This is a genomic window from Sphingomonas anseongensis, from assembly GCF_023516495.1.
GTDB lineage: Bacteria > Pseudomonadota > Alphaproteobacteria > Sphingomonadales > Sphingomonadaceae > Sphingomicrobium > Sphingomicrobium anseongensis.
The window spans coordinates 1732524-1844953 of record NZ_JAMGBC010000001.1 but is presented as its reverse complement, the minus strand read 5'-3'; the positions used below and the strand labels follow the sequence as shown (position 1 = coordinate 1844953).

The window sequence follows — 112430 nt, the reverse complement described above, 5'->3', positions numbered from 1 at the left end:
CTGTCGCCAACGCCGTCCGCCACGCGCGTTCGAAAACGGTGTCGGTTGTGCTCTCGACCGAAGACGAGGACTTGCGGCTGGACATCAATAATGATGGAACCGGCGCCAACAAGCTTAAGGAGGGGTCGCCATGGTCTCTTCGCGAGCGAGTCGATGAAGCCGATGGAACTTTGATGCTCGCGAGCCATAACAAAGGTACCGAGCTTTCGATCACCCTGCCACTCAAGCCGGAGGCACGGCATTGACCAAGGTATTGCTCGCCGACGATCACCCGATGATCCAGGCGGCCGTCGAAGCCATGCTTCGCGGGAGCGACTATGAGCTTGTCGCCAAGGTCGGCACCGGCGCCGAAGCGATCGAGGCGATCCAGCAACACGACCCGGAGATGGTCGTTCTCGACGTCCAGATGCCCGACGGGACCGGCCTCGACGTCCTTCGCCACATCAGGAGCCAGGGCGATGAGCGACCGGTCGTACTGCTCACGGCCTCGCTCGACGAGGCCGGCTTCGCCGAAGCGCTGAAGCTCAAGGTCGATGGGGTGCTCATGAAGATGTCGGACCCGGCGCTTCTCATCGAGTGCCTGGATTCCGTCCGGGGCGGCGACGAATGGATCGACCCGCACCTCAATGCCGAGGCGACCCGCGCCGCGAGCGCCCGCGACCGCGCGATTCTGTCTCCGCGCGAAGCCGAGCTCGTGCAGCTCGTTCGCCAGGGGCTGCGCAACCGCGATATCGCGGAACAGCTGGGGATCACCGAGGGGACGGTGAAGGTCTATCTCCACAGCGTGTTCGAGAAGACCGGAGTGGCCAACCGCACCGAGCTGGCAATCCGTGCGGCGGAGTGGGTGGAGGTTTGAGCGCTCGCTCGCTGCAACTTGCGTCTTACGTTCCTTAAAGTCACGCGATCAGCGACCATGCGTTGAGCCATCAGAAGGGATCGCAGGGGAATTGCTGTAAGGCGACTTGGAACATGCAGCATCGTGAGGAGGACGGGTGACTTCCCCTATGGTTCGGGAGAAGCCACCCGCGGGAGGTCGGCAACGGCTTGAGCCTCTGGCGCTGGCCGCCGTCGCCGAGTCGACAGTCTAACGCGTCGACTGAGAAAGACCAACGAGGCCTAAATGGACGCCGCGATGTGCACCTATTTGTTCGGGGTTTCCCTGCGCACCTGCAGCTTACGGTCCGCGTCGTCGATTGCTCGCAGAAGCTCGGTGAAATGGGGTGCCTCATCGACCGGCCAAACTCGATCGAAGCCCTGGCCGAGGAGCTCGAGGTCCCGAGCCGTCAACAGGCCGACTGCAATGATCCGTTCCTTTCGCACCGCTCGCCTTCGAAACTGCCCGCAGTTCGCGTCGCAAAACGGCCAGGGTAATGCGCTGTGCCAATAGTTACGGCTGCGATTCAGCGAGGCGCTCAGTGATCGGGATGACGTCCCGCTATCTAGCTGTCCGCCGAATCGCGGTTAACGATTGTTGAATTCCAACGAGTGCGGTAGCTGTTTACGTAGACCGGGGCGGTTTGGGCGCGAGTCGTAATCCGCACGTTGCTTTCACGCCTGGGCGTTTCGTCCTCGCGTGGACTCCCTCGCTGGCGTCCCGGCGCCGGCGAGGGCAGTCTTCTCAGCCGTAGTGAGAAAGGACGTCACGGAGTGAATCCGTGACGTCGGTCCTGTCGCTTCGCGCAGGCCGGCCGCCATTCGCTGGCTCTTCGACGCAAACCTTTGTTTTGCGCTCGGCAGCTCATGACCTACATCGCGGCGATGCATTTTCTCGATCAGGCAAAAGTCTTCATCAGGTCCGGAGCCGGCGGCCCCGGGGCCGTGAGCTTTCGCCGCGAGAAGTTCATCGAGTTCGGCGGCCCTGACGGCGGCGACGGAGGCAAGGGCGGCGACATCGTCTTTGAAGCCGTGCCCGGGCTCAATACTCTTATCGACTTTCGTTACACGCAGCATTTCCGCGCGCCCCGCGGAAAGGGCGGCGCTGGATCCAACCGCACCGGCGCCGGAGGCAAGGACCTGGTTATCAAGGTCCCGGTCGGAACCCAGGTCCTAGCCGATGACGAAGACCGGACTCTTCTTGCCGACCTGACCACGGTCGGCCAACGCATCGTCCTCCTCCACGGTGGGCAGGGCGGCCGCGGCAACGCCAGCTACAAGACGTCGACCAACCGCGCGCCCCGCCAGCACCAGACCGGCGAGACAGGCGAGGAGATGTGGGTTTGGCTCAGGCTCAAGCTCCTCGCCGACGTTGGGCTGGTCGGCCTTCCGAACGCCGGCAAGTCGACCTTCCTGAATTCGGTGACCAATGCGACGGCGAAGGTCGGCGCCTATCCGTTCACCACGCTTCACCCGCAGCTCGGAGTAGTCCGCCACAAGGGCCGCGAGTTCGTTCTCGCCGACATCCCCGGCCTCGTTGAAGGGGCCGCCGAAGGTGCGGGCATCGGCGATCGCTTCCTGGGCCATGTGGAGCGCACCCGGCTCCTCCTCCACCTCGTCGATTCCGCTGGGGAAGATCCCGCAATTGCCTGGCGAACCGTCCGCGACGAGCTCGCCCGCTACGGTGCCGGGCTTGCTGACAAGCCCGAGATCATGGCTTTGAGCCGATGCGACCTCGTCGACGACAAGGCCATCGCCAAGGCGACGAAAGCGCTCAAGAAAGCCGGAGCGGCCGAACCTCGCCCGGTATCTGCAGCGACGGGGGATGGCGTCGAGGCCCTGCTCGACGCGATAATCGAGCGGCTTGGGGGAGAGCCGGAGCCGAGCGCCGTGGAGGACGGGCCCGAGCATGCCTGGTCGCCGCTGTGACCATCGCGGTGACTGGGGGCACCGGCTTCGTCGGGTCCCGGTTCATCGATACTGCCGTACAGGCCGGCCAGCAGGTCCAGGCGCTCACCCGCCGTCCCCAGGATAGCCGCGATTGCGTCCAATGGGTCGAGGGCTCGCTTGAGGATTCGGATTCGCTTCGCCGCCTGGTCACGGGCTGCACCTCGCTCGTCCACATCGCCGGGGTCATCAACGCTCGCGATCCGAAGGATTTCGAGCGGGGGAACGTCGACGGGACCCTTGCGATGCTTGCTGCGGCGACGGCGGCGGGGATCACCCGCTTCGTTCATGTCTCCTCTCTCGCGGCTCGAGAGCCCAAGCTGTCGCGCTACGGGGCGTCCAAGGCGCGCTCCGAAGAGCTGGTCCAGCGCTCCGGCCTCGATTGGGCTATCGTCCGCCCGCCCGCGGTCTACGGCCCCGGAGACCGCGAGACGCTCGAGTTGTTCCGGATGGCGAAGCTCCGGGTGATGCTCCTTCCGCCGCATGGCAGGGTCTCCCTGATCCATGTCGACGATCTGTCGCGGCTCCTCCTCGCGCTGGCGCAATCGGACGAGCCCAGCCGCGTCGTCCTCGAGCCCGACGACGGGCGAAGCGGTGGCTGGACCCACAAGGAGCTTGCGAAGGCGATCGGAGCCGCCGTCGGAAAGGCCAACCTTTCGCTGTCGATGCCGGGCAAGATGCTTCGGCTCGGCGCAGTCGTTGATCAGCTCGTGCGGCGGGAACGGGCGAAGCTGTCCGCCGACCGCGCCGCCTACTTCAGCCACAGCGACTGGGCCGTCAGTCCCGAGCTCCGGCCCTCGCCCACCCTGTGGCAGCCCCAGGTGGACACGGAGGACGGGCTTCGACGAACCGCCGAATGGTATCGCCAGCAGCGGTGGCTATAGGATTGCCGACGACTGCCGCCGTATTCGCGCCCCATTGCGTTGCGAAAGGGCGGCCTCGCGAATAGGGGCTTTTGCCATGGACGAGAGCGACGAAATCTACACCCGCGTGGCGGAGCAGGTCGAGGCCTTCAACAAGAAGGGGGTCCCGGTCACGCCCGAAACGCGGTTCCAGCAGGATCTGGAGTGGGACAGCCTCACGGTGCTCGACTTCGTCGCGAGCATCGAGGACGAGTTCGACATCATCATCAGCATGAACATGCAGGCGGAGATCGAGACTGTCGGACAGCTCGCGGAAGCCGTCCGCAAGCTCTGCGGCTGAGCCCCGCAAGCCGTTCATGAGCGACCTCTTCTCCAAGTTCGACCCGCTCATCCAGCAGCGCCAGACGCTCCTGGACACGGGCCTTACCGACCCGTTCAACCTGGTGATGGAGAAGGTCGAAAGCCCGACCGTCGCGATCTGCAACGGCAAGCGCACGATCCTTCTGGGCACGTACAATTACATGGGGATGACCTTCGATCCGGACGTGATCGCCGCCGGCAAGAAGGCGCTCGACGAATTCGGGTCGGGAACGACCGGGAGTCGAGTCCTCAACGGGACGTATGCCGGGCACCGCGCCGTCGAGGAAGCGCTCCGAGACTTCTACAAGATGGACCACGCGATGGTCTTTTCGACCGGCTATCAGGCGAACCTCGGGATCATATCCACGCTGGCGGGCAAGGACGATTACATCGTCCTCGACATCGACAGCCATGCGTCGATCTATGACGGTTGCGCACTCGGAAACGCCCAGGTCGTGCCGTTCCGCCACAATGACGTCGCCGCGCTCGAGAACAGGCTGCGGCGTATTCCCGAAGGGGCAGACAAGCTTGTCGTCCTCGAAGGCGTCTATTCGATGCTGGGTGACGTCGCTCCGCTGAAGGAGATGGTCGCCGTTTCCAAGGCTGCCGGGGCGATGGTGCTGGTCGACGAGGCCCATTCGATGGGCTTCATCGGCGACAATGGCCGTGGCGTCGTGGAGGCCCAGGGCGTCATCGATGACGTCGATTTCATCGTCGGCACCTTCTCGAAGTCGGTCGGCACGGTCGGCGGCTTCTGCGTCTCCAACCATCCCAAGTTCGAGATCCTGCGGCTGGTGTGCCGCCCCTACGTCTTCACCGCCTCGCTTCCCCCGTCGGTCGTCGCGACCGCCGCAACCTCGATCCGCAAGCTGATGAACTCGGCCGACAAGCGCGCCCACCTGTGGGAGAATTCGAAGCGCCTGCATGCCGGACTTCGCCAGCTCGGCTTCACCCTGGGGACCGAGGAGCCGCAGTCGGCGATCATTGCCGTCATCATGCCCGATCTGGAGACCGGGGCTGCCATGTGGGAGGCGCTCCTCAACGAAGGCCTGTACGTCAATCTAGCCCGTCCGCCCGCAACGCCCGCGGGCAAGACGCTGCTCCGCTGCTCGCTTTGCTCCGAGCATTCCAGCGAGCAGGTCGGCGAGATTCTTGCGATGTTCGGAGCCGCTGGGCGGGCGACCGGCTGCATTTGATCCTGACAGGCGACTTTCGTCGACTTGCAGACATGGCTACACTGACGCCATGACGCCGAGTGGGGATGCGGTACGCTTCGACTGGAGGCGCGGGGGAGCCGCCGCCGGCGCGCTAGTCGCAGTCCTCCTCCTTCTCGGCCTCGTCGTCCTCGTCGCCTGGTCCAACGGAGAACGCGACAAGGCGCTCGAGCTGGAGCGCCACGCCTACGACGTCACCATCCTTACGCGCTCGATCGACGCCAACGTGTCGCGATCCGAGGCAGCGCTCGGGCGGTTCGCGCTCGATGCCGATATCAAGAACAGCGGCAACGTCTATCTCAGCTACTGGCGCCTTGCGGGCCACCAGATCGGGCAGCTGAAGCGAGCCGCCAGCACCACCCGCGACCAGCAGGACCGGCTCGCGGAGCTGCAGGCCATCTACGACCAGCTGGGCGCCAAGTTCGACAATGTCGCCCGGGTGATCACCGCCCACCAGGGCGACCTCGGGATCAGCTATTATTATGCGGCCGCCGGCCCGAAGGCGGACCCGCCGCTGCAGCCCGCGCTCCACGCCAAGCTCCGCGAGATCGCCGAGAACGAGCGGACGATCCTCCAGCAGCGGATGGAGCGGACTCGGTTCTTCTCCGCTCGCGCCGACCGCTTCACCGATTATCTGAGCTGGCTTGGGCTTGCGGTCGGAATCGGCGCGATCCTGATGGGGGCGGTGGCGATCCAGGCGCTTCGGCAATTCACCTATGCGCGTCGACTGGCGGAGAACGAATCCGAGCGTGCGGAGGTCTTGGAGCAGGCGGTTCGAGACCGCACCCACGAGCTTTGGGAGGCGAACCAGGCGCTGAAGGCCGAAGCGGCCGAACGCGAGGCTGCGGAAGCACAGTTGCGACAGGTCCAGAAAATGGAGGCAGTAGGCCAGCTGACCGGCGGAATCGCCCACGATTTCAACAATATGCTCGCCGTGGTCGTCGGCGGAGTCGATCTCGCGCGAAGGCGGCTCAACGGTCCTCGCCGAGAGGTGATGGCCCATCTCAACAATGCGATGGAGGGCGCGACCCGCGCCGCGGCGCTGACCCGGAGATTATTGTCCTTCGCACGCTCCGAGCCCTTGCTGCCTGAGCGGGTCGAGCCAAGGCAACTCGTCGGGGGAATGTCGGACCTCCTCGACCGCACCCTGGGCGAGCGGGTCCGCATAAAGGTCGATCTCGCCGCAGACACCTGGCCCGTCTACGTCGATCCGCACCAGCTCGAGAATGCGATCGTCAACCTGGCGGTGAACGCCCGCGACGCGATGGACGGCGCGGGACGGCTGAAGATCAGCACTGCCAACGTTAAGGTTTCCGCAAACGAGGTCGGCGATATTCGGCCCGGCGAATATGTCCGCATCTCCGTCACCGACACCGGGTGCGGAATGCCGCCAGAGGTGAAGGAACGCGCGTTTGAACCGTTCTTCACGACCAAGCCAGTCGGCAAGGGGACCGGTCTCGGCCTCAGCCAGATCTTCGGCTTTGCCCACCAGTCCGGAGGCGAGGTCGGGATCGACAGCCAGGTCGGCAAGGGCACGACCGTTTCCATCTATTTGCCCCGAAGCTCGGTCCAGCCACCGATCCGGCTCCATGCCGCGACAAGTCGCATGAACGAGGAGGAACGAGTCCCTGGAGCACGGATCCTCGTCGTAGAAGACGATCCGCGGGTGCGGACCTCCACGGTCGAGGCGCTCCAGGACCTGGATTACGACCCGGTCGCCTGCGCCAGCGGCGAAGAAGCGATCGGAATTTTCGACAAGCAGACCTTCGACCTCGTCATCAGCGACGTGATCATGCCGGAAATGACCGGGCCTGAACTGATCAAGATCCTGAAGGAAAAGCGGCAGGATTTCGCGGTGCTGTTCGTCACCGGCTATGTCGGGGAAAGCGGCAGCGACTCGCTCATCGGCCACGAGCTTTTGCGCAAGCCATTCACGGTCGGCGCGCTAGCATCCGCAGTCGCCACCGCTCTCCAGTCTAGCGAATTGCCCCCGACCGCAGCAGCCGCGGAAGCAAGGTAATTCCTGCCAGAAGCGGCCAGCGCCGCTGCCAGCCCTTCAGCTCGATCTGCGTTCCGGCGTGGCGGTTGATCTTCCAGGCAATGTAGTCGGCGCCGCCGGCGAAGGTGAAGCTGGCCTTGGCAAGCCGAGCCACCGACAGGAATTTCCCTTCCACCCTGCGCCATGCCCAGCTCGGCTGGCGGGGCAGCTTGGGCGGTGTCGCGGCTATGGCAGGGGCGCTGAAGCGCTCGTACCGCTCCCGCTCCACGTCGACGACCGAGCTTGCACGTGCCCGCCCCTCCGCTCGCAATTCGGCGGAATATGTGAGCGCGAACGCCCGCCGCCACCAATCCAGCGGGACTTCACCCTCGACTCGCCCGGCCGCTGCGAGCAGCGTCGGCGCTGCTCGGGATACCGCGTCAATTGCCGCCACCCGAGCGCGCTCGTCGGCGCTCCACACCAGCCGCGAAGGCTGGGCGAAACGCGCCCACACCGAGACGCTGCTCGCTTCCGGGCCGTTGAGACGGTAGAAATCCGCCTCGCTCAGCACCGCATATTTGGCGACGAGCCCGCCGTGCTCAAAATAGAAGACGTTGGGGGGCAGCAGCCGGTTCGCGACGGCGAGCCATTTGCGGTCGTACGCCTCGCGATAGTCCGAAACGATCAGGTAGAAATCGAGCATCAGCCCTTCGAGCTGCTTCTGGCGAAGGCAGGAGCCGTAGAAGAGCACCGCCCGCGCCGCCTTGCCGTGCGCCTTGGCGATGGCTTCGGCGAACTCGGCCACCCGTTTATCGACGGGCGAATCCAGCTCCTCGGCGACGAGGTCCCTAAGCTCGCGCATGTGGGAAGGCCTAGGCCGCGAGGCGGACGAAGGACAGCGGCCGGGCCGACCTTAGGCTGATCGGGCTTCCGCGATTGGCGCGGAACGTCTCGCCGTCGAGGATGACGTTGGAGCTGTCGCCTTCGATGGTGATCTCGTCCGCTTCCTCGAAGTGGATTCCGCGCATCTTGCGGCCCTTGTAGCCGCCGGTCATCCCGGCGATCAGCGCACGGAGCACCGACGACGGCCGCTCCTCGATCGCAACCAGCTTCAGCGGCCCGCGCCCCTCGCCACCCATCTCGCCGGACAGGAGGAGCTTCTCGAGCGTCGTGACGATGAGCAGGGTGAAGCGGCCGGTGATCGAATGGGTCGAGCCGGTCGAGACCTGAAGCATGCTTGCCTTTGGCGGGAGGAAGCTCGCCTTTATGCCGGACAGCAGCCGGAACAGGACCGCGATCGCCGTCAGCCCGTGGCTTACAGCGTTGGGAAGGCCGAGCGGATAGATCTTGTTCCTGCAGTAAAGCATGGTGTCGGCAAGGCCGGCGCCGCCGAGGAACATGCCGATCACCGGCCGCTCCGATCCATCCTCGCGAAGCGCGATCAGTTCCTTTGCCACGAGATGCTTGCCAAGGTCGCCCTGGGCGAGCTCGACCAGCCGCTCGAGCGCCACGATGGGGTCGCCGTGCACTCCGAGGTCGAGGGCGATCAGGTTGGTCTTGCCGCTCGGGATGACCGCGACCGGAGGCGGCGAGCCTTCGAAATGATTGCCGTTGTGGATCGCCGTCAGCGCCGCCTGGACGGTGCCGTCACCGCCGTTGATGACCAGCATCTTGGGCCGCACCCTCGCAATCGACGTCAGTGCGTCGCCAATCTGGTCCACATGCTCGACTTCGTAGTGGAAGATGTCGGGGTGCTCGGCGCAATAGCTCCGGATCCGGGACAGCTTGGCGATGTTTCCGGTGGACCTGGGGTTCGAAAGGAGGGCAACGCGCGGCCTCGATGCCAGCCGGCGGCACTCGGCCGCAGCCGAAGGCGTCGCGACCGGCATCGCCTCATTTTCCTTCAGCTGTGTTTTCGACATGGCTTTGAACCGCTAGACCTCGACAAGACCGAGCCGTTCGGGAAAGGCTTTGGCCCACTTGCCCGTTTCCACCCGCTTTGCGGCCAAATGATGGTGTAGGGACGACCAAATATTGAGCCGCCTGACGCTCATCGACCGATATCTCGCCCGCTCGATCGCGGTGCCGCTGTTCGGGACCCTCATCCTGGCGGCGATGCTTCTGGTGCTCGACAAGATGCTCCGGCTGTTCGACTTCGTCGTCAACACGGGCGGCCCCGTCAGCGTGGTGTGGCGGATGCTCGCCAACCTACTCCCCGAATATTTCTCGCTGGGAATCCCGATCGGGCTCCTGATGGGGATCCTGTTGGCGTTCCGGAAGCTGGCGCTGTCGTCGGAGCTCGACGCATTGCGCGGCATTGGCGTCGGGTTCGGCCGCCTCCTTCGCGTGCCTTACATGTACGCGGCGGTCCTGATGGTGCTGAACGCTGTGATCGTCGGCTACCTCAATCCCTACGCTCATTACAAATATGAAGGCCTCCGCTTCGACCTCCGCTCGGGCGCTCTCGGAGCGTCGATAAAGGTCGGCGAATTCAACCACATCGGCAAGCGCCTTACGCTTCGCATCGACAGGAGCGAGGAGCACGGGACTCGGCTGCAGGGCATCTTCGTCGCTGCCGACGACGGCCACGGCGGAAGCGTCGCCGCAACCGCGCAGGGCGGCCGCTTCCTGTCGACCGACGACCCGCGTGTGATCCTGTTCAGGCTTCACAACGGTAAGTTGGTTCAGCAATCGCCCAAGTTCGCCTCGCCCCGCACGCTCGCCTTCAACAGCTACGACCTTCCGATCACTGTTCCGGCGATCGATCCCTTCCGCGGGCGCGGCCTCGACTATGACGAGCTATATTTCAGCGAGCTGTTCCGCCTCGGCTATCGCGGCGAAGCGAAGAGCCGGGAGCAGATGCTCGGCGCGCAGTCGAACTTCCATTTCCGGGTGGTCGAGATCCTGATGATGGCGATGCTTCCGATGCTGGCCGTCGCCCTGGCCGTGCCGCCGAAGCGAAGCACGTCGGCGCTCGGCATCTTCGTCGGGATCGTGCTCGTCGTCGCCTACCACAAGGTCAATCAGTACGGTCGATTTGCCGGGGCCCAAGGGCGCCTCGACCCCATTCTCGCGATGTGGGTGCCGTTCACCATGCTCGTCGCGCTGATCGGCTGGATGTACCACGTGATCGCGCACAAGCCGGGCGGCCAGCCGATCGGAGCGCTCGAATGGGCGGCGGCCAAGCTCGTCCGCCGGATCCGTTCGCTGATGCCGCGGGCACGCCCGGCGTGATCAACCTCGAATTCTTCCCGTCGCGCCAGCTCGCTTTCTACACGGTGCGCCTCTACCTGACCCGAAGCTTCGCCGTCCTCGTCGGGCTGGTGCTGGTCCTCATGGCGCTCGACCTTCTCGGCGAATCCGGAAAGATCCTCGCGGTCCCGGGCAACGGCGATGCGCAGCTTTGGGAATATGTCGGGCTCCGGATCCCGCTGCTCGTGTCGCGCTTCCTTCCGTTCTCCGTGCTTCTGGGGACTCTGATCGTCTTCGTCGGGCTCAACCAGAACAGCGAGGTGGTTGCGATGAAGGCGGCCGGCATTTCGGCCCACCAGATCCTCGCTCCGCTGATCGTCGCAAGCGTCGCCGTCGCGGTGCTCGCCTTCGCGTTCAACGAGACCGTCGTCGTCCGCTCGGCGCGGGTCGTAAACGCCTGGACCGACAATGACTACAAGCCGATTCCACCGGAAAGCGGAGTGCTCAGCAACGTCTGGCTGATCCACGACGGCAGCCTGGTTCGCGCAAGGCAGGTCGCCGGGCACGGAAGCAGCTTCCGCGCGGAGGGGCTGACCATCTACGAGCGCCAGGGCGGCGAATTGAAACGCATCGTCGATGCCGCTCGAGCGGTGCCGGAGGGCTCCGCCTGGAGGCTCGACAACGTTCGAGTCTACGATGCCGGAATGAACCTGGTCCGCAAGCTGCCCCGCACGACAGCGCTCGAGGGCGTCGCACGCGAGGAGCTGACGCTCGCCAAGGTCGACCCCGACGAGACCGGCTTCTTCCCCCTCCGGCAAAAGATCGAGGACATGGAGGCGGCCGGAAAGACGACCTCCGCAGCGCGCGCCGGGATGTGGCACAAGATCTCGGGACCATTGTCGATCCTGCTGATGCCGCTCCTCGCCGCGGTGGCCGCATTCGGCCTTGCGCGGTCCGGCCAGGTCCTCCTGCGCGCCTGCATCGGAATGGCGCTCGGCTTCGCCTATTTCGTCGCGGACAATTTCAGCCTGGCGATGGGAAATGTCGGCGCCTACCCGCCGATGCTCGCAGCCTGGGCGCCTTTCTTCTTGTTCCTTCTTGTCGGCGAAGCAGTCCTTATCCGAAGCGAGGAATAGGTAATTCCCCCAAGCTTGACGCGACGCCCGCGCCGCTGCTTAGTGACGCATCTAACGCGCCGGACAGGGGGTGCGCTTGGCTGAAGAATCCTACCCGGCGACGGCTCACGATTTTTCGAGCGACGCCGAAGAGCTGGAAAGAATTGACGCCGCGGGAAGCGAGGCGCCGATGGGAGCTGCGGCCATTTCCGCTGTCGCCGTCGCCGCCCTCCTGGTTGGCTGGCTGATCCTTTATTTCTTCATTTTCATCCCGCGCGGGACGGTCGGCTGATGGCGCTCAGCGAGCAATCGATCGTCAAGTCGGAGGTTCGCTGGGCCCTGGTCGTCGGGGGAACGGTCGCCCTCATCCTCGCGGCGATCCTGTTCGCGGCGATCACGATGCACATGAATCCGCCGAGCAACCGCGAATATGCGGATCCCAAGACGCTCCACCTGTCCGCCGAGTTCACCGAGGCCAATCTCGGGACGACCGTCGACCCGAACGGCCGGATCGTCGCACGGATCATCGCCACGCAGTTCGAGTTCGTTCCCAACTGCATCATTCTGCCGGCGAACCGTGACGTCACCTTCCGGGTGACGTCTCCCGACGTCATTCACGGGCTCCTGATCACCGGCACCAACGTCAATACGATGGTCGTTCCGGGCTATGTGTCGCAGGTGCACACGCGCCTGACGAAGCTCGGCGACCTGCTGATGCCGTGCCACGAATATTGCGGGCTCGGCCACAGCCAGATGCTGGCGACGATCAAGGTGGTTCCGCCGGAGCAGTTCCGGCCCGATGCCGAGGGGAGGGCGAGCTGTGGCGACGCTAGCTAAGCCGGCTCCGGCGGCGCCTCGCCGCGGTCGCACGTCCGCAACGGCCGAGCTCCAGACTTCGCGGCTCGTCCTCGCCCACATGTGGCTCGCCTTCGCCGCGTTCGGAATCGCGATCCTTCTTGGCGTCTGGCAGATGTGGGCCCGCAGCCCGGTCGAAGCGCCCTACCATACCGCCGCCAATTACTTCCGCTCCGTGACTCTTCACGGAGTGTCGATGGCCTATGTGCTGACGACCTTCTTCATCATGGGCTTCGGCTATTATGTCGCCGAGACCTCGCTTCGGCGGCCGCTGCCGGGCCTTTCGATCGCCTGGGGCGCCTATATCGTCGGCCTCGCCGGAGTGCTGATGGCGGCGCTGTCGGTCCTCAGCGGCAATGCGTCCGTCCTCTACACCTTCTACCCGCCGATGACGGCCACGCCCTGGTTCTACATCGGGATCACCCTGACGGTGGTCGCATCGTGGGTATGGTGCGTGCTGATGCTCGTCGCCATGCGCCAGTGGAAGGCCGCCAACCGAGGTAAGCCGGTGCCGCTGGTCATGTACGCGACCGTCGCCAACGCGGTGATGTGGCTGTGGACCACGGTCGGAGTTGCCGCCGAGCTCTTGTTCCAGGTGATCCCTGCGGCGTTCGGCTTCAACTCGACGATCGACGTAGGGCTGACCCGGACGCTCTTCTCCTGGACGCTCCATCCCATCGTCTATTTCTGGCTCTTCCCCGCCTATATCGCCTTCTACACAATGGCTCCGCGGGCAGCAGGCGGACGCCTCTATTCGGACACGATGGGCCGGCTCGCCTTCGTCCTCCTGCTTCTCTATTCGCTGCCGGTCGGCATGCATCACCTGATGATGGACCCGGAGCAGTCGAACGGGTTCAAGTTCGTCCAGATGTTCCTGACGGCCCTCGTCACGATCCCGACGCTCCTGACGATCTTCACTATCACCGCCTCGTTCGAGATCGCTGGCCGCATGCGTGGCGGCCGCGGGCTCCTCGGCTGGGTCCGGACGCTTCCCTGGGATCGCCCGATGGTGCTCGCGACCGGCCTTGCCTTCGTGATGCTGTTCTTCGGAGGTGGCGGCGGGCTCATCAACATGAGCTACGGAATGAACGCGATGGTCCACAACACCAGCTGGGTCACCGCGCATTTCCACCTGATCTTCGGCGGCACCGTGGTCATCATGTATTTCGCGATCGCCTATGCGATCTGGCCAAGCATCACCGGCCGCTCGTTCGAGGACCTCCGCCCGTTACGGATCCAGCTTTGGATGTGGTTCATCGGGATGATGGTGATGACGCTTCCGTGGCATTGGACCGGGCTGTGGGGCCAGTGGCGCCGGGTCGCCGCCTTCGATTATTCCAACCCGATGATCGCGAGCTGGGGGCCGTGGGTGCTCGTCTCGCTTGCAGGAGGAGTGATCCTCGCGCTGAGCGGACTCCTGTTCATCTACAATATCGCGCTGCTTCACCGCGCCGGAGTCCCGGGCGCTCCAAGGACCATCGCCTACGCTCAGGCCATTCACCCGCCCGAGCGGGTGCCGGCGTCGCTCAACGGATTTGGGCTGTGGAATCTGCTCGTCGCGCTGCTGATGCTGGTCGCCTACGGCTATCCCATCGCGCAATTCTTCATCGACCCGCCGCCGCAGGCGATGATCCACAGGCTGGCCGAATAAGATGGCCCGCAAGCCCGCTCCCAAAGCGACGAAGAGCCGTTCGCCGAAGAAATCGCCGGCCGGCGCTCCCCCCGCGCACCACGTCCTGGACCGGCCGTGGCGAGTGTGGGCAACCGCGGTCATCGTCCTCGCGCTAGGCGTCGCCGGCCTTCTCGGCTTCGTCATCGTTCCCGCGGGTCAGCGCGAAAATGCCGGCCTGTCGATGGGCCATGCGATGGGCCGCGCAGCCGGCCTGGAAGCCGGATCGCCCGCCGTCGTACAACCGGTGAGCACGGCCCGGGCCATCCCCGTCTCCACCGTCAGCTGGGACCCCGAGATCATGAGCATCCTCGCGTCCGGCAACACTCGGCGCGGAGCTGACCTCGCGGCGCAGACCTGCGTCGCCTGCCACGGCGACAAGGGTATTTCCCAGACCAACTTCCCGAGCCTCGCCGGCCAGAGCTCCTACGCGATCTACAAGCAGCTCCACGACTTCCGCTCCGGCGCTCGAATTAACCCGCAAATGTCCCCTGTGGCCAAGGCCCTCTCGCCCGCCGACCTCGCGGCGACCGCAGCTTTCTACAGCAACGCGTCGAAGGAATATGCGGCGCTCGGAACCCGCGAATATGTCGGCGAGGCAGCCGTCGACCGGCTCGCTCGCGAAGGCGACAGCCGTCGCCGGATTCCCGCCTGCCTCGCCTGTCATATCAACGGCGCCGGCGGCCCGATCGAAACCCCGGTCATCACCGGCCAGAGCAAGGATTACATCCTCAAGCAGCTCAACGACTTTGCGTCCGGCGCGCGGAAGAACGACGTCTATGGGCGCATGCGCGAGATTTCGACGAAGCTCACGCCGCAGGAGCGCGAGGCGCTCGCGCGCTACTTCGAAGGCACGATCTAGCTCCGCATCGGAGGAATGCGCAAAGGCCGATTAGGGGCTGCGCCGGCAAGGCCCGGCGATGTTGCTCGCCGCTGCGCTCGCTGCTGTTCCTCCGTCATCCGCAGTCCATGCGGAAGCCACGGCAAGCGTGCGAATTGAGAGGCCGGTCAGCGTGCGCGCCGTGGACTGGGACCGACTTGCGAGATCGAAACGCAGCGAAAGGATAATTCGCGATGAGGAGGGGCGCCTCCTCCTGCTCCGCGTCGTCGAATGTGAGTGAGGCCTAGTCCGCGCGCCCTCGCCAGCTGCTGGCCGCGAGCCGGAGCACCAGCGGCGACAGACCGCGATGGCTTGCGTGGTGATAGATGGAATCCTGCTCCAGCTCCGCGCACAGCCGCCGGTGCGCCGTTCCAAGCGCATGATAGGGAAGTCCCGGAAGCAGATGGTGAAGTGCGTGATAGCGCAGGCCCACCGGCGCCCAGAAGACCGGCAATGTGCCGGGCGGCGGAACGTTGACGCTGTCGAGATACTGGGCGGTGACGCTCATCGCCTCGCCCTCATTCTCCCACAAATGCGCAACCAGCGTGCGCACCTGGTTGAGGAACATCACGCCCGACGCGACTGCAAGGAAGATCAGGAAATCGCGAAGCGGGATGATGCCGGCCGCAGTCAATGCAAGAAGCGCGATCGCCCAGACGCTGCACGCGATCTCCAGAAGCATCCAATCGCGAGCGAACTCGCCTTCCGGCTTTGGCCGGCGGAAGAGCGGGTTGATCTGCAGTCCCGAATATCGCTCGACGACGATCCGCCGAAGCTTGGGCGAGAGGAGCGACAGCGGAGCGAGGATCGCGAAGCGGATGAACAGCCCGACCGGCGCCAGGATCGCGGCGACCAGGAATACGGGCAGGGTCCACGGCTTCATCAGCGCCAGCGGCAGATATTCGGGATCGTTCGCGGTCCCGTAATAGGTCTTCGCGTGGTGCTGGTTGTGCACGCCTTCGTAGAGGAAGGACGGCACGAGAAGCGGAATGCCGATGATCAGGTTCCACGCCAAGCGAAATCCGGGCACCGCCCGCGGCTTCAGGTGGGTCAGCTCGTGGATGAAGCTTCCGGCGCGATACAACGCCAGTACCGCAACCAGCCCGGCCACCCCTGCAACTGCCGTCGACGGAGCAAGAATCGCCGCCGCAAGGCTTGCATAGCCGAGCAGCGCAGAGCCGAGCAGGTCGGCCCAGTAGATGAGGGCGCTGGGCGAGTTGAGGTCGCGAGTGAGGTTCGCGGCGGCCTTCAGCATCGCCTTGTCGTCGCCCGCACGAACGGCATCGCGCGCGGATGCGGGCGCGGCCGAAGTGCGCTCAAGGGTTGCCGTCTTGTTCATAAGTGCTTGCCTGTGCACGGAGATAGTGGCGCCATCGTGGCGTATCAATGATTGCGCGCTTCCATGCGAGGGCGCACGAGCGCATTCCCGCACTGGCGCTCGCCTTCGCCCCACGCTAGCCGTCCGCAATGGCAAGCAGTCCTACCATCCGTCCGGTCGAGACCAAGGCCGACCGTAAGGCCTTCGTCGACTTCGCATGGGAGGTCTATCGCGACGACCCTGCCTGGGTTCCGCCGCTGAAGGACGAGGTCCACGGCCTCATCACGCCCGGCAAGAATCCGTGGTTCGAGCATGCGAAGGCGAAGCTGTGGCTGGCGGAGCGGGACGGCAAAATCGTCGGCCGGATCAGCGCACAGGTCGATCAGCTCGTCCAGCAGCATATGGAGCAGGGGACCGGCCAGTGGGGGATGCTGGAGGCGCTCGACGGCGAAGCCGCTTCAGCGCTCATCGCCACCGCTGAGGACTGGCTGCGCGAGCAGGACATGAACCGCGCGCTCGGGCCGATCAGCCTGTCGATCTGGGACGAGCCGGGGCTGGAGATCGAGGGCTTCGACCAGCCGCCGACGGCGATGATGGGTCACCACCGTCCCGAATATCGCCAGTGGATCGAGGGCGCCGGCTACGAAAAGGCCAAGGACCTCCTCACCTACGAGGTCGACATCGCCCGCTGGGAAGACCCGAAGATCGACCGGCTGGTCGCGATGGGCGAGCGCAATCCGAGGATCCGCATCCGGCAGGTCGACAAGCGCAAGTTCGCCCAGGAAGCGGCGATCATCCTCAACCTCCTGAACGACGCCTGGTCGGCCAATTGGGGCTACGTCCCGCTGACGGAGAGCGAGATCGCCTACGCCGGCAAGAAGCTGAAGCCGATCATCTACAACGAACTCGTGCGCGTCGCCGAATATGACGGCGAGCCGGTCGCTTTCATGATCACGCTCCCCGACATCAACGAGCTGATCAAGGACCTCAACGGCGAGCTCTTCCCGTTTGGCTGGATGAAGTTGCTGTGGCGCCTTCGCAAGCCGCGCACGCGCCGCGCCCGCGTGCCGCTGATGGGAGTGGCCAAGAAGCTCCACGGAACCCGCCTCGCCTCGCAGCTTGCCTTCATGCTGATCGAGTTCACCCGCCGCGACTGCGTCGGCAAGTTCGGAATCGGCACCGGCGAGTTCGGCTGGATCCTCGAGGACAACAAGGGGATGCTGTCGATCGCGGAGCTACCCGGCGCCTACGTCAACCACCGTTACCGGATCTACGAAAAGCAGCTGTAGGCCCGCTTCAAAGGCTTAGCGCCAGGTTGAAGTAAGCGATGTTGTCGCTGGTGTCCGGGCCGCCGCTGATGAAGCCGTGCTGGTTCATGTAGCCGCCTTCGAGAGTCAGCGTCTTCGATACCGGAGTCGAGATGGTGATGAGGTTGCGAACCCGGTCGAGCCCGGACTTGCGCTGGAACGTGTTGGTGTTGAGGTTGAAGAACGGCTCGGTGCTCAGGTTCACCGCCGTCTTGCCGGCGATCGGAACCGAATATTTGAGATAGGGCCGGACTCGCCAACCGGTGCCGTCAACTCCGTCGCGCCAACGCTGCTCCGTACGCACCCGCCCGCTCAGCTTGCCTTTGCCGATCATCGCGAAGCCGTCGAACGTCACCTGCTCGCGGGCGCGGTGCTCCATCACGTTGAAATCGCCGCCGGAATATTGCGGATCGTGCGTGTAGCCGGCCCAGACGGTGACGACCTTGTTCAGCCGGTAGCCGAGCAAAGTGTTGGACTCGATCTCGTAGAGGCCGTTGCGATTGTCGCTGAAGCGGCCCGTGATCTCCTGCGACAGCCGCCACTTGTCGCTAAGCTTCACGGTGACGGCTGCGTTGGTCCAAAGCTGGCTGTCGGAAGCGGCGAGCGCCGGAGCCGGAATTGCGGCGGTGGTCAGCAAGGCCAGCGCGATTAGGTTGAGCTTCATTTCTACCCCTTGGGTTGGACACGTCTGTGTTGGCATCGCTCTAGGGCGTCACCGGGACTGGCATGTTGCGGCCAAGCTGCATTTTTGTGACTGCGCTCAATTCACCGAGTCCACCAGCCGCTCGCCGGTCGCCGCGAAATAGACCGTCTCTGCGATGTTCGTCGCGTGATCGCCGATCCGCTCGAGATTCTTTGCAACGAACAGCAATGTCGTCGACGCCCCGATATTCTGCGAATTTTCCATCATGTAGGTGAGCAAGGTCCGGAAGATGCTTTCGTAGAAATCGTCGAGAGCATCGTCGCGCGCGCAAACGGTCTTCGCTCCTTCCGCGTCGCGGCCGACGAAGGCAGCGAGTACGTCGTGGACCATGGACAAGGCGATCCTTGCCATTTCGGGAAGCAGCGACAAAGGCTCGATCTCTCCTTTTTTCGGAAGCCGCCGGACTCGCCGGGCGATGTTCTTCGCATAGTCGCCGATCCGCTCGCACTCGCCGGCGATCTTCAGCGCTGCAATGACATCGCGCAAATCGTCCGCCATCGGCGCGCGCAGAGCGATCAGCTGCACGACTCGGCGCTCCGCTTCCGCCTCCAGGTCGTCCAGCTGGACGTCCGCTTCCACCAGCTCGGCGGCCGCTGCCGCATCCCGTTCGACGAGGCAGCGCATCGCCTCGGTGATCGCCGCTTCGGCGAAGGAGCCCATATCGGTGATCAGCTCGCGAAGCTCCGCCATGTCCCGGTCGAAAGCTTTCAATGTGTGGCCCTGCGTTTGTTCCATAAGTCCGCTCCGCTCAGCCGTACCGGCCGGTGATATAGTCCTGCGTCCGCTGGACTTGGGGGTTGGTGAAGATCTGCGACGTATCCCCGACCTCGATCAGCTCGCCGAGGTGGAAGAAGGCCGTCCGCTGCGAGACCCGCGCTGCCTGCTGCATGTTGTGAGTGACGATGACGATCGTGAACCGCTGGCGAAGCTCGTGGATCAGCTCCTCGATCTTCGCCGTCGAGATCGGGTCGAGCGCCGACGTCGGCTCGTCGAGAAGGATGATGTCGGGTTCGACGGCGAGCGTTCGGGCGATGCACAGCCGTTGCTGCTGACCGCCTGACAGCGAGAGTGCGCTCGCGTCGAGCTTGTCCTTCACTTCGTCCCAAAGCGCGGCCTGCCGAAGCGCGTCCTCGACCCGGTCGGCAAGCTCCGCCTTCGGCAGCCGCTCGTAATAGGACAGAGCGAAGGCGACGTTCTTGCGGATGCTGGTGGCGAACGGAGTCGCCTTCTGGAACACCATTCCGACGGAGCGGCGAAGCGTCGACAGTGGGTACTTGCGGTCGAGGATGTCGCGCCCGTCGATCAGGATTTCGCCGTCGGCCCGCTGGTCGGGATAAAGCTCGTAGATCCGGTTGATCGTTCGAAGCAGGGTCGACTTGCCGCAGCCGGACGGACCGATGATCGCCGTCACAGCATTCGGCTGGACGTCGAGGTCGACTCTCTGGAGAGCGCGCGTCGTTCCGTAGAAGAAATCGAGTCCGCGAACCTCGATCTTCGGCGGCAAGTCGTCAGGCGCGGCCTGCTCGTTGAAGCGTTCAAGGACTTCGATCATCTACTCCCCCTGCGCGCAAAGAAGCGCACGGCCAGGTTCAGTGCCAGGACGAACACGGTGAGGACGAGCGCTCCGGCCCAGGCAAGAGCCTGCCACTCGTCGTAAGGGCTCATCGCATATTGGAAGATCACCACGGGAACGTTGGCCAGCGGCTGGCCAATGTCCGCGCTCCAGAACTGGTTGTTGAGTGCGGTGAACAGGAGCGGCGCGGTTTCGCCGGCAATCCGCGCGAGCCCGAGCAGGACTCCCGTGAGGATTCCGCTCAGCGCCGCCTTGTAGATGATCTGCGCCGTGATCCGCCACGCGGGAAGGCCGAGCGCGAAGGCGGCTTCGCGGATCTGGTTCGGGACCAGCCTCAGCGACTCGTCGCTGGTCCTCACCACGATCGGCAGCAGGATGATCGCTAGCGCCAGCGCCCCGGCGAAACCGGAAAAATGGCCCATCGGCGCGACCACAAGTTCGTAGACGAAGAGGCCGATGACGATCGACGGCGCGCTCAGCAGGATGTCGTTGATGAAGCCGACGGCAGCGGCCAGGCGCGAATGGCGGCCGTGCTCGGCGAGATAGGTTCCCGCCGCGATTCCCACCGGAGTTCCGATGAGGAGCGCGAGCAGGACCATGACCGCGCTTCCGTAGAAGGCATTCAAAAGGCCGCCGCTCGCTCCTGGCGCGGGAGTCATTTCGGTGAACAGAGAAACCGAGAGCGCCGCTGCACCTTCGGAGAACGTCGTCCACAGGATCCAGATCAGCCAGGTGAGACCGAACACGGTCGCGGCGCCTGCGAACAGCAAGGCGAGAAGGTCGACGGCCTTGCGCCTCAGGAGCATGCTCAATGCACTCTCCCGTGAGTCTTGCCGATGCGCATCAGCATCAGCTTGGCAGCGCTCAGAACGATAAAGGTGACCACGAAGAGGAGGAAGGCGAGCGCGATTAGCGCGGAGCGATACAGCGCCGTATCCGCCTCGGTGAACTCGTTGGCGATTGCAGCGGCGATCGAATTGCTCGGCATCAGCAGTGAGGGCGAAAGGTCGTGCGCGTTGCCCAGGACGAACGTCACGGCCATCGTCTCGCCCAGCGCCCGCCCGAGCCCGAGGAAGATCGCGCCGATGATCGCCGACCTCGTGTACGGAAGGGTCACTCGGCTTAGCACTTCCCAGCGCGTCGAGCCGAGCGACACCGCCGCTTCCTTCAAGCTGCGCGGAACCGCGTCGAACACGTCGCGTGCCACGGCGGTGATGAAGGGGATGATCATGATCCCGAGCACGATCGAGGCCGTGAGAAGGCCGATCCCGATGGGCGGACCGGTAAAAAGCGGTCCGAGGACCGGCAGCGGCCCGAGCCGCTCGTTCAGCCACGGCTCAACGTGCGCCGCCATGAACGGCGCGAACACGAACAGCCCCCACATCCCGTAGATGATGCTCGGGATCGCGGCGAGAAGCTCGATCGCGACTCCGATGGGTCCCTTGGCCCAGCGCGGCGCAATATCGGTGAGGAAGAGTGCGATCCCGATGCTGATCGGAACGGCGATGATCAGCGCGATCGCAGAGGTGACCAGCGTTCCGTAAATCGGGACCAGCGCCCCGAAATTTCCGGCGACCGCGTCCCAGTCGCGGCCGGTGATGAATCCCCAGCCGAAGGTCTCGAACGCAAGCCGCCCGCCCCACGCCATGGACACCGCCGCGCCGCCGAGAAGTGCGAGCACAAGCCAAGCGGCGCCGGCGGTGACCAGGCGAAACAGCCGGTCAGCGCCGGCGCCGGAGATCGGCGCCGCTGTGGGGGAGGGTTTCACTAGAGGCTGGCGCCGATGTACGATTCGATCTGCTTCACCAGAGCGTCGGGAAGAGGCACATAATCGAGCGCCTTGGCCTGCGACTGCCCCTGCTTCAGCGCATATTTGAAGAAGCTGAGCGCGGCATCCGACTTCGCTTTGTCCTTCGGCTGCCTGGGCATCAGGATGAAGGTGGTAGCGGTGATCGGATAGGCGGTCGCACCCGGCGCATTGGTCATCACCAGGTTGAAGTCCTTGGTCGCGCCCCAGTCAGCGCTCGCGGCTGCGCTCGAGAAGCTGTCCGCGCCGGGGCTGACGAACTGTCCGGCCGCATTTTGCAGAAGCGCGTAGGTCATGCGGTTCTGGACGACATAAGCATATTCGACATAGCCGATGGAATTGGGGACCTGCTTGACGTAGCCGGCAACGCCTTCGTTGCCCTTGCCGCCGATTCCGGTCGGCCATGAAACGGTCTTCCCTTCGCCTGTCGAGCCTTTCCACGACGGGCTGACCTGGCTGAGGTAATGGGTGAAGTTGAAGGTCGTCCCCGAACCGTCGGAGCGATGCACGACTGCGATTGCCGAAGACGGCAGCCTGAGGCCCGGGTTCAGCTTGACGATCGCCGGGTCGGACCAGGTCTTGACCTTGCCTGCATAGATGTCCGCGAGCAGCGGCCCGGTCAGCTTCAGCTGCCCAGGCTGGAGCCCTGGAACGTTCACGACCGCGACGATTCCACCGATGACGATCGGGAATTGCGCGAGATGGCTCTCGGCCAGTTCATCCGACGAAAGCGGCTGGTCGGTCGCGCCGAAGTCGACCGTACCCGCCTTCACCTGGGTGATCCCGCCGCCCGACCCGATCGACTGGTAATTCACCTTCGTTCCGGCCTGTTTCTGATAGTCTGCAGCCCAGGCCGACAAGACCGGATAGACAAACGTCGAGCCCGCGCCGGTAATCTGTTGCGCCGATACTCCGGCCGGGTTGGATTCGTTGCCGCTCCCGCTGCCGCACGCAGCGGTCAGAAGGGCAGCGGCCGCAACCGCCAGGATCATCGCTTTCACACATTCCTCCGTTGATGTTCGAGGTGCGTGCTAAAGCAGTGCGGCGGCGGGCCGGTGACAGCTCCGTTTCATTTTTGTGACAGCCGCTCAGCCGGCGGAGTCGAGCGAATAGCCGGCGGAGCGGACGGTGCGGATCAGGTCGGGAAGGCCGCCCTCGTTGAGCGCCTTGCGAAGGCGCCTGACATGGACGTCGACGGTCCGCGCGTCGATGTCGGAATCGTGGCTCCAGACCGAATCGAGCAATCGCTCGCGCGAGAAGACTCGGCCGGGGTTTTCCATCAAATGGCGAAGCAACCGGAACTCGGTAGGCCCGAGTTGCACCGGCTTTCCGGCGCGCCGCACGCGGTGCGAATTCACGTCCAGCTCCAGGTCGGCATAAGAAAGCTGCTCGCCCGCGAGCGCGGGTCGCACCCTGCGAAGCACCGCGCCCACGCGCGCCAGCAGCTCGCGCGGGCTGAACGGCTTGGTCACATAATCGTCGGCGCCGGTCTCGAGCCCGCGGATCCGATCACTCTCCTCGCCGCGAGCCGTGAGCATGATGATCGGGACCGCCGCCGTCGATTCCCTGCGGCGGAGACGGCGGCACACTTCGATCCCGCTGACTCCCTCGATCATCCAGTCGAGGATCACGAGGTCGGGGACCCGCTCCTCGGCCAGGACCAGCGCCTCGTCGCCATCGGCGGTCCGGACGATCTCATAACCTTCGCGCTCGAAGTGCCAGATGAGGAGGTCGGCAAGCGCCCGGTCGTCTTCGACCAGCAGGAGCATCGGCTTGGTCACGGCAGGCGAAGCCTAGGCTGCGCTCGTGACACTTTTATGAAACCGCGATTGGCAGGAGCACGTGGATGGTCGTGCCTTTACCCACGATGCTGTCGATCGACAGGCGGCCACGGTGGCGCTCGACGATATGCTTGACGATCGACAGGCCCAGCCCGGTGCCGCCGAGCGATCGGCTTCGGCTGGTGTCGACTCGATAGAATCGCTCGGTAACTCGCGCGATGTGCTCGGGCGCGATTCCGTCGCCGCAATCCGACACCGACAGCCGAACCATCGATCCGTCGGTCCGGGCGGAAACGGTCACCGGCGTCCCTGGCTCGCCGTAGCGAAGCGCGTTGGACAGGAGGTTGTCGAGCAGCTGAAGGATCTGTCCGGAATCGCCGGCGACCGGCGGTAGCCTCTCCGCAACGTCGCGGACGAGCTCCGAGCCACGTTTCTGTGCCGTCCGCCGCTCGCTCTCCAGCGCGCGGTCTATCAGCGGCTCGAGGGCGACGGCATCGGTCGGCGTCGTGAACTTTTCCGCCTCGATCCGCGAAAGCGAGATCAAATCTTCCACCACCCGCTGCATCCGCAGGGCTTCGTCGTGGACGACCGACAGGAAGCGATCGCGAGTGGCGGGGTCAACCTCGTCCGATTGCTCGCGAAGCGTCTCGGTATAGCCGATCAGCGTCGCCAGCGGAGTTCGAAGCTCGTGGCTTGCGTTGGCGACGAAATCGACCCGCATCTGCTCGGCCGCTCGAGCCTCGCTTCGGTCGACAAAGCGGATCAAGCGGGTGCTGCCTTCGAGCGGCGCCACCCGCATCAGCCAGTGCCGACGGGACTTGCCGAGGCCGGTCAGCTCGACGCTCTGGTCGTCGCTGCCGGCGCGGTTGAGCGCCTCGAGCGCGGCGGGGTGGGCGATCACCTGGTCGAGGGTCGCACCTTCGATTGACTTGCCGAGAAGCGCGCGCGCAGCCTTGTTCGCGCCCGTGATCCGGCCGCCCTCGGCGATCAGCGCCGCCTCGGTCAGCGCTTCCAGCAGCGCACCCATGTTTCCGGAGCCTGTCACAGCGCGTGCAAATAGCCGCTGCCCGAACGCTCGGCCAGCGAGCTCTAGCGAAGCTCCACCCAGGTCGGGGCGTGGTCGGACGCTTTCTCCTGCGCCCGCGCCCATTTGTCGACGCCGGCGGCCCGCAGCCGATCCGCCGCCTCGGGCGAGCAAAGCAGATGGTCGAGCCTAAATCCCAGGTCGCGCTGCCAGCAGCCGGCGGTGTAGTCCCAGAAGGTGTAGAGCTTAGGCTCGTCGGGATGCATGGCGCGGAGGGAATCTGTCCAGCCCTGGTGGACGATCCGGCGCCACGCCTGCCGCGCCTCCGGCTGCATCACCGCGTCATGCTGGGTTGCCCGCGTCGAGAAGACGTCGCGATCCTCGGGAACGACGTTCCAGTCGCCGGCAAGCACCACCGCGCGCTCTTCCGCGAGAAGCTCCGCCGCCCGGGCCTCCAGACGTTCCATCCAGCGGATCTTGTAATCGAACTTCTCGGTGCCGACGGGATTGCCGTTGGGCAGGTAGATGGACGCGACGATCACATCGCCCACCTCCGCCTCGATGTAGCGGCTGTGCGTATCGTCAGGATCACCCGGAAGGCCGGTCCGCCTCAGCTTGGGACTATCCTCGCGGGCCAGGACGGCCACGCCGTTGAAGCCCTTCTGCCCGTGCCAGACGGCGCCGTAGCCTGCCGCCTCGATGTCTGCGATCGGCAGCGATTCGTCCGCGCATTTGAGTTCCTGGAGGCAGACGACCTCCGGCTTCTCACGCTCGAGCCATTCGATCAGCCGCGGCAGCCGCGCCCGGATTCCGTTGAGGTTGTAGGAGGCGATCTTCACGACGATCGCCCTAGCCGCTGCTTGCTAAACCGAAAAGCTCGAGCCGCAGCCGCAGCCCGATTGCGCGTTGGGGTTGGTGACCTTGAACGCGGCGCCGCCGAGGTCCTCGACGAAATCGACGGCCGAGCCGCGCACCAGCTCCAGGCTAGCGGGATCGACGACCAGCTTCACGCCGTCGGTTTCGGCGATCTCGTCCTCCGCTTCGGGGGCGTCGGCGAGCTCGAAGCTGTAGGTGAATCCGGCGCAACCGCCGCCATCGACTGCGAGGCGGAGGATCGCGGGCGCGTTCTTGCGCTCGGCGATCGCCGCGACCCGGCGCGCGGCATTCTTCGTCAGGCTGATTTCAGGCTCGGTCACGAAAGCGAAATAGGGTGCCGGCTGGGGAGCGGCAACCTCGCCCGCTTATTTGCCGCCGGCCGGTCCGCCGAGCGCGACCGCGTCCATCGACGCATTGTTGCCGGCCCGCTTCATCGCCATCAGGTAATCGGTGGAGCGCATGAAGGGGATCGGGTTGACCGGGCTGTTGTCGATCCGGACCTCGTAGTGGAGGTGGTTTCCGGTCGAACGGCCGGTCGATCCGACGCGTCCGATCTGCTGGCCGCGGGTGACATGCGCACCGGCGGAGATCTGAATTGCCGAGAGGTGGCCGTAGCGGGTGATGATTCCGCGGCCGTGATCGATCTCGATCAGATTGCCGTAGCCGCCGTTGTTCCATCCGGCGCGAAGCACGGTTCCGTCCGCAGTCGCATAGACCGGGGTGCCCGAGGGCGCCGCAAGGTCGATTCCCGGGTGGAAGGCTGCGCCGTGGCGGAAGGGGTCGCTGCGCGACCCGAAGCCGCTGGTGAACTCTGCGGTCTGGATTGGCTTGTCGGAAGGAATTGCGATCGCTCCGCCGGCGAGCGTGTCGAGCTTCTTCCAGCTGTTGAACAATTGCTTGAAAGTGGGATCGGCCTTGCCGCTGTCGAACGGTCCGCCGACCGCGCCGGTGCCCTCGGGCGCCGGATAGAAGCCGAGGCGCCGCAGCGTTGCGGGATCGACGTTCTGGTCGGCGAGCGCTGCCGCGAGCGCCATCTGCCGCTCCTCGACGAGCTGAACGCGCCGGTCGGTCTCGGCAGCCAGCTGCTTCAGCTGTGCGGCGTAGGGCGTGACCATCGCCTTGTCGGCGGCGTGGCCGACCAGGAGCTGGGCGGCCGAATAGCCCGACCAGCCGACGAGGACGAGCGAGAGGAAGAAGAAGAAAGCCTGGACCGGAGCGGAGATTCGGAAGCGGCGAAGGCGCTGACCATCATGAAAGAAGAATTCGCGATCGCTGAAGACCCGCGCCATTGCCAGCACCTGCGCCATATGTTCCGCTCCAAAACCGTCCCGGCGCGCGCAAGCAGTCTCGCGCGCTTAGAAAACCGTCGATGAAGGAGCTCCCCAGCCCCTACGGCGCATTGCGGAATACCCCCCGCTCTGTGCCGGAGGCGAAACTCACTCCGGATGGTTAACAAATTCAACTACAAGTGGGCCGCCGCGGGACGAACTGCTGATCTCCTGCGGTGAAGCGTTCAGAATCGGCTCAAACGGGCTTTCACTTAGGGAACTTTCCCGAGCCAGCGCCGGTCGCCTCACGGCGATTCTTTCACGAAATCCCGCCTTGCGCACAGCCAAGGCTCCTCTACACCGCTCAGCGGGCCACGGCGTCCCAACGCGCCGCGTGCTCTCTGTGAGGAGAGTGATTTTGACCACTGAACCGGCGCGCAAACCCGCGCACCCAAGCTTTTCTTCCGGCCCCTGCCCGAAGCCGCCCGGCTGGTCGCTGGACAGCATCGACACTCGAGTCCTCGGCCGATCGCACCGCTCTGCGCTCGGCAAGGCGAGGCTCGAGGAAGCCATAGAGCGGACCCGCGCGCTCCTCCGGCTGCCCGACGGTTACCGCCTCGGCATCGTCCCCGCGTCCGACACCGGAGCGATGGAAATGGCGATCTGGTCCCTTCTCGGCCCGCGCCCGGTGACGATGCTCGCCTGGGAGAGCTTCGGCGCAGGCTGGGTGACCGACGTCGCCAAACAGCTCAAGCTCGACGCCGAGATCCGGACTGCCGACTATGGCCAGATCTGCGATCTCGGCGGAATCGATCCCGCATGCGACCTCGTCTTCACCTGGAACGGAACGACCAGCGGAGTCCGCGTCCCCGACGCCGACTGGATCACGGCGGACCGAGCGGGTCTCTCCATCTGCGACGCGACCTCCGCAGCCTTCGCCCAGGACATCGACTGGCCCAAGATCGATGTCGGCACCTTCAGCTGGCAGAAGGCGCTGGGCGGCGAGGCGGCGCATGGAATGCTCGTCCTCTCGCCGCGCGCGGTCGAGCGCCTGGAAAGCGCACCCGCTCCGCGCCCGCTCCCGAAGATCTTCCGCCTCACCAAAGGCGGAAGGCTGATCGAGGGAATCTTCAAGGGCGAGACGATCAACACGCCCTCGATGCTCGCCGTCGAGGACTGGCTCGTTGCGCTCGACTGGGCCGAGGGCATCGGCGGGCTCGAGGCGTTGATCGCCCGGGCCGACGCCAACGCGGCAGCGCTCGACCGCTGGGTGCAATCTTCCGCATGGATCGAGCATCTCGCGGCTGACCCAACGATCCGCTCCAACACCTCCGTCTGCCTCCAATTCGCCGACCGCTCCGATGCGGAGGCGAACAAGGCGCGCCAGAAAGCGATCGTGAGGCTGCTCGAAGGCGAGGAAGCGGCGTTCGACATCGGCGCCTATCGCGACGCTCCGCCGGGCTTGCGGATCTGGTGCGGAGCGACGGTCGAAACTGACGACATCGAGGCGCTGACCCCGTGGCTCGACTGGGCATGGGAGAAGACCAAGTGACCGACACCAGTGTCCGAGTCCTCATCTCCGACAAGATGGACCCGAAGGCGGCGGCGATCTTCCGCGACCGCGGGATCGACGTCGACGAGAAGCCGGGCCTGACGGCGGCCGAGCTCGCCGAGATCATCGGCAACTATGACGGCCTCGCCATCCGGTCGGCGACGAAGGTCACGCGCGCGATCCTCGACGCGAGCGACCGGCTAAAGGTCGTCGGGCGCGCCGGAATCGGCGTCGACAATGTGGATATCGCCGCGGCCACCGCGCGCGGCGTCGTCGTCATGAACACCCCGTTCGGAAACTCAATCACCACCGCCGAGCATGCCATCGCGCTGATGTTCGCGCTCGCGAGGCAGCTGCCCGAGGCCGATGCGTCCACCCAGGCGGGGAAGTGGGAGAAGAACCGCTTCATGGGAGTCGAGGTCACCGGCAAGACGCTGGGCCTGATCGGCGCCGGCAATATCGGCTCGATCGTCGCCAGCCGCGCGGTGGGCCTCAGGATGCGCGTCGCCGCTTACGACCCTTTCCTGACTCCAGAGCGGGCGCTGGAGCTGGGGATCGAGAAGGTCGACCTCGACGAGCTTCTTGCCCGCGCCGACTTCATCACGCTCCACACCCCGCTGACCGACCAGACCCGCAACATCCTGTCGCGCGAGAACCTGGCGAAGACGAAGAAGGGCGTGCGGATCGTCAACTGCGCGCGCGGCGGGCTGATCGACGAAGCGGCGCTGAAGGACGCGCTGGACAGCGGCCACGTCGCGGGTGCCGCCCTCGATGTCTTCGAAAGCGAACCGGCAAAAGACTGCCCCTTGTTCGGCACTCCCGGCTTCATTTCCACCCCGCACCTCGGAGCCTCGACGAGCGAGGCGCAGGTCAATGTCGCGATCCAGGTCGCCGAGCAGATGAGCGACTTCCTGCTCCTGGGCGGCGTCAGCAATGCGATCAACATGCCGTCGCTTTCCGCCGAGGAAGCGCCGCGGCTGCGCCCCTACATGGCGCTCGCCGAAAAGCTCGGGAAGCTTGTCGGGCAGGTCGTCGGCGAAGACGTCCGGTCGGTCGACGTCGAGGTCGAGGGGGCCGCTGCCGAGCTCAACATGAAGCCAATCACCGGCGCCGTCCTCGCCGGGCTGATGGGCACCTACAGCCAATCGGTGAACATGGTGAATGCGCCGGTGCTGGCGAAGGAGCGCGGGCTCGACCTGCGCGAAATCCGCCACGACCGCGAGGGCGACTATCACACGCTGGTCGCCGTGAATGCCGGCACCGAAGCCGGCCCGAAGCGGGTGGAGGGCACTTTGTTCGGCAACCGCGCCCCGCGGCTGGTGAAGATCTTCGACATCCCGGTCGAGGCGGAGCTGGACGGGCAGATGATCTACATCGTCAACACCGATGAGCCCGGCTTCATCGGAGCGCTCGGCACCACGCTCGGCGCCCACAAGGTCAATATCGCGACCTTCAACCTCGGCCGTCGGAGCGAGGGCGGAGAAGCCGTCGCTCTGGTCGCCGTCGACGACCCGATCACTCCGGAGCTGAGCGACGAGCTCAAGCGGCTTCCGGGCGTGCTCGAGGTCGTTCCACTGAGCTTCTAACGAAAAAGGGCGCCCCGTTACGAGGCGCCCTTAGGCCAGGCCGTCTGCGTGCGGACGCCCGGTCGTTTGTTTTCTTAGTTCGCGCTATTGCCGTCCGCGTCGGCGCCGTTGCGCACTTCGTCGGCCTTCTGCTCGCCTTCGTTGCGGACCGCGTCAGCCGAATTTTCGGCATTGGCCTGCATCGCGTCGGTCGTGTTCTCGGCATTGGCCTCCATATTGTCGGCCACGTTCTCGGCGTTGGCCTCGATATTGTCGGCAGTCTGCTCCTGCGGGCTGTTGTTGCAGGCGGCGAGCGATCCAAGGCCGAGCGCGATCGCGAAAATGGTAGTGGTCTTCATGGGAGTCCCCTTTTGCCGTTGCTTCGCTTTTGCGAATTCAAGGCGCTTCTACGCACCACGAGCGCTTCTGTTCCGCATTGGAAACGAAGGCGCGCGCTGGACTGAAACCCGCTTGCTCCCTAGGAGCGCGCGGTAAGCCTCAAAAAGGAAGATTTTCGTGGCCAATGTCACCGTCATCGGCGCCCAGTGGGGCGACGAAGGCAAGGGCAAGATCGTCGACTGGCTGGCGAGCCGCGCCGACATGGTCGTTCGCTTCCAGGGCGGCCACAACGCCGGTCATACGCTCGTCGTCGAGGGCAAGACCTACAAGCTCTCGCTCCTCCCCAGCGGAATCGTCACGGGCACTCCGTCGGTCGTCGGCAACGGCGTCGTCCTCGACCCCTGGGCGCTGAAGAGCGAGGTCGAGCGGATTCGCGACCAGGGCATCAAGGTCACTCCTGAAATCCTGATGGTCGCGGAAACCTGTCCGCTGATCCTTCCGATCCACCGCGACCTCGACGCATTGCGCGAGGACGCCAGCGGCGCCGGAAAGATCGGCACCACCCGCCGCGGAATCGGCCCGGCCTACGAGGACAAGGTCGGCCGCCGCGCCATTCGCCTGTGCGACCTCGCCCATCTCGACGACCTCGACCCGATGCTTGACCGGCTGTGCGCTCACCACGATGCCCTTCGCGCCGGCTTCGGCGAGCCTCCGGTCGACCGCAAGCGCCTTCGCGCCGACCTGGCCGAGATCGCCGACTTCGTTCTGCCCTTCGCCCGCCCCGTCTGGCGCGACCTCGACAAGGCCCGCCGCAACGGCAAGCGGATCCTCTTCGAAGGCGCCCAGGGCGTGCTGCTCGACGTCGATCACGGCACCTATCCCTTCGTCACCTCGTCCAACACCGTCGCCGGCACCATTGCTTCGGGTAGCGGCACCGGCCCGGCGGCCGCGGGCTTCGTCCTGGGGATCACCAAGGCCTACACCACCCGCGTCGGTTCTGGCCCCTTCCCGACCGAGCAGGACAATGAGATCGGCCGCGAGATCGGCGAGCGCGGGCGCGAGTTCGGCACCGTGACCGGGCGCCAGCGCCGCTGTGGCTGGTTCGATGCCGTGCTCGTCCGGCAGGCGGTCGCCGTCGGCGGCATCACCGGAATCGCTTTGACCAAGCTCGATGTGCTGGACACGCTGGAGACGGTGAAGGTGTGCACCGGCTACAAGCTCGACGGAGCCAAGCTCGATTATCTTCCGCCGCATCCGGCCGACCAGGCTCGGGTCGAGCCGGTCTACACCGAGATCAAGGGTTGGGCGGAGTCCACGGCCGGCGCCCGCAGCTGGGCCGACCTTCCGGCGCGCGCGATCAAATATGTCCGCCGGATCGAGGAGCTGATTCGCTGCCCGGTGGCGTTGGTCTCGACCTCCCCCGAGCGCGACGACACGATTCTCGTCAGGGATCCTTTCGCGGGCTAACCCCGAGCGTTGAATCCCGTGATTCCTAGGGCCTCGGCATCCTCCACCTGAACGTCCGCCACCTGCGCCGCCGGCGGTCCCTCGTGCATCCGATGGACCAGTGTCTTGATCGCCGCCTCGTCGCCTTCCAGATGCGCTTCCACCGATCCGTCGCCGCAATTGCGCACCCAGCCGTTTACGCCGAGCTCGAGCGCCTGCTGCCGGGTCCAGGCGCGGAAGAAGACGCCCTGCACTCGCCCCGTCACGCGCACTGTTCGAGCTGAAGCTGCCACGCTTACGTCATAGCCGGATTGGTCACGCACGGCAGCTGTGACATATTGGCGGCTCGGGGGGCCGAATGATCCTGTTCAAGCGTGTCGGGGCATCGTTCCGCAAGATCGAAGGACGTGAATGGGCGCTGCTGTCGCTCGAAACCCTCGGGGTCATAGCGGGAATCCTCATCGCCTTCGAACTCAACGAGTGGGCTGCGAACCGCGCTGCGGCGGCGAGACACCACGAAATGATGGAGCGCCTGTTCGAAGAGTCCGAGCAGGACCTAGCGTCGCTGCGCGACATCCGCGACGTCTTGCTCGCAAAGACCAAGAACGAAATCGATTTCGTCACCCAGCTCGGCGCGGGTGCCTGCCCTCCGAAGCCACTGTGGAGCGCCGTGGGATCCGTCCAGATGCTGCCGTCGCTGCAATTGCCCCGCTCGGTGTACGAGGAGCTGGTGGGATCGGGCGGGCTTTCGTCCATTGAGGACCCAAGAGTTCGCAAGGCGATCGCGGGTTTCAATTCGCAGCTCGCCTGGGCCGAAGGCCAGATCGCCTATTTCCGGACCAACCGGCCGGAAGTGGTCCCGCCATCCGACAGCCGGGTCGCAATGCACTACGACCCACGCGCCAACGACCCCGAAGTCGTCGAGTATGACCGGGCTGCCCTCTGCCGTGACCCCGCATTCCGAAACCGCATGGTCAGTGCCGTCCGAAATCATCGTGTATTTGCCGACTATCATGACGGCGTGACGAGCTGGGCGATCCACATGTGCGGAACTCTCGGCGCCAGTCTCGGACGCCGCTGCGAACCCCCCGACGGTGGCCCGCTCAAAGGGGAAGACGTTGCAACCCTGAACCGGGCGATAGCCCGGATGCGCTAGGCAGTCCCGATCGCTTCGCGTGCCATGTCCGTGAGCTTCGCCATCAGCTCGCGATGCGGGAAGGGGCCGTAGCTGATCCGCGCCGCGCCGGCATCGGCCCATTCGCGGTTCGGCGGAGCCCCGGGGAAAGCGATGAGGTTGAGCGGCAAAGGCACTTCGCGGACCACGCGCTCTATTTGCTTCGAATCCGACAGGCGCGGGACGAAGAAGCCGCTCGCCCCGGAATCGGCAAAGGCTTTCCCCCGCTCCACGACCTGGTCGATTAGCGCATCGTCGAATGTCTGGGTCTTCAGGAACAGGTCGGTCCGGGCGTTGATGAAGAAATCATCCCCGACGGCCTTGCGGATCGCCCTGATCCGCTTCGCTTGGAGGTCGAGCGGGTGAAGCCCCTCGCCGCCGATCACCTGGTCCTCGAAATTGCAGCCCACGGCGCCGGCCGCCTTCAGCCTGGCGACGTTGGCTCCGCCTTCGCCGGGATCGACGGAATAGGCGCTTTCGAAATCCACCGTCACCGGCAGGTCGACAGCGCCGACGATCCGCTTGGCATTGTCGGTCACGAAGTCCATCGGCACCTTCTGGCCGTCGCCGAAACCGGCTGCGTCGCCGACCGGATGGCTGCCCGTGGCGATCGCCCTGGCGCCCGCCGCAGCAACTGCAACCGCGCTTCCTGGATCCCAGATATTGTAGAGGATGACCGGCTTTCCCGGCACGTGAAGCGAAGCGAAAGTCTCGAACTTCGAAGCCATTCCGCCCGCCTAGCAGCAGCGGGCGACGGGCGCGAATCGCTTAGGGGACCGGCTGCGCGACCGAGGAGCTGAATCCGGGCGCAGGCGCCGGCTTTGGCGGCGGAAGAGTGACGGTGACGCTCGATCCCGAGCGGTCCGGCGCCTGCGATCCGCAGGCGGAGAGAGCGAGAAGGAGGACAGGCACGACGCGCAGCACGACTCGTTTATGCCGCGAATTTCTTGCCAAATTACGAAGCCCGTCCCGCATGGTTGCAGCCCTGGAAAATGCCGCGACGGGCGGGTTCCACCCGCCGAGCGCCCGCCGCGGCTTTTGTCCACCGCATTCGTGGAAGTGGGGCAACCATGGTGCGTCGGCGACTCCTCAGTCGGCTTCAAAGGTTGCCAATTTTCCCAATAACGAAAGATAGATATCGTTCGTTGGTGGGGTCAGACTCCGATCCTGGCGCGCCGGTCTTCGACGGTCGATTGGCCAAGGAGGAACTGCAACCCATAGCAGTCGCCGGCGGTCCATCGGACCTGCGCGTCCATGGATCCGCGACCCGGAAGGCTGAGGCCGACCGTTTGCCCGATTTCCAGCCGTTGCTCCGAAAGCAGCTGACAGCCGGTATAGGAAAGATTGGTTACAAGGACCCGGAAACGGCGGCCATCGGCGACCTCGAGCGAAGCGGTATGGCTCACACCCCGCCTCGGCGCGACGCGGGTTTTCCAGTCGATTGTTTCGCGTTCCACTTACGCCACCTTACTTGTCCACAAAGGAGCCTGTAGGCGGCCTTTGGTTTAGAAAGTGGTCAATAACCAACGTTAGGGCTGCTCAGAACGGCGAAACCGGGACCGGGCAGATCGCCGAGCGCCGGGCAGCGGGCCTATTGCTCGTGCAGACATGGTCGATCGCGATGATCGAGGCATGATCGTCGCCTTGGTCGGGATCGACCGGCCGCTTCGACTGGCCCGGCGGAACTACCATCGAATGAAGCGCCGCTCTTAGGCTGTCAGTGACGCGGGACGGCGGGGCGGATGGCGGACCTGCCGCTATTGCCGCGGTGCTGAGCCCTGCAACGGACATCAGGAGAATATGGACGATACGCATCGGATCGCTCCTTGCCCGGCATCCCAACCGGGCGGGTCGAGTCACTCCCCGACGTACTTCTAGCAGGGGGCGGAGATCCGATTCTGAACGTTACCCGCCATTATCGGCGGAGCGATTGCCGGATGGGCCGGGAGATTTAACCGATTAATTCGCGAGGCCCGGCCTCTAGTGGACGAACCTCGCGACGACGTCGCGGTATGACCTGCTCACCTTCACCTGAGCACCCGAATCCAGCACCAGGAAGCATTCGCCATTCGTGTGCGGCTTCACTTGGCGGACGAGGTCGAGATTGACGATCGTCGAGCGGTGGACTCGCTGGAAGCGGCGCGGGTCGAGCCTTTTTTCCAGGTCCTTCATCGTCTCTCGAAGGATCAAGGTGTTGTCGCCCGTCTGGATGCACATGTAGTCGCCCGCCGCGTCGATTCGCTCGATCGTGTCGACGTCGACGCGGAAGATCTGGCCCTGGTCCTTGATGTTGATCATCCGCTCGAACCGGTTCGCTGCCGGGCCCTCGCTCCCGCCCTCGGCAAGCTCGAGCTCCTCCGCCGCCTCCGGCGCATGCTCGACCAGGGCTTCCTTCAGCCGCTCCGCCTCCTCGGCGCTGCGCTTTTCGGAGAGGCGCTGGCGGACCCGGTCGAGCGTCGCCGCAAGCCGGTCCTCGTCCACCGGCTTCACCAGGTAATCGACCGCCTGCGATTCAAACGCCCGCACCGCATGGTCGCTGTAGGCGGTGACGAAGACGAACAACGGCGGCTCGACCTCCATCAGCCCCTGAATCACCGAGAATCCGTCGAAGCCCGGCATCTGGATGTCGAGGAAGACGAGGTCCGGCTTGTTTGTCTTGATCTGGCGGATCGCCTCGCGGCCGTTGGATGCGGTCGCGACCACTTCGACGTCGTCATGGGCCTCGAGCCGGAGCTGCAGGCCCTGGGTCGCAAGCGGCTCGTCGTCGACCAGGATGGTCCGGATCGTCATTCGTCGTCGTCTCCGCTTTCGTAGGGAATTTCGATGATAACGCTGAAGCCCCCGTGTTCGTTCTTCTTCGTCGTAATTCCGTGCGCATTGCCGTAGGCTTGCTGGAGCCGTTCGCGAATATTCGCCAGCCCAACTCCGGTCGATTGGGTCGCCGACATCTCAGCCGAGGCCGAATCCCCGCCGCTGTCCGCGACCTCGATCCGAACCGCGGCGCCCTCGCGGCCCGCGGTGATCCAGATGTCCGCACCGTCCTCGCTCGGAGTGACCGCATATTTGATCGCATTTTCTATGAGCGGCTGCAGAAGCAGCGACGGAAGCCGCGCCCCGATGGTCTCCGCGTCGATCCGGAAGTGCGGCCGCATCCGGTCCTCGAACCGCATCTTCTCGATCTCGAGGTAGAGCTTCAGAGTCTCCACTTCCTGCGCAAGAGTGACCTTCGCCGTCGACTCATTGGCCAGCGTGTAGCGAAGGAAGGACGACAGCCGGGCAAGCATCGCGTTCGCCCGCTCGGTCTGCTTCAGGAGCACCAGCGTCGAGATCGAATTGAGCGTGTTGAACAGGAAGTGCGGGTTGAGCTGGTAGCGAAGCATCGCCAGCTGCGCCGAGCTCGCCTGGCTCTCAAGCCGCTCGCGCTGATTGATCTGCTCTTCCAGCAGGATGTAGTAATTGATCCCGTAATAAAGCGCCGCCCACGCCGCCAGCAGCGCGAAATTGAGCAGGATCGCGCCCATATATTCGAAGCCGGCAGGCCGGGATTCGGGCTTCAGGAAAGTCGCGTAGCTCCACGTCTCGATCACCGAGAAGGCCATCGAGGCAACCACCACCGCAAGAAGCGTCAGGACCGCGGTCCAGATCACCCGCATCTTGATCAGCCGCCGGAACAGCGCGCCCATCAGCAAAGTCAGCGAATAGCCGGTCGCGGTCAGCAGCGCGGTATGCACGAGCCACATCGCGCCCATGCTGTTCGCGAAGCCCGACAGCGAGCGGAGGAAGAAATAGCCGGTCCAGCCGCAGCTCTGGAGAAACCAGAAGGCGCGGTTCTTGTCTTCGAAGAAGGGGGCGTCGAGCCCGACGCCCTCGAGGATGGGCCGGGCAGGGGATTCGATCCGCGGCGTTTCCGCGCGCCGCGAGCGCGAGCGGCGGTCGGCGGCCGGCACTTGCCCGGAGTCCTTCTGGTTCAGCGCTGCGCCGTCGGTCGCCATCCGGCGCGGATATAGGGGGATATTCCCGCCGTTGCGAGCAGGCGCTGCCCCCAAGTCCAGCACCAGCCGCCAATTCCGTCCGGCAAAAATCCAAAACGGCTCTTAACCGCGTTTCAACCCTCTCTGGCGTAGGCGAACGATCGAGAAGGAACCGGGACGCGATGTACGAAGCTCCTGACCGATACAAACGGATGACTTCGGCGCGTCTGCCGGACGGCGAATCCCTCGCATTCGCTTCCGGCAAGGCCGATTCCGAAAATTCGCCGCTGCGCGACGCGCAGCTGCTTGCCCGGGCGGACCTTGCCCCCTTCTTCGCGGCTGCCAACATCGTCGCCGCGGTGATGATCATCACGGGACTCTCGGCCGAAGTGCCGATCGTCTGGCTCGGCGGCTGGGCCGCGGCGGTCGCGCTGGTCAACCTTCTCGCGATGCAGATGGCGCGAATGCAGGCGATCACCCATGTCGGCCGCTCCGGCCGCCGGCTTCCCGACTGGATACTGGTCGGAGACATCGTGCTTCGGGCGCTGCTTTGGCTGTCCCTGCCGGTCTACCTGTTCCCGACGCTTAGCCCCGGTTCGCAGCTTATCGCTGCTTCGGTCACCGCGGGCGTCGGAATCGCCTCGCTCGGCCTGGTCGTCGTCCTTCCCTGCGTCGTCGCCTGGATGGCCTGCTTCACCGGCGGGCTCTGTGCCGCGCTTCTCATCGGCCGCAACAGCATCCCGTTCGAGAACATGCTGTCGATCCTGTTCACGCTCGGCGTCGCGATCTTCGGAGTGCTCGCGGTCGCCCGCTGGGCCTTCACCCAGCTCAAGACTAACGCCGACATCGGCTCGCAGAGCGAAAGCTCCGCGCTTCTCCTGCAGGAATATGAGCAGCGAGGCGTCGGCTGGCTGTGGCAGGTCGATTCCGAAAACCGGGTGACCTACATTTCATCGCGAATGATCGCCCTGCTGGGCCGTCCCGCGAGCCAGCTTCTCGGCCATTCGCTTCCCTCCCTCCTTGGCGGGAGCGCCGAGCTCGGCACCAAGCTCCTCGACAAGCAGCCTTTCGCCAACCTCGAAATGGAGCTCGAAACTCCGCGCGGGCCGCGCTGGATCTCGATCGCCGGCGACCCGATCATCGACACCGCGGGCCGCTTCGAAGGTTTCCGCGGGGTCGGATCGGACGTCACCGAGATCCGCCAGACCCAGGAGCGGCTGACCCATCTCGCGAACATGGACGTGCTGTCCGGCCTTCCGAACCGCGGCCGGGTCCGCCAGCTGCTCGGGGAAGCGCTTCGCGAGGCGGCGGCCGGCAACGGCACCTGCGCAATCCTGTTCCTCGACCTCGACGGTTTCAAGCCGGTCAACGACACCTTCGGCCACCCGAAGGGCGACGCAGTCCTTCGCGCCGTCGCCAAGCGGCTGGTCCGCGAAGTGGCTGCGTTCGGCCATGTCGGCCGGATGGGCGGCGACGAATTCGCGGTCGTCATTCCCGATGCCCAGAGCCGAAAGAAGGTCGAGCAGCTCGCGCAGCGGATCATCGATTCGATCAAGGAGCCGTACGATATCGACGGGACGACGATCAGCATCGGCGTGTCCATCGGCTGCGCCTTCGGGCCGATCGACGGCGCCACCGTCGACGACCTGATCCTCAAGGCCGACCTCGCGCTTTACGAAGCCAAGGGCGCCGGCCGGGGCATCGCCCGCTACTTCTCCAACGAGCTTCAGTCAGAAAAGGAAGACCGCGTCCGGCTCGAGCAGGACCTCCGCTCGGCCCTCGGCGCCAAGCAGTTCCACCTGGTCTTCCAGCCGCTCGTCGCAGCCAAGACCCAGAAGCTGGTCGGCTTCGAGGCGCTGATCCGCTGGAACCACCCCAAGCGCGGGCTGGTGCCGCCGATCGCCTTCATCCCGGTCGCCGAGGAAATCGGCTTGATGCCGGAGATCGGCGCCTGGGTGATCGAGGAAGCATGCAGGGCCGCGGCCAGCTGGCCCGATAGCGTCAGCGTCTCGCTCAACGTCAGCCCGAAGCAGATCGTCCTGCCCAACCTTCCCAACCTGGTCAGCGAGGCACTCGGCCGCCACCGAGTCCAGGGCAACCGCATCGAGCTCGAGGTCACCGAGGGAATCTTCCTCGGCGACAACGGCCCGACGCTCGACGTCCTCAAGCGCCTGCGAGCGCTCGGCGTGGGCATCGCTCTCGACGATTTCGGCACCGGTTATTCGTCGATCGGCTATCTGAACAAGGCGATCTTCCACAAGCTGAAGATCGACGGAAGCTTCGTCCGCGAGGCCGGGACGCGGCCCGAAAACGTCGCGATCATCCAGTCGATCGTCCAGCTCGCAAAGAGCTTCCGGATGTCGATCACCGCCGAGGGCGTGGAAACCGCCGAGGATTTCGAGCGCATGCGCGAGCTCGGCTGCGACACGATCCAGGGCTATTTGTTCGGCAGGCCGCTGAGCTACGCCAAGGCCAACGAAATGGTCGTCGGCCTCGCCAACAAGCGGCTGGCGAGCTAGGTTCTACTTTCCCCGCGGCTTGAAGCTTCGGCGAGTTCAGCGCAGACTGACTGCCAGCCGGAGGGGCCGTGGCGAAAGTTTTCCTGAGTTATGCGCGTGAGGATGTCGGCGCCGCCAAGGAGCTGGCGGATTCCATTGCGCGCGCCGGCCACGAAGTCTGGTGGGACCGCCACATCCAGGGCGGCTCGCGCTTCACCAATGAGATCGACCGCGCTCTCAAGGACGCCGAAGCCGTTGTCGTGCTGTGGTCGGAGGCCTCGGTCCAATCCGCCTGGGTTCAGGACGAGGCCGCCGAGGGACGCGACAGCGGACGCCTGGTCCCCGCAGCGCTCGGATCGGTCAAGCCGCCGCTTGGATTCAGGCAGTTCCACACCGTCAGCCTCGGCTCGTGGACCGGCGAGGGAACGCCGGAAGGAATCGACGATCTTGTCGCCGCGATAGCGAGCACCTGCGGCTCGGCCGCCGGCGCCGGCGAGGCCGATTCCCCGAAGGCTGCCGAGCCGAAGAGGAAGGTCTCGGTTTGCGTGCTCCCCTTCGTCAACATGAGCGGCGAGCCGGAGCAGGAATATTTCAGCGACGGAATCAGCGAGGACATCATCACCGACCTGTCGAAGGTGTCGGCGCTTTCCGTGATCGCCCGCAACACCGCCTTCACGTTCAAGGGCCAGTCGATCGACGTGAAGGATGTCGCAAGGACGCTCGACGTCAGCCACGTCCTCGAAGGCAGCGTCCGCAAGGCGGGCAACCGCGTGCGAATAACCGCCCAGCTCATCGATGGCGCAGCCGGCGACCATGTCTGGGCCGACCGTTACGACCGCGATCTCGACGACATCTTCGCCATCCAGGACGAGATCTCGAAAGCGATCGTCGATGCGCTCCAGCTCAAGCTGCTTCCCAAAGAGAAGAGCGCGATCGAGAACCGCGGCACGAAGAGCGTCGACGCCTACAACCTCTATTTGATGGCCCGCCAGCAGTGGATCAGCGGGACCTTCGGCGACATCCGGCGCGACGAGGCCATTGTCCGCCTTTGCGAGCAGGCGACCCTGCTCGATCCGAACTATGCGCAGGCCTGGGCGCTCATGGGCTTCGCCAAGCTTGAGCTGCGCTTCTGGCACGGGAAGGATGTGGACGCGCTGGCTGCCGCGGAACGTGCGCTCGAGATCAATCCGGAAATGCCCGAAGCGCTGTGCATCAAGGCCCGCTACCTGGAGGAAGAAGGGCACGGCGAAGAAGCGCAGCGACAGATCCGGACGGCTCTCCAGCTCGATCCCGAATCCTGGGAAGTGAACCGCGAAGCCGCCCGCATGCTCTTCCGGCACGACAATATCCGCGAGGCGATCCCGTTCTTCGAAAAAGCGGCGACGCTGATGGATACCGACTGGCACAATCCATCGATGCTCATCACCTGCTACAACTCGACGGGGGAAGACGCCCTGCTCCGCAAGGCGGCGAAGACCGCTTTGGAGCGGGCGGAGCGTGCCATCGCGAAAGACCCGACCAACGGCCCGGCCCTCGCCGTCGGCGCCTCCGCCTTGTGCATGTTCGGAGATGAGGAACGGGCGAGGGACTGGATCCGGCGAGCGCTTCTGCTCGATCCCGACAACCTGTCGATGCGTTACAACCTGGCCTGCTCGCTTGCTCGAGAATTGGGAGACCCGAAGGGCGCTCTTGAGACTCTGAAGCCGTTCTTCGAGAAGGTGAACAGCCAGATGCACATTCGCCATCTCGAGGTCGATCCCGACCTCAATCCGATCCGCGACGATGGCCTTTTCAAGGAAATGCTCGCCGCTGCGAAGACCCGGCTCGGGATGGATGACCCGGTTATCGACCCCGCGATGCCGTCAGGCGCGTCGCCCGCCTGAATCCTTGCGGCTTGCGGTCGATGGATCGTTGTCGCCGCCCCGGATGTTGTTGCTCCAAACCGAATTAGTTGGAGTATTCCCTTGCGTATCCCCCTGATCCTTCTCGCGTCCGCCGCGGCGCTCGCTCTCCCCGCGTGCAACTCGAACTCCGACCCGGCTTCCTCGAACCAGACCCAGCTCAACGCCGACGACGTCGACGCCAAGAGCCTCGAAAAGCAGCTGATGGCTGCGCTCGACGATGCTCCCAAACATGGGCTGACCAGGGACCTGTTCGTGAAGGCCGACCTTCCGGCCGAGGGCTCCGCGCGCACGCAGGCGCTTCTGCAGGCCGCGAGCGACTATGCTTCCGCGCTCGCCAACGGGAAGGTCGATCCCGCCAAGGTCCGCGACATCTACACTCTGCCTCGGCCGAAGGTGGACGTCCGCCAGGGGCTCGTGCAGGCGATCAAGGACAACAAGCTCCAGCAATGGCTGGACACGCTGGCTCCGCAGACCGACGAATATCGCGCGCTGTCCGACGCCTTCGTCCAGCTGGTGAAGCGCTCGCCCGGCCTTCCCGACGGTGAGATCGGCTCCGGCGGAACGCTCAAGCCCGGGGCCAGCGACCCGCGGGTTCCGGCGATCGTCGCCAACCTGAAAGCGCAGGGCTATCTCCAGCCCGCCGCCGATTCCAAGGCTCCTGCTGCCCCCGCCACGAATGCCGGGCAGCAGCCGCAAGCCGCGGCCTTGCCCACCCGCTACAGCGGAGAGATCGTCAAGGCGGTGAAGCAGTGGCAGGCCGATTCCGGGCTCAAGCCCGACGGGATCATCGGTCCCGACACGATTACCGCGCTCAACGCCAGCCCACGCGACCGCGCCCGCCAGATCGCGGTCGCGATGGAGCGGCTTCGCTGGCTCGACCGCAGTCCCCCGGCGACGCGCATCGATGTCAACACCGCCGGCACCTACCTCGACTATTTCCGCGACGGGCAGCATATCGACCACCGCAAGGTCGTGGCCGGCGAGCCGGGCAAGGAAACGCCGCAGATCCAGGCGCCGATGTTCCAGCTCGTCGCCAACCCGACCTGGACCGTTCCCCATTCGATCGACGAGGAGATGGCCGCCAAGAGCGGAAGCTGGCTGGCGTCCAACGGCTTCAGCCGCAAGGACGGTCAGTGGGTCCAGGACTCAGGCCCCAAGAACTCGCTCGGGATCGTCAAGTTCGACATGAAGGACGATTATGCGATCTACCTCCACGACACGCCCGCCAAGGCGCTGTTCGGCGAGGAGGAGCGGCACCGAAGCCACGGCTGCGTCCGCGTCGAGGATGCGATGGGCTTTGCCCATATGCTCGCCCAGGCGGACGGCATCGACGACAAGTTCACCGAGGCGATGGCGACCGGCAAGGAAACCTTCGTCAAGCTCAACAAGGAAATCCCGGTCCGGCTTATGTACCACACGGCGTATTTGGGCACCGAGGGCCGCCTGCATTTCGTCGCCGACGCCTACGACTGGGACAACGACGTCGCGACCGCGCTCGGCTACCCGAGCAAGGCGCCGTCGAAGCGGACGGTCAAAGCGGAGGATGTCGGGCCGTAGCTTGAGTGCCCGAGCGTAAGCGAAGCTTACGTCGAAGAGGGCTCGAAAGCCGGCCGGCCTGCGAGCGAGCGGCCAAACCGCGAGTGAGACACGACCACCGTCACCCGGGCCACCGAAAATTCTTGCTTTTCAACCAGATCGGCTCATTTTCGACCGATGGGGATCGGCATCTTCGGAGCCGGGGGCTTCACGCGGCAGATCATCGACATGCTGCCGGGCGATGCGGTGATCCTTACCGACGATGGCGGGGCGGATCTCCACGGCATTCCCGTGTTGCGCTTCGATGACGCTCCGGATTGCGACCTGGTCATCGCAATTTCCGATCCGACCCTGCGCAGGCAGGTCGCGTTGCGGTGGCGCCACGGCTTCGGGAGCCTCGTCGCGACAACGGCTGAAGTCTCGCAATTCGCGTCGATCGGCGAAGGTGCAATCCTCTGTCGCCAGGCGATCATAGAATCCGATGTGACCATCGGCCGCCACTTCCACGCCAACATCGGCGCCAGGATTGGCCACGAATGTCGGATTGGCGATTTCGTCACGGTCGGTCCGGGCGCGATGATTTGCGGGCGCTGCACCATCGGCGACGGCGTCATGATCGGCGCCGGAGCGATCATCCATCAGGGCCTGACCGTCGGCGACAATGCCATGGTCGGCATGGGCGCGATCCTCAACAAGGATGTGCCTGCCGCAACCTCGGCCATCGGCAGGCCGGCGAGACTTTTTGGTCAGCGCGAACGCGCCGACGCCACCTGATCCCCCCACCGAGCCACGATAAACCCCCAGGCCGACCGATACTCTGCGGGAGTCACATGCCCGTCGCGGTCGCCGTCCGCGATTTGCTTGAACTCGCCGGCCGCCTTGTCCGCCTCGAAGATCGACAGATAGCCGTCGCGGTTGCCGTCATATTTGGCCAGCGCCCATTGCATCAGCCGCTGGTCGCGCTCGAACAGCTCGATGGCTCGCGGATTGACGAGCTTGTACTCGTCTGCCGGAGCGAAGGCTGCGAGCTGGGCGAACAGCAGTGCGGCGAGCACGGACATTGCGGTTGAACGCTCGAGCGCTCACGCGTTTCCTCAGCTCAGCGCGCTCCGCACCGCCTTGCACAGAGCGTCCGACCGGAACGGCTTGGGAAGCAGGGGGGAGTCGGGAGCGATCCACTTGATCGCGTCGGTCTCGCTATAGCCGGACACGAACAGAATCTTCTGGTCTGGGGCCTGGCTGAGCATCTCGCGGGCGACGTCCGCGCCCGACATTTCCGGCATCACGAAGTCGAGGACGACGAGGTCGGGCCTTCTCTTTGCGAACTCCTTGAGCCCCGTCTTGCCGTCGCCGCAGTGGCGGACGTCGAAGCCTTCCTCCGCAAGCGCCTCCGCGACGAAGCCGCGCACGTCGGGATCGTCGTCGATCACAAGCACGGAGGCGGCGTCGATGGCGACCAGCTCGCCATCCTCTTCGTCGGCGGCATGGTCGGCTTCGGCCACGCCCTGGGCGGCCTTGAAGAACAATTTGATCGCAGTGCCATCCCCCGGCGTCGTGTCGATCCGCGCGGTGCCTCCGGACTGGCGCGCCATGCCATAGACCATCGACAGGCCAAGGCCGGTGCCCTTGCCGATCTCCTTGGTCGTGAAGAAAGGCTCGAAGGCTCGCGACGCGACCTCTTCGGGCATCCCGACGCCGGTGTCGCTGATGCACAGCTCGACATAGTTGCCGCTTTCCAGCTCCGGGTCGCCGTCGACGTGTACCGACCTGGTGACGAACTTCAGCACGCCGCCCTTGGGCATTGCGTCCCTCGCATTGATCGCGAGGTTGAGCACCGCGACCTCGAGCTGGGTCGGGTCGGCCAACACCGGCATCGTCGTCTCGTCGAGGTCGAACTCCTTGGTGATTCCGGGGCCGAGCACGTTCCTCAGGAGCGGGCGCATGTTCTGGATCAGCGGCGCCACATGGACCGGGCGGACCTCGAGCCTCTGCACCCGGCTGAAGGCGAGCAGCTGGCCGGTCAGCCTCGCTCCGCGCTCGGCGGCCGTCAGCGCGTTGGTCGCGTAACGCTTGAGCTTGGCGTCCTCGACCCGCTTGGCGACGAGGTCGAGCCCGCCCACGACGACCGTCAGGAGGTTGTTGAAGTCGTGCGCGATCCCGCCGGTCAGTTGGCCCAGCGCCTCCATCTTCTGGCTCTGGCGAAGCTGCTCCTGGGCCGCCTTGAGCTCGGTGATGTCGCGAGCCTCGAACAGCAGGTAGGTCACCTTGCCGTCGCCGTCCCGCACCGGCTGCACCGCGACGTCGAGGTAGGCGGTCTGGACGCCCGGCCGCTCCATCGTCACCTGGGTGGTGAACGTCTCGCCCTTCGCCGCGGTCTTCACCGCCTGCTTGATCAGCGGCTTGTGCTGCGGATAGGCGCGAAGCGTCGGCGCATCCCAGATCTTGCCGCCGATCGCTTCCCGCGCGTTCCTCGCCCGCCACGGCGCATCCTTCGAGTTCATCTCGACAATCGTGCCGTCCGGAGTGAGGAGGCAGAGCACCTCCAGCACCGCATCGAAGATCGCTCGGAAGCGCGCCTCGCTCGCTGCGAGCTCGTGCGTCCGCTCCTCGACCTGCCGCCGAAGCTCGAGCTCCGCCTCCTTCGCGAGCGTGATGTCGGTCGCCACCCCGATGAAGCCGATCAGTTCCCCGTCCGGCCCGAACCGCGGCGACGACACGCTCTTGAGCCAGCGATACTCGCCGTCCCCGCGCCTGAACCGCGCCTCCAGCGCGAAGGTCTTGCCCGAAGCCTCGCCGGCCAGGCTCTCCGCGACCACCCGCTCAGCATCGTCCGGATGGATCCCGTCGCGCCAGTCATAGCTGCGCGCGAACTCGCGGTCCTCGGTGCACAGGAAGTCCATGTAGGCGTCGTTGACGAAGTCGCGCGTACGGTCGAGCCGAGTCACCCACATCAGCGCCGGCGCGGAGTTGGCGATCCGCTTGAACCGCGCCTCGCTCTCCTTGAGCGCCCGCTCGGCGACCCTCTGCTCGGTCACGTCCTTGACCAGCATGATGATCCCGTCGACGCGCCCGCTCTTGCCGGTCCACGGCACATATTCCGCCTGGATCGCCGCCGGCCCGCGCGTCGGATGGTTGAAGCTCGCGACGAAGAACTGCTTCTCCCCCGCCATCGCCGCGTCGATCAGCGGCTTGCGCTCCGCATAGGTCTCCTCCCCCATCACCTCGCGGATCGGGAGCCCCAGCAGCTCATCGCGGGTCTGCTCGAAATAGTCCGCCAGCGGCCGGTTGAGGAACCGCACCTTCTCGTCGCGGTCGATATAGGCGCACATGATCGGGAGCATGTCGGCGATCGCCAGCATGCCGGTCGCGGTGAACATCTCCGGCGGCATTCCGGGCGGGAGCTGCTCGAGCGGAAGGATCGCGATCTCGGCCTCGTTCGCAGCCGCCCGCGCCCCCGGCGCTTTCTTGATCCCCCCAGTAGCCATGACTCGGAGATTGCGAGATTTTTTGTAAAGAGTCACCTAACTTGCGTAACGTGCGCGCCGCCGAGCGGAATCCGGCCGGATTCCGGGAGAGACGGCAAGCCGCGGCCGACGACCGGCAAAGCCGTGTCGATCGACGTCACGCGATTCACTCGCGTGACGGCACTCCGCGCCGGCCCACACGCCCCCCCCTTTCCTATTAGGATTTCGCCTGCTCCAAACTCGCCGATGAGCGATTCGACACCCCGCGGCGAAATCCCGGATTTCGCCACCCTCGCCGCCGATCCCGAGATCGCGCCCCTCCTCCGCTTCGACCCCGTGGTCCGCAAGGTCAAACGCCCGGACGGCTGGACCCCGGAGCTTCAGCGCGAGCTCATCGCCCGCATCGCCTCGACCGGCACGGTCCAGTCGGCGGTCTGCCAGATGGGCAAGCACGCCACCGGCGCCGAGGCGCTGTACAAGACTCCCTCCGCCGACAGCTTCCGCACGTCCTGGGACGCGGCGATCATCATCGGCCGCCGCCGTAACGGGCTGGATTCCCGCCCGCCGTTCACGGGCGAGGTCCCCGGTATCAACCGGCGCAGCAAGCTCATGGCTTCCTCGGCGATCGCGATGCCGCAGCCCGGGCAGGTCATGAACGAGCATGGCGAGTGGGAGGACGGGGCCTCGCTGATGGGGCGCGTCGGGGAGGCGCAGACCAGCATCTGCAGGAAGCTTCTGGGCTGCCGCCGCCTCTACCTTCAGGAGATCAGCGGCAATGCCGGCAAGCGCGCGGCGTTCGAGATCCTGACCGAGCTTCCCATCGACTGGGAGAAGGCCAGGCGGCTGGAGCCCCAGCCAGACGAGCCGTGGAACAGGGCCAACCAGCGCCAGCCCGACATGATCCTGACCGCCGAGAACGGCTGGTCGGCCGGGGAGGCGGGCTATGGCCCCAATCGCATGGCGGAACTCCGCGAGGCGCTTAACGAGGAGCTAGTTAAGCGGGGCAAAGAGCCGGTGGATTGGACGGCCGAAGAGCACCAAGGCGAAGGCGACAGTCAGGACACTGACACGTCGACTTCGCCGAGAGATGCGTGCCCAGTTCGGCCGACGACCGGCAAAGCCGTGTCGATCGACGGCGCGAATTCACTTCGCGACGGTACGGCCACTTCCCTCAGGACAAGGCCGGGCCGAGGTTGCGGAGGGTTTGACGCAAGCGGTTGAGCAGGCTTAGCCTCTCTCCGCTCGGGGGACAGGGGGATTAGTGCAAAGCGTCCGCAAGCCGGCGGCATCAAAGCCGCGCTACATCATCGACGAACCAGCCGACAAAGACCGCTTTCAAGCACACAGCGGCATTGTTGATGGGATTATCAATAGCATTGTGAACGAGCCGCGTCTGCGGATGATTGCGCTATTGGGACGGTGGGGAACCGGCAAGTCCAGCATTGTTCACCAGTTCGAAAAGCGATTGGCTAACGAGCATTCTGGAAAATACATTATCTTCAAATATGATGCTTGGGCTCATCAAGGCGATCCCTCGCGGCGCTCAATCCTCGAAGAATTGATCTCATTTCTGATCGGAAAGAGGCTAACCCGACTCAAGACTTGGAAGGAAACATTTCAGGAAATCTCCGGAGAACGAGAAGATTCAACAACGAGGAAGCAGTCCAAGCTCACGTGGCTCGCGAAGGTGCTGCTCGTTTTACTTTTGCCTCTACCGTTTCTCATCTCGTTATTAGATTTTGACGTTCTGACAGCTGTTTTTTCAGATAAACCGAGCGGTGTCGGTCGGGCAATACTGATCGCGACCTTGTTATACCTGCTGTTGATGATCAGCATTTTTCCAGTATCCTTTCTTGCCACGAGGAAGTGGAAGTCATTGGCAGCAGACGAGAAGTTCGGGGTACGAATCCAGCACTTCTGGCAAAGTGGCCCTGACATCCTTTCTCTCATTCTGACGCGGAACACCGAAGATTCATCCTCCACAACCGTTCGCAAGCCGCAACCAACCACCATTGAGTTTCGGCGCATCCTCCGTCGCATTATCAGGTCTCAAAAAAGCAGCCGCCTGGTCTTTGTGGTGGACAATCTTGACCGCATCGATCCGCTCGAAGCTCTCGGCATCTGGTCCGTGATGGTTGGTCTCGTCGCTGATGAGACACACAGAGTGTCACCCGAAAAAGAACCATTGCTTATCGTGCCACTGGATAAGCAGGCACTGAGCGAACTGGTAAAAGCCCAGCACAACACGGGCTTCGATAGCGATCAGCTGATTGAGAAGAGCTTTGACGTCATATTTGAAGTGCCCCCACCTGTCTTATCAGATTGGCGCGCCTTCCTCGAACGACAGTTCCGGTTTGTGGAGCTTGCTGATCGAGAGAGTTTCGCAAGGGAGCTGTATTGGGTTGGGCAATATTTCGAACAATGGTGCCGCGCCCGGGATGATGGGCGCATAACACCGAGAAGGATCAACCGATTCTTAAACCAGCTAGTGAGCCTACAGGCGCAATCGGCCGATCGCGTCAGCCCCTCGCTCCTCGCCTATTATGTTGCGAATAGGACCAAAGCGGACGCGGACATTTTAGCTCTCTTGTCAACTGAGAAGCCGGGAAGCGAGATTGGCAATGAATGGCAAACCCAACTCGCCGCTGTCCACTTTGGCGTGCGTGCCGACGATGCAGCCCAAGTTGTCCTCGGAGACGAACTTCGCCGCGCGCTGGACGAGAGCGAGCAGAAAACATTTGACCGAGCGAGAGGCGTTCGTGGCTTTGATGGCGTCCTCGAACGGTACATCGAGACTCCGCCCAAAACTACGGCCGGCCTTGCGGACGCAGCGCCTCTACTCACGCTTGCCAGTTACCTCGCCGCCGCACGGGACGGAATTTCACAAATGGTTTGGGACCGCCTTTGGGTCGCCATTCAGGGTTCGGATGGAGTCAACGTCCAACCAGCAGTTGTCACCAAAGCAGTTGAGGCACTCATTGGATGCGTATCCGCCTCGCTAATAACCAACGGCGCGGACGCTCTCTTGTCCATCGTCGTCACTGCGATCGACAAATCAACGGACGAGAAAGAACTGGCGACTCTTGTAGAAGCTGGATCGTCGATTGTGGCGGCCGTTGGTGAGAAAGCAGGGCGTTTGCCGATAGCGGACATCAACCTCGCGCTTAAGATACTGAAGCATTCCGATGACGATGCTGCCTTCCTTAAAGTAACAAAGTGCGAGGCAACGTATGCGGAGGTCGCCGCACGGCTAATCGACGAGATGGCCACCACTTCATCTTGGGCAGTCCCAGGACGGGCAGCCCTTGTCGGGAGGGAGCCCGCCGCCCAGATCTTCCAAGGGGAGCGCAGTGAATTTTACACGAACCTGGTTGCCGGAATTGGCGAAACTCTCCGGAGCGAAGAAGCACCCGCCGCCGCGAAGACGGCGGCGATAAGACTCTACGCCGAGCGGGTGCACGCAGAACCAGAGTTCAAGGAGTTGGCAGACGAGCTCAAGGCCGACGACACCATCAACGAGTTAACAGACTTGGCGATAAGCAATCCAAAAGTGCCCTTGCTCGGACCGATAACGGCGTTACGCCTGACATATGATGTTGGTTTTGATGACGAGAACGCCGCCCAAGCGCATAGCAAGTTGCTAGAGCCAGTCGACGTGGCTCGGAGCGTTCTAATAAACATCCGAGCAATGAATGATCGAAGCTTTCTACCTCTCTTCAAATCCTTTGATGAAAGCTCCTCAAACCTTTTTGAGTTGTTACCTCCATTGCTTCGCCACGCTGTTGTAAGTGGCAATATTGGCCACTGGGTCGACTCGAAATGGATGATTAAAAACTTCGCAAGCTTTCGGGCGTGGCTAACGGAAAGCCAAGCCAGATCACTGGCGAGTTTGATGGTTCAAATAGAGAACTTTGAGGAAAAAATACTTACAAGTGAGGAAGGTGCATTTGCTGACTACATAAACTATCTGGATAAAGCGCAGGCTACCGACCTCTTGGTCAAGAGGCTTTCCTCGTTCAGTGTCGATGACTGGAAGGAGTTGATCACCGGCCAGTCACCGCTTTGGTCGCGGATCGGCGGAGCCAAAATGCCCCTCCTTGAGCCACAGAGAAAGTCATCGACACTGCATGACGCGCTTACGGCGATTCTGAATGGTCCAACTGGATCAATCGGGTACCATGGCGTTCTCCGCGTCGCCAAACTGCTTCCGTGGCTCAACGATCAATCGAGGGTCGACGTGTTGCGCGCAGGCTTACGCGCAACGGTGGAACGCGGGGACACCGATCTTTTCCTCCTCCTCGCCAAGAATGATCATTTTCGGTCAGAAGCTTCGCGGCGCCCGTTTTTGCGGGATGCGCTTATTACTCTCTTCGATCCTCTTTCTCGTTCGGGAGCGGGTCGAACTTTCATTGAGAGAAATATCGATGCTCTACGCGGCACCGAGACGAGCCTGCTAACCAAGGTACAATGGCGGCTGGGGCGGGCAATAAGGTCGAGGGAGGCGAGTGTACGAGAATGGGCCGCATTCGTCCGAGATAAATTGAGCTAGCGAGTCAGTTCGCGGATGCGCGGAGGTGGCGTTACGCCACTCTAGAATGCAACAGCTCTTCCTGCCAAGTTGGCCTTAGTTGAGCCAAGCCTGGCACGGCCGCTTTTGGTTATCCGGTGCGTTACTCCTATCCATCCTCAACGCCGCAATGGCGTTGCCTGTGGAGCCCTAACCGGCATTACCTCCGCGCCTTCCTCTTCGCATACCTTGCATCGCGCGCCGCCTTCAGCTCGGCCTCCGACTTGGGAGCCGCCGCAGCCGCCTTGGCCGCAGCGTCGGCGGCTTGGGCTTCCTTGCCGGCCTCGCGCTCGGCCTTCTTCGCCGCCGCCTTCTGCGCCTTGGCGGCCGCCTTCTCCTCCCCGGCCGCGATGCGCTCGGCGGCGAGCTTCTCGTCGACCGGCGGGCGCGACTGGAGCTGCTCCAGCGCCTTTTGCTTGGCCTGCGCCGCCTGGGCTGCGCGGTCCTGGAATGTGCTCTTGTAGGTCATGGTGGCGGTGGTCTCCGGATCGGGACTGGGTGCAGTAGATAACGTCTGAGCGGCTTAAGTGACCTGCTCGCCATGCCCCCGGCATGGCTGCGCGGCTCACTCTTCGCCCATGCGCAAAGCGGCGATGAAAGCTTCCTGCGGTATCGACACGGATCCGTACTCACGCATCCGCGCTTTCCCCTTCTTCTGCTTCTCGAGCAGCTTGCGTTTGCGCGTCGCGTCGCCGCCATAGCATTTGGCGGTGACGTCCTTGCGCAGCGCGCCGATCGTCTCGCGCGCGATGATCTTGCCGCCGATCGCCGCCTGGATGGGGATCTTGAACAGGTGGCGGGGGATGAGGTCCTTCAGCCGCTCGCACATGCCGCGGCCGCGCGCCTCCGCATTGGCGCGGTCGACGATCATGCTCAGCGCATCGACCGGCTCGCCGTTGACCATGATGCTCATCTTGACGAGGTCGCCGGGGCGGTGGCCGACCTGGTGGTAATCGAAGCTCGCGTAGCCGCGGCTGATCGACTTCAGCCGGTCGTAGAAATCGAACACGACCTCGTTGAGCGGCAGCTCGTAGGTGAGCTGGGCGCGCGCGTGGGCGCCGGTGCCGACATAGGTCAAATTCTTCTGCACGCCGCGGCGGTCCTGGCAGAGCTTGAGCACCGAGCCGAGATATTCGTCGGGCATGTAGATGGTCGCTTCGATCCACGGCTCCTCGACGCTTTCGATCGCATTGGCGTCGGGCCAGTCGGCGGGGTTGTGGATACTCCGCACCTCGCCGCCGCGAAGGTGGACTTCGTAGACGACGCTCGGCGCGGTGGTGATGAGGTCGAGGTCGTACTCGCGGGTGAGCCGCTCCTGGATGATCTCGAGGTGGAGCAGGCCGAGGAAGCCGCAGCGGAAGCCGAAGCCGAGCGCGGCGCTGGTCTCCATCTCGAAGCTGAACGAGGCGTCGTTGAGGCGCAGCTTGTACAGGGAATCGCGCAGCTTCTCGAAGTCGGCGGCGTCGGTGGGGAACAGGCCGCAGAAGACGACGGGCTGGACGAGCTTGAAGCCGGGCAGAGCCTCCGCGGCCGGCCGCTTGGCGTCGGTGATCGTGTCGCCGACGCGGGTTTCCGCGACTTCCTTGATCTGCGCGGTGATGAAGCCGATTTCGCCGGGGCCGAGCTCTGGCAGGTCGGTGCGCTTGGGGGTGAAGCAGCCGACTCGGTCGACCAGATGCGTGGTTCCGGCGGCCATGAACTTGACCTGCTGGCCGTGCTTGAGCGTGCCGTCGATCACGCGGACGAGGATGACGACGCCGAGGTAAGGGTCGTACCAGCTGTCCACCAGCATCGCCTTGAGCGGAGCCGCGGCGTCGCCCTTGGGCGGCGGGATCCGCTCGACGATGGCGTCGAGGACCTCCTCGATCCCGATCCCCGTCTTTGCCGAGGCGAGGACCGCTTGCGAAGCGTCGAGGCCGATGATTTCTTCTATTTCCTGGCGAACGCCTTCCGGGTCCGCGGACGGCAAATCGACCTTGTTGATCACCGGCACGATCTCGTGGTCGTGCTCAATGCTCTGATAAACATTCGCCAACGTCTGTGCTTCGACGCCCTGGGCTGCGTCGACGACCAGGAGGGCGCCTTCGCACGCCGCGAGGCTGCGCGACACTTCGTAGGCGAAGTCGACGTGGCCGGGCGTGTCCATCAGGTTGAGCTCGTAGCCCTTCCAGTTGAGCCGCACCGTCTGCGCCTTGATGGTGATCCCGCGCTCGCGCTCGATCTCCATATTATCGAGCACCTGCGCGTTGCCCGTCATCTCGCGCGCGGTCAGCCCGCCGGTCGCCTGGATCAGCCGGTCGGCGAGGGTCGACTTGCCGTGGTCGATGTGCGCGATGATGCTGAAATTGCGGATTTTGCTGATGTCAGTCATTTCCCCGCGGGCTATAGTGGCTGCGGAGAAGGGGGCAATCTCATGAAGCGTATTGCAGTTGTGGCAGCGGCCGCGGTTGTCGGGGGAGCGACCGCAGCGCCGGCGCCGGTTGCGAATTACTGGATAGACGTCGCGACGGCGAGCGGGATGGGCGCGGGCATGATGGGCGGCGGCGGCCGGCCGGACATGGGCCAGATCATGAGCATGATGAACGGCGGCGGCGGAGCTGCGCAGCACACGCTCAACCTCTACCTCGCGTCGAAGCAGAAGGCGGCTGCTCCGCAAGCGCAGCATTTGATCCCGCCGGGCCTGCAGATGGGGCCGAGCCTGCCGCTGATCGCGCCCGCGGTCGCGAAGCCGGTCAGGGAGACGTACGGCGCGCCGGGCGAATTGCAGCGGCCCAAGGGGCGGATGCTGATCTATTGGGGCTGCGGCGAGCACACAGGCGCCGGCCAGCCGACCGTGATCGATTTCTCCAAAATCGCGCCTGGCCAGATGCCGCCCGGCTATTCGGCGATGATCGCAGCGGTCAAAGCTGCGCAGCCGCCGCGCCCGGGCCAGTCGGCCAGCTATGGCGAGTGGCCGAACCAGCGCGACTCCCGTCCTGTGCCGTCCAACGCATCGCTGATCGGAGCGCACAAGGTCGAGGGCAATTACACGCCGGCAATCGCCTTCAGCCTCGCGCAGGGGCAAGACTTCATGCCCGGCCTCGGCCTCCGCTCTGCAGGCGCGCTCCCGTCCGGCGCGAACCGCCTGACGTGGACCCCGGCGAGCCAGGCGACGGGTTATGCCTTATCGATGTTCGGATCGTCGGGCGGTAGCGACATGATCATCTGGAGCTCGGGCAACAAGGCCAGCGCTTTCCCGAACATGGACTATCTGACGCCCGCGCAGGTGAAGGGGCTGGTTGCGTCGGGCGCGGTGCTTGCTCCGTCGACGAACCAGTGCACGATTCCGGCCGAGGTTGTTCGAGCCTCCCCGACGGGAATGGTGATGATGATCGGCTACGGTCCGGAGGCCCACTTCTCCGACAAGCCCAAGTCGCCGACGTGGACCGTTCGAGCCCGCTACAAGTCAACCGCTTCGCTGATGCTCGGCATGGAATCGATGTACGGCGATTCCGACAGCGCCCAGCCGCAACAACAGCAGCAACCGAAAAAGAAGAAGCGCGGCTTCGGGCTAGGCGACCTCATCCAGGCGGTCCCGCACTAGGGCGAGCGCCGCGCCCGCCAAAGGATGCGGGCGCGGACCGTCCGTCGAATCCTGACGCCGCTCGGCGGTATCGCCTTGCCTGCCCCGAACCCTCGATTAAGCTCGCCGCGAAATTCCGCGGGGACCCATATTCATGACAAACCTGACCCGACTGTCCGTACTGCTCGCCACCTCTGCGCTCGCCGCCTGCGCGACCGCTCCGCAGCAGCTTGCCGTTGCGCCTCAGCCTCAGCCGGTCGAAGCCGTCGTTCCGGCTCCCGTCGAGCCGGCGCCGCTTCCGAGCCTCGTCCACGAAGTCTCGCTTCCGCACGAGACCTTCACCCTGGACAATGGGCTGACGGTGCTTGTGCACGAGGACCACAAGGCGCCGGTCGTCGGCTTCGGCATCTGGTACAATGTCGGGTCGAAGGACGAGCCCAAGGGCAAGACCGGCTTCGCGCACCTGTTCGAGCATCTGATGTTCTACGGATCCGAGAACGTCCGCGAGCCGATCATGAGCTATCTGCAGAATGTCGGCGCGACCGACTGGAACGGAACCACGTGGTTCGACCGGACCAACTATTTCGAGACGGTGCCCAAGCCGAACCTCGAGCGGACGCTGTTCATGGAATCCGACCGGATGGGCTATCTGCTCGGCGCGCTCGACCAGAAGCGGCTCGACCTTCAACGCGGCGTCGTCCAGAACGAGAAGCGCGAGGGCGACAACCAGCCCAAGGGCCTGGTCGAATATACGGTCCTCGAGACACTGTTCCCCGAAGGCCATCCGTATCACCACAGCACCATCGGTTCGATGGCGGACCTCGACGCGGCCAGCCTCGCCGACGTGAAGCAGTGGTTCCTGGACAAATACGGCCCGAACAACGCGATCGTCTCGCTGTCGGGCGACATCACGGTCGACGAAGCCAAGGCCTTGATGAACAAATATTTCGGAGCGATCGAACGGCGGAAGGCAAACAATCCCGCCCAGGCGGACGTGCCGACCCTGCCCCACGACGTATCGATCGTGATGAAGGACCGGATCCCAACGGTGGAGATCCAGCGCCACTGGGCGGTGCCCGGGCTTCAGTCGCCGCAGCTGGCTGCGCTCGATCTCGGCGCCTCGGTGCTCGGCGGGCTTGCGAGCTCGAGGCTCGACAAGATCCTGGTGCGCGACGAGAAGCTGGCAGTCTCGGTCTCGGCCAACATGCAGCCGTTCCACCGCATCGGCTTCATGGAGATCGATGCCGACGTTAAGCCGGGAGTCGATCCGGCCGTGCTCGAAAAGCGGCTGGACGAGATTGTCGCCGACTATATCGCCAACGGCCCGACCGAGGACGAGCTCAAGCGCGCGGCGACCCAGGTGGTTGCGGGACGGGTTCGCGGCCTGGAGCGCGTCGCGTCGCAGAACAACGCGCTCGCCGAAGGCCTGCTCTACAACGGCGACAGCAATTTCTATCGCCGCCAGCTGGAATCCTATGCGTCGGTGACCCCGGCAGAGGTCAAGGCGGCCATGCAGCAATGGCTCGGCCGCCCGGTGCTAAAGCTGACCGTGGAGCCCGGCGAGCGCCCGCCCTACGTCGAGGCCAAGGCTAAGCCGTCGAAGAAGACCGCCGACATCAAGGTGCCGGTGGTTCATCGCGAGATGCCGCCCGTCGGCGCTTCCGTGCCGCTCGATTTCCCTGACGTCGCGCACACGACCCTGTCGAACGGGATCAAGCTTGCCTATGCGCATCGCGCGGCGGCGCCGGTGACCCAGGTCGGGCTGAGCTTCGACGCGGGTTACGCGGCCGACGCTCCGGGCCGGCGCGGACTTCAGAACATGGTGATGAGCCTTCTCGACGAAGGCACCGCGAAGCGGACGTCGCAGCAGATCGCCGAGGACAAGGAGCGGCTGGGCGCGATCCTTGCGCCGGGCGGTAGCGCCGACCGAAGCACGGTGTCGCTGTCGGCGCTCAGCGCCAACCTGGCGCCGAGCCTCGAGCTGATGGCGGACGTCGTCCGCAACGCCGCGTTCAACACCGGCGACGTCGAGCGTGTGCGCGGCCAGCTGGTCAATGCCGTCCAGGAAGCAAAGACGACGCCCGCAAGCATGGCGCAGCGCGAATATATGCGTCAGCTGTTCGGCGACACGCATCCGTACGGGACGACGGCGATCGGCGACGAGGAGGCGATCAAGGCCTTCACCCGCGACGATCTGATAGCGTTCAAGGATCGCTGGCTTCGCCCGGACAAGGCGGAGCTATTCGTCGTTTCCGACCGCCCGCTCGAGGAGGTGAAGGCGGAGCTGGACCGTGCATTCGGCAACTGGGCGCCGCCATCGGTAGCGGCAGGCCAGAAGCAGTTCGGGACCGTCCCGGCGCGCGCGACTGCCCCGCGGATCGTGTTGATCAACAGGCCCGGATCGCCGCAATCGGTGATCTATGGCGGCGAGATGACCCCGCTGAATCCCCGCGACGATCTGACCGCGAGCCTTGCGGCCAGCGACGTGCTTGGAAGCGGCACCTTCTCCCGGATCAACATGAACCTTCGCGAGGACAAGGGCTGGGCCTATTCGCCCTACAGCATCACCGTCCTTCGCGAGCAGGCGGTGCCCTACCTCATCAGCGCCGCAGTGCAGGCGGACCGGACGGGCGATTCGATCGCCGAGCTGATGAGCATCGTCAACGGCCTGCTTGGGGACAAGAAGATCACCCAGCATGAGCTGGACCTGTCGATCGCGAGCGCCACCGGCGAGTTGCCGGGCCAGTTCCAGACCAGCGACGCGGTTCTGGGAGCGATGGAGAGCAATGCGCTCTATGGCCGGCCCGACAATTATTACGAGCTGATCGCCGACCGCTACCGCTCGCTCACCCAGACCCAGGTCGACCAGGCGCTCGCACAAATGCTCGATCCCAACGCCTTAGTTTTCGTGGTCGTCGGCGACGCGGCCAAGGTGAAGCCGCAACTGGCGAAGCTCGGACTTCCGGTGGAAGAAGTGCCGGCGCGCTAGTCGTCAGTCAGCTCTGCGGACGTTGCCGCCGCCGTTGATTGCGATCGTCGTCTTGGGATCTCCGAGGTAGCGGATTTCGCCGCCGCCCATCACCGCGGCCGCGAGCGTGTCGGAGACGCCGGACAGGATCTTGCCGCCGCCGGTAACGGCTGCGGCAACCGTCACTGCAGAAACGGCGCGCATGTCGATCAGCCCGCCGCCGTCGACCGCGATCGCAATCTCGCGCTGCCTGGCGAAGCCGGGAGCGGCGGTGATGGTCCCTCCGCCCTTGACGGCGGACGGCACGACCTTCGGCACCTGGATTTCGATCCGGAGCGAATAATGGCGCGGACAGCGATCGTTGCAGGCATTGATGATGAGCCGTCCCTCGCCGTCGACCCGGAACGTGGTGAACTGGCTGCTGCCCTCGACGATCGTCACCTGTTCCACCGCGCCGGGGCGAAGGACGACATTGCCGCCGCCGCGAAGCTCGACCTGGCGGAAAGCCTGGACGGGCACGGTCTCGGCCGCGGCGAGCGGAGCAGCCGTCGTGAGCGCGAGCGGGAAGAGCAGAGCGGTGGAGCGCATGGCGTGGACCTTTCGAGGCTTGCGCTACATTTGTAGCGCACCCTCGATGGCCTGTCCAGACCGGGCGTCAGCGTCGGGCTTCGCGCTCCTGAAGCCGCGCCATCCCGTCAACGAAGTCGGCCCATTGAAGGAGGTCAAGGGCCATGTCGGGCGGCTGCCTGACCGCACGGATCCGGATCCCGCGAACGACGGAAGTCCAGGAGAGCCCGGTCGTCTCGGGCTGTTCGGGCTCGGCAGCGCGAGTTGGTAGCGAAATGCAACTCATCCTCGAGCGGATGAGACCGGCAGCGAACGAAAGACAAGGCTGAAAATCGTGGATGGCGGGCCGGTTCGGCGAACGGCATTCCGCGGACGACGAATGGCGCCGCCGCGGTCAGCGGATGCGCGTGACGTGCCCCATCTTGCGGCCCGGGCGAGGCTGGCCCTTGCCGTAAATGTGAACATGGGCGTCCGGATCGGCGACCAGCTCGGCCCAGGTCGCGATCTCGTCGCCGAGCAGGTTTTCCATCACCGCCGATGCACCGACGAGCCGGGTCGAACCGAACGGGAGGCCGCAGATGGCGCGGATGTGCTGCTCGAACTGGCAGGTCACCGCGCCCTCGATCGTCCAGTGGCCGCTGTTGTGCACGCGGGGCGCGATCTCGTTGACGATCGGGCCGTCGGGCGTGGCGAAGAACTCCACCGTGAGGACCCCGATATGGCCGAGGGCGTCGGCTATCCGGGTCGCGACGCGCACCGCTTCGTCGCGGTGGCGATCGACGATCTCGCCGGCCGGAACGGTCGAGCGGCGGAGGATGCCATTGTCATGGTCGTTGAGCGGAAGGTCCCAGGTGACGCTGGCTCCGTCGGCCGAGCGCGCGAGCACCACCGAGAATTCGCAATCGAAGGCGATGCGCGCCTCGGCGACGGCGGGCTGGCGGCCGATCGAGTCCCAGGTCTCGACGATGGATCCGGCCTCGTGCGCCCAGGCCTGGCCCTTACCGTCATAACCTAGCCGGCGGGTCTTCAGGACGAGCGGCGTTCCGAGCTTCTGCTCGGCCGCGAGCGCGTCTGCTTCGCTATCGACCCGGAGCCACGGACCGACCTGGGCTCCAGTGCCCTCGATGAACTCCTTCTCAAGAGCGCGGTCCTGTCCGATCTTGAGCGAGGCAACCCCTGGCCGGAGCTTGGAGGCGATGACCTCGAGCGAGGCGGCGGGGACGTTCTCAAACTCATAGGTGGCGACGTCGACGCTGTCGGCGAAGCGGCGGAGCGCATCGAGGTCGGAGTAAGCGGCGCGCGTGAACTCAGCCGCGACATCCGCGGCGCACGGCGCCTCGCCGGGCTCGAACACGTGGCATTTGTAGCCAAGCTGGGCGGCGGCGACGGCGAGCATCTTGCCGAGCTGGCCGCCGCCGATGATCCCGATCGTGGAGCCCGGCTCGACGATCATTCGGGGGAGTCGGCCACCGAGGCGGTTTGCTCCGAGCGATGCCTTTCGAGCCGTTCGGCGAGCCGTTCGTCCCCGGCCGCGAGGATCGAGGCGGCGAGCAATGCGGCGTTGATCGCTCCCGCCTTGCCGATCGCCAGCGTGCCGACCGGGATTCCGGCGGGCATCTGCACGATCGAAAGCAGGCTATCCATGCCCTTGAGGGACTTGGTTTCGACCGGAACTCCGAGCACCGGAATTATCGTCATCGACGCCGCCATTCCGGGGAGGTGGGCGGCGCCCCCGGCACCGGCGATGATCACCTTGAGCCCACGGCCGCGGGCGGCCCGGGCATATTCATAGAGGCGTTCCGGAGTGCGGTGGGCGGAGACGATCTTCGTTTCGTGGGCGACTCCGAGGCTGTCGAGCATCTCGGCGGCATGGACCATCGTGTCCCAGTCGGACTTGCTGCCCATGATGATTCCAACCTGGGGAGCAGTCACTCTTCGCCTTCCTGATCGCGGTCGCGGAATGCGCCGTTTAGGGTCGCCACCCGCTGTTCGCAATCGGGACAGTCGGATGACTGCAATTCACCTGCCCCTAATTTGGCGTTATCCACAGCCGGTGAAGGATGGGGGCATGGAGTCGCCGGGTGCCGAGGCGTTCGAGGAAATCGAGCGGCTGCGCGAGAAGATCGCCCGGCTGGAGGAACGAGTCCGCCAGCTCGACGCGCTCGCCCACCAGGATTCGCTGGTCCACGTTCCCAACCGCCGAGGCTTCATGCGCGAGCTCGAGGCGCTGATCGCCCGGGTCAGCCGCTACGGCGAAGGCGGGGCGATGCTGTTCGTCGACATCGACGGGCTCAAGCGGATCAACGACAGCTTCGGCCACAAGGCCGGCGACGAGGCGCTGATCCACGTCGCCAACGCGCTTGCAAGCGGAGTGCGCAAGAGCGATTGCGTCGCACGGCTCGGAGGCGACGAGTTCGGAGTGCTTCTCGTCCATGCCGACGAGGAGACCGCTCGCGAAACTGCCGGGCGGTTGAAAACCCTGATCGACGAACACGAGAGCCATTGCGACGGCAACCGGCTTCCGCTCAGCATCGCAATCGGGGTGACGATGGTGGCCGCCAATGACACGACCGACGCGGTGATCGCACGGGCCGACCGGGCGATGTACGCGGAAAAGTCCGCGGCGGCCTAGCGCTCGTTCAGATAATAGGTTTCGACGAGCCTGAGGTCGTCGTCGAGCTCGTAAACCAGCGGCTGGCCGGTCGGGATTTCGACCCCGACGACCTCTTCGTCGCCTAGCCCCGACAGATGCTTGACCAGGGCGCGGATGGAATTGCCGTGGGCGCTGATCAGCACCCGTTGCCCCGACCTCAGCGCAGGCGCGATGGCTTCGTCCCAATAAGGCAGGACGCGCTCTATCGTATCCTTGAGGCTCTCGGTCGCCGGCACCTCGACCCCCGAATAGCGGCGGTCGCGGCTGACGTTGTACGGGCTGTCCGCCTCCAGCGGCGGCGGCGGGATGTCGAACGAGCGGCGCCAGATCTTGACCTGCACCTCGCCGACCTTCTCGCGCATCTCCTGCTTGTTGAGCCCGGTCAGCCCGCCATAGTGGCGCTCATTCAACCGCCAGTGCTTGAAGACAGGAAGCCAAAGCCGGTCCATCGCCTCGAGCGCAATGTCGAGAGTCAGGATCGCACGCGTCAGTACGCTGGTGAAGCAGACGTCGAACTCGAAGCCCTTCGCCTTCATCAGCTCACCGGCGGCGGCCGCCTCGGCGACTCCCTTTTCCGACAGGCCGACGTCCCACCAGCCGGTGAATCTATTCTCCAGGTTCCACTGCGACTGGCCGTGACGGACCAGGACCAGCCTAGGCATCGACCCTCTCGGCCTTCGGCTTCTCCGTCCTCGCCTCCTTCAACGCCGGAAGCAGCGCGTGGAGCGAATCGAGGCAGGCGCGCGCCAGGTGCTTGGAGCGCTCCGGGCTCCAGCCGTAGACGTCGTCGGGAAGGTCGAAATTGTCCTTGAACGGCATTTCGAGAGTCATGGACACGCAGCCGTAGCGCTCCGCCAGCTGGGTCGTGGACATCGACATGTTCGCTTCGCCGGGCTTCGGAATCTCATAGCCCTGGCGGGTCTGGAAATCGGGCGACAGCCGCTCGAGGGTCTCGCTGAACGCGGCGAAGAGCCGCGACTGGCGGTCGCTGAGCGACGGGATACCCTCAAATCCTGCGAGGAAGTTGGCGGGGATCGCCTCGTCGCCGTGGATGTCCATCGCAAAGTCCACTCCGGTTTCGTCCATCGCATTGCGGACGCACAACACTTCCGGGCTCTTGTCGGCCGAAGGCGCGTGCCATTCGCGATTGAGGTTCACGCCGACGGCATTGGTGCGAAGATGGCCGCGCCGCGACCCGTCCGGATTCATGTTCGGGACCACCCGGAAGGTGCATTCCTTGCGGAGCACGCGAGTAACCGGATCGTCGAGATCGGTGAGCTTTTCGAGGGCGCCTTCCATCCACCATTCAGCCATGCTCTCGCCGGGGTGCTGGCGGGCATAGAGCCAGACGTTCACCGGACCCTCGCCCATCGTCAGGCAGTCGATGTCCTGCCCGTCGAGCGACTTGCCGAGCGAGGCGTAATCGACCCCCGGAAGCGACGCGACGGAGGTCACCAGATCGTGATGCCGTTCCATCGAATAAGGCGCGAAATAGGCGACCCAGACGACATCGGTGCTCGGCGTGAAGCGGATGGTGAGTACGCCGTCCGCATAGCTGGTGCCGTCGGCCCGGACCCATTCGTCGCGGTCCGCCGAGATGCAGGCGCGATAGTCGGGCCAACCGTGCGGATAAGCGGAGCCGCCGCAATTGGTGATGCGCAGCGTCAGTTCGCGGCCCTTGCCGCCCGCGACGCGGAAATAGAACCACTGGTAGAAGTCGCTCATGTGGTCCTTGACGATCTCCAGGTCGGCGGAGCTTCCGTCCTGCTTCACGACGCGGATGTTGCCTGCGTCGAACGCGCTAGAGATGGTGAGGGTCATCGGGTCCTTGCCGTTGGGGCGTTTGTGTTGGCGCAGGCTGATAGTGCGGCGGTGCGGATGAGGCAAACGGCAGCGGCGGCGCAAGCCGCCGCGCAGCCCGTTTGACCTGTGCCGGGGACGGACCTAGGCGGCGAACTCGGGGTAGGAGTCGACCAGTGAAGCCATTGACGCGTGGGCGCCGTGCAGTCGCCAGGATCGCGATTGCCGGGGCAGCGATCGCCTGTTCCTCCATCCTGGTCGCGCAAGTCGAGCACAATATCCCGACCAAGCCCTATTCGGTGGACGAAAGCTATCTGACCGGATTCAAGTGGCGGAACATCGGGCCGAACCGCGGCGGCCGCTCCATCGCCGTTGCGGGCAGCGCGTCCCGCCCCAACGAATATTATTTCGGCGCCGTTGGCGGCGGACTTTGGAAGACGATCGACGGCGGGACGACCTGGAAGCCGGTCACGGACGAAGGTGTCGACAATAGCGCGGTGGGCGGGGTCGCCGTGTGCGAGACCAACCCCGATATCGTCTTTTTCACAACGGGCGAGACCCAGCTTCGCGGCAACATCATGCCCGGCAACGGCGTCTACAAATCCACCGACGCAGGAAAGACCTGGAAGAACGTCGGACTGAAGGAGGTGCGCAACTTCTCGCGGGTGCGAATCGACCCGAAGAACTGCAACACCGTGTTCGTCGGCGGCTTTGGCCATTACGGCGCCGAGAACCCCGAACGCGGAGTTTACAAGAGCACGGACGGCGGCGCGACCTGGCGCAAGGTGCTTTACCGCGACCCGCGATCGGGCGCAGTCGACATCGCGATCGACCAACGCAACCCGAAGGTCATTTACGCGGCGCTTTGGGAAGCGTGGCGCAAGCCTTGGGCAATGAGCTCGGGCGGGCCGGGCAGCGGCCTCTTCAAGAGCGTCGACGGCGGCGAGACCTGGACCGAGTTGACACGCAACCCGGGACTGCCCGGCGGCCTGATCGGCAAGATCGGAGTGAGCGTGTCGCCGGTCGACAGCTCGCGGGTCTATGCAATAGTCGAGAACAAGGACGGCGGGGTCTTCGTCTCCGATGACGCCGGCGCAACGTGGCGCCGGACAAACGACAAGCGCGATTTGAGGCAGCGCGCCTTCTATTACACGCGCATCTATGCCGACCCGAAGGTCAAGGATCGGGTCTATGTACTCAACGTCCAATTCTTCCGATCCGACGATGGCGGTAAGACGTTCAAGAAAAAGATCCGAGTGCCGCACGGCGACAATCACGATCTGTGGATCGCGCCCAACGACAACCAACGGATGATCGAGGGCAATGACGGCGGCGGCACGGTCAGCGTCAACGGGGGCGAGACCTGGACCGAGGAGGACTATCCGACCGCTCAGATCTACCGCGTCACGATCGACAAGCACTTCCCCTACTTTGCGTGCGGAGCCCAACAGGACAACACGACGATTTGCGTGCCGAGCAAGGACTGGCGGCACATGAACGCGCTCGGCCAGTACGGCTTTTCGCCCGGCGGGGGCGAAAGCGGCTACATCGCCGCCGATCCCCACAATCCGAACATCTATTATGCCGGGAGCTATGGCGGCGACCTCGATCGGTTCGACTATTCAACGGGCCAGACTCGGGCGGTGAACATCTGGCCCGACAACCCGATGGGCTATTCGGCAAGCGACATAACCGAGCGCTTCCAGTGGACCTATCCGATCGTCTTCGATCCCCAGGACAACGACACGCTCTACGCGGCTTCGCAGCATGTGTGGCGCACAACGAACGGGGGCCAGAGCTGGGAGAAGATCAGTCCGGACCTGACCCGGCACGAGCCGTCCACGCTGGCTGCTTCGGGCGGGCCGATCACTCTCGACCAAACGGGCGTGGAGACGTTCGCGACCGTGTTCGCCCTGACACCCTCACGGCTGGAGCCCGACGTGATCTGGGCGGGCTCCGACGATGGGCTGGTCCACATCACCCGCGACAACGGGCGTAGCTGGCAGAATGTGACTCCGACGAGCTTCCCGGAATATCTGAAGATCACGACGATCGAGGATTCGCCGAGCCGGCCTGGGACGGCATTCCTGACCGGCAATCGCTTCCTTCTCGACGACCTTCGTCCGTACGTTTTCAAGACCAGCGACTATGGCCGGACCTGGGTGCCGATCACCAAGGGCATACCAGCGGACGAAGTCGCACGATCGATCCGCGAGGATACGACGCGCCCCGGCCTGCTGTTCATGGGAACCGAGCGGGGCGTGTGGGTTTCGTTCGACGATGGGCGGAGGTGGCAGAAGCTGCAGCGCAACCTGCCGACGACGCAGGTCGCCGATCTCGCCGTGACTGATCACGATTTGGTCATCGGCACTCACGGGCGCTCTTTCTGGGTGCTCGACAATATCGACGTGCTTCGCCAGATCGGGCCTCGCACCGCCCGCGGCAACGTGCAGTTGTTCAAGCCCGCGCCCGCCGTCCGCGGCGTCGATCCGGGGGTCGCCATCGATTATTACCTGGCGCGCGAGCCGCGAAAGCTGACGCTCGAGATCCTCGATCCCGCCGGCAAGGTGATCCGCTCGTTCGAAGGCGCCGTCGAAGAAAAGAAGAAGGACGAGAAGGAAGCCGCGGGCGACGAGGAGGACGAGGACGAAGATCGCGCGCCGCCGAAGCCCGGAATGAAGAAGGGCCTCAACCGCTACACCTGGGACATGCATTATCCCGGCTATACCGAGTTCAAGGGCATGGTGCTGTGGGCCGGACGCAACCGCGGTCCGCTGGCGCTTCCCGGCATGTACCGGGCGCGGCTGAGCGTCGACGGGCGGGCGCAGACGCAGCCTTTCGACATCCGAATCGACCCGCGTGTCCGCGGCGTCACCCAGGCCGACCTGCAAAGGCGTTTCGACCTGGCGCTACAGATTCGCGATAAAGTCAGCCAGGCGAACGAGGCCGTGCTGCTGATCCGCGGGATCCGCAAGCAGATTGCCGACGACCTTTCGAAAACCAACGATCCGGCGGTTGTGGCTTCGGCGCAGAAGCTCGACCAGCGGCTCGCTGCAATCGAGGGCGAAATCTACCAGGTCCAGAACCGCAGCAGCCAGGACCCGCTGAACTTTCCAATCAAGCTCAACAACAAACTCGCGGCACTGGGCGGCGTGATCGAAAGTGCGGAAGCCGCGCCGACCGACCAGTCGCTGCAGACGTTCGCGCAGATGTCGCAGCAGCTGGACCGGCAGCTCGCCGCGCTCGAGCAGGCGCTTGGGCAGGAGCTGCCACCGCTGAACGCCGAGCTAAAGCGGGCCGGGATGGCGCCGGTCGAGCGGCGACCGGAGCCGGCGGTCGAGCAGGGAACGGCGCTGAAGGACGGCCTCTTCGCCCAGGAGGAAGAGGAAGAAGAGAAGGAGTGACGACCCCAGCTGGCGGGGTCCGCCGCTAGCTTGCGGTGTTGCTGGCCCTGCGGCCGCGCTGCAAACCGCCCCTCCCCGGCTGCGGTGATTTCAGCAACTGGATGGTTCGCAATGGGTGGGCAGCGGACACTTCTCGCCATAATGTTCAGCAATGGGCACAGCGCTGCAGCGCATTTCCACTCTGCTTTCGAAGGGCAACGGCAAGCTCCGTTCGACCGATTGGTGGGCCGTCTCCATCGAGCTGGTCGTGGTCGTCGTCGGAATTCTGATCGCCTTCGAGCTTACCAATTGGGGCGAGCGTCGGCAGCGGGCCTCGCAAGAGCGGCAGCTGTGGCAGCGCATCGAAGAGGAGGCGCGCGGGGATTATGCCGTGCTTGAAGCGGCGCGAAATCAACATCTCGAGAGCGTCGCGAACTATCGGCTTCTCGCCCGCGCCGTCACCGATCCGGTCGCTCACAAAGCCTACCACCGGCAAGGCGATTCCCAGTGCAACCTTCTTCGCCTGCCCGCAGTGCAGCGCCACTCAGCCGGTGCCGGCGGCCTGGCTGCCGGTGAGCGTGCCGAGCAGATCAGTGACGAGAAATTGCGCCTGCTGCTTCGGCAAGCCGATGCGAACCGAGCCTTCTCTGACAGCCAGCTCGTCTTTTTCCGCGAAGGTTTTCAGCGTTACGCCGCGGTGATCGAGCCGCACATGCCATGGCAGATGGGCGGCGGGGGAGCGGATACGTTCCGCTGCGGGGTAAACGTCGACACGCTTCGTGCTGACCCTGCTGCCGTCGCACTCCTGCCTAAGCTCGCTCGTGACCAGGCGCAGTTCGCGCACTATCGCGAGCTGGAGCTCAATGCCACGAGGGCGGTAATCGAACGTGTGTCTTGCCTGCGCGCCGGCAGCTGCAAAGACTGATCTCGTGGAGGCCCCTTTCGGGTCGCTCGTCAGAAGACAGGAATAGTCATGAAAAAAATTATGGTCGGCGTCTTGGTGGTGTCGGGGTTGCTCGCCGTCGCGGCGGGGATTGAGGCATGGCTAGCGCCGCCTGGATATTTCTCCAGCCTGCCTGCTGCTGCTCCTGCCGCCCCCGCAGCGCCTCCCGCTCCTGCCGCTCCTGCCGCCCCGGCGGCACCCGCGGCTCCGGCGGCTCCCGCGGCTCCGGCCCTTTAGGGCGCAGCGTCCGAAGCTTCGGCTGGCATTGCTCGGCGCGCTTCGCTAGCGCGCTGAACTCATGTCGAAAGTCCCCGTCCTCGTCACCGGCGGCGCCGGTTACATCGGAAGCCATGCAGTCCTAGCGCTCAAGGACTCCGGCTGGCCGGTCGCAATCATCGACGACCTGTCCAACGGCAGCCGCATCGTCGTGCCCGGGGACGTCCCCTTCTACGAAGGCAATATCGCCGACCGCTCGCTGGTCGAGCGGATCCTCGCCGAGCAGAAGATCGGCGCGATCATGCATTTCGCCGGCTCGATCGTCGTTCCCGAAAGCGTCACGAACCCGCTCGCGTATTATGGCAACAACACCGTCGCGACCCACGCGCTGATATCGGCGGCGGTCGCGGGCGGAGTGCGCCACATCCTCTTTTCCTCCACGGCGGCGGTCTACGGCGCGCCGGAAACGATTCCGGTCGACGAGGATGCCGCAAAGGCTCCGATCAATCCCTATGGCGCGTCGAAGCTGATGACCGAGTGGATGCTCGCCGATTGCTCGGCCGCCTACGGCTTCAACTATGGCGCGCTCCGCTACTTCAACGTGTCCGGTGCTGACCGCGAGCTTCGTTCAGGACAGATCGGCAAGGGATCGACCCACCTGATCAAGATCGCCGTCGAAGCGGCTACCGGCAAGCGCGACCATGTCGACGTGTTCGGCAGCGATTATCCGACGCCCGACGGCACCTGCATCCGCGACTACATTCACGTCAGCGACCTAGCCGATGCGCACGTGCTCGCGCTCCAGCGCCTGATCGACGCGCCAGACGAGAACCTGCTCTTGAACTGCGGCTACGGCCGAGGCCTGTCGGTCCTGGAAGTGCTCGACGCGCTGGACCGCCAGCTCAACGAGCCGATCAGGCGCGAGATGAAGCCGAGGCGGGCGGGCGACCCGCCGGCGTTGGTCGCGGGCAACGCGAGACTGCTCAAGGCGCTCGCCTGGACTCCGCGCTTCAACGACATCGAGACGATCGTTCGCGACGCGCTCGAATGGGAGCGCAAGCTGGAGACGATCCAGGCGGCCACCTAGGCCTTGCGGATTTTCGAAGGGTCGTCGTTGCTGACGAGGATCGCAATTTCGTCGCCGGCCTTCAGCTGGTAAAATTCGTCGTCGCGGCCGTCGAACCTGAGCTCCCCGAAATGTTGGGCGCCGTCCTGCGGAGCCGTGTAGCTCACCTGCACCACGGCCTTGCCGGAGACCACCTTGTTCCGCTTCTCCTTCACCGTCGTCCACTCGTCGGTGGAGTTGCACGAATCGGTGATTCCGCGAGCGACCGTATGGCCATCCTCTTCGGTCGTCGTTTCAGTGAAGTCGCACTTGCGGTCGATCATCACGATCGAACCTTTGACCTCCTTGTAATTCACGCCGCGGTCGATCGTCGCATAGATGCCGACGCCGGCAACCACGACCATCGTGAAAGCCATTCCGCGCAAGGAATAAATCATGACCGAGCCCCGCAACTCAACAAAGTTCGGGCGCAGAGTAAGCGAATGAGGATTACAAATTGGTAATCGCGGGGCGTTTAGACATTTTTTTACCGCTGAACTGCTAGGTCACGGCAAATGGGGCGGACCTGGCTATTCACTGTCTTCCTGTTCGGCGCGATCATGTCGTGCGTGGCGAATCTTCCGTCAGGCGGATCGCACCGAATCGCGCGTGAAACCGTCGCGAGCGACACGAGACTTTCGCACACGGATTCCTCGGGCGATGAAAGCTCCGACGAAAGCTATGGCGGCAACGCGGTTACGCTGGATCGCCATTGGGACGGCTATTTCTATGCCGACGCCGAGGTCAACGGGCAGCGGATACATTTCCTGGTCGACACCGGTGCGAGCGTGATCGCCCTGTCGCGCGACGATGCGCGCCGCGCCGGCATCGCGACCTCGATCGGAATGCCCGGCGTCGTCGGCGAAGGTGCAAGCGGCGACGTCCATGGGGAAGTCGCGATGCTCGACCGGGTCTCGCTCGGTTCGACGACCGCCCGCGACATGCAGGCGATCGTGCTCGACGGCGGTTCGCAATCGCTGCTCGGCCAGAGCTTCCTCAGCAAATTCGCGTCGGTCGAGATTCACGGCGACAGGATGGTCCTCGAATAGAGGATCAACCTCCGGTCGCGCCCAGTGGCCGCTTGGTAGAATCACTTGCGCGGGGGCGCGGCTTTGCCGACATCCGTGCAGCCATCACCCAAGCTGCAGGATTTTCGCGCGGATGAAATCGATCAAGCTGATGCTCGCGCCGCTGGCGCTCCTCGCCGCGGCCGCAGCGCCGGCGCCCCAGGCCGCGGACCCTGCAGCGGCGCAGCGAGTCCGCGCCGACGTCGAGTTCCTTGCAAGCGATCTCCTGGAAGGCCGCGACACCGGGTCCAAGGGCTATGACATCGGCGCGTCGTACGTGGCCTCGCAGTTCCGGGCGATCGGGCTGAAGCCCGGCGGATCGGACGGCGGGTGGTTCGAGCCCGTTCCGTTCCGGCGGACCACCCATTCGGCGCCTCCGGCTGCGTCGATGACCATCGGCCGCGATACCGTCGCGCTTACCCCGAGCGTCGACTTCGCGGTGCGGCCGAGCCTGACCGAGCAGGTCCGCACCGTCGATGCGCCTTTGGTATTCGTCGGTCACGGGGTGAGCGATGCGCGGCTGGCCATCGACGACTATGCGGGGCTCGACGTTCGCGGAAAGATCGCGGTTGCCATCGAGGGCACCCCCGGCGGGCTTGCGAGCGAAGTGTCGGCGCATCTCAATTCGTACAAGCAGGCGACCGCCGCGGCCCATGGCGCCGCGGGGCTGATCGAGATTGCGAGCACAGGCAGCCGGCCGAACTTCAACCTGCTGTCCTATTACGACCGGCCCGTCATCGACTGGGTCGATCCGAGCGGCAAGACCAAGAGCCAGTCGACCAACCTCGGCCTCGTCGCTGCAATCTCAAGGAGCCTGGCCGACCGCATCTTCGCAACAGGCGGAAAGAACCTCCCGAAGATCCTGGCAACCGCAAACAAGCCTGGAGCGATGAAGGGGTTCGACCTGCCGGCCCGATTGAAGCTCAGCGACAAGATGGAATGGAAGGATCTCAGCAGCCCCGAGGTCATCGGCGTGCTTCCCGGCACCGACCCGGCGCTGAAGGACCAGTATGTCGTGCTGATGGGGCACCTCGACCACCTCGGCGTAAAGACTGCCGCCAAGCCGGGGGAAGATGGCATCTACAATGGCGCGCTCGACAATGCGGCGGGAGTCGCGACCATGCTGGAGGCAGCGCGCCAGTTCGTTGCCTCGGGCAAGCCGCCGCGCCGGTCGGTGCTGTTCATCGCCAACACCGGCGAGGAGAAGGGGCTTCGAGGAGCCGATTATTTCGCGGCCCACCCGACGGTTCCGTCGACCAGCATCGTCGGCCTTGTCGATCTCGACATGCCCCTCCTGCTCTATCCGTTCACCGACGTGATCGCATTCGGAGCCGAACATTCGACGGTGGCGAAGACGGTCGCCGAGGCTGCGAGCGCGATGGGAGTCGCGGTTTCGCCCGACCCGATGCCGGAAGAGACGATCTTCGTGCGGTCCGACCATTACCGCTTCGTCACCCGCGGCGTTCCGGCGATTCTGCTGATGACCGGCTTCGCCAATGGCGGCGCGCCGATCTGGAAGGACTTCCTGTCCAACGCCTATCACAAGCCCAATGACGACTTGAAGCAGCCGATCCTGTGGGACCAGGGTGCGCGCTATGCGGAGCTCAATTACCGCATATCGAGGGCGCTTGCGGACGCCGACCAGCGCCCCTTATGGTACCAAGGCGATTATTTCGGCGACACCTTCGCCCCCGGGCAGCCGCGGGCGGAGCGCTAGCCGAGCTTGACTTGAGGCGGCTCTCCCCATAGTGGAGCCGCCGGTTTTTCAAGAAACCTCCCGATATCCAGATATTCGAAAGACGAGGCGGCGCGCCCGATGAAAATTCGCAATTCCCTGAAGTCGCTGAAGGGCCGGCATCGCGATTGCCGAGTCATCCGCCGCCGCGGCCGAGTGTACGTCATCAACAAGACGAACCGCCGCTTCAAGGCTCGTCAGGGCTAACCGGTCTGGCTTGCGCAGCTTCGCGCACGCACCCACATCGTCAGCACCCGGACCGGCGCTTATTCGGCACCGACCGCTTCACTGCGGGTTCACGTCGTTTCGGCTACAAACCGAGCCTAGGGAGTAGTGCGTGATGAGAAGGTTCTGGATTGCAGCAGGAGTGGGGGCGATAGCCGCGCTCGGCCTTGCCGCAGCCGCGGCAGCCCAGGCGGCCGCCCCCGAACAGAAAGCGCAGGCGACGCCAAAGGGCTGGAGCTACCAGCTCGACAGCAAGGGCAACCGGATCCCGAAGGGCAAGAAGGTCACCAACCCCGACGGAAGCTGGCGCGAGGAAATCCCCAACGGCAAGTGCAAGACGATCAAGGAAATGTCGTCGAAGGGCGAGTATCGCGAGACCCACGACTGCAGCCCCGCCGCCTAGGGCGGAGCTTCACTCGCCGCTTGAGTTGGTCACAGGCTCGGCTCCCGCCTCGTCGCTCTTGATCACGCATTTTGGTAGGCCGACCGCGGCAACGTCCTTGCAGTCGCGGACCTGCGCGCTTCCGTCCGGCCCGATGAAGATCGCCCAGTCGCGTCCGTCGGCACAGCTCGCCATCCAGATGTCCAGGTTCTTGTACTCGCCGACATAGCCGGTGCGAGTCACCCGCTGGCAGCGGGCGCCGGTGTCGTAGATCGCCCGCTTCAGCCCGATCGCCCGGTTGAGGCCGCTGGCCTTGTGAAGCTGTTCCTGAGCCTCGCTGTGGACCTTGATCTTGGTCGGCGGAGCACTGGGCTCCGAATTGCAGGCCGTCAGGCCGATGGCCCCGGCGAGCGCGAAAACTGCTGCAATTCGCATTCGTCCCTCCTCGATCAATCCGTGTAGCGGATGGCGACCTTCGCGGCGGCAGCCTTGGCTCGTTCGACAGCTTCCTCGACTGTGCTTCCGCGCGCGAGAGCAACGCCCATGCGCCGGTTCTTCAACGTCTTTGGCTTGGCGAAGATGCGAAGGTCGACCGGCTTTCCGGTGTCGCCGAGCGCAAGTGCCTCGCCGATCCCCTCATAACCGAACTCATCGCTCTCCTTCGAGGCGAGAATGACAGCGGACGCGGACGGGCCCGTGACCTCGATTGCAGGAATCGGAAGCCCCAGGATCGCCCGGACGTGAAGCTCGAATTCGTTGGGATATTGCGAGATGAGCGTGACCATCCCGGTGTCGTGCGGGCGGGGAGAAAGCTCGGAGAAGATCGCCTCTTCACCGCGAATGAAGAATTCGACGCCGAAAATGCCATGGCCGCCGAGCGCCTCGACCACGCGCTTCGACTGCTCCTGCGCAGAGACGAGCGATGCCTTCGGGACATGGGCGGGCTGCCAGCTTTCGCGATAATCGCCGAGCTCCTGCCGGTGCCCGATCGGAGCGCAATAGAGCACGCCGTCACGGGTCGAGACAGTCAGGAGCGTGATCTCGCTGTCGAAGCGAATGAATTCCTCGACGATGATCCGAGGGCGGTCGCCGCGCATCTTCTCGACCGCATAGTCCCAGGCTTGCTCGACCTCGGCGAAGGTCGTGGCTGTGCTCTGCCCCTTGCCCGAGCTCGACATGACCGGCTTGATCACGCACGGCAGGCCGACCGCTTCGGCCGCCGCAACCGCCTCCTCGCGGCTTTCGGCGAAGCGATATTGCGAAGTCGCAAGCCCGAGCTCGCGAGCGGCGAAGTCGCGGATGCCGTCCCGGTTCATCGTCAGCTGCACCGCCTTGGCGGACGGGATGACGCGCCAGCCTTCGCTCTCGAGATCCGCCAGGGTGGCGGTGTCGATCGCCTCGATCTCCGGCACGATTGCATCCGGCCGGTGCTTTTCGACCGCCGCCCTGAGTGCCGCCCTGTCGAGCATTGGGAACACCTCGAACGCATCGGCCATCTGCATCGCGGGGGCATTGGCATAGCGGTCGCAGGCGATAACGCGGCAGCCGAGCCGTTTGGCTGCGATGGTCAGCTCGCGGCCAAGCTCGCCGGAGCCCAGAAGCATCAGGCTGGCAATATGCATCGCGCCGCGCCTATCGTGTCTCCGGCAAAAGACAAGGAAACCCCATGCGCCGACTGCTGCTGATACCCGCCCTCGCGCTGATCGCCGCCGCGCCCAAGCCGCCGGTAACTCCGAGCGAGATCATTGCCGCTGCGCCGGAAAGCGCGTGGCAGACGATCCCCGCCGATGACCTGTTGGTCATGAACCTTAAGAAGGGAGGGCGGATCGTAATCCAGCTCGCCCCCGGCTTCGCTCCGGTCCACGTCGCCAACATCCGCGCGCTCGCCAAGGCGCAATGGTGGGACAAGGCGGCGATCTATCGCGTGCAGGACAATTATGTGGTCCAGTGGGGCAAGAACGAAAGCACCGATCCCCTCCCCGCCGCGGTCGTTGCGAAGCCCCCGGCGGAATATGCGCGCCCGACTGAAGGCTTGGCGATTCATCCTCTCGGCTATCCCGATGCCTATGCACCGGGGGCAGGTTTCGCCGGCGGCTGGCCGATCGGTTACGACAGCAAAAGCGGCACCGCCAACCTGGTCCATTGCTACGGCTATGTCGGGGTCGGGCGCGACCTGGATCCCGACACCGGCACCGGCGGCGAGCTATATGCGGTTATCGGCCATGCACCCCGGCACCTAGACCGCAACATCGCGGTCGTCGGACGGGTGATCAGCGGCATCGAGGCGATGAGCAGCCTTCCGCGCGGGACGGAAGCGCTCGGCTTCTACAAGGAGCGGACGCAGGACGTCCCGATCGCATCGGTGCGGCTGGCAAGCGACATTCCGGCGGGCGAGCGCCCTTCGTTCCAATATATGGACACGAACAGCGCAGCCTTCGCCGACTATGTGCGCGCGCGGGCCAATCGCAAAGACGACTTCTTCATCCGCCCGGCGGGCGGAGTCGACCTTTGCAATGCCTCGGTGCCGATCAGGCGGCCGCCTGCCGACTGACGCGCTTACGCCGCCCAGGCCTGCTGGTGGTGCGCGTTCTTGTGAAGGATGATGACCGGCCGTCCGTGTGATTGCGTGCTGGCTTCCGCGAGCGGCAGGGCCGTCGCACAGAAGGCGCATTCGGCCGAGATCCGGCCGATGATCCACTGGGTCCGGCCGCAGCCGGGACAATGGTTGACCTCACGTTCGCGGTAAACGGCGTGGTAGCCACGAACCGTCGGATGATAGGTCTCGTTCTGGCCTGTAGTGGCAGGCATAAGCGCGTTCCTTTCGGAGCAGGTGAACGACCGAAAGCATCCGCGGTTGCATCCCGGCCCAAAACGGGACGGACGGTAAGCGCTTCGTTTACGATGAATTGGGGCGGCGTCTCAGCGGCTTAGCGAAGCGGCAGGTCCGCCGCACTGAGTGGCTCGGCGAATTCGGCGCCGAGGCGGTCGCCCGCAGTCCACTTTACCAAAGCGCTCGCGCGCTCGCGTCCCGGAAGGATCAGCCAGATCCGCGAGCCGACTTCGAAATGGGCATCGGTTTCCGCCATGAAACCGGTTTCCGAGATGTTAAGCACCCGCGCTTCGACCCCGCTCGATCCCATCTCGCGCATCTGTACCTCGAGCTCGACAGGGAGTCGGGGCATGCGTCTTCGGTCGTTCGGGTCAGGGGCTTCGGCAATGCGCGCCTTGATCATTGAAAAACTCATCTCCACGCGCGGCTATTCCACCGGCGCGGCAAAGGTAATGCCGATTTTGCCGCCCCTCACCCAGCAGACGTAGCCGTTCACCGCAGGCCTGCCGGGAAGAGTAACGCTTATTGTCTCACCGATGTGCGGGATCAAGGAGAATACAGCCATCGCTCCGGAAGGCGAGAGATTCACGAGCTGGACCTCGTGCTTGCGGCCGCGCAATTCGACGACGGCCATTTCGGTGGCTGCATCGGCTCGTGGTTCGGTTCGCTGGTCGATTCGTCGACGCACCGTTCGCGGGACGATGGAGCCGTCCAGGGCAAGATTACTGGCCATGATTTTCCCCACGTTGACGTGAGGATGCTACGAAACATCACTTAAAGATTCGTTCTTTTCCACGAGTTACGAGCGACTGTGGCTTTCCTTCACTGGCCGGGGCCGTTCAGCCCGTGTATTGTGCAGGTTGGGCAAGAGACACGGGCCTAAGCAATGGCCAGGAGCGAAACTGCTGTGAAATTCGGGATGAAATTCAATAGGATGGCTTTGCTGTGCGCGGTTTCGGCATTGCCGGTCGCCGCGCACGCGCAACAGCCGGGGCAGCCGCTCGGAAGCCCAGTTCCGGTGCAGGTCCAGCAGCAGCCGGCGCCTGTCGCAGCGGAGCCGGCTCCGCTTCCGCCCGCGCTGTGGAACGTGTCTGACGCCCAGCAGCTGCTCACTTTCATCCAGGGAATCAGGACCGAGGGCCTCGATCCCGCCGATTACGATCCGGCCGGCCTCGACGCCGCGCTTCGAAGCGGAAATCCGATGGCGATGAGCCAGGCAGCGACCGACAGGTTCAACCGCCTGTCGTCCGACCTCGCCCTGGGCCACGTCCGCGGCAAGGACCGGGTCGACTGGACGATCAAGGACCCCGACCTTGACGGCAACCGGCAGGACCAGCTTCTCCGCTGGGCGCTGCAGACCCACGAGGTCGCCGAGACCCTTGAGGGGTTACGGCCGACGCATCCGCAATATACGGCGCTGAAGCATGCTCTGGAGGTCACTCCGGCCACCGAGACGGCCAAGATCAACCGCATCCGCCTGAACATGGACCGCTGGCGGTGGCTGCCGCAGGACCTCGGCCAGCGCTACATCATCGTCAACGTGCCGGCCTACACTGCGGCGCTGGTGGAGAAGGGCGAGACGATCTCGCGCCACCACGCGGTGGCCGGCAAGATTTCGACCCCGACGCCGCAGCTTTCCGCAGTCGCTACCGGAGTCATCCTCAATCCGTGGTGGGAAATCCCGTCGAGCATCGCCGGCGAAGTGGCGGGCAAGAAGGGTTTCGTCGCGCTCAAGGACGATAGCGGCAAGGTAATCCGCTGGCGGCAGCCGCCGGGACCGACCAACGCGCTCGGCCAGGTCAAGTTCGTCATGCCGAATTCAAAGGCGATCTACCTTCACGACACCAACGCGAAGAGCCGCTTCAACAGCAAGGTCCGGGCGTTCAGCCACGGCTGTATCCGCACGCAGGACATCCTGAAGCTTGCCACCATCCTGCTCGAAGAGCCGGCCGCCAACGCTGATCCTGCGGCAGCAGCGGACTCAGCCAAGCCGTGGACCGCCGAGCGGATTCATGATGTGCTGGCCAGCGGAAAGTCCGTCCAGGCGAGCTTCGCGACGCCGCTTCCGGTGTACATCGTCTACATGTCGTCGGCGGCGACAGTCGACGGCAAGATCATCGACTACCAGGACATCTACAAGCGCGATTCCAGGGTGATCGCGGCGCTTACGGATGCATCCGCCAGGACGCGCGACGCCGACAGGACCGCCAAGTCCGCGGACAAGGTCGCGACCCGCTAGGTCGCGCAGCCGATACTCACCTGCGTCGAGCCGGTCTTCACGACACGGACCGAATCCGGGTTGGTGCCCGGCGCGAGCTCGACCGTGATGTTGTCGAGGTCGGGTGCTCCGTCCTTGCTGAAGACGGTGACGAAATGCCGCTCGTTGAGAAGCATATGTTCGTCGAGCGGCTTGCAGCCGGTTGATTTCAGCGAGCGCATGCCGACCAGGTAGCCGTCCGCATTATAGAGCTGCGCGTAGCCGAATTCGGAATCGATCTGGCCGTCCTTGAGTTGGCCGGCGCACTCCGCTTCCATCGCCCGGCACAGCTCCTCGGTTTCGGGATCCTCCTGCCAGCGCGGTTGCGGTTCGAAGGTGAACGTCGCCGGCCGGTCGGCCGTCATCCCGGCAAGCGCCGCCGCAGCGGCAAGCAATACCGCAATCCGATATCCCCCCATGAGCGCCCCCTTTCGCGGTGGCTATTTGCCCTTCAACGCCTTCACAGCGGCGAGCGTGCGCTGAACATGCTCGGCCGGGTCGAGGTTGGTATATTCCATCACGATCTTGCCGTTCTGCGCGATCACATAGGACGTCCGGTCGGCATATTCCGGCTTCTGCTTCAGGACCACGTCATAGGTTTCGCGAAGCTTTGCATCGGCCGTCGCGACCGGGAAGCTGTTGCGGCATTCCTTGACCGAGAATTCCTTCAGCGTCGGAAGGTCGTCGGCCGACATGCCGATCACGCGCGCTCCCAGCTTCTTGAAGTCGGCGCTTGCATCGCTGAACGCATGCGCTTCGAGCGTGCAGCCCTTGGTGAACGCCTTTGGGAAGAAATAGAGCACCACTGGCCCGTGCTTCAGCTGCTCCGCGAGGTGAAGCTTGAACGCCTTGCCGGCAAGCGCACCCGTCGTGGTAAAGTCCGGCGCCTTCGAGCCGACGGAAAGAGCCGAGGAGGCCGGAACGGCAACCGAGGCGAGGGCCAGACCAATAAGCAGCTTGCGCATGTTCGCTCCTGTACTTTTCAAACCAGCCCTCCCCTTGTTTAGCCTAGCGAGGTTCGGCCCGCCAGCGTCAGTGGTGGTCGTGGTGGTGCCCGGCTTCCTCATCAGCCTCTTCATGTTCATGCGCATTCGGGAGCGCGGCATAGTCGGCCGCGGTGACCTTCTGCAGCTGCTTGACGAAGGCGGCGACCTTCCAAAGCTCCTCGTCCTCGTCGGTCTTTCCGAAGTCCGGCATACCAGTCATCCTGATCCCGTTCTTCGCGATCCAGAAGACCTGGGCGACGGTGAGGTCCCCAGCCGCCTTGGCTAGGTTTGGCGGACGCGGGTTCATCCCCGCGGCGAACTCCTCGGGTTCGGCACCGGGGCCGCCGTGGCAGGCCTGGCACATACCCTTGAAATGGGAGCCGCCCAGGCGGACGTCTTCGGCGGTAAAGCTCGGCGCGGTCAGCCCGGCAGCGGACCGTTCGACCGAATGCTCGCGCGCCTCGATGAGAAGCGAGCGGACGGCCGCGCCATCCTCGCTCGATGCGGCGACCGGAAACAGCCCGCCGTAGACGACGGCGGCTGCGGCGATGATGAGGAGGAGGCACAGCGCGAGCGCGCCGGCGATCGCGGATGCAAAGCTGAAGTTGCGGGGTTGCGCCATGCTGCCCTCCCTTTGGAGTGAGGCCGCTAGCCGATTGCGGCTGCCGGCAACAGATGGCGATGGCTCGGAAAGGTTCCCGCGGACTTGGGTCCGCGTGTTGGGTTGGCGGCCTCCGGCTTTAGCGCTCGGCGGCCACCAGCCCGGTAATGACGTAGAGGAAGATCACGACTGGCCCGGTGAGGAGCAGCGCGGCGACGAGGCCCAGGCGGACGATCAGGGGATCGATGCCGGTATAATCGGCGATCCCGGCGCCGACGCCCATCACCTTTGCTTCGCGGCGGTTGACTATGAATCGGTTGGTCAATTCGTCCTCCGGTTCAGGCGATGAGCGACGTTGCCGAGCTGACTGCCAGCAAGGCGGTGATGAAAGCGGCTGCGAAGGCCGTGGCGGTTTCGCGGCTGGGCGAGAAAGTTGCGAACATTGTCTGGTCCCTTTTTCTACTAGCTGGACCCAGTGTTGGGCCACGAACCCATCAATGCACGGACCGTGCCAAATCGCATTTTCCTAATGAAATCAGTGGTGGCCGGGTTGCGGACTTGTCATTTGGCGGCATTGGTCGCCGTGACTTGGCGTGATTTCCCAAGTCAGTCGCTATATCCAAGCCGTTCCGCCCAAGGCAGCAGAACCGGCAGCGCCGGCTCCATCTGCTTTGCATAGCGCTTCCATCTTCCACTCGGACGAGTGCTGATCGGTTCGGTCACCTGGTCGTAGGTAGGAGTTGCGATCGTCCCCCGCTCCTTCGCGGTCCGCCGGTGATCCAGGATCCGGTCGTCCCAGTCGAGGCCGAGGAATTTTACGAGCGGGCGAAGCACGGCTTCGGGGTCGCGCACCATCTCCTCATAGACAACCGTGTGGACGTTGAGGTCGAGCGCCTGGCGGGCGGCCGTCCAGATGCTCATCATCGCATCATAATAATCGGCGGCATCCTCGATGCTCGAGAAGTTGACCACACCGATCGGCTGCATGAACCCGCTTAGAACCACGTCACACGGGTGCCTCTGGGCGAAGATCAGCGGAGATCGCGGAAACAGCGCCTCGATGACCGGCGCGGCCGCCATGTCGAGCGGGAACTTGTCGACGACGAGCCCGGCGAAATCATCCGCGACATGCTCGGCCAGGGCATCGAAATAGGTCTTTCGCGCCTTTCGAAGCAGCTTCATCGAAGCGTCGGGCAGGCCGATGCTTCCGCCAATGACATCCGCGGCGCGGCCGACGAGTTGCTTCTCCTCAAGCACCTCGACCTCCGGATGGCCCATCAGGAAGGTGTCGAGCAGGGTCGTCCCCGACCGTGGGAAGCCCAACAGGAAAGTCAGCCGCCTGGGCACCAGGTCCTCGAGCCGCGGCACGGTCGAAGACCATTCGCGCGTGATCAGCCGCGCAAGGTCATGGAGATCGGCCCGGTAGCTCGCGGCCTTGCGGTTCCATTCCTCGCGGCCGCTGGAGCCGACCGCCTGTTCCACCGCGGCCTGGTTCATCGCGACCGCTGCGTCGAACGCCTCGGCGGAATTCCCCAGGGCGTCGGCAATCTTGGCATGAAGGGCATGCCAGCGCAGCGGCTCGTCCTTCGGATCGGATGCGAGAAGCAAGGCGTGGGCACTTTCGAGGTCGCCTTCGCGCCTTGCGATCAGCGCACGCAGATAGTTGAGCCGCTCGCCCGCCACCCCGGCCGCGGTCGCTTCGGCGACGAGCTTCGCAAGCGCGTCGAGCCGGTTGGTGCGCTCCAGCGCGACGCCGAGAAGATGGACGGTCGCCGGATCGGCGGGATCCAGCTCGTAGGCGCGGCGGTAGGCCTGCTCCGCCTCGTCGAAGCGAAGCTGGCCCTGATACGCTCGCCCTGCTTCGATCAGCGCGGCAGAAGCGGCAGTTCGGACTGCAGGCTCGGACGGGTTGAGCCGCGAGGACTCGCTCAACGCTTCGGCAGCATCGACCCAGCGGCCCTGTGCAGCAAGCGCATTGCCGAGGTTGGCGAGCGCCCGCCAGTCGGTGGGCGAAGCGGTCGCGATCCGGCCCCAGCAAATCGAAGCCGCAGCTCGGTCGCCAGCCGCTTCGCCCGCTTCTCCGCGAACCTGCCAAAGCGCCATGGTCGCCGGCGAGGTAATCGGCGGCGGTTCCGGCATTGCCAGCACTTCACGCGCTCGGCCCGAATCCACCAACGCGCGGGCAAGCATTACCTGGAAGCCTGTGTTCGCCGGCTCGGCTTCCGCCGCCGCCTGCAGGTGGCGAACGCCTTCGGCGGGATTGCCCAGCCGGCAATGGATGAGGCCGAGCATATGCTGCCAGGCAGGCGAGGAGTCCCGTTCCACCGCCTTTTCTGCAAGCTCACGCGCCCGGGCGAGATCGCCGCGCTGGAATGCCTGCAGCGCCTCGGGAAAGTCGGCCGACGGGGCAGCACTCACTTCGGATATCCCAGCCGCTCGGCCCAGGAGAGCAGAATCGGAAGCGCCCGCTCCAGCTGCTTTTCGTAGCGGCGCCAGCGGCCGCTCGCCCGATCGTTGAGCGGCTGGACAACCTGGTCGTAGCTGGGCGTGCTGATTGCGCCGCGCGCTTTTGCTGTTGCCCGGTGGTCGAGCAATTCCTCGTTCCAGTCGAGGCCGAGGAAGTCGACGAGCGGGCGAAGGGCAGCCTTCGGATCGGCGATCAGTTCCTCGTAGACGAGCGTGTGAACCTTGACCGGAAGCGTCTCGCGGCAGCGGGTCCAGAGCGTCAGAGCGGCATCATAGAAGTCGGCAGAGTCGCCGATGTCGAGGAAACAGGCCATCGAAGCATTGAGCGCAAAACCCTGCATGAAGCAGCTGAGCACGCAATCGCATGGATGGCGCTGGGCGAAGACGATCGGCGAGTCCGGGAAGACCGCGCGGATGAACGGTACGGCCAGAAGGTTGAGCGGAAGCTTGTCGATCACGAGCCCGTCGAATCCCGGATCGACGTGCTTATCCAGCTCGGCGAAATAAGCATCGCGTGCCTTCGCCAGCTGATCGGGCGAGCGATCGGGGAGCTCGGCAATGTTGCCGAGAACCCACTCGATCGCGTGGATCAGCGGCACTTCTTCCAGCACCGCTACCTTCGGATGCCCCACCAGGAAGGTGTCGAGCAGGGTCGTGCCCGACCGTGGGAACCCGACGAGGAAGGCCGGGCTTTGCCTGCCCGCCGATTCGATCGTCTGGATTCTCGCCGCCCATTCGGGAGTGACGTTGTCCGCAATGCTCCGCAGCCTTCCCAGATGTGAGCGGCACCGCTCGCGCCAGCCCGCAAAATCGTTGGAAGAGCGATTCATCGCTTCGGCTTCGGCGAAAGCGGTTTCGCTATCGCCTTGAGCGTCGGCGATCCGGGCCATCAGCCAGTGCCAGCGTACCGGGTCCTCGTCGGGCCTGTCGGCGAGGAGAAGCCGTTTCGCCTCGGGCGCATCGCCATCCCTCAATGCGACGGCGGCCGCTGGATAGCCCAGCTGTCCCCGCTCGATGCCGAGGACCTCCGCCTCGCCGATCAGGTTGCGCAATTCGTCGAGGCGGTTCGTGCGCTCGAGCAGGCGCCCGAGCTCGCGGAGAAGATTGAGGTCGGGCTTGCCCGACGCAGTTGCAATCCGGATGAGGCCGCCGCGGTCTCCGGCCAGGCCTTTCCCAGTGGCCACGCGTGCCGCGGCGTCGAGTTGCCGGTCCGACTCCTCATGCCTTCCAAGATCGGCGAGGAGACGGGCAAGGAGCAGGTTGTTGATTGGGTCTGCAGGCGCTGCTTGGACCCACAGCTTGAGCTCGTCGGCGCCTTCGTCGTGACGGCCTGCCTGGGCGAGCGCCGAGGCGGCGGCCTGACGAAGCAAAGGCTCGGCGGGGTTCAGATCGGCCGCGCGCCTCAACGCTTTCGCGCACTCGGGCCACCGCCCAAGCGCCGCGAGCGCTCCACCGTAATTGCTCCACACCCTCCAGTCGCCGGAGCCAGCCAAGCACAACTGGCCCCATGCTTCCGCTGCAGCGGCCCTGTCGCCGGCTGCTTCGGCCGCTTCGGCGCGCGCAAGAGCTTGGGATAAGGCGGGGGCGGGGGTCATGCCCGCGCTATCGGCGGGCAAGCGCCTGCCGGTCAACTAGCTCGACGTCGACTCGCCGCCGTCGGGGTGGAGCACCTGGCCGGTCATGTAGCTGGCGTCATCGCAGGCGAGGAAGAGGAACGACGGCGCCACCTCGTTCGGCTGGCCGGGTCGGCCCATCGGCGAATCCTTGCCGAAATCCTTGACGTCCTCCGGCGGCTGGCCGCCGAACGGGTTGAGCGGGGTCCAGATCGGGCCGGGTGCGACGGCGTTCACGCGAATGCCGTCCTTCACCAGATTCTTCGCAAGAGAGCGGGTGAAAGCGGTGATCGCGCCCTTGGTCGAGCTGTAGTCGAGCAGATCGGGCGATCCCTTGTACATCGTCACGGACGTGCAGTTGATGATCGCAGCACCCTTCTTCAGGTGCGGCCGAGCCGCCTGCGTCATGAAGAACATTCCGAAGATGTTCGTCTGGAAGGTTCGGCGGAGCTGCTCTTCGGTGATGTCGCGAACGTCTTTGTCCGGATGCTGCTCGCCGGCATTGTTGACGAGTATGTCGAGCCTCCCGAACGCGTCGATCGTCTGCTGCACCGCCTGTTCGCAGAATTCCTTGCTTCCGATATCGCCTGCGATCGTGATCGCGCGGCGGCCTTCGCCCTCGACGATCTCCCTGGTCTTCTCCGCATCCTCATGTTCGCACAGGTAGAGGATCGCGACGTCAGCGCCTTCGCGGGCGAACAAAGCGGCGACTGCGCGTCCGATTCCGCTGTCTGCACCGGTGATGATCGCAACCTTGTCCTGAAGCCGGCCCGAGCCCTTGTAGCGTGGCTGCCATTCCGGCTTGGGCTCCAGCTTCGCTTCGCTTCCGGGCAGCTGGTCTTCGTGAATCTGCGGGACGAGGACGTCGGTATCGTCGGCCATCAGCCTCTCCGTGTGGGCACCGCCGGCGGAGGATCGCGGTCACGTTCGGCGGAGGCCGCTCGCGGCGCCTCGCGGCGGCATTCGGCGACCAGGCTCGGAAAATCGAAATTGTTATGCTCGAGCAGAGCGCCGGGCGCGGCCGCGGAGCACGCTGCTTCGCTTTCGTAGCGCGTGGGAACGGTCATGACCGGCGTGCAGTCGACGGAACCGTCCGCGCAGCCAAGGATCGCAATCAGGAAGTACGCCGCCGCCATAGGATTTACCCGCTCTGGTGAACGGCCTGACAACCGCTGAAAAAACGTGCGGTTCCAAACATTTCACCGGAAGGCATGAGCTGCGCGTTTGCCGCTCGCCATGGGGATGCCTACGTAGGGCGCCATGGTAGAAGCGGGCATACATAAGGTCGAGCGCGGGGGCTTCGCTCCGCTCCTCCGCTTCCTTCCGATGCTTTGGCCCAAGGGTGAGGTCGAGCTCAAGGCCCGGGTCATCGCCGCGGTCCTGCTGGTGCTTGCCGGCAAGGGCGCCGTTCTGGTCATGCCGTTCGCCTACAAGGCGGTGATCGACCGCATGTCGAACGCGGGCACAGCCGCTGCCTTCGCGGTCGTGGCGGCGTTGGTCCTTGCTTATGCCGGCGCACGCTTCGCCGGAGTCCTTTCCGACAATTTGCGCAACGCGGTGTTCGAGAAGGTCGGGCAGGACGCGGCCCGTCGCCTCGCCGGCCAGGTGTTCCGGCACATCCACTCGCTGTCGCTGCGCTTTCACCTGGAGCGGCGGACGGGATCGCTGACCAAGGTCGTCGAGCGGGGCACCAAGAGCATCGACATGATGCTCTACTTCCTGCTGTTCAACATCGGACCGACGCTGATCGAGCTGACGGCGATCTGCATCATCTTCTTCTTCAAGTTCGGCGGCGGGCTGGTCGCCGCGACGCTTGCGATAGTCGCGATCTATATCGCCTTCACCCGCCGGGTGACCGACTGGCGAACCAAGCTCCAGCGCGAAATGAACGAAGTCGACAACCGCGCCATCGGCCGCGCCGTGGACTCGCTCCTGAACTACGAGACGGTCAAATATTTCGGAGCCGAGGAGCGGGAGGCCCGCCGTTACGACGAGGCGATCGGCCAGTTCGCGCGCGCAACCGTGCGCAACGAGGTTTCGCTCGCCTGGCTGAACATCGGCCAGTCGCTGATCACCAATGCGATGATGGCCGGGGCGATGATTTTCACCGTCTGGGGCTGGAGCCAGGGCCGCTTCACGCCCGGCGACGTGGTCTTGGTGAACAGCCTTCTGATGCAGCTGTTCCGACCGCTCGACATGCTCGGCTGGGTGTACCGCACCGTGCGGCAGGGGCTGATCGACATGGAAGCGATGTTCAACCTGCTCGACACTCCGGCCGAGGTCGTCGATTCCCCGGACGCCAAGCCCTTGCAGGTCAGCGGGGGGCATGTCCGGTTCGAGGACGTGCAGTTCGGCTACGAGCCATCGCGCAAGATCCTAAAAGGCCTGAGCTTCGATGCGCCGCCAGGGACGCGGCTTGCGATCGTCGGCCCGTCGGGCGCCGGCAAGTCGACCGTTGCCCGGCTCCTCTACCGATTCTACGATCCCACCGGCGGGCGGATCTGCATCGACGGGCAGGACATCGCCCACGTCACCCAGGCGAGCCTTCGCGATTCCATCGGCATCGTCCCGCAGGATACCGTGCTGTTCAACGACACGATCGGGTACAACATCGCCTACGGAGCGGAGGGCGCGACCCCCGCGGACGTCGAGGCAGCCGCCGAGGGTGCAGCGATCGACCGGTTCATCGCCGTGCTTCCCGAGAGGTATGAATCGATGGTCGGCGAGCGGGGGCTCAAGCTTTCGGGCGGCGAGAAGCAGCGCGTCGCGATCGCCCGGACGTTGCTCAAGAACCCGCCGATCCTGATCCTGGACGAAGCGACCAGCGCTCTCGACAGCAAGACCGAGGATGCGATCCTCGCGACCCTCGACCGGCTCGCCCGCAACCGCACCAGCATCACTATTGCGCACAGGCTGTCGACGGTCGTCAACTCCGACATCATCCTCGTTCTGGACGAGGGGCGCGTGGCGGAGAGCGGGACTCACGACGAGTTGCTGGCGCGCGATGGGCTGTACGCGGACATGTGGTACCGCCAGGCGGCGGAGCGGCTCGAGGAAGCGGCCGAGGCGGCGGAATAACTAGCGGCGAGGGTTTACGCCGCGTCTCCACTGCTGCAGCGTCGCACGCGCTCGGTCAGTCGAATTTGCGGGAGTCGGCGTGACCGGCAGTAGCCACGAAGTTCTGAAATCGGTGTTCGGATTCCACGACTTCCGCGGAGTCCAGGAGCAGGTGGTGGACCGCGTCCTCGCCGGCCGTCACTCGCTTGCGGTGATGCCGACGGGAGCTGGCAAGTCGCTCTGCTACCAGCTGCCCGCGCTCCTTCGCCAGGGCACCGGACTGGTGATCTCGCCGCTGATCGCGCTGATGCACGACCAGATCCGTTCGGCCGACGCGCTGGGCATCAGGGCAGCATCGCTGACGTCCGCCGACGGCGGCCGAGCGGAGACCGAGAATCGGCTGCGCGCAGGCGGGCTCGACCTGCTTTACGTAGCGCCGGAGCGGGCGACGACGGGTGCGTTTCGCCGTCTGATAGCAGAGATTCCGCTGGCGCTGATCGCGATCGACGAAGCGCATTGCGTCAGCGAATGGGGGCACGATTTCCGACCGGACTACCGCCAGCTTCGAAGCATCCTCGACGAGCGCTCCGACGTGCCGAGGCTGGCGCTGACGGCGACCGCCGATGCTCGGACCAGAAGCGACATCCTCGCGCAGCTTGGGATTCCGGACGACGGGCTGATCGTGGCGGGCTTCGACCGGCCGAACATCCGGTATCACGTCGAGCCTCGCAACGGCGTGGCCGCACAGCTCAAGGCCCTGCTGGCCAGCCAGGAGGGTGCGGGGATCGTCTACGCTCCGAGCCGGGACAAGGCCGAGCGGATTGCCGAAAGCCTGTCGACGGCGAGGCGCCCGGCGCTTCCCTACCATGCGGGGCTCGATCCATCCGTACGCGCCGGCAACCAGGCGGCGTTCGTCCAGTCGGAGAACATGGTCATCGCCGCCACGGTTGCCTTCGGAATGGGCATCGACAAGCCCGACGTGCGCTTCGTCGCCCATGCGGGCGTGCCCAAATCTATCGAGGCTTATTACCAGGAGACGGGCCGCGCCGGCCGCGACGGCGAGCCTGCCGAGGCCTGGCTGTTTTGGTCGGCAAGCGACTTCGCCACCGCAAGAAAGCGGATCGAAACCGAGGTCGAGCCCGAGCGGCGGCAGGGCGAGCGCGAGCGGCTCAACGCTCTGGCGGCGCTGGTCGAGACCCCCAATTGCCGCCGCGTCATTCTGCTTCGCCACTTCGGCGAATCGCCGCCCGAACGCTGTGGCAATTGCGACAATTGCCTGAACCCGCCGACGACCGTCGATGCGACCGAAGCGGCACGCAAGCTCCTGTCCGCGGTGTTTCGAACCGAAATGCGGTTCGGGGCGGGGCACCTGATCGAAGTTCTTGCCGGCAACGACAATGAGAAGGTGCGCCGCTTCGGACACCATCGGTTGTCGGTGTTCGGGATCGCAACGCAGGACGAGCTCGCGCTTATGCAGCCGGTGGCGCGCGCCCTTGTCGCCCGCGATGCGCTTCGAGCCGACCCTTATGGTGGCCTTTCCTTCGGACCGTCGGCGCGCGCGATCCTGAAAGGCGAGGCGACCCTGGAAATCGCCTTGCCGCCGCCCCGCAAGCGCCGCTCGAGAGGGCGGCGGAGCGAGGGACCGAAAGATCCTTTGTTCGAGCGTCTTCGCGAAGCGCGCCGGGCGCTGGCCGCGGAGGCCGGGGTCCCCGCCTACGTCGTTTTCCACGATTCCACGCTTCGCGAGATTGCCGCGGCCAAGCCGAAGTCGCTCGCCGATTTGTCGACGGTCAACGGGGTCGGCGAAAGCAAGCTTCGCCGCTTCGGAGCGGCGATGCTCGAGGCGGTGCTAACTCACCAGGCCTAGCCTAAAGTCGTCGCGCCATAGATTTCCGGCGCAATACCGGCCATTCAGCCTTGCGAAACGACCCGAGTCTCAACCGGAATCGAATGCCAACGAAGGATAGTCCATGCTCCGCACGCTTCTTCTGACCACCGCAGCCACCGCACTGATTGTCAGCCCGGCCTTCGCGGCACCTGCGAAGACCGCCGCTTCGTCGACGGCGCTTCCGGCGTCCAATCCGTTCGCCAAGCCGAGCACGCTCTACCTTCAGACCCCCGACTTCTCCAAGATCAAGGACAGCGATTACCTGCCCGCGCTGATGGCCGGGATGGCCGCGCAGAAGCGCGAGGTGGCGCAGATCGCCAACAACCCGGCGCCGCCCACCTTCAACAACACGCTGGTTCCGCTCGAGCGGTCCGGGCAGCTGCTGGAGCGCGCGGCGCTCGCCTTCTTCGCGGTCAGCGGGGCGAACACCAACGACACGCTCCAGGATATCGAGACCAAGACCTCCCCGCTTCTCGCGGCGCACAACGACTATATCTATCTCAACCGTCCGCTCTTCGCCCGTGTGAAGACCCTCCACGACAACCAGGCTAGCCTGAACCTCAACCCCGAGCAGGCGAAGCTCCTCGACGTCTATTACAAGCAGTTCATCAAGGCCGGCGCCCAGCTGTCGCCGGAGAAGCAGACCCAGCTCAAGCAGATGAACGAGCGGCTGAGCACGCTTTCGACCGAGTTCAGCCAGACGCTGCTTGCAGCGACCAAGGCCGGCGCGGTCCACGTTACCGACAAGGCGGCGCTCGCCGGAATGTCCGAAGCCGAGATCGCGGCCGCTGCCCAGGCGGCGAAGGACCGCAAGCTCGACGGCTACGTTCTCCCGCTTCAGAACACGACCCGGCAGCCCGCAGCGACCTCGCTGTCCAGCCACGCGACCCGCCAGGCCTTGTTCGACGCGAGCATCAACCGGGCCGAGCACGGCGACAAGAACGACACCCGCAACCTGGTCAGCGAGCTTGCCCAGCTCCGCGCCCAGAAGGCGGCGCTTCTCGGTTTCGACAATTATGCGAACTACACTTTGTCGGACCAGATGGCGAAGGATCGCGCGACGGCGCTCGGCTTCCTCACCCGGCTCGCTCCGGCGACCGCGGCCAAGCAGAGGCAGGAGTGGGCGGACATCGTGGCGCTGGCCAAGTCGCAGGGCGCCGACTTCACTCCGACGGCTGCGGACTGGAACCATTACGCCGAGCAGATCCGCAAGCAGCGCTACGACCTCAACCAGGACGAGCTGAAGCCATATTTCGAGATCCACAAGGTTCTCAACGACGGCGTCTTCTTTGCCGCGAACCAGCTCTACGGGATCACGTTCAAGGAGCGGAAAGACCTTCCGACCTGGAATCCGGACATGATGACCTATGAGGTCTTCGACTCCGACGGGAAGTCGATGGCGCTGATGTATTTCGATTACTGGAAGCGCGACAACAAGGGCGGCGGCGCCTGGATGTCCAACCTGGTCAACCAGTCGTACCTGCGCGGCACGAAGCCGGTGATCTACAACGTCGCCAACTTCACCAAGCCCGCGCCCGGACAGCCGGCGCTGATCAGCTGGGACGACGTGACGACCATGTTCCACGAGTTCGGCCATGCTCTCCACGGCTTGTTCGCAGCGGAGACCTATCCGACGCTTTCGGGAACCAACGTCGCCCGGGACTTCGTCGAGTTCCCGTCGCAGTTCAACGAGCATTGGGCGCTCGATCCGAAGGTGCTCCCGCACTACGCCGTCCACTACCAGACCGGGCAGACGATCCCCCAGGCGCTGGTCGACAAGATCAAGCGTTCGCGCACCTTCAACCAGGGCTTCGACAATGGCGAAGTCCTGGAGGCGGCGCGGCTCGACCTCGATTGGCACTCGCTCGGGGCGGACGCTCCCAGGCAGGATGTCGACAAGTTCGAGGCCCAGGCGCTTGCCGCCAGCGGATACGACACGGCACACGTGCCGCCCCGCTACCGAACGAGCTATTTCGCCCACATCTGGGGCGGGGGCTATGCGGCCGGCTATTACGCCTACCCGTGGACCCGGATGCTCGCAGAGGATGCGGCCCAGTGGTTCGAGAGCCACGGCGGCCTGACCCGCGAGAACGGTCAGCGCTTCCGCGACATGGTGCTGTCGCGCGGCAACACGCTCGACCTCGCGGAAATGTATCGCGGGTTCACCGGGCGCGATCCGGACATCCAGCCCTACCTCGAATATTACGGGCTGACGGCCGGCTCGGAAGCGCCTCCGGCGGCGATGCCGGCCGCACAACCCGCACCTGCTCCTGCTCCTGCGCCGACGCCGGAGCCGGCGACGCAGCCCGAGCGGGGATGATCCGCGAGCTCGACGACAGGACCCTGGTCAGCGGGCAGATCAATCCCGCTGACCTTCCTGCGCTGAAGGCGTCGGGTGTGACGATGATCGTTTGCAACCGCCCGGACGGAGAGGATCCCGGCCAGCCGTCCGCGGCCGAAATCGAAAGCGCCGCCGAGCAGCACGGACTGCAGTTCCGGCATGTCCCGATCATCCGCGGAATCGGTCCTGCCGACGTCCAGTCGATGCAGGAGGCGATGGACGCCGCCGAGGGCAAGCTGCTCGCATATTGCCGCTCGGGCAATCGCTCCGCACTCACCTGGGCGGTGGCTCGGCGAGGCCAAGGTGCAAGCGTCGAGGAAATCGAGCGGGCGGTTTCCGGCGCCGGCTTCGACCTCTCGCCGGTCGCCCACCTGCTCTAGGGCTGGTACTCCTCCAGCAGCCGCCGGGCCTCGTCCAGATCCTCCTCCAGAACCATGACGCGAGTGCCCACCAGAGCGCCTTCCGAATAGCCGGCACTTTGCGTGTCGAACACGACCGCTTCCACGCCGTGGCTTCCCAGAAAGAGGCGGAATAGCTCGGCCTGGTAAGGCCAGTTGAACCGTCCTGCTACGGCGAGCCCGCTCACCAGGGCACGACGTCGCCGACTGCGATCTCGTCAGCCCTGGGCCTGCGTCCGAGCATTGCATTGCGGTGCGGGAAGCGGCCGAAGCGGGCGATGACGTCGCGGTGCTTCTTCGCATAATCCAGCTGTTCGCAGTCGCCGAGCGCCGTAAACAGCAGGATCGCCCGGTCCTGGTCCTCGAGCTTTTCGCTGTGCTGGAACGGCATGTAGAGGAAGCCGCGCTCCGCCGGCTCCAGCTGCTCGTCAAGTTGCCGTTCGATGGCGCCCCTGGCGATGGCAATCGCCAGCGGATCGGTGGCGAATTGCTCGGCGTGGCCGCGGAACATGTTGCGCGGGAACTGGTCGAACAGGATGACCCCCGCCAGCGCCGTCAGCGGATCGTCGAGGAAGCAGTGGGCGGGGAGCTGCCGCTTGTCTTTCCACAGGTCGAGGAACCGCTCGCGGACCTGCTCGTCGAGCTCGGGCGGGCCGCGCCACCATTGCTCCTTGGACAAGCCGAACCAGAATTTGAGAACGTCGGAGCGCCAGCCGCCAGCGCTCACGCGGCGGTTCCGCCCACCGTAAGCCCGTCCACCAGGAGCGAGGGCTGTCCGACTCCGGCGGGCACCGATTGGCCGCCCTTGCCGCAAACGCCGATTCCTTCGTCGAGCGCGAAGTCGTTGCCGATGCCCTTGATGCGCGTCAGCACCGTCGGCCCGTCCCCGATCAGGGTTGCGCCCTTGACGGGCTCGGCGACCTTGCCGTTGCGTATCCGATAGGCCTCGGTGCAGCTGAAGACGAACTTGCCGCTGGTGATGTCGACTTGCCCGCCGCCGAAGCTGGTCGCGTAAATGCCATCCTTTACGCGGCTTAGCAGCTCGCCCGGATCGTCGTTGCCGGCGAGCATGAAGGTGTTGGTCATCCGCGGCATCGGCGCGTGGGCGAAGCTTTCGCGGCGGCCGCTGCCCGTCGGCTCCATTCCCATCAGCCGGGCATTGAGCCGGTCCTGCAGATAGCCCTTCAGGATGCCGTCCTCGATCAGGACGTTGCGGCGGGTCGGCGTGCCTTCGTCGTCGATCGTCAGCGATCCGCGAAGCTGCTCCATCGCCCCGTCGTCGACCACGGTCACTCCGGGGGCCGCCACGCGGTCCCCGATTCGGCCGCTGAAGGCGGACGTTCCCTTGCGGTTGAAGTCGCCTTCGAGCCCGTGGCCGATCGCCTCATGGAGGAGAACGCCGCACCAGCCGGAGCCGAGAACGACCGGCATTTCGCCCGCGGGCGCAGCAACCGACCCGAGGTTGGTCAGCGCCTGCCGCAAGGCTTCGTCGATGCAGCGGTTCCACACTGCCGGATCCAACAGATTGTCGTAAAGGTGCCGGCCGCCGAGGCCGAACATGCCGGTTTCGCGCCGGTCGCCGTCGGCGGTGACGATCTGCACCATCAGCTGCACCAAAGGCCGAACGTCGGAAACGGCAAAGCCGTCGGCCCGAAGGATTTCGATGACCCGCCAGCTGCCTCTCAGCGCGACGCTGACCTGCGCCACGCGCGGGTCGCGGGCACGGGCCGCGGCGTCGATCTGCTGACAAAGCGCGACCTTGTCGGCGAACGGCACCTCGGTCAGCGGGTTGTCCGAGCCGTACATCGCCTGGTTGGTCCGCTGCGGCGGAGGCGCCGGAGCTCCTTTGGCCGGGTCGAGCAGCCGAAGTGTAGCGGCCGCCCGGTCGATGGCGGCCGCGCTGATCTCGTTGGCGTGGGCGAAGGCGGTGGTTTCCCCGGTAACCCCGCGAAGGCCGAAGCCGGAAGCGCTGTCGTAACTTGCTGTCTTCAGCCGCCCGTCGTCGAAGCCGAACGCCTCGCTGACGCTATGTTCGAGGAACAGCTCGCCGTCGTCGCAGGGGGAAAGGTGGCGGGCCGCAAGCTTGCGGGCCTCGTCGGGATCGAGTGTCCGGTAGAGGAGGTTGCGGGGGTTCACTTGGGCGTGTCCGCCGGCCCCCCCTTGAGGATGAAGCGGCGGTCGCAATAGCCGCATTCCACGAATCCCACCGCCGGATCCATGCGCAGGTACACGCGCGGGTGTCCCAGCTCGGGCGAGACCGCTCCGGACCCGTCGCATATGACCTGGAGCGTCGGGACCTTGAAAGTTTCAGGTGGCGGAGGTGCTGTCATTTCCTCCGCCACTTAAGGTCGACCGCCAGCCGCGACAAGCGGCTGTGTGGGCTACTGGTAGTTGGCGGTGACGTCGAACTGCCCGGTGTAGATGCCGGCGACCTGGTTCGGATTGATCATTATCGTGCCGCCGACGCCGAGGAAGAAGGCGCGGGTGACCGGATCGATCGTCCGGATCGCCGGGCCGTCCATCGTGAGGCCGAGGACGTCGATCGTGTTGCCGCTGCCATCGTCGAGTTGGGCGGGCGGGTTCATCGTGATGATGACCTGCTGACTGGGCGAGCCGGCGCCCGCAAATCGGGCCCTGAATCCCGCATCGCTGGGAACTCCGGTCACTCCGCCGATCATCGTGCGATTGCCCGTAGTTGCATTGATGACGACCGCGCCCGAGACGGCGGACGGCACTATTGCGCCGAAATCCAGGTCCTGGATCTTCGTCAGGGTGAGCGGGACGAGGATGAGCGCCTTGCCGTCCGCCTGGACGGCAGGCGTCGCAGCGGCTGCAGGGGCGGCGGTGAAGGCGGTTGCGGCGAGGCTGGCCACGCAGATCAGCTTGAGAATGCGCACCGAGGCTTCCTTTCGCGCATGAGTAAGGTTGCGCAGAAATTAGGCTCGGCCCTGTCACCGGCGATTGAAGAGGAAGGGTGCCCGAAAATTTAACCGTGCATGCAAACCATGGCGGGCAAGATCAGGGGTAGTGCACCGTCACGTCGAACGTCCCGACATAGGTGCCCCCGGCCTGGTTGGCGGCAACGATGAGCTGCCCGCCGACGTGGAATTCGAACGCCTGGTTGACACCCACTTTTCGGTTGCTCGGCCCATCGAGCGTCCAGTTCGTGACGGTCATCGTCTCCGTTCCGCCAACACGCGTCAAAGTGACCGGCACTTTCGGAATCCGGATCTGGTAGGGCGCGTTGCGCGATCCCGCACCGACAAAGGCCGCCGCCGAAGGCGCCGTCCCGATCGGGAGAGCGGTTACTCCACCCGTCGTCGTCACTGCCCCGGTCACTGCATTGATTGTCGCAGTCCCGGCCACCGGCGACGTGGCGAGGGTACCGAAGTCCATGTTGGTTTTCTTGAGGAGCGACAGCGGCCTCAGCACGATCGCACCGGCATCGGCCTGCGCGGCCGGAGTGGCGGCGAGCAGCGGCGCCGGCGCCGCGAGGAGCAGCGCCGCCGAAGCGGTCGTGATCGGATAGCCTAGCCGTTTCATCTGGGCGGCCGTTTACGGAGTTAACATCAAGATCACCCTGCCGCGTAGGGTTAAGGCGGCATTTACCCCCGCCCGCTTTCTTACCGGCGGTACGGCGGCTATGCGGCAACCCATGGCCGGACCCGAAGCAGCAATCCGAATCGAAACGCTTTCCAAGGTCTATTCGGGCGGAAAACTGGCGCTCGACGCGGTCAGCTTCGACGTTCCCCGGGGCCAGATCTTCGGCCTGCTCGGACCCAACGGCGCCGGCAAGTCGACTTTGATCAACATCCTTGCCGGCCTGGTAACGAAAACCAGCGGAAAGGCGGTGATCTGGGGCTTCGACATCGACGAGCATCCGCGCAACTCGAAACGATCGATCGGAGTCGTCCCGCAGGAGATCATCTTCGACCCCTTCTTCACCCCGCGCGAGACGCTGGAGATCCAGGCCGGCCTGTACGGGATCGCGCCCTCGCAGCGCCGCAGCGACGAACTGCTCGCGGCGATGCACCTGAGCGACAAGGCCAATGCTTATGCCCGAACCCTGTCGGGCGGGATGAAGCGGCGGCTCCTGGTCGCCAAGGCAATGGTCCATTCGCCGCCGATCCTGGTCCTCGACGAGCCGACCGCGGGGGTCGACGTCGAGCTTCGCCGCCAGCTGTGGGACTATGTCCGATCGCTCAACAGGCAGGGCGTGACGGTGGTCCTGACGACCCATTACCTCGAGGAAGCCGAGGAGCTGTGCGACCGCATCGCGATCATCAATCACGGCAAGGTGATCGCCAACGAGCCGACCCGCGACCTGGTCGCCAAGGCACAGGAAAAAGCGGTGGTCGTGACCATCGACCGCGACCTCGACGCGGTGCCCACCAACACGTGCTTCGACAATATCGTGCTGATCGATGAGCGGACGCTGGAGATCACCTACCAGAAGGACAAGGTGAACGCGGGGCAGGTGCTCGGGGCGCTGACCGCCGACGGGCTTGGAATCGTCGACGTGTCGACCCGCGATCCGGACCTGGAGGACGTGTTCCTGAGCCTGGTGGCCGAGGGGTGAGCAGTGATTTCGACGTTCTGATCGTCGGGTCCGGCGCCGCCGGGCTGACCGCGGCCTTGAACCTCGCGCCCGGCCTCAAGGTCGGCGTCATCGCCAAGGGCGGGGTCGGCGAAGGCGCGACCAACTGGGCGCAGGGCGGGATCGCCGCTGTGCTGGAGGAAGGCGACACGTTCGAGGCACACGTCAACGACACGATGATCGCCGGCGCAGGGCTGAACGACCGCGAAGTGGTGGAATTCGTCGTCGGCGAGGCTCCGGCCGCGATCGCCCGTCTCGCCGAGCTGGGAGTGCCCTTCGAGACCGAAGGGAACGAGCTTCACCTTACCCGCGAGGGCGGCCACAGCCACCGGCGGATCGTCCATGTCGCCGACGCTACCGGACGGGCGATCCAGCAGGCGCTGGAGGCCGCCGCGGCAAAGCAGCCCAACATCACGCTCGTGCCCGACATGGTGGCGATCGACCTCATCACCGGGCGGCACGCGACGGATTTTTCCACCAGCGGCGCCGTCCACGGCCTCTACGCCTACAGTCGCAAGAAGAAGAAGGTGGAGACTCTTCGAAGCCGCGCGACGATCCTGGCGAGCGGCGGGGCGGGCCGCGCCTATCTCTTCTCCACCGCTCCGCGCGGAGCGACCGGCGACGGGATCGCAATGGCGTGGCGCGCCGGCTGCCGCGTCTCGAACATGGAATTTATGCAGTTCCACCCGACCTGCCTGTACAATCTGGAGGTCAAGAACTTCCTGATCACAGAGGCGGTTCGCGGCGAGGGCGGACTTTTGGTCAACCCGAAGACCGGGCACCGGTTCATGCCCGATTATGACGAGCGGGCGGAGCTTGCGCCGCGCGACATCGTCGCCCGGGCGATCGACAACGAGATCAAACGCGACGGGCTGGACTTCGTCCACCTCGACATCTCCCACCGCGAGCCGGAGTTCGTGATCGGCCATTTCCCGACCATCCACGAGAAGCTGCTGGGGCTCGGGATCGACATGACGAAGGAGCCGATCCCGGTGGTCCCTGCCCAGCATTACACCTGCGGCGGAGTGCTTGTGGACCGGCACGGCTGCACGGACGCGCCGGGCTTGTACGCGGCGGGCGAGGTCACTCAGTCGGGGCTTCACGGAGCCAACCGGCTGGCGTCCAACAGCCTCCTCGAATGCCTTGTGTTCGGCGAAGCTGCGGCGAAGCACATCCTCGCCAGCTGGGACTCCCTTCCCGAAGTTCCGACGATCCGCGCCTGGGACGAAAGCCGCGTCACCGACAGCGACGAGGAAGTCGTCATCGCCCAGACCTGGGGCGAGATCCGCCGCTTCATGTGGAATTACGTGGGCATTGTCCGGACCAGCAAGAGGCTCGAACGTGCCAAGCACCGGATCGACCTGCTGCGGCGAGAAGTCGCCGACTATTACAAGCATTTCCGGGTGACCCCGGATTTGATCGAGCTTCGCAACCTCGTTGAGGTCGCGGACCTCATCATTCGGTCGGCCTTAAGCCGCCACGAGAGCCGCGGCCTTCACTACACGCTGGACTATCCGAAGATGCTGGCCGAACCGAAGGACACCGTGCTCGTTCCTTAGTCCGGTATCGACTGTCGAAGATCCTTACTGCGTCTTTCCGTCATCGGCTTCCATGACGGTTGCCTGGGGCCCTGTCGAAACCGAATTTACGCTGGCCTGGGTGACAAGCACCGTCGTTCCCGGCGCGATCACCGAGCGCATCCCGGCGACGAATGCCGCCGGCAGGTGCATCTGCTCGACCCGCTCGGTACTGATGACCTCTGCGGGCTGGCCCAGGAGATCGGAAACGCCGACCTGGATCCATTGCTGGTCCTTGCCGCCGGTGAAGGTCATCACCTGGGATTCCGTTGTCTGCTGCTGGACGTTGGCATGGGCCCGGCCGATCTCCACTCCGTTTCGAAGGACGACAACCTGTTGGTCGCCGGTGGATATGATGATCGACACCGGACCCGTCGGCGAGGCAGCGGGGTTCCAGGTGAAAGTCCCAGTCGGGGTGAGCGGCGTCGCGGGTGGCGGCGTAACCCCGGCCAGGGCCGGCGCGAGAACTCCAGCCGCAGGCCGCTTAACCGGGTCGGCGTGTCCCCCCGCAATGACCACCGTCCCGCCCATTGGCGTGACCGCGAACAGCTTCTTCGCAAACTCCATCGGCAGGCGGACGCAGCCATGGCTCGCCGGGAAACCGGGGAGGTTGCCCGCGTGCATCGCAACGCCCTTCCAGGTCAGCCGCTGCTGGTAGGGCATCGGCGCATCATCGTAGGTGCGCGAGCGGTGGTCCTTGTCCTTTTCGAGGATCGTGAACACGCCGGTAGGGGTCTCGTAGCCATCCTTGCCCGACGAGATGGTCGAAACGGCAATGCGGACCCCGTTGCGGTAGACGGTCGCAAGCTGCCGGCCGAGGTCGACGTACACCAGCACCGGACCGTCGCGCGCGATCTCCGGCTTCCACACCCACTGTCCCGGCTTGAGCTTCTCCGCCTGCTTTGCGAGCTCCAGCTGCGCGGATTGCAAGGCGGATTGCGCGTTCGCCGTGGAAGGCGGCGCCAGGACCAGCAACGCACCGCCAACGAGTGTCCACAGTTTGGCCATGATCAGGTCGCCTCCCCGATGCCCGAATATAGCGTCGCTTTCGCTGCCGAGACAGCCCGACCGCCGGTCTCGTTGCGCGCAGAACGCCGCTACCCCCGATCGTACGGGTCGTGCGGTCCGTGGCGGATCCAGCGGGTGGCGATCCATTTCTCGCCTGCAGTGACCGGCTCGCCCGCGTGGAGCATTCGCGGGTCCGGTTGCTGATCCCCGCCGCTGTTGCGGAAGACGAGAAGGTCTCCGGCGTCGGGACGAAGCGAAAGATCGAGCTTCGGAAAGGTCGTGGCTCCTCCTTCGAAGCCGTCGTTGAGATAGGCGATCGCCGTCCATTCGCGCTGGTTCTTCAGGCCCGGAAGCGCGTCCATGTGCGGCCGGTACTGTTGCCCCGGCGTGTAGCGCATCACGTACAGCGCTTCCGAATTGCCGGTCCGAGTACCGGTCGCAGCGGCGATGCGCCGGTTGATCGCCTGCACCACCAGGTCTTCTTCGTGCGGGAGGAAGGCAGCGCCGTGCGAGGTCCGGATCGGGTCGGGCCGGCCGATTCCGGTCCGCCCGTCATCGACGTACGAGGGCTTTAGCAGTGGCTCGGCGCGCTCCATCAAATAGGCGCATTCGCTCGGCGACAGGAGCGCGCGAACGATTTCGATATGAGGGTCGGCCGAGACCTGCTCGCTGGCCGAATCAGCGGCGGAATCCTCGCTTCGCAGCAAGGGGAGCATCGCGAGCTGGGCTGACGCGATCGCATCCGTTGCCGCCGCCCGCTTCAGAAGCTCCAGCGCTTTTTGCGCGTCAGGCTCGCACCCGGCGCCGTTGGCGGTGAGGTGGGCGAGGACTCGGGCGGCTTCCGGCTTTCCCTTGTCAGCCGCGCTTTCGAGCAGCCGGCATGCCGCGCTCAAATCGCGCGGGCGGTCGCTGGCGTAGAGCAGCCAGTGAGCGAGGATGAATCCCCCTTCGGGATCGCCGGCTTCTGCCGCGGTTTCGATGAGCCGAACCCCGTCCTGCGGCCGGCCGGCGCGGGCGAGAGCAGTGGCCTGGGCGAACAGATCCATGGCTCTGCGGTAACGCTTTGGGTGCGCCGATCAATTCCGGTCAGTAGATTCCCCGACGAACATTGCTAAACCCGCGCCTCCAATGGCTGACGGCAATCACCTCTATCTCGTCGACGGGTCGAGCTACATCTTCCGGGCGTATCACCGGCTGCCGCCGCTCACGAACCGGCACGGCCAGCCGGCCGGCGCGGTCTATGGCTATACGACGATGCTGTGGAAGCTCGCCGACAGCTTGAACAAGGCTGACGGGCCGACCCACATGGCGGTCATTCTCGACGCTTCGGAACACACGTTCCGGAACGAGATGTACGACAAATACAAGGCCCACCGTCCGCCGCCGCCCGAGGACCTCGTCCCGCAATTCCCGCTGATCCGCGTCGCCACCCGCGCCTTCTCGATCCCGTGCATCGAGGAAGCGGGGCTGGAGGCCGATGACATCATCGCCTGCTACGTCCACGAGGCGAAACGCGCCGGCTGGAAAGTGACCATCGTCAGCTCCGACAAGGACCTGATGCAGCTGGTAGAGGACGGCAAGGTCGACATGCTCGACACGATGAACGACCGGCGGATCGACAGCGCCTATGTGCGCGAGAAGTTCGGCGTCGGGCCGACCGAGCTGGGCGACGTATTGGCGCTGATGGGCGACAAGGTCGACAACATCCCCGGAGTTGCGGGAATCGGCCCGAAGACCGCGTCCCAGCTGATCGCCGAATATGGTTCGCTCGAAGCGGTGCTGGCCAATGCGGAGAACATCACCAAGCCCAAGCTGAGGCAGTCGCTGATCGACTATGCCGACGACGCGCGGCTGTCGCGCAAGCTGGTCGAGCTGGTCTGCGATGCGGCGCTTCCGCAGCCGATCGAGGAGCTTGCGCTCACCGGCATTCCCAAGGAGCCGCTGCAGGAGTTCCTGGAGGAGCAGGGTTTCAAGGCGCTGTTGAACCGGCTCACCGGAGACGGCGGCCCGACATCCGGCCGGAGCAGCAGCGGCGGCGGGCTCGACCTTGCCGCAGCGTCGATCGCCTCGACTCCCGCGCGGCCCGCGGAGCCCGAGGCGATCAGCGTCGACCGGTCGAAATATGAAACGGTGACTGACGAGGAGTCGCTTGACCGCTGGATCGCGGAAGCCACCGCGCTGGGCCGGGTCGCGGTCGACACGGAGACTGACTGCATCGACTGCATCATCGCCCGCCTCGCGGGCATCAGCCTGGCGACCGAGCCCAACCGCGCCTGCTACATCCCCGTCGGACATAGTGGAGCCGACCTCTATTCGGACGCTCCCAACCAGCTTCCGATGGCACTGGTGCTTGAGAAGCTGAAGGTGCTGATGGAGGATTCGGCGGTCCTAAAGATCGGCCACAATTTCAAGTACGACTGGGTGATGTTCGACAAGGCGGGGATCGACACCGATCCGGTCGACGACACGATGGTGATGAGCTTCGACCTCGACGCCGGACTTCACGGCCACGGGCTCGACGAGCTCGCGAAGCTGCACTTCGAGCATGAGTGCATTCCGTTCAAGCAGCTGTGCGGGACCGGCAAGAGCCAGATCACCTTCGACAAGGTGCCGCTCAAGGAAGCGACCGAATATGCGGCCGAGGACGCGGACATCACGCTTCGGCTTTGGCAGCGGCTAAAGCCGCGGCTGGCCGCCGACAATGTCGCCCGGGTGTACGACCGGGTCGACCGGCCGCTGGTGCCTGTGATCAGCCGGATGGAGCGGCGCGGGGTGAAGGTCGATCGCGATTATCTCGCAAAGCTCAGCCGCGAATTCTCGGAAGAGATCGTCAAGCTCGAGGAACGGATTTACGAAAGCGCCTGCGGACCCTTCACGATCGGATCGCCGCAGCAGCTGGGTGAGGTGCTCTACGGCAGGCTCGGGCTCAAGGGCGACCGCAAGGGCAAGAGCGGCCAATATTCGACCGACGTCAACGAGCTAGAGCGGCTCGCGGGCGAAGGGATCGAATGCGCCCGGCTGGTGCTCGACTGGCGGCAGCTTTCGAAGCTCAAGTCCACCTACACCGACGCCCTGCAGGCGCAGATCAACCCGGAGACGGGACGGGTCCATACCAGCTTCTCGCTGGCTGGAGCGCAGACCGGACGGCTCGCCTCCAACGACCCCAATCTGCAGAACATTCCCATTCGCACCGAGATCGGCCGCAAGATCCGCGACGCCTTCGTCGCGGAGCCCGGCAATGTGCTGATGAGCGCCGACTATAGCCAGATCGAGCTTCGGCTGGCGGCGCACATGGCCGACGTTCCGCAGCTGAAGACGGCCTTTCGCGACGGCGCGGACATCCACAACATGACCGCGGAAGAGCTGTTCGGATCGGCCGACCGCGATAACCGCAACAAGGCCAAGACCGTAAACTTCGCGATCCTCTACGGCATTTCTTCCTGGGGGCTCGCGGAGCGCCTCGGAATCTCCAAGGAGGAAGGCAAATTCATCATCGACCGCTATTTCGAGCGGTTTCCGGGCATCCGGACCTATATCGAGCAGACGCTCCAGTTCGCCCGCGAGAACGGGTTCACCCGCACCCTGTTCGGCCGGAAAACTCATTTCCCCAACATCCGCGCCGGCAATCCGTCACATCGCGGCGGCGCCGAGCGGGCGGCGGTCAACGCCCCGATCCAGGGCACCAGCGCCGACCTCATCAAGCGGGCGATGGCGCGCATGGACCGGGCGCTCGACGATGCCGGGCTGGAGGGCGTGAAGATGCTCCTGCAGGTCCATGACGAGTTGGTGTTCGAAGTCCCCGAAGGGCGCGAGGAGGAGGCCGCCGCGGTCGTTCGCGAGGTCATGTCCTCGGCCGCAGAGCCGGCGCTGAAGCTCGACGTTCCGCTCGACGTCGAGGTCGGCTGGGGCGAGCATTGGGGCGCGGCCCATTGAGTGAGCCGGAACCGCAGGCCAACGCGCCCACCGCCGATTTGGCGGCGCTCGCGCGCGGCGGGCGAATCAACTTCATGGGATTCGTATTGCGGCTGGCTGCGCGGCTGCCGTTCCTGTTCATCGCTGGCCGGATGTACGGAGCCGCCGCTCTCGGGCGCTTCGCCTACGCGATTCTGATCGTCGAATTCGCCGCGCAGCTCGCGACCCTCGGCCTCAAGCGCGGGCTCGCACAGCAGCTCGCCCACACCGACAAGCCGCATCCCTGCGTCGCCTGGGATGCGCTGGTCGTCGCCCTCCTCGGCTCGCTGCTGATGATCGGCATCCTCGTCGTCTTTCCCGAGGCGATGTATCCCAACAGCCCGATCGCCGGGCTCGACCGGCTGCTGCCGATCACGATAATCGCGCTGGCCTGGTCGGACATCATGCTCGCCGCACTCGCTTACCGGCACGACGTCGGAGCGACGGTCCGGGCGCGCGCAATCGTCGAGCCGTGGACGATCAGCATCGCGGCGCTGGTGCTCGCTTTCCTCGACAAGCGCGACGGCCTGATCATCGCCTACGTGATGTCGATGATCGGCGCGCTGCTCGCCTCGGCAGTGCCATTCCTCAAGAGCTACGGCCTGCCGCACGACTGGCGGCCGGAGCCCGGAACACTGTGGCGGATGGCACGAAAGAACATCCCCGTCGCCGCCGCGGACGCGGTCGAATGGGGGTCGCGCCGGGTCGACATCGCGGTGCTCGGGCTGTTCTTCTCCCCCGCAATCGTCGGCGTCTATTATGTCGCCCAGCAGGTCGCGTCCCTGCCTTCGAAGCTCAAGACGAGCTTCGACCCGATTCTCGGTCCCGTGATCGCCCAGAACCTGCAGGCCGGAAACAAGCAGGCGGTTGCCCGGCAGGTCCGGCAGGTCGGCTTCTGGGTCATCGCAGCGCAGACGGGCGTCGCGCTGGCGCTCGGAATTCCGGGCGAAGGGGTGATGGGCCTGGTCGGGCCCAACTTCGTTTCCGGAACTGCAGCGCTCGGCTTCCTGCTGACCGCCGAGGTCGTCGCCGCGATGGCCGCGGTGAGCGAGGCCGCGCTCATTTACATCGCGAGCCACCGCAACATGTGGATCAGCCTCAGCATGATCGTTCTCGAGGCGGCGCTCGCGGTCGCCCTCATCCTGATCATGCGAAAGCTGGAATTTGCAGTCATGTGGCAGGCAACCGGCCCTGCGATCGCTCTGCTGCTATCGCTGGCTTATGCGGCGATCGCCAAATCGCGGCTTCTGTGCAGGCTGCTCGACGCCCCCGTGTCCGGCTGGCGCTGGCCTCTGGTGTGGGCGGCAGGCGCAGCCGTGGTCGTCGGCCAGGTCGCGATCCTGATGCCCGAATGGGCGGAGCTGGTGTTCGGCATACCGGTGATCCTGGTCGCTTTCGGCGCGGTGCTTTGGACCAAGGGATTCGGGCCGGAGGACCGCGAGCTGTTCCGCATGAGCAAGCGCGACATCGCCGAGCTCAGCCTTCCAGACCCGAGTACGGGAGGCGATGTCCCGCGCTGACGGCGGCGGCAAGCAACGCGAAAGACTAATCGGAGATCCGGCACTTCGAGGGGGGAGGGCCGCCGACGCACCGGATCATCCGATGCGGTCCGACATCACGCGCCTTTGCCAAGGCTCAGTCGCGCCAGAGGGGCCCGGTCCGCCCAGCCAAAGTGGCCGAGTCCGGCTGGCTTTACAACCCCGCTCGCCCGACGCCCGTGCTTCCTTGGGGCCGAAGCCTCAGTGCCGGAAATGTCTCATGCCCGTGAACAGCATTGCCAGCCCGGCCTCGTCGGCGGCGGCGATCACTTCCTCGTCGCGGATTGACCCGCCGGGCTGGATCACAGCCGTCGCTCCGGCTTCGGCCGCTGACAGAAGGCCGTCCGCGAAGGGGAAGAAGGCGTCGGAGGCGACAGCCGAGCCGACCGTACGAGCTTCCGGCCAGCCGGCGGCTTCAGCGGCCTCGCGTGCCCGGATCGCCGCGATGCGCGCGCTGTCACGTCGATTCATCTGGCCGGCGCCGACACCCGCGGTGACTCCGTCCCTGGCATAGACGATCGCGTTGGACTTCACGTGCTTGGCCACGGTCCAGGCGAACAGGCAGTCCTGCAGCTCCTGCTCCGTCGGCTGGCGCTTCGTCACGCATTTGAGCTGGTCGCGGGTGATCGTTCCGTTGTCGCGGTCCTGGACCAGCATGCCTCCGGCGATGATCGCGAGCGACTGGCCGGGCCTGGCCGGATCGGGAAGCTCGCCGGTCAGGAGCAGCCGAAGGTTCTTCTTCTTGGCGAAGATCGCGCGGGCGTCCTCGTCGGCATCCGGGGCGACGACCACCTCGGTGAAGATCTGGGTGATGGCTTCGGCGGTCGCCGCGTCGAGCGGCCGGTTGGTGGCGACTATGCCGCCGAACGCCGAGACGCTGTCGCACGCGAGCGCCTCGCCCCACGCATCGATCAACGACGAGCGGGTGGCGACGCCGCACGGGTTGGCGTGCTTGACGATGACGACGGTCGGTTCGCCAGAGCGGAATTCCGAGACCAGCTCAAGGGCCGCATTGGCGTCGTTGAGATTGTTGTAGCTGAGCTCCTTGCCCTGGACCTGCTCGGCCTGGGCGACTCCGCGCGCGTGCGGTCCCGCGGGAATGTAGAGCGCCGCCTTCTGATGCGGGTTCTCGCCGTAGCGGAGCTCCATTTTCAGCTTCGAAGAAAATGTCCAGCTTTGGGGCCAGCGCTGCCCCTGGTCGCCAAACGCGAACCATTGCGAGATCATCGAATCATAGGCGGCGGTCAGCGCGTAGGCCTTGGCCGCCATCCGCTTGCGGAACGCGAGGGAGGTCGCGCCGTCGTTGGATTCCAGTTCGGCAATTAACTCGTCATAGTCCGCCGGATCGGTGACGATGGTGACGAACGCATGGTTCTTGGCCGCCGAGCGCACCATCGACGGGCCGCCAATGTCGATATTCTCGATGATCTCGTTGCGAGGCGCGCCGCGCATCAAGGTGGCTTCGAACGGATAGAGATTGACGACGACGAGGTCGATCGGAGCGATGTCGTGCTCCTGCATCGCAGCCTTGTGCTCGTCGTTGTCACGGACGCCGAGGAGGCCCCCATGGACCTTTGGATGGAGCGTCTTGACCCGCCCGTCCATCATCTCGGGGAAGCCGGTGAGCTCGCTGATGTCGCGCACCGTTCCGCCGCTTTCGCGAAGCTTCGCCGCCGTCCCGCCGGTCGAAACCAGCTCCACACCGCGCTTCGAGAGCGATGAAGCAAGGACATCGAGCCCGGACTTGTCGGAAACGGAAATGAGCGCCCTCCGGACGGGCACGAGGTCGGTCACATATCTCTCCTTCGTTTCAACTCGAGCGGCGGAACTGCCAATGCACTTCGGCGCCGGACGCTGCCGCTTCGCCGTTGATCACCAGCTGCATCGTGCGGTGCGGGATTCCATGACCGTCGACGACAAGGCTTTCCTCTACCCCGATCGCAGCGCCGCGGGAGCGGAAGTTCCACGGCGGTGCGCTCGGCGAGCGCAGGATCGCGCCCATTCCGTCAGCGGTGATCGTCGGCTCGATGCCGTGCGCAAGGTGGAATCGGATGGCGAAAGACGTTCCGTCCTTCGAGCGGCGCCGGCCCTTGGGTGCGAGCTCGTCGATTCCGCGCAATTCCTTGCCGTCGTTTCCCAGCACCAAGCTGCGCCGGTGGGTCAGGCCGAACGAGCGCGAATAACCGTCGTGGCTCGCCTCGATCCGGCTGGAATCATTGTCCTCGGTGCGGTCGATCAGCACGTCGGTGACGCCCTTGCCGAGGGTGCCGTCGGAGAGGATCGCGGTCGAATTGCTATCGGCCACGGTGACGGTGCTGTGCGCGGCAGTGGTCCGGAGGGCGCTGACCAGCTCGGGCGGCATGAGCGTCGGCCCGGCACCGGGACCGCCGCAATTGACGATCAGCCGCTGGGGCCCATCCGATAGCTCGAACGCTAACGTCGAAGCGGAGCCGGAGGAGCCCGTTTTGGCCGCCGGAGGCGGCGCCGCGTCCATCACGACGATGGTTCCGAGGGCGGAGAGCCGGTGGAAGCCCCAACCACGCGGCTGTCGCAGCGGCCGAGCGCGCATTCCGCAGCCTTCGACGATCGCTGTGAGACGGGCCGAACTTCCCGCATTGCCGCCTTCCCAGCTGGACAATCCGCCGTCGCCGAGGATCACTCCGTGGAGCGCCGACAATGCGGCGGCTGCTGCGGTCTCGAAGCTTTCGGGTGGCGTGTGCTTGGCAGCGAAATAAGCCGAGCGAAGAAGGCCGAGCCGATCGACCAGCAACGCCTGTTCCCAAGGCGTGCGGCTGATCAGGCCGCCGTCATCGGATTGTGCGGACGAGAGCGCTCGGCCGAGGCCCGATTCGGCGCGGGCGACACGGGCCACTCCGCCCTGGACCAGCAACGCCGCGGCGACAGCGCCCGCCCAGGCCGTGACCCGCTTCAAGCCCGCGGGCGCGCGCTCCGCATTCGATTCTAGATGGCGCGCGCCACGGGCGAGCGTGTTGAGGAGCGCGGAGCGGTAGCCGGAATCGGTGCTCGACAGGATGTAGGGCGCGTAAGCTGTCCAGAAGAGGATTCGCTCTCCCCAAAGTTCGGGCCGCCAGGCGGCGTCGACCCGTGTGCCATGAGCGAGGAGCCAGCGGCCGACGACCGCCTCGGCAAGCTTCGCTCCCTTCTCCCGCGTAGCGGCGGCGGCCAGATCGCGAAGCCAGGAAAAGCCCTGGAGCTGCTCGGCGACCGGTCCGTCGGCACCGACCGCGGCGAAGTCGAGATCGGCAAGCGAAAGAGTCTCGGGGCCGCAGACGAACGTTCCGGAAAGAAGCGCATCGCCGGCCCGCCTGTCACCGTGGACATGGTCGCGCGGGACTGCGGTCAGGCGAAGCGGCTGCCGCCTCGAACCGGTGAGCCTCGACAGCAGCGAGCCCTTGGCAAGCTTCCGGACGACGTCGCGCGCCGCGGCGTCCCGTGCGCTCATCCCTCTCCCCGAAGCGCCCGGATATTGGCCGCGTAGCTGCCCTGACCGCCGCGGAACGTCGCGCTTCCGGCGACGAGCACATTGGCTCCGGCATTCACCGCCTGTGGCGCGGTTTCGGGATCGATCCCTCCGTCGACCTCGATCAGGACGTCGAGATTCTCCTTGGCGATGCGCTTGGCGATCGCCTCGATCTTGCGAAGCTGGCTGGAAATGAACTTCTGTCCGCCAAAGCCTGGATTGACGCTCATGACCAGCACCAGGTCGACCTCTTCGAGCACATAATCGAGCGCTTTCGCCGGGGTCGCCGGGTTGAGGGACACGCCCGCTTTCTTCCCCAACGACTTGATTCGCTGGATCGTCCGATGGAGGTGCGGGCCGGCTTCGGGATGGACGGTGATCACATCCGCACCAGCCTCCGCGAACGCATCCAGGAACGGGTCGACCGGCGAGATCATCAAGTGGACGTCGAACGGCTTGGACGTGTGCGGGCGGAGAGCCTTCACGACAGCCGGACCGATCGTAAGATTGGGGACGAAATGCCCGTCCATCACGTCGATATGGACCCAGTCGGCGCCCGCCTCGTCGATGGCGCGCACTTCCTCGCCGAGCTTCGCGAAGTCGGCTGACAGGATCGAAGGTGCGATGAGGGGCCCGGCCATTGGCCCGATTAGACGATATTAAACGGCGCGGACAAGGCGCGCGGTGAAGAAGCCGTCGAGCCCGCCCTCGCTTTCGATGAGGCCCGGGAGGATTCGCACCCAGCCGTCGGGTTGCGCCGCCACGAAGCCGGGCAGTTCGCCCAGTTCTGGAGCGGCGATTCGGAAGTCACGACGGTTGCCGAGGAACCCCGTGACGATCTCTTCGCCCTCCTTCGGCTCTAGCGAGCAGACCGAATAGACGAGCGTTCCACCCGGCCGGACCCAGTCCGCCGCCCGGGCGATCAGCTTTGCTTGAAGCTCCGCGGATTCGGCGACGATCCGGGGGCGGGCGCGGTAGAGCACTTCCGGATGGCGGCGGAAGGTGCCGGTCGCGGAGCAGGGTGCATCGAGAAGGATGGCGTCGAACTGCCGGTCCGGCTTCCAGTCGAGAACATCGGCCGCGACCGTGTCGGCGGAAAGGCCGGTGCGCTCGAGGTTTTCCGAAAGTCGCTGGAGCCGGCGCTTCGACGAATCGAGAGCAACCACTTGGTGACCGGCGGCGGCGAGCTGCATGGCCTTGCCGCCCGGCGCCGAGCAAAGGTCCAGGACGTCGCCGGCATCAGCGCGGATGAGGCGCGCGGGAAGCGACGCGGCGAGGTCCTGCACCCACCAATCACCTCCGGAAAAGCCCGACAAGGCGGCGACCGAACCCGAATCCTCGAGGCGCACATGGCGGGAAGCGAGCGAACGAGCGCCCGTCTCGGCGACGAAGAGCTGGGCCGCCTCGTCCGACTTGAAGCTGAGGTCGAGCGCAGGGCGAGCCGCGATCTGGCGGCGTGCGGCCTCGACGACATCCCGCCCCCACGCTTGTGCCCACCGCTCCTCGACCTCAGGTGGGAGATTCGGAGCCTCGTTTGCAGTGAGGCCCCGGCGAAGGAGAGTGCCGAGAACGCCGTGGACCAGCCGGCGCGGCCCGCCGTCGACCAGCGGGAGCGCGGTCGCGACCACCGCGTGGTCGGGCGTATTGAGCGCCAGCTTCTGCGCGAGCGCCATCCGAAGCACCATCCGCGCCTTCGAATCGTCCGGGAGCCGCTGCCTGGTTGCGCTGTCGATCAGCGAATCGAGGTCGGGAAGCCGCCGAAGCACTTCGCCGGCGATGGCAACCGCGAACGCCTGGTCGTTGGCTGGCAGGTTGCGGGTTCCACCGGATGCGGCTTCCAGGGTCCGCCCGCCGCGAAGGACTGAATCGAGCATTTGCAGGGCTGCTTTTCGGGCCGGAACGCCTTCCGCGCTTGGCATCGGCTTAGGCACAGCTCATCTTGGCGGCATGAAACGGCCCAGGCATCTCGATCCGCCCAAGCATTTGTCCAAGTCGCCTCCGGTTCCCGAACCGGAGCCGGTCGCCGACCCCGGCCCTCCCGAGGGCGAGGAGGCGCGGCCCGACCCGACCCGCTATGGCGACTGGGAGAAGAAGGGAATTGCGATCGATTTCTAGACGCCTTCGACTCGCGGCGGCCTGGACAGCAACGCCTCAAGCACCGAATCCACCCTTGCGTCTTTGAGCAGCGCGTCGACCGCGTCGACAATCGGCATGTCGATCCCGCGTTGCTTTGCAAGCCGGGCAAGAACGGGCGCTGTGAACGCGCCTTCAGCGACCGTTCGCCGATCGGCCATCAGCTCGGTGGCCGACTTGCCTTGGCCGAGGCCTACCCCGAGCGAATAGTTTCGCGAGCTGGTCGACGAGCAGGTGAGGACGAGATCGCCCAGTCCCGACAGGCCTGCGAGCGTTTCGCGGCGGGCGCCCATCGCGACCCCAAAGCGGGTCATTTCGGCAAATCCGCGCGCGATCAGTGCCGAGCGGGCGTTCTGGCCAAGCCCGCGGCCCTCGACGACGCCGCAGGCGATCGCCAGCACGTTCTTGACTGCGCCGCCGATCTCCGCCCCCGCTACGTCATTGCTCGCATAAATCCGGAAGGTCGGCTGGGCGAGCCCGGCGCGGAGCCTCGCGCCGAGCGATTCATCCTCGGCCGCAAGAGTCACCGCGGTCGGAAGCCCTTTCGCCACCTCGTGAGCGAAGGTCGGCCCCGACAGGACCGCTACCGGAGCACCCGGGCAGGCTTCCGCGGCAACCTGGTGCAGCAGCTCGCCACGATGCTCCTCGATCCCCTTCGAGCAGAGGATCCGGGGCACGTCGCAGCGCGGCGCTCGCTCGAGAACCGCGCGCATATGCTGGGCGGGGGTGACCACCAGCCACGCGTCGCAATCGGCGATCTCGTCGAGGTCGCCAGTGGCGCGGATTGCAGGGTCCAGCGGAATTCCGGGCAGGAAGAGGCCGTTTTCGTGGCTCTCGTTGATTCCGTCGACGACGTCGCTTTCGAGCGCCCAAAGCAGGGTGTCGCGGCCGGCCTTGGCAGCCACCTGCGCAAGCGCCGTGCCCCAGGCGCCGCCGCCGATGACCGCCACGCGCTTCATGCCTTCACCCCCGCGCCGCGGACCTTCTCGGCTTCGGGATCGAGCGGCCAGCGAGCGCGCGCCGGAACCGACAGGTCATCGACCATCCCGCGCTCGTACCGCTCGGCTCCCGCCCAGGCGATCATCGCCGCATTGTCGGTGCAGAGCCAGCCGGGCGGCACGCTGAAGCGGCGGCCGCTGCCGGTGGCGAGTTGCTGGAGCGCCGAGCGAATCGCCTGGTTGGCGGCGACTCCGCCGGCGACGACCAGCGTCGGCGCGTCGCTTCGTTCGAGCGCGAGCCGCGCGCGGTCGACCAGGCAATCGACCACCGCCTGCTGGAAGCTCGCGGCAATGTCGGCGGGCGAATGATCGCCGGAAGCCGCCGCTCGCTGAACCGCGCTCTTGAGGCCCGCGAAGGAGAAATGCGGCTCGCCCGAGCCCACCAGCGGTCGCGGAAGGGGCACCGCTCCGGGGTCGCCCTCCTTCGCCAGCTGCTCGATCGCCGGACCGCCGGGATAAGGCAGGCCAAGCAGCTTCGCAGCCTTGTCGAACGCTTCGCCGGCCGCATCGTCGATCGTCGTCGCGACCCGACGATAGTCGCCTACGCCGAGCACCTCGAGGATCTGGCAATGACCGCCGGAGACCAGGAGCAACAGGTAGGGAAAATCGAGGTCCGGATCGACGAGGCGGGGGCTCAGCGCATGGCCTTCGAGATGGTTGACCGCCACCAGTGGCTTGCCCGCGGACAGCGCCAGGCCTTTCCCGGTGAGTAGACCGACCATCACCCCGCCGATGAGCCCCGGGCCGGCCGTCGCGGCGATGGCGTCTACCTCGGCGATGTCCGTATTCGCCTCGGCGAGAACATGGCGAATGAGGTCGGGAAGGATTTGCACATGCGCCCGCGCGGCAATCTCCGGAACCACGCCGCCATAAGGGCGGTGCGCATCGTTCTGCCCGACCACGGCCTGGGCGAGAATCCGGCGATCGCCGGTGACCAGCGCCGCGGCGGTATCGTCGCACGAGGATTCGAGGCCGAGGATGAGCGACATGCGTTCTTCCCAATGCCCGAACCGTTGGACTAGTGGAAGCTATGCGCCGTAACCCCAGACTTGGCACCCGCGGATCTCTTTTGGCGATGGTACAGGCGCGAAAGATCGCCTCCGCGCTGGAGGTGGTCGAACGCTGGCCGGCGGGGCATGTCGAAATCGTCTCCATCAAGACCAGCGGCGACAAGATCACCGACCGCCCGCTGGCCGAGGTCGGCGGCAAGGCGCTTTGGACGAAGGAGCTCGATGCCGCGCTTTTGAACGGGGACATCGATTTCGCAGTCCACTCGATGAAGGACGTCGAGGTTATCCGCCCCGTGGAGATCCGCCTCGCAGCGATCCGGCCGAGGGTTTACGTCGACGACAAGCTGATCGGCGCGGAGAGCATCGACCAGCTGAAGAAGGGCGCGGTCGTCGGTACTTCGTCGCCAAGACGCGCCGCCCAGCTGCTCGCGGCAAGGCCCGATCTGAAGATCATTCCGATGCGCGGAAATGTCGATACACGCCTGAAGAAGCTGGAGGCCGGCGAAGTGGACGCCACCATTCTTTCGGCCGCCGGCCTTCACCGGCTGAAGCTCGATCATGTCGGTACGTCCATCCCGTTCGACATCATGCTTCCGGCACCTGGCCAGGGCGCGCTCGGAGTCGAATGCCGTGCCGAAGACACCGACTGCCTGCAGCTGTTGAAGCTGCTCGACGACGCGGGAAGCCGGGCCACGGTGACTGCCGAGCGGGCCTTCGCACGGGCCCTTGGAGGTTCATGTCTTTCGCCCGTCGCCGCCCTGGCTACGGTTGAGCGGACGAAGGTTTTCCTGCGCGCCGAGATCCTGTCGGTAGATGGAAAGGACCGGGTTCGCGACGAGGCCAGCTTCCCGTGCGGTAATGACGCGTCGGCTGAGAAGCTCGCGCTGGACATGCTCGAGCGGGCGCCGGAGTCGATCCGGAGGCTGTTCGCCAAAGCATGAGGCCGGTCGCGATCCTGCGGCCTGAGCCGGGCGCGAGCAGGACCGCGGCCTCCGTTCGGGCAATGGGGCTCGATCCGCTGATCGCGCCATTATTTCGAATCGAGGCGCTGGAATGGACGCCGCCCGATCCGCAGAAGTTCGACTGCGTGCTTCTGACCAGCGCCAACGCGGTGCTCCAGGCGGGGCCGGGTCTCGACGCCTTTCGCGACTTGCCGACTTACTGCGTCGGCGAAGCGACCGCAGCAGCAGCGAAGGAAGCGGGTTTGACCGTGGCGAAGGCCGGAAACGGAGGCGTCGGGGATCTACTCGAGTCGCTCTCGCCGAAACTCAAGTTGCTTCACCTGTGCGGCCGCCACCGGCGCCCTGCCTCCACTGGATCGATTGAGGCCGTTCCGGTCTACGAGAGCGTCGCAGTCGAACCGCCCCCGGCCTTGCCGGCATTGGCCGATGCCGTCCTGCTCGTTCACTCGCCACGCGCCGGCCAGCGGTTGAAGGACCTTGCCGATCAGGGGCTGCTCGATCGCAAGATTCTGAGCATCGCTGCAATCAGCGGTGAGGCAGCGCGGGCTGCCGGTGCGGGGTGGCAGGAGGTCGAAGTCGCCACCGAACCCGCCGACTCGGCGCTTCTCGCCATCGCCGCGCGGCTGTGCAACAAACGCGGCTGATGGAGCGGGCGGGCCGAAGCGAAATGGGTTGGGGAGCGCGGCTCCTCATCGGCCTGGTGCTCGTGCTGGTCGGCGCGGCTGCAGCGACCTGGGCGCTTGCCCATTACCAGTCGGTTGCGCGCGTGCTTGGAGTCACCGCACCGGCGCCTCCGCCGCAACAGCTGGTTTTGCCGGTCCAGCCGCATCCGACTTCAACCCTCAACCCCGCCATCGCTGACCAGATAGGCCAACTCCAGGCGCGGCTTCAGCGGGTCGAGAGCGAGAGCGCCCAGGCGCAAGGCTCTGCCGGCCGCGCCGACGCGCTCCTCATAGCCTTTGCTGCACGCCGTGCGATCGAGCGCGGAGTCGCGCTCGGCTATCTCGAGCCGCTGCTCGTGGACCGGTTCGGAAAGGATCATCCCGAAGCGGTAGCGACGATCGTCACCTCCTCGCGGTCGCCGGTTCGGCTTACCGAGCTGATCGGCCAGTTCCAGGACCTCGAGCCGGAGCTGATCGGACCGCCGCCGAACGAGGGTCTTTGGACTGGCGTGCAGCGCGGCCTGTCGTCGCTGATCACCGTCCATCGCTCCGACCGTCCGTCCAGCCAGCCTAAAGCACGGTACGAGCGTGCTTTGGCGCACCTGATGTCGGGAGAAGTGGATTCCGCCCTTGCAGAGACGATGCGCCTTCCCGGAGCGCCGCGCGCCCGCGACTGGATCAACTCCGCCCGCCGCTACGTCGCCTCCCACCGAGCGCTCGACGAAATCGAATCCACCGCGCTGCTCGGACGTTCCGACCCGTCCTGAGGGGTTGGCAGGGAGAATCGCCTGTGCGATTCTTCTCGCCGGCCACACAGCGACGGTTCAGGAGCGCGCTGCTAAGCCATTGAG

General features: G+C 65.1%; 109 protein-coding genes (1 of these 109 only partly in view). 49 read left to right on the top strand and 60 right to left on the bottom strand.

Going from position 1 to position 112430, the window contains the following annotated elements; genetic code table 11:
* Together LZ519_RS09490 and LZ519_RS09485 are read left to right on the top strand one after the other, a co-directional pair.
* Positions 1 to 245, top strand: partial view of a sensor histidine kinase gene (locus LZ519_RS09490; RefSeq protein WP_249868432.1) — the final stretch only. Its footprint begins 1378 nt before the window's first position; the window shows 245 of its 1623 coding nt (coding positions 1379-1623); its start codon lies off the left edge, out of view; its stop codon occupies positions 243 to 245.
* On the top strand, positions 242 to 856 hold the full coding sequence (locus LZ519_RS09485) for a response regulator (RefSeq protein WP_249868431.1): 615 nt from the start codon (positions 242 to 244) through the stop codon (positions 854 to 856). The genes LZ519_RS09490 and LZ519_RS09485 overlap by 4 nt, the downstream gene beginning before the upstream one ends.
* Positions 857 to 1140: 284 nt before the next feature.
* Here the strand turns inward: LZ519_RS09485 and LZ519_RS09480 are convergent, their stop codons facing one another.
* Positions 1141 to 1320: a hypothetical protein gene (locus LZ519_RS09480; RefSeq protein ID WP_249868430.1), complete on the bottom strand. Its 180-nt coding sequence runs from the start codon at positions 1318 to 1320 to the stop codon at positions 1141 to 1143.
* A gap of 438 nt (positions 1321 to 1758) precedes the next feature.
* On the opposite strand from LZ519_RS09480, the gene obgE reads away from it, so the two are divergent.
* The 5 genes from obgE (at position 1759) to LZ519_RS09455 (ending at position 7277) form a co-directional block, all read left to right on the top strand.
* Positions 1759 to 2802: a GTPase ObgE gene (gene obgE, locus LZ519_RS09475; protein WP_249868913.1), complete on the top strand. Its 1044-nt coding sequence runs from the start codon at positions 1759 to 1761 to the stop codon at positions 2800 to 2802.
* Positions 2799 to 3704 carry an NAD-dependent epimerase/dehydratase family protein gene (locus tag LZ519_RS09470; RefSeq protein ID WP_249868429.1) on the top strand — a complete coding sequence of 302 codons (906 nt, stop codon included), beginning with the start codon at positions 2799 to 2801 and terminating at the stop codon, positions 3702 to 3704. The genes obgE and LZ519_RS09470 overlap by 4 nt, the downstream gene beginning before the upstream one ends.
* Before the next feature lie 76 nt (positions 3705 to 3780).
* Positions 3781 to 4023: an acyl carrier protein gene (locus LZ519_RS09465; protein ID WP_249868428.1), complete on the top strand. Its 243-nt coding sequence runs from the start codon at positions 3781 to 3783 to the stop codon at positions 4021 to 4023.
* A gap of 16 nt (positions 4024 to 4039) precedes the next feature.
* Positions 4040 to 5239, top strand: a complete 1200-nt coding sequence (spt, locus tag LZ519_RS09460; RefSeq protein ID WP_249868427.1) for a serine palmitoyltransferase — start codon at positions 4040 to 4042, stop codon at positions 5237 to 5239.
* Positions 5240 to 5288: 49 nt separating this feature from the next.
* Positions 5289 to 7277 (top strand): ATP-binding protein, encoded by a 1989-nt coding sequence (locus LZ519_RS09455; protein WP_249868426.1) that lies wholly within the window; start codon positions 5289 to 5291, stop codon positions 7275 to 7277.
* Here LZ519_RS09455 and LZ519_RS09450 read toward each other — a convergent pair.
* Positions 7234 to 8097 (bottom strand): hypothetical protein, encoded by an 864-nt coding sequence (locus LZ519_RS09450; RefSeq protein ID WP_249868425.1) that lies wholly within the window; start codon positions 8095 to 8097, stop codon positions 7234 to 7236. The genes LZ519_RS09455 and LZ519_RS09450 overlap by 44 nt on opposite strands.
* Before the next feature lie 10 nt (positions 8098 to 8107).
* On the bottom strand, positions 8108 to 9124 hold the full coding sequence (locus LZ519_RS09445) for a diacylglycerol/lipid kinase family protein (protein ID WP_249868912.1): 1017 nt from the start codon (positions 9122 to 9124) through the stop codon (positions 8108 to 8110).
* Positions 9125 to 9269: 145 nt separating this feature from the next.
* Here LZ519_RS09445 and LZ519_RS09440 point away from each other — a divergent pair, with 145 nt between their 5' ends.
* From LZ519_RS09440 to LZ519_RS09415, 6 genes are all read left to right on the top strand, one after another.
* Positions 9270 to 10469, top strand: a complete 1200-nt coding sequence (locus LZ519_RS09440; protein WP_249868424.1) for an LptF/LptG family permease — start codon at positions 9270 to 9272, stop codon at positions 10467 to 10469.
* Complete coding sequence (lptG, locus tag LZ519_RS09435; protein WP_249868911.1) at positions 10469 to 11563, top strand: LPS export ABC transporter permease LptG; 1095 nt, start codon at positions 10469 to 10471, stop codon at positions 11561 to 11563. The genes LZ519_RS09440 and lptG overlap by 1 nt, the downstream gene beginning before the upstream one ends.
* 76 nt (positions 11564 to 11639) lie before the next feature.
* Positions 11640 to 11834, top strand: a complete 195-nt coding sequence (locus LZ519_RS09430; RefSeq protein WP_249868423.1) for a hypothetical protein — start codon at positions 11640 to 11642, stop codon at positions 11832 to 11834.
* Entirely contained in the window at positions 11834 to 12379 is a 546-nt protein-coding gene (locus LZ519_RS09425) for a cupredoxin domain-containing protein (protein ID WP_249868422.1), read from the top strand. Before LZ519_RS09430 ends, LZ519_RS09425 begins: the two co-directional genes overlap by 1 nt.
* Entirely contained in the window at positions 12363 to 14048 is a 1686-nt protein-coding gene (locus LZ519_RS09420; RefSeq protein ID WP_249868421.1) for a cbb3-type cytochrome c oxidase subunit I, read from the top strand. The genes LZ519_RS09425 and LZ519_RS09420 overlap by 17 nt, the downstream gene beginning before the upstream one ends.
* Position 14049: 1 nt before the next feature.
* Positions 14050 to 14928, top strand: a complete 879-nt coding sequence (locus tag LZ519_RS09415) for a c-type cytochrome (protein ID WP_249868420.1) — start codon at positions 14050 to 14052, stop codon at positions 14926 to 14928.
* Between the two features lie 262 nt (positions 14929 to 15190).
* On the opposite strand, the gene LZ519_RS09410 is transcribed toward LZ519_RS09415, so the two are convergent.
* Positions 15191 to 16285: a fatty acid desaturase family protein gene (locus tag LZ519_RS09410; protein ID WP_249868419.1), complete on the bottom strand. Its 1095-nt coding sequence runs from the start codon at positions 16283 to 16285 to the stop codon at positions 15191 to 15193.
* 128 nt (positions 16286 to 16413) lie between these two features.
* Between LZ519_RS09410 and LZ519_RS09405 the strand changes: the two genes are divergently transcribed.
* Entirely contained in the window at positions 16414 to 17553 is a 1140-nt protein-coding gene (locus tag LZ519_RS09405; protein WP_249868418.1) for an N-acetyltransferase, read from the top strand.
* Between the two features lie 7 nt (positions 17554 to 17560).
* Here LZ519_RS09405 and LZ519_RS09400 read toward each other — a convergent pair whose 3' ends face one another.
* The 11 genes from LZ519_RS09400 to LZ519_RS09350 form a co-directional block, all read right to left on the bottom strand.
* Positions 17561 to 18235 (bottom strand): DUF2490 domain-containing protein, encoded by a 675-nt coding sequence (locus LZ519_RS09400; protein WP_249868417.1) that lies wholly within the window; start codon positions 18233 to 18235, stop codon positions 17561 to 17563.
* A gap of 96 nt (positions 18236 to 18331) precedes the next feature.
* Positions 18332 to 19009 (bottom strand): phosphate signaling complex protein PhoU, encoded by a 678-nt coding sequence (gene phoU, locus LZ519_RS09395; protein ID WP_249868416.1) that lies wholly within the window; start codon positions 19007 to 19009, stop codon positions 18332 to 18334.
* Positions 19010 to 19022: 13 nt separating this feature from the next.
* A complete protein-coding gene (pstB, locus tag LZ519_RS09390) occupies positions 19023 to 19826 on the bottom strand; it encodes a phosphate ABC transporter ATP-binding protein PstB (protein WP_249868415.1) in 804 nt (267 codons plus the stop codon).
* The gene (gene pstA / locus LZ519_RS09385) at positions 19823 to 20653 is read right to left on the bottom strand and encodes a phosphate ABC transporter permease PstA (RefSeq protein ID WP_249868910.1); all 831 of its coding nucleotides are present in this window, start codon (positions 20651 to 20653) and stop codon (positions 19823 to 19825) included. The genes pstB and pstA overlap by 4 nt, the downstream gene beginning before the upstream one ends.
* A 2-nt stretch (positions 20654 to 20655) precedes the next feature.
* Positions 20656 to 21615 (bottom strand): phosphate ABC transporter permease subunit PstC, encoded by a 960-nt coding sequence (gene pstC / locus LZ519_RS09380; RefSeq protein WP_249868414.1) that lies wholly within the window; start codon positions 21613 to 21615, stop codon positions 20656 to 20658.
* Positions 21615 to 22646 carry a phosphate ABC transporter substrate-binding protein PstS gene (gene pstS, locus LZ519_RS09375; protein ID WP_249868909.1) on the bottom strand — a complete coding sequence of 344 codons (1032 nt, stop codon included), beginning with the start codon at positions 22644 to 22646 and terminating at the stop codon, positions 21615 to 21617. Before pstS ends, pstC begins: the two co-directional genes overlap by 1 nt.
* 96 nt (positions 22647 to 22742) lie before the next feature.
* On the bottom strand, positions 22743 to 23423 hold the full coding sequence (gene phoB, locus LZ519_RS09370) for a phosphate regulon transcriptional regulator PhoB (protein ID WP_283937490.1): 681 nt from the start codon (positions 23421 to 23423) through the stop codon (positions 22743 to 22745).
* A gap of 46 nt (positions 23424 to 23469) precedes the next feature.
* The gene (locus LZ519_RS09365) at positions 23470 to 24462 is read right to left on the bottom strand and encodes an ATP-binding protein (RefSeq protein WP_249868412.1); all 993 of its coding nucleotides are present in this window, start codon (positions 24460 to 24462) and stop codon (positions 23470 to 23472) included.
* A 62-nt stretch (positions 24463 to 24524) separates the two neighbouring features.
* Positions 24525 to 25298: an exodeoxyribonuclease III gene (gene xth / locus LZ519_RS09360; RefSeq protein WP_249868411.1), complete on the bottom strand. Its 774-nt coding sequence runs from the start codon at positions 25296 to 25298 to the stop codon at positions 24525 to 24527.
* 24 nt (positions 25299 to 25322) lie between these two features.
* Positions 25323 to 25655: a HesB/IscA family protein gene (locus LZ519_RS09355; protein ID WP_249868410.1), complete on the bottom strand. Its 333-nt coding sequence runs from the start codon at positions 25653 to 25655 to the stop codon at positions 25323 to 25325.
* 45 nt (positions 25656 to 25700) lie between these two features.
* Positions 25701 to 26642, bottom strand: a complete 942-nt coding sequence (locus tag LZ519_RS09350; RefSeq protein WP_249868409.1) for a M23 family metallopeptidase — start codon at positions 26640 to 26642, stop codon at positions 25701 to 25703.
* Between the two features lie 379 nt (positions 26643 to 27021).
* Between LZ519_RS09350 and LZ519_RS09345 the strand changes: the two genes are divergently transcribed.
* Positions 27022 to 28155, top strand: coding sequence for a phosphoserine transaminase (locus LZ519_RS09345; RefSeq protein ID WP_249868408.1), 1134 nt, complete (start codon positions 27022 to 27024; stop codon positions 28153 to 28155).
* The gene (gene serA, locus LZ519_RS09340) at positions 28152 to 29741 is read left to right on the top strand and encodes a phosphoglycerate dehydrogenase (RefSeq protein ID WP_348539392.1); all 1590 of its coding nucleotides are present in this window, start codon (positions 28152 to 28154) and stop codon (positions 29739 to 29741) included. The genes LZ519_RS09345 and serA overlap by 4 nt, the downstream gene beginning before the upstream one ends.
* Positions 29742 to 29815: 74 nt before the next feature.
* Here serA and LZ519_RS09335 read toward each other — a convergent pair whose 3' ends face one another.
* Complete coding sequence (locus tag LZ519_RS09335) at positions 29816 to 30079, bottom strand: hypothetical protein (protein ID WP_249868407.1); 264 nt, start codon at positions 30077 to 30079, stop codon at positions 29816 to 29818.
* Between the two features lie 157 nt (positions 30080 to 30236).
* Between LZ519_RS09335 and LZ519_RS09330 the strand changes: the two genes are divergently transcribed.
* Positions 30237 to 31526 (top strand): adenylosuccinate synthase, encoded by a 1290-nt coding sequence (locus LZ519_RS09330; RefSeq protein ID WP_249868406.1) that lies wholly within the window; start codon positions 30237 to 30239, stop codon positions 31524 to 31526.
* On the opposite strand, the gene LZ519_RS09325 is transcribed toward LZ519_RS09330, so the two are convergent.
* Complete coding sequence (locus LZ519_RS09325) at positions 31523 to 31828, bottom strand: acylphosphatase (protein WP_249868405.1); 306 nt, start codon at positions 31826 to 31828, stop codon at positions 31523 to 31525. The two genes, LZ519_RS09330 and LZ519_RS09325, sit on opposite strands and share 4 nt — an antisense overlap.
* Before the next feature lie 35 nt (positions 31829 to 31863).
* Between LZ519_RS09325 and LZ519_RS09320 the strand changes: the two genes are divergently transcribed.
* A complete protein-coding gene (locus LZ519_RS09320) occupies positions 31864 to 32661 on the top strand; it encodes a hypothetical protein (protein ID WP_249868404.1) in 798 nt (265 codons plus the stop codon).
* Here LZ519_RS09320 and LZ519_RS09315 read toward each other — a convergent pair.
* The 6 genes from LZ519_RS09315 to LZ519_RS09290 form a co-directional block, all read right to left on the bottom strand.
* Positions 32658 to 33407, bottom strand: coding sequence for an isocitrate lyase/PEP mutase family protein (locus tag LZ519_RS09315; protein ID WP_249868403.1), 750 nt, complete (start codon positions 33405 to 33407; stop codon positions 32658 to 32660). The genes LZ519_RS09320 and LZ519_RS09315 overlap by 4 nt on opposite strands.
* Before the next feature lie 40 nt (positions 33408 to 33447).
* Positions 33448 to 33603, bottom strand: a complete 156-nt coding sequence (locus LZ519_RS09310; RefSeq protein WP_249868402.1) for a hypothetical protein — start codon at positions 33601 to 33603, stop codon at positions 33448 to 33450.
* A 230-nt stretch (positions 33604 to 33833) separates the two neighbouring features.
* Positions 33834 to 34136, bottom strand: a complete 303-nt coding sequence (locus LZ519_RS09305) for a PilZ domain-containing protein (RefSeq protein WP_249868401.1) — start codon at positions 34134 to 34136, stop codon at positions 33834 to 33836.
* An 82-nt stretch (positions 34137 to 34218) separates the two neighbouring features.
* Complete coding sequence (locus tag LZ519_RS09300; RefSeq protein WP_249868400.1) at positions 34219 to 34494, bottom strand: hypothetical protein; 276 nt, start codon at positions 34492 to 34494, stop codon at positions 34219 to 34221.
* 165 nt (positions 34495 to 34659) lie between these two features.
* Positions 34660 to 35469, bottom strand: coding sequence for a LytR/AlgR family response regulator transcription factor (locus LZ519_RS09295; protein ID WP_249868399.1), 810 nt, complete (start codon positions 35467 to 35469; stop codon positions 34660 to 34662).
* Positions 35466 to 36671, bottom strand: coding sequence for a sensor histidine kinase (locus LZ519_RS09290; protein ID WP_249868398.1), 1206 nt, complete (start codon positions 36669 to 36671; stop codon positions 35466 to 35468). Before LZ519_RS09290 ends, LZ519_RS09295 begins: the two co-directional genes overlap by 4 nt.
* A gap of 161 nt (positions 36672 to 36832) precedes the next feature.
* Between LZ519_RS09290 and LZ519_RS09285 the strand changes: the two genes are divergently transcribed.
* From LZ519_RS09285 to LZ519_RS09270, 4 genes are all read left to right on the top strand, one after another.
* Positions 36833 to 39169, top strand: coding sequence for a putative bifunctional diguanylate cyclase/phosphodiesterase (locus LZ519_RS09285; protein ID WP_249868397.1), 2337 nt, complete (start codon positions 36833 to 36835; stop codon positions 39167 to 39169).
* 68 nt (positions 39170 to 39237) lie between these two features.
* Positions 39238 to 41031, top strand: coding sequence for a TIR domain-containing protein (locus tag LZ519_RS09280; RefSeq protein ID WP_249868396.1), 1794 nt, complete (start codon positions 39238 to 39240; stop codon positions 41029 to 41031).
* Between the two features lie 81 nt (positions 41032 to 41112).
* On the top strand, positions 41113 to 42609 hold the full coding sequence (locus LZ519_RS09275) for a L,D-transpeptidase family protein (RefSeq protein ID WP_249868395.1): 1497 nt from the start codon (positions 41113 to 41115) through the stop codon (positions 42607 to 42609).
* Between the two features lie 156 nt (positions 42610 to 42765).
* Complete coding sequence (locus LZ519_RS09270; RefSeq protein ID WP_249868394.1) at positions 42766 to 43362, top strand: NeuD/PglB/VioB family sugar acetyltransferase; 597 nt, start codon at positions 42766 to 42768, stop codon at positions 43360 to 43362.
* Here LZ519_RS09270 and LZ519_RS09265 read toward each other — a convergent pair.
* Positions 43335 to 43649 carry a hypothetical protein gene (locus LZ519_RS09265; protein WP_249868393.1) on the bottom strand — a complete coding sequence of 105 codons (315 nt, stop codon included), beginning with the start codon at positions 43647 to 43649 and terminating at the stop codon, positions 43335 to 43337. The two genes, LZ519_RS09270 and LZ519_RS09265, sit on opposite strands and share 28 nt — an antisense overlap.
* 33 nt (positions 43650 to 43682) lie before the next feature.
* Positions 43683 to 46073, bottom strand: coding sequence for a PAS domain-containing protein (locus LZ519_RS09260; protein ID WP_249868392.1), 2391 nt, complete (start codon positions 46071 to 46073; stop codon positions 43683 to 43685).
* A gap of 225 nt (positions 46074 to 46298) precedes the next feature.
* On the opposite strand from LZ519_RS09260, the gene LZ519_RS09255 reads away from it, so the two are divergent.
* Complete coding sequence (locus LZ519_RS09255; protein WP_249868391.1) at positions 46299 to 47273, top strand: hypothetical protein; 975 nt, start codon at positions 46299 to 46301, stop codon at positions 47271 to 47273.
* A 40-nt stretch (positions 47274 to 47313) separates the two neighbouring features.
* Positions 47314 to 50601, top strand: coding sequence for a P-loop NTPase fold protein (locus LZ519_RS09250; protein ID WP_249868390.1), 3288 nt, complete (start codon positions 47314 to 47316; stop codon positions 50599 to 50601).
* Between the two features lie 178 nt (positions 50602 to 50779).
* Here LZ519_RS09250 and LZ519_RS09245 read toward each other — a convergent pair whose 3' ends face one another.
* Together LZ519_RS09245 and lepA are read right to left on the bottom strand one after the other, a co-directional pair.
* Positions 50780 to 51088, bottom strand: a complete 309-nt coding sequence (locus tag LZ519_RS09245) for a DUF6481 family protein (RefSeq protein ID WP_249868389.1) — start codon at positions 51086 to 51088, stop codon at positions 50780 to 50782.
* Between the two features lie 96 nt (positions 51089 to 51184).
* Complete coding sequence (lepA, locus tag LZ519_RS09240) at positions 51185 to 52990, bottom strand: translation elongation factor 4 (protein ID WP_249868388.1); 1806 nt, start codon at positions 52988 to 52990, stop codon at positions 51185 to 51187.
* 42 nt (positions 52991 to 53032) lie between these two features.
* Between lepA and LZ519_RS09235 the strand changes: the two genes are divergently transcribed.
* Positions 53033 to 54202, top strand: coding sequence for a hypothetical protein (locus LZ519_RS09235; protein WP_249868387.1), 1170 nt, complete (start codon positions 53033 to 53035; stop codon positions 54200 to 54202).
* 133 nt (positions 54203 to 54335) lie between these two features.
* On the top strand, positions 54336 to 57170 hold the full coding sequence (locus tag LZ519_RS09230) for a M16 family metallopeptidase (protein WP_249868386.1): 2835 nt from the start codon (positions 54336 to 54338) through the stop codon (positions 57168 to 57170).
* Positions 57171 to 57173: 3 nt separating this feature from the next.
* On the opposite strand, the gene LZ519_RS09225 is transcribed toward LZ519_RS09230, so the two are convergent.
* Positions 57174 to 57737: a GIN domain-containing protein gene (locus tag LZ519_RS09225; RefSeq protein ID WP_249868385.1), complete on the bottom strand. Its 564-nt coding sequence runs from the start codon at positions 57735 to 57737 to the stop codon at positions 57174 to 57176.
* A 46-nt stretch (positions 57738 to 57783) separates the two neighbouring features.
* Here LZ519_RS09225 and LZ519_RS09220 point away from each other — a divergent pair, with 46 nt between their 5' ends.
* Positions 57784 to 57987 carry a hypothetical protein gene (locus LZ519_RS09220; protein ID WP_249868384.1) on the top strand — a complete coding sequence of 68 codons (204 nt, stop codon included), beginning with the start codon at positions 57784 to 57786 and terminating at the stop codon, positions 57985 to 57987.
* Positions 57988 to 58110: 123 nt separating this feature from the next.
* Here LZ519_RS09220 and LZ519_RS09215 read toward each other — a convergent pair whose 3' ends face one another.
* On the bottom strand, positions 58111 to 59169 hold the full coding sequence (locus LZ519_RS09215) for a 5-(carboxyamino)imidazole ribonucleotide synthase (protein WP_249868383.1): 1059 nt from the start codon (positions 59167 to 59169) through the stop codon (positions 58111 to 58113).
* Positions 59166 to 59648, bottom strand: coding sequence for a 5-(carboxyamino)imidazole ribonucleotide mutase (gene purE, locus LZ519_RS09210; protein WP_348539391.1), 483 nt, complete (start codon positions 59646 to 59648; stop codon positions 59166 to 59168). The genes LZ519_RS09215 and purE overlap by 4 nt, the downstream gene beginning before the upstream one ends.
* A 136-nt stretch (positions 59649 to 59784) precedes the next feature.
* On the opposite strand from purE, the gene LZ519_RS09205 reads away from it, so the two are divergent.
* Positions 59785 to 60348 carry a GGDEF domain-containing protein gene (locus LZ519_RS09205; protein ID WP_249868382.1) on the top strand — a complete coding sequence of 188 codons (564 nt, stop codon included), beginning with the start codon at positions 59785 to 59787 and terminating at the stop codon, positions 60346 to 60348.
* Here the strand turns inward: LZ519_RS09205 and gpmA are convergent.
* Both gpmA and LZ519_RS09195 read right to left on the bottom strand, forming a co-directional pair.
* Positions 60345 to 61031, bottom strand: coding sequence for a 2,3-diphosphoglycerate-dependent phosphoglycerate mutase (gene gpmA / locus LZ519_RS09200; RefSeq protein ID WP_249868381.1), 687 nt, complete (start codon positions 61029 to 61031; stop codon positions 60345 to 60347). The two genes, LZ519_RS09205 and gpmA, sit on opposite strands and share 4 nt — an antisense overlap.
* Positions 61024 to 62190 (bottom strand): M14 family metallopeptidase, encoded by a 1167-nt coding sequence (locus LZ519_RS09195; protein WP_249868380.1) that lies wholly within the window; start codon positions 62188 to 62190, stop codon positions 61024 to 61026. The genes gpmA and LZ519_RS09195 overlap by 8 nt, the downstream gene beginning before the upstream one ends.
* Positions 62191 to 62345: 155 nt before the next feature.
* Here LZ519_RS09195 and LZ519_RS09190 point away from each other — a divergent pair, with 155 nt between their 5' ends.
* The 3 genes from LZ519_RS09190 to galE all read left to right on the top strand — a co-directional run bounded on the left by LZ519_RS09190 (position 62346) and on the right by galE (position 67798).
* The gene (locus LZ519_RS09190; protein WP_249868379.1) at positions 62346 to 65573 is read left to right on the top strand and encodes a VPS10 domain-containing protein; all 3228 of its coding nucleotides are present in this window, start codon (positions 62346 to 62348) and stop codon (positions 65571 to 65573) included.
* Positions 65574 to 65724: 151 nt separating this feature from the next.
* Positions 65725 to 66477, top strand: coding sequence for a hypothetical protein (locus LZ519_RS09185; RefSeq protein ID WP_249868378.1), 753 nt, complete (start codon positions 65725 to 65727; stop codon positions 66475 to 66477).
* Positions 66478 to 66793: 316 nt separating this feature from the next.
* Complete coding sequence (gene galE / locus LZ519_RS09180) at positions 66794 to 67798, top strand: UDP-glucose 4-epimerase GalE (protein WP_249868377.1); 1005 nt, start codon at positions 66794 to 66796, stop codon at positions 67796 to 67798.
* Here galE and LZ519_RS09175 read toward each other — a convergent pair.
* Positions 67795 to 68214 carry a hypothetical protein gene (locus LZ519_RS09175; RefSeq protein ID WP_249868376.1) on the bottom strand — a complete coding sequence of 140 codons (420 nt, stop codon included), beginning with the start codon at positions 68212 to 68214 and terminating at the stop codon, positions 67795 to 67797. The two genes, galE and LZ519_RS09175, sit on opposite strands and share 4 nt — an antisense overlap.
* A 117-nt stretch (positions 68215 to 68331) precedes the next feature.
* Between LZ519_RS09175 and LZ519_RS09170 the strand changes: the two genes are divergently transcribed.
* The 4 genes from LZ519_RS09170 (at position 68332) to LZ519_RS09155 (ending at position 71246) form a co-directional block, all read left to right on the top strand.
* Positions 68332 to 68865, top strand: a complete 534-nt coding sequence (locus tag LZ519_RS09170) for a retropepsin-like aspartic protease family protein (protein WP_249868375.1) — start codon at positions 68332 to 68334, stop codon at positions 68863 to 68865.
* 112 nt (positions 68866 to 68977) lie between these two features.
* Positions 68978 to 70600: a M20/M25/M40 family metallo-hydrolase gene (locus LZ519_RS09165; RefSeq protein WP_249868374.1), complete on the top strand. Its 1623-nt coding sequence runs from the start codon at positions 68978 to 68980 to the stop codon at positions 70598 to 70600.
* A gap of 99 nt (positions 70601 to 70699) precedes the next feature.
* Positions 70700 to 70825, top strand: a complete 126-nt coding sequence (ykgO, locus tag LZ519_RS09160; RefSeq protein WP_249868373.1) for a type B 50S ribosomal protein L36 — start codon at positions 70700 to 70702, stop codon at positions 70823 to 70825.
* 130 nt (positions 70826 to 70955) lie between these two features.
* Positions 70956 to 71246: a hypothetical protein gene (locus tag LZ519_RS09155; protein WP_249868372.1), complete on the top strand. Its 291-nt coding sequence runs from the start codon at positions 70956 to 70958 to the stop codon at positions 71244 to 71246.
* A gap of 9 nt (positions 71247 to 71255) precedes the next feature.
* Here LZ519_RS09155 and LZ519_RS09150 read toward each other — a convergent pair whose 3' ends face one another.
* Both LZ519_RS09150 and purT read right to left on the bottom strand, forming a co-directional pair.
* The gene (locus LZ519_RS09150; RefSeq protein ID WP_249868371.1) at positions 71256 to 71660 is read right to left on the bottom strand and encodes a hypothetical protein; all 405 of its coding nucleotides are present in this window, start codon (positions 71658 to 71660) and stop codon (positions 71256 to 71258) included.
* Between the two features lie 14 nt (positions 71661 to 71674).
* Complete coding sequence (gene purT, locus LZ519_RS09145) at positions 71675 to 72847, bottom strand: formate-dependent phosphoribosylglycinamide formyltransferase (RefSeq protein WP_249868370.1); 1173 nt, start codon at positions 72845 to 72847, stop codon at positions 71675 to 71677.
* A 44-nt stretch (positions 72848 to 72891) separates the two neighbouring features.
* Between purT and LZ519_RS09140 the strand changes: the two genes are divergently transcribed.
* Entirely contained in the window at positions 72892 to 73776 is an 885-nt protein-coding gene (locus LZ519_RS09140; protein ID WP_249868369.1) for a peptidylprolyl isomerase, read from the top strand.
* Between the two features lie 5 nt (positions 73777 to 73781).
* Here LZ519_RS09140 and LZ519_RS09135 read toward each other — a convergent pair whose 3' ends face one another.
* From LZ519_RS09135 to LZ519_RS09125, 3 genes are all read right to left on the bottom strand, one after another.
* Positions 73782 to 74033: a hypothetical protein gene (locus tag LZ519_RS09135; RefSeq protein WP_249868368.1), complete on the bottom strand. Its 252-nt coding sequence runs from the start codon at positions 74031 to 74033 to the stop codon at positions 73782 to 73784.
* A 119-nt stretch (positions 74034 to 74152) separates the two neighbouring features.
* Positions 74153 to 74458: a PilZ domain-containing protein gene (locus LZ519_RS09130; RefSeq protein WP_249868367.1), complete on the bottom strand. Its 306-nt coding sequence runs from the start codon at positions 74456 to 74458 to the stop codon at positions 74153 to 74155.
* A gap of 24 nt (positions 74459 to 74482) precedes the next feature.
* Entirely contained in the window at positions 74483 to 74788 is a 306-nt protein-coding gene (locus LZ519_RS09125; RefSeq protein ID WP_249868366.1) for a PilZ domain-containing protein, read from the bottom strand.
* A 186-nt stretch (positions 74789 to 74974) separates the two neighbouring features.
* On the opposite strand from LZ519_RS09125, the gene LZ519_RS09120 reads away from it, so the two are divergent.
* On the top strand, positions 74975 to 76294 hold the full coding sequence (locus tag LZ519_RS09120) for a L,D-transpeptidase family protein (RefSeq protein WP_249868365.1): 1320 nt from the start codon (positions 74975 to 74977) through the stop codon (positions 76292 to 76294).
* Here the strand turns inward: LZ519_RS09120 and LZ519_RS09115 are convergent.
* From LZ519_RS09115 to LZ519_RS09080, 8 genes are all read right to left on the bottom strand, one after another.
* Positions 76291 to 76731, bottom strand: a complete 441-nt coding sequence (locus LZ519_RS09115) for a hypothetical protein (protein WP_249868364.1) — start codon at positions 76729 to 76731, stop codon at positions 76291 to 76293. The two genes, LZ519_RS09120 and LZ519_RS09115, sit on opposite strands and share 4 nt — an antisense overlap.
* Positions 76732 to 76752: 21 nt before the next feature.
* Positions 76753 to 77277, bottom strand: coding sequence for a peroxiredoxin (locus tag LZ519_RS09110; protein ID WP_249868363.1), 525 nt, complete (start codon positions 77275 to 77277; stop codon positions 76753 to 76755).
* Positions 77278 to 77344: 67 nt separating this feature from the next.
* The gene (locus LZ519_RS09105) at positions 77345 to 77920 is read right to left on the bottom strand and encodes a c-type cytochrome (protein WP_249868362.1); all 576 of its coding nucleotides are present in this window, start codon (positions 77918 to 77920) and stop codon (positions 77345 to 77347) included.
* A 118-nt stretch (positions 77921 to 78038) separates the two neighbouring features.
* A complete protein-coding gene (locus tag LZ519_RS09100) occupies positions 78039 to 78224 on the bottom strand; it encodes a PspC domain-containing protein (RefSeq protein ID WP_249868361.1) in 186 nt (61 codons plus the stop codon).
* 281 nt (positions 78225 to 78505) lie between these two features.
* Positions 78506 to 80317: a tetratricopeptide repeat-containing sulfotransferase family protein gene (locus tag LZ519_RS09095; RefSeq protein ID WP_249868360.1), complete on the bottom strand. Its 1812-nt coding sequence runs from the start codon at positions 80315 to 80317 to the stop codon at positions 78506 to 78508.
* Positions 80314 to 81960: a sulfotransferase family protein gene (locus LZ519_RS09090; RefSeq protein WP_249868359.1), complete on the bottom strand. Its 1647-nt coding sequence runs from the start codon at positions 81958 to 81960 to the stop codon at positions 80314 to 80316. Before LZ519_RS09090 ends, LZ519_RS09095 begins: the two co-directional genes overlap by 4 nt.
* 36 nt (positions 81961 to 81996) lie before the next feature.
* The gene (locus LZ519_RS09085) at positions 81997 to 82860 is read right to left on the bottom strand and encodes an SDR family oxidoreductase (protein WP_249868358.1); all 864 of its coding nucleotides are present in this window, start codon (positions 82858 to 82860) and stop codon (positions 81997 to 81999) included.
* Positions 82860 to 83114: a hypothetical protein gene (locus LZ519_RS09080; protein WP_249868357.1), complete on the bottom strand. Its 255-nt coding sequence runs from the start codon at positions 83112 to 83114 to the stop codon at positions 82860 to 82862. Before LZ519_RS09080 ends, LZ519_RS09085 begins: the two co-directional genes overlap by 1 nt.
* 124 nt (positions 83115 to 83238) lie before the next feature.
* Between LZ519_RS09080 and LZ519_RS09075 the strand changes: the two genes are divergently transcribed.
* The 4 genes from LZ519_RS09075 (at position 83239) to LZ519_RS09060 (ending at position 89644) form a co-directional block, all read left to right on the top strand.
* Positions 83239 to 85056, top strand: coding sequence for an ABCB family ABC transporter ATP-binding protein/permease (locus LZ519_RS09075; protein ID WP_249868356.1), 1818 nt, complete (start codon positions 83239 to 83241; stop codon positions 85054 to 85056).
* A 79-nt stretch (positions 85057 to 85135) separates the two neighbouring features.
* Positions 85136 to 86902 (top strand): DNA helicase RecQ, encoded by a 1767-nt coding sequence (gene recQ, locus LZ519_RS09070; RefSeq protein ID WP_249868355.1) that lies wholly within the window; start codon positions 85136 to 85138, stop codon positions 86900 to 86902.
* Between the two features lie 103 nt (positions 86903 to 87005).
* Entirely contained in the window at positions 87006 to 89243 is a 2238-nt protein-coding gene (locus LZ519_RS09065; RefSeq protein ID WP_249868354.1) for a M3 family metallopeptidase, read from the top strand.
* Entirely contained in the window at positions 89240 to 89644 is a 405-nt protein-coding gene (locus tag LZ519_RS09060; RefSeq protein WP_249868353.1) for a protein tyrosine phosphatase family protein, read from the top strand. The genes LZ519_RS09065 and LZ519_RS09060 overlap by 4 nt, the downstream gene beginning before the upstream one ends.
* Here LZ519_RS09060 and LZ519_RS09055 read toward each other — a convergent pair.
* From LZ519_RS09055 to LZ519_RS09030, 6 genes are all read right to left on the bottom strand, one after another.
* The gene (locus LZ519_RS09055) at positions 89641 to 89850 is read right to left on the bottom strand and encodes a putative signal transducing protein (protein ID WP_249868352.1); all 210 of its coding nucleotides are present in this window, start codon (positions 89848 to 89850) and stop codon (positions 89641 to 89643) included. The two genes, LZ519_RS09060 and LZ519_RS09055, sit on opposite strands and share 4 nt — an antisense overlap.
* Positions 89847 to 90389 carry a DUF924 family protein gene (locus tag LZ519_RS09050; RefSeq protein ID WP_249868351.1) on the bottom strand — a complete coding sequence of 181 codons (543 nt, stop codon included), beginning with the start codon at positions 90387 to 90389 and terminating at the stop codon, positions 89847 to 89849. Before LZ519_RS09050 ends, LZ519_RS09055 begins: the two co-directional genes overlap by 4 nt.
* Entirely contained in the window at positions 90386 to 91798 is a 1413-nt protein-coding gene (tldD, locus tag LZ519_RS09045) for a metalloprotease TldD (protein WP_249868350.1), read from the bottom strand. Before tldD ends, LZ519_RS09050 begins: the two co-directional genes overlap by 4 nt.
* Positions 91795 to 91992 carry a zinc-finger domain-containing protein gene (locus LZ519_RS09040; protein ID WP_249868349.1) on the bottom strand — a complete coding sequence of 66 codons (198 nt, stop codon included), beginning with the start codon at positions 91990 to 91992 and terminating at the stop codon, positions 91795 to 91797. The genes tldD and LZ519_RS09040 overlap by 4 nt, the downstream gene beginning before the upstream one ends.
* Before the next feature lie 51 nt (positions 91993 to 92043).
* Positions 92044 to 92559: a DUF4402 domain-containing protein gene (locus LZ519_RS09035; protein WP_249868348.1), complete on the bottom strand. Its 516-nt coding sequence runs from the start codon at positions 92557 to 92559 to the stop codon at positions 92044 to 92046.
* A 121-nt stretch (positions 92560 to 92680) separates the two neighbouring features.
* On the bottom strand, positions 92681 to 93205 hold the full coding sequence (locus LZ519_RS09030) for a DUF4402 domain-containing protein (RefSeq protein ID WP_249868347.1): 525 nt from the start codon (positions 93203 to 93205) through the stop codon (positions 92681 to 92683).
* A 112-nt stretch (positions 93206 to 93317) separates the two neighbouring features.
* Here LZ519_RS09030 and LZ519_RS09025 point away from each other — a divergent pair, with 112 nt between their 5' ends.
* Positions 93318 to 94241 carry an ABC transporter ATP-binding protein gene (locus tag LZ519_RS09025; RefSeq protein WP_249868346.1) on the top strand — a complete coding sequence of 308 codons (924 nt, stop codon included), beginning with the start codon at positions 93318 to 93320 and terminating at the stop codon, positions 94239 to 94241.
* A complete protein-coding gene (gene nadB, locus LZ519_RS09020) occupies positions 94238 to 95818 on the top strand; it encodes an L-aspartate oxidase (protein ID WP_249868345.1) in 1581 nt (526 codons plus the stop codon). Before LZ519_RS09025 ends, nadB begins: the two co-directional genes overlap by 4 nt.
* 24 nt (positions 95819 to 95842) lie before the next feature.
* Here the strand turns inward: nadB and LZ519_RS09015 are convergent, their stop codons facing one another.
* On the bottom strand, positions 95843 to 96844 hold the full coding sequence (locus LZ519_RS09015; RefSeq protein WP_249868344.1) for a L,D-transpeptidase family protein: 1002 nt from the start codon (positions 96842 to 96844) through the stop codon (positions 95843 to 95845).
* An 89-nt stretch (positions 96845 to 96933) separates the two neighbouring features.
* Positions 96934 to 97890, bottom strand: a complete 957-nt coding sequence (locus LZ519_RS09010) for a 2OG-Fe(II) oxygenase (RefSeq protein ID WP_249868343.1) — start codon at positions 97888 to 97890, stop codon at positions 96934 to 96936.
* An 82-nt stretch (positions 97891 to 97972) separates the two neighbouring features.
* Here LZ519_RS09010 and polA point away from each other — a divergent pair, with 82 nt between their 5' ends.
* Positions 97973 to 100777, top strand: a complete 2805-nt coding sequence (polA, locus tag LZ519_RS09005) for a DNA polymerase I (RefSeq protein WP_249868342.1) — start codon at positions 97973 to 97975, stop codon at positions 100775 to 100777.
* Positions 100774 to 102315, top strand: a complete 1542-nt coding sequence (locus LZ519_RS09000; RefSeq protein WP_249868341.1) for a lipopolysaccharide biosynthesis protein — start codon at positions 100774 to 100776, stop codon at positions 102313 to 102315. Before polA ends, LZ519_RS09000 begins: the two co-directional genes overlap by 4 nt.
* A 219-nt stretch (positions 102316 to 102534) precedes the next feature.
* Here LZ519_RS09000 and purH read toward each other — a convergent pair whose 3' ends face one another.
* Genes purH through LZ519_RS08980 form a run of 4 tightly spaced genes read right to left on the bottom strand, consistent with a single transcriptional unit; the run spans position 102535 to position 107733 of the window.
* Entirely contained in the window at positions 102535 to 104127 is a 1593-nt protein-coding gene (purH, locus tag LZ519_RS08995) for a bifunctional phosphoribosylaminoimidazolecarboxamide formyltransferase/IMP cyclohydrolase (RefSeq protein WP_249868340.1), read from the bottom strand.
* Positions 104128 to 104143: 16 nt separating this feature from the next.
* Positions 104144 to 105796: a heparinase II/III family protein gene (locus LZ519_RS08990; protein ID WP_249868339.1), complete on the bottom strand. Its 1653-nt coding sequence runs from the start codon at positions 105794 to 105796 to the stop codon at positions 104144 to 104146.
* Entirely contained in the window at positions 105793 to 106455 is a 663-nt protein-coding gene (gene rpe / locus LZ519_RS08985) for a ribulose-phosphate 3-epimerase (protein WP_249868338.1), read from the bottom strand. The genes LZ519_RS08990 and rpe overlap by 4 nt, the downstream gene beginning before the upstream one ends.
* Before the next feature lie 18 nt (positions 106456 to 106473).
* Positions 106474 to 107733, bottom strand: a complete 1260-nt coding sequence (locus LZ519_RS08980) for an RsmB/NOP family class I SAM-dependent RNA methyltransferase (protein WP_249868906.1) — start codon at positions 107731 to 107733, stop codon at positions 106474 to 106476.
* A gap of 28 nt (positions 107734 to 107761) precedes the next feature.
* Between LZ519_RS08980 and LZ519_RS08975 the strand changes: the two genes are divergently transcribed.
* Positions 107762 to 107929, top strand: a complete 168-nt coding sequence (locus LZ519_RS08975; RefSeq protein ID WP_249868337.1) for a DUF1674 domain-containing protein — start codon at positions 107762 to 107764, stop codon at positions 107927 to 107929.
* Here the strand turns inward: LZ519_RS08975 and LZ519_RS08970 are convergent.
* Positions 107926 to 108906, bottom strand: a complete 981-nt coding sequence (locus LZ519_RS08970; protein WP_249868336.1) for an NAD(P)H-dependent glycerol-3-phosphate dehydrogenase — start codon at positions 108904 to 108906, stop codon at positions 107926 to 107928. The two genes, LZ519_RS08975 and LZ519_RS08970, sit on opposite strands and share 4 nt — an antisense overlap.
* Entirely contained in the window at positions 108903 to 109934 is a 1032-nt protein-coding gene (gene tsaD, locus LZ519_RS08965) for a tRNA (adenosine(37)-N6)-threonylcarbamoyltransferase complex transferase subunit TsaD (protein ID WP_249868335.1), read from the bottom strand. The genes LZ519_RS08970 and tsaD overlap by 4 nt, the downstream gene beginning before the upstream one ends.
* A gap of 41 nt (positions 109935 to 109975) precedes the next feature.
* On the opposite strand from tsaD, the gene hemC reads away from it, so the two are divergent.
* From hemC to LZ519_RS08950, 3 genes are read left to right on the top strand one after another with little or no spacing between them, the layout of a single operon-like run.
* Positions 109976 to 110896 (top strand): hydroxymethylbilane synthase, encoded by a 921-nt coding sequence (gene hemC, locus LZ519_RS08960; RefSeq protein ID WP_283937311.1) that lies wholly within the window; start codon positions 109976 to 109978, stop codon positions 110894 to 110896.
* Positions 110893 to 111561: a uroporphyrinogen-III synthase gene (locus tag LZ519_RS08955; RefSeq protein WP_249868333.1), complete on the top strand. Its 669-nt coding sequence runs from the start codon at positions 110893 to 110895 to the stop codon at positions 111559 to 111561. Before hemC ends, LZ519_RS08955 begins: the two co-directional genes overlap by 4 nt.
* A 23-nt stretch (positions 111562 to 111584) precedes the next feature.
* Positions 111585 to 112346, top strand: a complete 762-nt coding sequence (locus LZ519_RS08950) for an MICOS complex subunit MIC60 (protein ID WP_249868332.1) — start codon at positions 111585 to 111587, stop codon at positions 112344 to 112346.
* The last annotated feature ends 84 nt before the right edge of the window (positions 112347 to 112430 follow it).

What these genes read in the sequence shown, in the direction of transcription:
- LZ519_RS09215 (WP_249868383.1), bottom strand. Translation starts at nt 59,169, where the DNA reads ATGATCGTCGAGCCGGGCTCCACGATCGGGATCATCGGCGGCGGCCAG.
- galE (WP_249868377.1), top strand. Translation starts at nt 66,794, where the DNA reads ATGTCGAAAGTCCCCGTCCTCGTCACCGGCGGCGCCGGTTACATCGGA.
- LZ519_RS09170 (WP_249868375.1), top strand. Translation starts at nt 68,332, where the DNA reads ATGGGGCGGACCTGGCTATTCACTGTCTTCCTGTTCGGCGCGATCATG.
- LZ519_RS09220 (WP_249868384.1), top strand. Translation starts at nt 57,784, where the DNA reads ATGGCCTGTCCAGACCGGGCGTCAGCGTCGGGCTTCGCGCTCCTGAAG.
- pstA (WP_249868910.1), bottom strand. Translation starts at nt 20,653, where the DNA reads ATGCTCCTGAGGCGCAAGGCCGTCGACCTTCTCGCCTTGCTGTTCGCA.
- LZ519_RS09295 (WP_249868399.1), bottom strand. Translation starts at nt 35,469, where the DNA reads ATGACGATCCGGACCATCCTGGTCGACGACGAGCCGCTTGCGACCCAG.
- LZ519_RS09110 (WP_249868363.1), bottom strand. Translation starts at nt 77,277, where the DNA reads ATGCGCAAGCTGCTTATTGGTCTGGCCCTCGCCTCGGTTGCCGTTCCG.
- LZ519_RS09405 (WP_249868418.1), top strand. Translation starts at nt 16,414, where the DNA reads ATGGCAAGCAGTCCTACCATCCGTCCGGTCGAGACCAAGGCCGACCGT.
- LZ519_RS09290 (WP_249868398.1), bottom strand. Translation starts at nt 36,671, where the DNA reads ATGGCGACCGACGGCGCAGCGCTGAACCAGAAGGACTCCGGGCAAGTG.
- ykgO (WP_249868373.1), top strand. Translation starts at nt 70,700, where the DNA reads ATGAAAATTCGCAATTCCCTGAAGTCGCTGAAGGGCCGGCATCGCGAT.
- LZ519_RS09335 (WP_249868407.1), bottom strand. Translation starts at nt 30,079, where the DNA reads ATGAAGACCACTACCATTTTCGCGATCGCGCTCGGCCTTGGATCGCTC.
- LZ519_RS09105 (WP_249868362.1), bottom strand. Translation starts at nt 77,920, where the DNA reads ATGGCGCAACCCCGCAACTTCAGCTTTGCATCCGCGATCGCCGGCGCG.
- LZ519_RS09015 (WP_249868344.1), bottom strand. Translation starts at nt 96,844, where the DNA reads ATGGCCAAACTGTGGACACTCGTTGGCGGTGCGTTGCTGGTCCTGGCG.
- LZ519_RS09285 (WP_249868397.1), top strand. Translation starts at nt 36,833, where the DNA reads ATGTACGAAGCTCCTGACCGATACAAACGGATGACTTCGGCGCGTCTG.
- LZ519_RS09060 (WP_249868353.1), top strand. Translation starts at nt 89,240, where the DNA reads ATGATCCGCGAGCTCGACGACAGGACCCTGGTCAGCGGGCAGATCAAT.
- spt (WP_249868427.1), top strand. Translation starts at nt 4,040, where the DNA reads ATGAGCGACCTCTTCTCCAAGTTCGACCCGCTCATCCAGCAGCGCCAG.
- tsaD (WP_249868335.1), bottom strand. Translation starts at nt 109,934, where the DNA reads ATGTCGCTCATCCTCGGCCTCGAATCCTCGTGCGACGATACCGCCGCG.
- rpe (WP_249868338.1), bottom strand. Translation starts at nt 106,455, where the DNA reads ATGGCCGGGCCCCTCATCGCACCTTCGATCCTGTCAGCCGACTTCGCG.
- LZ519_RS08990 (WP_249868339.1), bottom strand. Translation starts at nt 105,796, where the DNA reads ATGAGCGCACGGGACGCCGCGGCGCGCGACGTCGTCCGGAAGCTTGCC.
- LZ519_RS08975 (WP_249868337.1), top strand. Translation starts at nt 107,762, where the DNA reads ATGAAACGGCCCAGGCATCTCGATCCGCCCAAGCATTTGTCCAAGTCG.
- LZ519_RS09255 (WP_249868391.1), top strand. Translation starts at nt 46,299, where the DNA reads ATGAGCGATTCGACACCCCGCGGCGAAATCCCGGATTTCGCCACCCTC.
- LZ519_RS08980 (WP_249868906.1), bottom strand. Translation starts at nt 107,733, where the DNA reads ATGCCAAGCGCGGAAGGCGTTCCGGCCCGAAAAGCAGCCCTGCAAATG.
- LZ519_RS09365 (WP_249868412.1), bottom strand. Translation starts at nt 24,462, where the DNA reads ATGGGTGCGCTGCTGGAAGCGCTGACCGAGGCGGCGCTGATCGCCGAG.
- LZ519_RS09090 (WP_249868359.1), bottom strand. Translation starts at nt 81,960, where the DNA reads ATGACCCCCGCCCCCGCCTTATCCCAAGCTCTTGCGCGCGCCGAAGCG.
- phoB (WP_283937490.1), bottom strand. Translation starts at nt 23,423, where the DNA reads ATGCTCCTGCTGGTCGAAGACGACCGGGCGCTTGCCGACCTCCTCATC.
- LZ519_RS09230 (WP_249868386.1), top strand. Translation starts at nt 54,336, where the DNA reads ATGACAAACCTGACCCGACTGTCCGTACTGCTCGCCACCTCTGCGCTC.
- polA (WP_249868342.1), top strand. Translation starts at nt 97,973, where the DNA reads ATGGCTGACGGCAATCACCTCTATCTCGTCGACGGGTCGAGCTACATC.
- LZ519_RS09270 (WP_249868394.1), top strand. Translation starts at nt 42,766, where the DNA reads ATGGGGATCGGCATCTTCGGAGCCGGGGGCTTCACGCGGCAGATCATC.
- LZ519_RS09225 (WP_249868385.1), bottom strand. Translation starts at nt 57,737, where the DNA reads ATGCGCTCCACCGCTCTGCTCTTCCCGCTCGCGCTCACGACGGCTGCT.
- LZ519_RS09130 (WP_249868367.1), bottom strand. Translation starts at nt 74,458, where the DNA reads ATGATCAAGGCGCGCATTGCCGAAGCCCCTGACCCGAACGACCGAAGA.
- LZ519_RS09085 (WP_249868358.1), bottom strand. Translation starts at nt 82,860, where the DNA reads ATGGCCGACGATACCGACGTCCTCGTCCCGCAGATTCACGAAGACCAG.
- LZ519_RS09400 (WP_249868417.1), bottom strand. Translation starts at nt 18,235, where the DNA reads ATGAAGCTCAACCTAATCGCGCTGGCCTTGCTGACCACCGCCGCAATT.
- LZ519_RS09450 (WP_249868425.1), bottom strand. Translation starts at nt 8,097, where the DNA reads ATGCGCGAGCTTAGGGACCTCGTCGCCGAGGAGCTGGATTCGCCCGTC.
- LZ519_RS09350 (WP_249868409.1), bottom strand. Translation starts at nt 26,642, where the DNA reads ATGGCGCAGGTGCTGGCAATGGCGCGGGTCTTCAGCGATCGCGAATTC.
- hemC (WP_283937311.1), top strand. Translation starts at nt 109,976, where the DNA reads ATGCGCCGTAACCCCAGACTTGGCACCCGCGGATCTCTTTTGGCGATG.
- LZ519_RS09080 (WP_249868357.1), bottom strand. Translation starts at nt 83,114, where the DNA reads ATGGCGGCGGCGTACTTCCTGATTGCGATCCTTGGCTGCGCGGACGGT.
- pstS (WP_249868909.1), bottom strand. Translation starts at nt 22,646, where the DNA reads ATGATCCTGGCGGTTGCGGCCGCTGCCCTTCTGACCGCTGCGTGCGGC.
- LZ519_RS09455 (WP_249868426.1), top strand. Translation starts at nt 5,289, where the DNA reads ATGACGCCGAGTGGGGATGCGGTACGCTTCGACTGGAGGCGCGGGGGA.
- LZ519_RS09315 (WP_249868403.1), bottom strand. Translation starts at nt 33,407, where the DNA reads ATGGCTTCGAAGTTCGAGACTTTCGCTTCGCTTCACGTGCCGGGAAAG.
- LZ519_RS09260 (WP_249868392.1), bottom strand. Translation starts at nt 46,073, where the DNA reads ATGGCTACTGGGGGGATCAAGAAAGCGCCGGGGGCGCGGGCGGCTGCG.
- LZ519_RS09115 (WP_249868364.1), bottom strand. Translation starts at nt 76,731, where the DNA reads ATGGGGGGATATCGGATTGCGGTATTGCTTGCCGCTGCGGCGGCGCTT.
- LZ519_RS08950 (WP_249868332.1), top strand. Translation starts at nt 111,585, where the DNA reads ATGGGTTGGGGAGCGCGGCTCCTCATCGGCCTGGTGCTCGTGCTGGTC.
- LZ519_RS09030 (WP_249868347.1), bottom strand. Translation starts at nt 93,205, where the DNA reads ATGAAACGGCTAGGCTATCCGATCACGACCGCTTCGGCGGCGCTGCTC.
- LZ519_RS09175 (WP_249868376.1), bottom strand. Translation starts at nt 68,214, where the DNA reads ATGATTTATTCCTTGCGCGGAATGGCTTTCACGATGGTCGTGGTTGCC.
- LZ519_RS09235 (WP_249868387.1), top strand. Translation starts at nt 53,033, where the DNA reads ATGAAGCGTATTGCAGTTGTGGCAGCGGCCGCGGTTGTCGGGGGAGCG.
- LZ519_RS09425 (WP_249868422.1), top strand. Translation starts at nt 11,834, where the DNA reads ATGGCGCTCAGCGAGCAATCGATCGTCAAGTCGGAGGTTCGCTGGGCC.
- LZ519_RS09265 (WP_249868393.1), bottom strand. Translation starts at nt 43,649, where the DNA reads ATGTCCGTGCTCGCCGCACTGCTGTTCGCCCAGCTCGCAGCCTTCGCT.
- LZ519_RS09025 (WP_249868346.1), top strand. Translation starts at nt 93,318, where the DNA reads ATGGCCGGACCCGAAGCAGCAATCCGAATCGAAACGCTTTCCAAGGTC.
- LZ519_RS09185 (WP_249868378.1), top strand. Translation starts at nt 65,725, where the DNA reads ATGGGCACAGCGCTGCAGCGCATTTCCACTCTGCTTTCGAAGGGCAAC.
- LZ519_RS09040 (WP_249868349.1), bottom strand. Translation starts at nt 91,992, where the DNA reads ATGACAGCACCTCCGCCACCTGAAACTTTCAAGGTCCCGACGCTCCAG.
- LZ519_RS09150 (WP_249868371.1), bottom strand. Translation starts at nt 71,660, where the DNA reads ATGCGAATTGCAGCAGTTTTCGCGCTCGCCGGGGCCATCGGCCTGACG.
- LZ519_RS09195 (WP_249868380.1), bottom strand. Translation starts at nt 62,190, where the DNA reads ATGACCCTCACCATCTCTAGCGCGTTCGACGCAGGCAACATCCGCGTC.
- LZ519_RS08970 (WP_249868336.1), bottom strand. Translation starts at nt 108,906, where the DNA reads ATGAAGCGCGTGGCGGTCATCGGCGGCGGCGCCTGGGGCACGGCGCTT.
- purT (WP_249868370.1), bottom strand. Translation starts at nt 72,847, where the DNA reads ATGCATATTGCCAGCCTGATGCTTCTGGGCTCCGGCGAGCTTGGCCGC.
- LZ519_RS09125 (WP_249868366.1), bottom strand. Translation starts at nt 74,788, where the DNA reads ATGGCCAGTAATCTTGCCCTGGACGGCTCCATCGTCCCGCGAACGGTG.
- phoU (WP_249868416.1), bottom strand. Translation starts at nt 19,009, where the DNA reads ATGGAACAAACGCAGGGCCACACATTGAAAGCTTTCGACCGGGACATG.
- LZ519_RS09165 (WP_249868374.1), top strand. Translation starts at nt 68,978, where the DNA reads ATGAAATCGATCAAGCTGATGCTCGCGCCGCTGGCGCTCCTCGCCGCG.
- LZ519_RS09010 (WP_249868343.1), bottom strand. Translation starts at nt 97,890, where the DNA reads ATGGATCTGTTCGCCCAGGCCACTGCTCTCGCCCGCGCCGGCCGGCCG.
- LZ519_RS09120 (WP_249868365.1), top strand. Translation starts at nt 74,975, where the DNA reads ATGAAATTCAATAGGATGGCTTTGCTGTGCGCGGTTTCGGCATTGCCG.
- LZ519_RS09300 (WP_249868400.1), bottom strand. Translation starts at nt 34,494, where the DNA reads ATGCGTATCGTCCATATTCTCCTGATGTCCGTTGCAGGGCTCAGCACC.
- LZ519_RS09205 (WP_249868382.1), top strand. Translation starts at nt 59,785, where the DNA reads ATGGAGTCGCCGGGTGCCGAGGCGTTCGAGGAAATCGAGCGGCTGCGC.
- pstB (WP_249868415.1), bottom strand. Translation starts at nt 19,826, where the DNA reads ATGATCGAAGTCCTTGAACGCTTCAACGAGCAGGCCGCGCCTGACGAC.
- LZ519_RS08955 (WP_249868333.1), top strand. Translation starts at nt 110,893, where the DNA reads ATGAGGCCGGTCGCGATCCTGCGGCCTGAGCCGGGCGCGAGCAGGACC.
- LZ519_RS09410 (WP_249868419.1), bottom strand. Translation starts at nt 16,285, where the DNA reads ATGAACAAGACGGCAACCCTTGAGCGCACTTCGGCCGCGCCCGCATCC.
- lepA (WP_249868388.1), bottom strand. Translation starts at nt 52,990, where the DNA reads ATGACTGACATCAGCAAAATCCGCAATTTCAGCATCATCGCGCACATC.
- LZ519_RS09135 (WP_249868368.1), bottom strand. Translation starts at nt 74,033, where the DNA reads ATGCCTGCCACTACAGGCCAGAACGAGACCTATCATCCGACGGTTCGT.
- obgE (WP_249868913.1), top strand. Translation starts at nt 1,759, where the DNA reads ATGCATTTTCTCGATCAGGCAAAAGTCTTCATCAGGTCCGGAGCCGGC.
- LZ519_RS09465 (WP_249868428.1), top strand. Translation starts at nt 3,781, where the DNA reads ATGGACGAGAGCGACGAAATCTACACCCGCGTGGCGGAGCAGGTCGAG.
- LZ519_RS09065 (WP_249868354.1), top strand. Translation starts at nt 87,006, where the DNA reads ATGCTCCGCACGCTTCTTCTGACCACCGCAGCCACCGCACTGATTGTC.
- LZ519_RS09075 (WP_249868356.1), top strand. Translation starts at nt 83,239, where the DNA reads ATGGTAGAAGCGGGCATACATAAGGTCGAGCGCGGGGGCTTCGCTCCG.
- LZ519_RS09320 (WP_249868404.1), top strand. Translation starts at nt 31,864, where the DNA reads ATGATCCTGTTCAAGCGTGTCGGGGCATCGTTCCGCAAGATCGAAGGA.
- LZ519_RS09445 (WP_249868912.1), bottom strand. Translation starts at nt 9,124, where the DNA reads ATGCCGGTCGCGACGCCTTCGGCTGCGGCCGAGTGCCGCCGGCTGGCA.
- gpmA (WP_249868381.1), bottom strand. Translation starts at nt 61,031, where the DNA reads ATGCCTAGGCTGGTCCTGGTCCGTCACGGCCAGTCGCAGTGGAACCTG.
- LZ519_RS09140 (WP_249868369.1), top strand. Translation starts at nt 72,892, where the DNA reads ATGCGCCGACTGCTGCTGATACCCGCCCTCGCGCTGATCGCCGCCGCG.
- LZ519_RS09245 (WP_249868389.1), bottom strand. Translation starts at nt 51,088, where the DNA reads ATGACCTACAAGAGCACATTCCAGGACCGCGCAGCCCAGGCGGCGCAG.
- LZ519_RS09415 (WP_249868420.1), top strand. Translation starts at nt 14,050, where the DNA reads ATGGCCCGCAAGCCCGCTCCCAAAGCGACGAAGAGCCGTTCGCCGAAG.